Annotated in this window: 106 protein-coding genes and 4 tRNA genes (1 of these 110 running past the window's edge); 71 read left to right on the top strand and 39 right to left on the bottom strand. The window is 45.6% G+C overall.

Features of this window, described 5'->3' with window-relative positions; all coding sequences use genetic code 11:
- Positions 1–738, top strand: the 3' portion of a protein-coding gene (locus tag G6R11_RS16490) for a PA4780 family RIO1-like protein kinase (protein ID WP_205472891.1). It extends 147 nt beyond the left edge of the window; the window shows 738 of its 885 coding nt (coding positions 148–885); its start codon lies beyond the left edge, outside the window; its stop codon occupies positions 736–738.
- A gap of 29 nt (positions 739–767) precedes the next feature.
- On the opposite strand, the gene G6R11_RS16485 is transcribed toward G6R11_RS16490, so the two are convergent.
- The 5 genes from G6R11_RS16485 to ilvG all read right to left on the bottom strand — a co-directional run bounded on the left by G6R11_RS16485 (position 768) and on the right by ilvG (position 7,054).
- Complete coding sequence (locus G6R11_RS16485) at positions 768–1,502, bottom strand: hypothetical protein (RefSeq protein ID WP_163134167.1); 735 nt, start codon at positions 1,500–1,502, stop codon at positions 768–770.
- 120 nt (positions 1,503–1,622) lie between these two features.
- A complete protein-coding gene (gene ilvA, locus G6R11_RS16480) occupies positions 1,623–3,155 on the bottom strand; it encodes a threonine ammonia-lyase, biosynthetic (RefSeq protein WP_163134166.1) in 1,533 nt (510 codons plus the stop codon).
- Between the two features lie 84 nt (positions 3,156–3,239).
- Positions 3,240–5,087, bottom strand: a complete 1,848-nt coding sequence (gene ilvD, locus G6R11_RS16475) for a dihydroxy-acid dehydratase (RefSeq protein ID WP_163134165.1) — start codon at positions 5,085–5,087, stop codon at positions 3,240–3,242.
- A 36-nt stretch (positions 5,088–5,123) separates the two neighbouring features.
- Positions 5,124–5,396, bottom strand: coding sequence for an acetolactate synthase 2 small subunit (gene ilvM, locus G6R11_RS16470; RefSeq protein ID WP_163134164.1), 273 nt, complete (start codon positions 5,394–5,396; stop codon positions 5,124–5,126).
- On the bottom strand, positions 5,396–7,054 hold the full coding sequence (gene ilvG, locus G6R11_RS16465; protein WP_163134163.1) for an acetolactate synthase 2 catalytic subunit: 1,659 nt from the start codon (positions 7,052–7,054) through the stop codon (positions 5,396–5,398). The genes ilvM and ilvG overlap by 1 nt, the downstream gene beginning before the upstream one ends.
- 554 nt (positions 7,055–7,608) lie before the next feature.
- On the opposite strand from ilvG, the gene G6R11_RS16460 reads away from it, so the two are divergent.
- The 8 genes from G6R11_RS16460 to recD all read left to right on the top strand — a co-directional run bounded on the left by G6R11_RS16460 (position 7,609) and on the right by recD (position 20,910).
- On the top strand, positions 7,609–8,010 hold the full coding sequence (locus G6R11_RS16460; protein WP_240352494.1) for a DUF192 domain-containing protein: 402 nt from the start codon (positions 7,609–7,611) through the stop codon (positions 8,008–8,010).
- A 69-nt stretch (positions 8,011–8,079) separates the two neighbouring features.
- Complete coding sequence (locus G6R11_RS16455; RefSeq protein ID WP_163134162.1) at positions 8,080–8,640, top strand: sugar O-acetyltransferase; 561 nt, start codon at positions 8,080–8,082, stop codon at positions 8,638–8,640.
- 138 nt (positions 8,641–8,778) lie between these two features.
- Positions 8,779–9,192, top strand: coding sequence for a CBS domain-containing protein (locus G6R11_RS16450; RefSeq protein ID WP_163134161.1), 414 nt, complete (start codon positions 8,779–8,781; stop codon positions 9,190–9,192).
- A gap of 81 nt (positions 9,193–9,273) precedes the next feature.
- A complete protein-coding gene (locus G6R11_RS16445; protein WP_163134160.1) occupies positions 9,274–10,788 on the top strand; it encodes a YifB family Mg chelatase-like AAA ATPase in 1,515 nt (504 codons plus the stop codon).
- A gap of 461 nt (positions 10,789–11,249) precedes the next feature.
- Positions 11,250–11,645: a hypothetical protein gene (locus G6R11_RS16440; RefSeq protein WP_163134159.1), complete on the top strand. Its 396-nt coding sequence runs from the start codon at positions 11,250–11,252 to the stop codon at positions 11,643–11,645.
- Between the two features lie 110 nt (positions 11,646–11,755).
- Positions 11,756–15,133, top strand: coding sequence for an exodeoxyribonuclease V subunit gamma (gene recC / locus G6R11_RS16435; protein WP_163134158.1), 3,378 nt, complete (start codon positions 11,756–11,758; stop codon positions 15,131–15,133).
- Positions 15,126–18,866 carry an exodeoxyribonuclease V subunit beta gene (gene recB / locus G6R11_RS16430; RefSeq protein WP_163134157.1) on the top strand — a complete coding sequence of 1,247 codons (3,741 nt, stop codon included), beginning with the start codon at positions 15,126–15,128 and terminating at the stop codon, positions 18,864–18,866. The genes recC and recB overlap by 8 nt, the downstream gene beginning before the upstream one ends.
- Positions 18,859–20,910 (top strand): exodeoxyribonuclease V subunit alpha, encoded by a 2,052-nt coding sequence (recD, locus tag G6R11_RS16425; RefSeq protein WP_163134156.1) that lies wholly within the window; start codon positions 18,859–18,861, stop codon positions 20,908–20,910. The genes recB and recD overlap by 8 nt, the downstream gene beginning before the upstream one ends.
- A 104-nt stretch (positions 20,911–21,014) precedes the next feature.
- On the opposite strand, the gene G6R11_RS16420 is transcribed toward recD, so the two are convergent.
- Positions 21,015–21,944, bottom strand: coding sequence for a hypothetical protein (locus G6R11_RS16420; protein WP_163134155.1), 930 nt, complete (start codon positions 21,942–21,944; stop codon positions 21,015–21,017).
- A gap of 163 nt (positions 21,945–22,107) precedes the next feature.
- Positions 22,108–22,536 carry a helix-turn-helix transcriptional regulator gene (locus G6R11_RS16415; RefSeq protein WP_163134154.1) on the bottom strand — a complete coding sequence of 143 codons (429 nt, stop codon included), beginning with the start codon at positions 22,534–22,536 and terminating at the stop codon, positions 22,108–22,110.
- Between the two features lie 98 nt (positions 22,537–22,634).
- On the opposite strand from G6R11_RS16415, the gene G6R11_RS16410 reads away from it, so the two are divergent.
- Complete coding sequence (locus G6R11_RS16410) at positions 22,635–23,072, top strand: PACE efflux transporter (protein WP_163134153.1); 438 nt, start codon at positions 22,635–22,637, stop codon at positions 23,070–23,072.
- Here G6R11_RS16410 and G6R11_RS16405 read toward each other — a convergent pair.
- The 4 genes from G6R11_RS16405 to G6R11_RS16390 form a co-directional block, all read right to left on the bottom strand.
- Positions 23,069–23,599, bottom strand: a complete 531-nt coding sequence (locus G6R11_RS16405; protein ID WP_163134152.1) for an NUDIX hydrolase — start codon at positions 23,597–23,599, stop codon at positions 23,069–23,071. The two genes, G6R11_RS16410 and G6R11_RS16405, sit on opposite strands and share 4 nt — an antisense overlap.
- A gap of 170 nt (positions 23,600–23,769) precedes the next feature.
- Positions 23,770–24,984: a Xaa-Pro peptidase family protein gene (locus G6R11_RS16400; protein WP_163134151.1), complete on the bottom strand. Its 1,215-nt coding sequence runs from the start codon at positions 24,982–24,984 to the stop codon at positions 23,770–23,772.
- 126 nt (positions 24,985–25,110) lie between these two features.
- Positions 25,111–26,274 (bottom strand): GGDEF domain-containing protein, encoded by a 1,164-nt coding sequence (locus G6R11_RS16395; RefSeq protein ID WP_163134150.1) that lies wholly within the window; start codon positions 26,272–26,274, stop codon positions 25,111–25,113.
- A gap of 158 nt (positions 26,275–26,432) precedes the next feature.
- Positions 26,433–27,692, bottom strand: coding sequence for an esterase-like activity of phytase family protein (locus G6R11_RS16390; RefSeq protein WP_163134149.1), 1,260 nt, complete (start codon positions 27,690–27,692; stop codon positions 26,433–26,435).
- 230 nt (positions 27,693–27,922) lie between these two features.
- Here G6R11_RS16390 and G6R11_RS16385 point away from each other — a divergent pair, with 230 nt between their 5' ends.
- Together G6R11_RS16385 and G6R11_RS16380 are read left to right on the top strand one after the other, a co-directional pair.
- Positions 27,923–29,950, top strand: coding sequence for a methyl-accepting chemotaxis protein (locus G6R11_RS16385; protein ID WP_163134148.1), 2,028 nt, complete (start codon positions 27,923–27,925; stop codon positions 29,948–29,950).
- A 53-nt stretch (positions 29,951–30,003) separates the two neighbouring features.
- Positions 30,004–31,509, top strand: a complete 1,506-nt coding sequence (locus tag G6R11_RS16380; RefSeq protein ID WP_163134147.1) for a Ppx/GppA phosphatase family protein — start codon at positions 30,004–30,006, stop codon at positions 31,507–31,509.
- Positions 31,510–31,593: 84 nt separating this feature from the next.
- On the opposite strand, the gene G6R11_RS16375 is transcribed toward G6R11_RS16380, so the two are convergent.
- Positions 31,594–32,796, bottom strand: a complete 1,203-nt coding sequence (locus G6R11_RS16375; RefSeq protein ID WP_163134146.1) for an ammonium transporter — start codon at positions 32,794–32,796, stop codon at positions 31,594–31,596.
- A gap of 458 nt (positions 32,797–33,254) precedes the next feature.
- Between G6R11_RS16375 and G6R11_RS16370 the strand changes: the two genes are divergently transcribed.
- The 7 genes from G6R11_RS16370 (at position 33,255) to G6R11_RS16340 (ending at position 38,939) form a co-directional block, all read left to right on the top strand.
- Positions 33,255–33,569, top strand: coding sequence for a DUF2007 domain-containing protein (locus G6R11_RS16370; protein WP_163134145.1), 315 nt, complete (start codon positions 33,255–33,257; stop codon positions 33,567–33,569).
- A 96-nt stretch (positions 33,570–33,665) separates the two neighbouring features.
- Positions 33,666–34,346, top strand: coding sequence for a flagellin (locus G6R11_RS16365; protein ID WP_163134144.1), 681 nt, complete (start codon positions 33,666–33,668; stop codon positions 34,344–34,346).
- A gap of 70 nt (positions 34,347–34,416) precedes the next feature.
- Positions 34,417–34,662 (top strand): YecH family metal-binding protein, encoded by a 246-nt coding sequence (locus tag G6R11_RS16360; RefSeq protein WP_163134143.1) that lies wholly within the window; start codon positions 34,417–34,419, stop codon positions 34,660–34,662.
- 342 nt (positions 34,663–35,004) lie between these two features.
- Positions 35,005–36,624, top strand: coding sequence for a methyl-accepting chemotaxis protein (locus G6R11_RS16355; protein WP_163134142.1), 1,620 nt, complete (start codon positions 35,005–35,007; stop codon positions 36,622–36,624).
- Between the two features lie 30 nt (positions 36,625–36,654).
- The gene (locus G6R11_RS16350; RefSeq protein ID WP_163134141.1) at positions 36,655–37,839 is read left to right on the top strand and encodes a hypothetical protein; all 1,185 of its coding nucleotides are present in this window, start codon (positions 36,655–36,657) and stop codon (positions 37,837–37,839) included.
- An 8-nt stretch (positions 37,840–37,847) separates the two neighbouring features.
- Positions 37,848–38,258 carry a phosphate ABC transporter substrate-binding protein gene (locus tag G6R11_RS16345; RefSeq protein WP_163134140.1) on the top strand — a complete coding sequence of 137 codons (411 nt, stop codon included), beginning with the start codon at positions 37,848–37,850 and terminating at the stop codon, positions 38,256–38,258.
- Positions 38,259–38,348: 90 nt separating this feature from the next.
- Positions 38,349–38,939: a YhgN family NAAT transporter gene (locus G6R11_RS16340; protein WP_163134139.1), complete on the top strand. Its 591-nt coding sequence runs from the start codon at positions 38,349–38,351 to the stop codon at positions 38,937–38,939.
- Positions 38,940–39,003: 64 nt separating this feature from the next.
- On the opposite strand, the gene G6R11_RS16335 is transcribed toward G6R11_RS16340, so the two are convergent.
- Genes G6R11_RS16335 through rsmD form a run of 3 tightly spaced genes read right to left on the bottom strand, consistent with a single transcriptional unit; the run spans position 39,004 to position 41,184 of the window.
- Positions 39,004–40,296: a BamA/TamA family outer membrane protein gene (locus G6R11_RS16335; protein ID WP_163134138.1), complete on the bottom strand. Its 1,293-nt coding sequence runs from the start codon at positions 40,294–40,296 to the stop codon at positions 39,004–39,006.
- Positions 40,293–40,559: a DUF1145 domain-containing protein gene (locus tag G6R11_RS16330; RefSeq protein ID WP_163134137.1), complete on the bottom strand. Its 267-nt coding sequence runs from the start codon at positions 40,557–40,559 to the stop codon at positions 40,293–40,295. Before G6R11_RS16330 ends, G6R11_RS16335 begins: the two co-directional genes overlap by 4 nt.
- A gap of 10 nt (positions 40,560–40,569) precedes the next feature.
- Positions 40,570–41,184, bottom strand: coding sequence for a 16S rRNA (guanine(966)-N(2))-methyltransferase RsmD (gene rsmD, locus G6R11_RS16325; protein ID WP_163134136.1), 615 nt, complete (start codon positions 41,182–41,184; stop codon positions 40,570–40,572).
- Between the two features lie 104 nt (positions 41,185–41,288).
- Here rsmD and ftsY point away from each other — a divergent pair, with 104 nt between their 5' ends.
- From ftsY to G6R11_RS16305, 4 genes are all read left to right on the top strand, one after another.
- Positions 41,289–42,806 carry a signal recognition particle-docking protein FtsY gene (ftsY, locus tag G6R11_RS16320; RefSeq protein WP_163134135.1) on the top strand — a complete coding sequence of 506 codons (1,518 nt, stop codon included), beginning with the start codon at positions 41,289–41,291 and terminating at the stop codon, positions 42,804–42,806.
- Positions 42,807–42,841: 35 nt separating this feature from the next.
- On the top strand, positions 42,842–43,519 hold the full coding sequence (gene ftsE, locus G6R11_RS16315; protein WP_163134134.1) for a cell division ATP-binding protein FtsE: 678 nt from the start codon (positions 42,842–42,844) through the stop codon (positions 43,517–43,519).
- Positions 43,519–44,478: a permease-like cell division protein FtsX gene (ftsX, locus tag G6R11_RS16310; protein WP_163134133.1), complete on the top strand. Its 960-nt coding sequence runs from the start codon at positions 43,519–43,521 to the stop codon at positions 44,476–44,478. The genes ftsE and ftsX overlap by 1 nt, the downstream gene beginning before the upstream one ends.
- A gap of 1,040 nt (positions 44,479–45,518) precedes the next feature.
- Positions 45,519–46,181, top strand: a complete 663-nt coding sequence (locus G6R11_RS16305; RefSeq protein WP_163134132.1) for a hypothetical protein — start codon at positions 45,519–45,521, stop codon at positions 46,179–46,181.
- A gap of 54 nt (positions 46,182–46,235) precedes the next feature.
- Here the strand turns inward: G6R11_RS16305 and G6R11_RS16300 are convergent, their stop codons facing one another.
- From G6R11_RS16300 to cobA, 6 genes are all read right to left on the bottom strand, one after another.
- Complete coding sequence (locus G6R11_RS16300) at positions 46,236–47,585, bottom strand: MATE family efflux transporter (RefSeq protein ID WP_163134131.1); 1,350 nt, start codon at positions 47,583–47,585, stop codon at positions 46,236–46,238.
- A gap of 291 nt (positions 47,586–47,876) precedes the next feature.
- On the bottom strand, positions 47,877–49,679 hold the full coding sequence (locus G6R11_RS16295) for a bifunctional protein-serine/threonine kinase/phosphatase (RefSeq protein WP_163134130.1): 1,803 nt from the start codon (positions 49,677–49,679) through the stop codon (positions 47,877–47,879).
- 65 nt (positions 49,680–49,744) lie between these two features.
- Positions 49,745–51,211, bottom strand: a complete 1,467-nt coding sequence (locus tag G6R11_RS16290) for a NarK family nitrate/nitrite MFS transporter (RefSeq protein ID WP_163134129.1) — start codon at positions 51,209–51,211, stop codon at positions 49,745–49,747.
- An 85-nt stretch (positions 51,212–51,296) separates the two neighbouring features.
- Positions 51,297–51,641 (bottom strand): nitrite reductase small subunit NirD, encoded by a 345-nt coding sequence (nirD, locus tag G6R11_RS16285; protein WP_163134128.1) that lies wholly within the window; start codon positions 51,639–51,641, stop codon positions 51,297–51,299.
- A gap of 11 nt (positions 51,642–51,652) precedes the next feature.
- A complete protein-coding gene (gene nirB / locus G6R11_RS16280; protein WP_163134127.1) occupies positions 51,653–54,202 on the bottom strand; it encodes a nitrite reductase large subunit NirB in 2,550 nt (849 codons plus the stop codon).
- A 10-nt stretch (positions 54,203–54,212) separates the two neighbouring features.
- On the bottom strand, positions 54,213–55,061 hold the full coding sequence (cobA, locus tag G6R11_RS16275; protein WP_163134126.1) for a uroporphyrinogen-III C-methyltransferase: 849 nt from the start codon (positions 55,059–55,061) through the stop codon (positions 54,213–54,215).
- A gap of 345 nt (positions 55,062–55,406) precedes the next feature.
- Here cobA and rpoH point away from each other — a divergent pair, with 345 nt between their 5' ends.
- Complete coding sequence (gene rpoH / locus G6R11_RS16270; protein WP_163134125.1) at positions 55,407–56,255, top strand: RNA polymerase sigma factor RpoH; 849 nt, start codon at positions 55,407–55,409, stop codon at positions 56,253–56,255.
- A 98-nt stretch (positions 56,256–56,353) separates the two neighbouring features.
- Complete coding sequence (locus G6R11_RS16265) at positions 56,354–56,836, top strand: DUF4357 domain-containing protein (protein ID WP_163134124.1); 483 nt, start codon at positions 56,354–56,356, stop codon at positions 56,834–56,836.
- A 64-nt stretch (positions 56,837–56,900) separates the two neighbouring features.
- Here the strand turns inward: G6R11_RS16265 and ald are convergent, their stop codons facing one another.
- Positions 56,901–58,016 (bottom strand): alanine dehydrogenase, encoded by a 1,116-nt coding sequence (gene ald, locus G6R11_RS16260; protein WP_163134123.1) that lies wholly within the window; start codon positions 58,014–58,016, stop codon positions 56,901–56,903.
- Between the two features lie 169 nt (positions 58,017–58,185).
- Here ald and G6R11_RS16255 point away from each other — a divergent pair, with 169 nt between their 5' ends.
- The gene (locus tag G6R11_RS16255; protein ID WP_240352493.1) at positions 58,186–58,791 is read left to right on the top strand and encodes a DUF4202 domain-containing protein; all 606 of its coding nucleotides are present in this window, start codon (positions 58,186–58,188) and stop codon (positions 58,789–58,791) included.
- A 71-nt stretch (positions 58,792–58,862) separates the two neighbouring features.
- Complete coding sequence (gene glpX / locus G6R11_RS16250; RefSeq protein WP_163134122.1) at positions 58,863–59,870, top strand: class II fructose-bisphosphatase; 1,008 nt, start codon at positions 58,863–58,865, stop codon at positions 59,868–59,870.
- A gap of 50 nt (positions 59,871–59,920) precedes the next feature.
- Here glpX and G6R11_RS16245 read toward each other — a convergent pair whose 3' ends face one another.
- Together G6R11_RS16245 and G6R11_RS16240 are read right to left on the bottom strand one after the other, a co-directional pair.
- Entirely contained in the window at positions 59,921–60,295 is a 375-nt protein-coding gene (locus G6R11_RS16245; RefSeq protein WP_163134121.1) for an acetyl-CoA sensor PanZ family protein, read from the bottom strand.
- A 21-nt stretch (positions 60,296–60,316) separates the two neighbouring features.
- Positions 60,317–60,739, bottom strand: a complete 423-nt coding sequence (locus G6R11_RS16240) for a hypothetical protein (RefSeq protein ID WP_163134120.1) — start codon at positions 60,737–60,739, stop codon at positions 60,317–60,319.
- Between the two features lie 359 nt (positions 60,740–61,098).
- Here G6R11_RS16240 and G6R11_RS16235 point away from each other — a divergent pair, with 359 nt between their 5' ends.
- The 7 genes from G6R11_RS16235 to G6R11_RS16205 all read left to right on the top strand — a co-directional run bounded on the left by G6R11_RS16235 (position 61,099) and on the right by G6R11_RS16205 (position 68,724).
- The gene (locus G6R11_RS16235; RefSeq protein ID WP_163134333.1) at positions 61,099–61,644 is read left to right on the top strand and encodes a GspH/FimT family pseudopilin; all 546 of its coding nucleotides are present in this window, start codon (positions 61,099–61,101) and stop codon (positions 61,642–61,644) included.
- Positions 61,613–62,131, top strand: coding sequence for a type IV pilus modification protein PilV (pilV, locus tag G6R11_RS16230; RefSeq protein WP_163134119.1), 519 nt, complete (start codon positions 61,613–61,615; stop codon positions 62,129–62,131). The genes G6R11_RS16235 and pilV overlap by 32 nt, the downstream gene beginning before the upstream one ends.
- Positions 62,119–62,895, top strand: coding sequence for a PilW family protein (locus G6R11_RS16225; protein WP_163134118.1), 777 nt, complete (start codon positions 62,119–62,121; stop codon positions 62,893–62,895). The genes pilV and G6R11_RS16225 overlap by 13 nt, the downstream gene beginning before the upstream one ends.
- 2 nt (positions 62,896–62,897) lie before the next feature.
- Complete coding sequence (locus G6R11_RS16220; RefSeq protein WP_163134117.1) at positions 62,898–63,407, top strand: hypothetical protein; 510 nt, start codon at positions 62,898–62,900, stop codon at positions 63,405–63,407.
- Position 63,408: 1 nt separating this feature from the next.
- Positions 63,409–63,810 (top strand): type IV pilin protein, encoded by a 402-nt coding sequence (locus G6R11_RS16215; RefSeq protein WP_163134116.1) that lies wholly within the window; start codon positions 63,409–63,411, stop codon positions 63,808–63,810.
- A 5-nt stretch (positions 63,811–63,815) separates the two neighbouring features.
- Positions 63,816–68,372, top strand: a complete 4,557-nt coding sequence (locus G6R11_RS16210; RefSeq protein WP_163134115.1) for a pilus assembly protein — start codon at positions 63,816–63,818, stop codon at positions 68,370–68,372.
- Positions 68,373–68,490: 118 nt separating this feature from the next.
- The gene (locus G6R11_RS16205) at positions 68,491–68,724 is read left to right on the top strand and encodes a YkgJ family cysteine cluster protein (protein ID WP_163134114.1); all 234 of its coding nucleotides are present in this window, start codon (positions 68,491–68,493) and stop codon (positions 68,722–68,724) included.
- Between the two features lie 25 nt (positions 68,725–68,749).
- Here the strand turns inward: G6R11_RS16205 and G6R11_RS16200 are convergent, their stop codons facing one another.
- From G6R11_RS16200 to gpmM, 3 genes are read right to left on the bottom strand one after another with little or no spacing between them, the layout of a single operon-like run.
- Positions 68,750–69,538, bottom strand: coding sequence for a divergent polysaccharide deacetylase family protein (locus G6R11_RS16200; RefSeq protein WP_163134113.1), 789 nt, complete (start codon positions 69,536–69,538; stop codon positions 68,750–68,752).
- Positions 69,526–70,713, bottom strand: coding sequence for a murein hydrolase activator EnvC (locus G6R11_RS16195; RefSeq protein WP_163134112.1), 1,188 nt, complete (start codon positions 70,711–70,713; stop codon positions 69,526–69,528). The genes G6R11_RS16200 and G6R11_RS16195 overlap by 13 nt, the downstream gene beginning before the upstream one ends.
- 7 nt (positions 70,714–70,720) lie before the next feature.
- Entirely contained in the window at positions 70,721–72,253 is a 1,533-nt protein-coding gene (gene gpmM, locus G6R11_RS16190) for a 2,3-bisphosphoglycerate-independent phosphoglycerate mutase (RefSeq protein WP_163134111.1), read from the bottom strand.
- 252 nt (positions 72,254–72,505) lie between these two features.
- Between gpmM and G6R11_RS16185 the strand changes: the two genes are divergently transcribed.
- The 4 genes from G6R11_RS16185 to G6R11_RS16170 all read left to right on the top strand — a co-directional run bounded on the left by G6R11_RS16185 (position 72,506) and on the right by G6R11_RS16170 (position 75,331).
- Positions 72,506–72,934 (top strand): rhodanese-like domain-containing protein, encoded by a 429-nt coding sequence (locus G6R11_RS16185; protein ID WP_016403465.1) that lies wholly within the window; start codon positions 72,506–72,508, stop codon positions 72,932–72,934.
- 69 nt (positions 72,935–73,003) lie between these two features.
- Positions 73,004–73,480 (top strand): protein-export chaperone SecB, encoded by a 477-nt coding sequence (gene secB / locus G6R11_RS16180; protein WP_016403466.1) that lies wholly within the window; start codon positions 73,004–73,006, stop codon positions 73,478–73,480.
- Positions 73,480–74,487 (top strand): NAD(P)H-dependent glycerol-3-phosphate dehydrogenase, encoded by a 1,008-nt coding sequence (gpsA, locus tag G6R11_RS16175; protein WP_163134110.1) that lies wholly within the window; start codon positions 73,480–73,482, stop codon positions 74,485–74,487. Before secB ends, gpsA begins: the two co-directional genes overlap by 1 nt.
- Positions 74,423–75,331 (top strand): hypothetical protein, encoded by a 909-nt coding sequence (locus tag G6R11_RS16170; protein ID WP_163134109.1) that lies wholly within the window; start codon positions 74,423–74,425, stop codon positions 75,329–75,331. The genes gpsA and G6R11_RS16170 overlap by 65 nt, the downstream gene beginning before the upstream one ends.
- Before the next feature lie 47 nt (positions 75,332–75,378).
- Here the strand turns inward: G6R11_RS16170 and nfuA are convergent, their stop codons facing one another.
- Complete coding sequence (gene nfuA / locus G6R11_RS16165; RefSeq protein WP_163134108.1) at positions 75,379–75,957, bottom strand: Fe-S biogenesis protein NfuA; 579 nt, start codon at positions 75,955–75,957, stop codon at positions 75,379–75,381.
- A gap of 78 nt (positions 75,958–76,035) precedes the next feature.
- On the bottom strand, positions 76,036–76,752 hold the full coding sequence (locus G6R11_RS16160) for a ComF family protein (protein WP_163134107.1): 717 nt from the start codon (positions 76,750–76,752) through the stop codon (positions 76,036–76,038).
- A 32-nt stretch (positions 76,753–76,784) separates the two neighbouring features.
- On the opposite strand from G6R11_RS16160, the gene bioH reads away from it, so the two are divergent.
- The 3 genes from bioH to G6R11_RS16145 all read left to right on the top strand — a co-directional run bounded on the left by bioH (position 76,785) and on the right by G6R11_RS16145 (position 78,788).
- Entirely contained in the window at positions 76,785–77,558 is a 774-nt protein-coding gene (gene bioH, locus G6R11_RS16155; protein WP_163134106.1) for a pimeloyl-ACP methyl ester esterase BioH, read from the top strand.
- Between the two features lie 68 nt (positions 77,559–77,626).
- Positions 77,627–77,860, top strand: a complete 234-nt coding sequence (locus G6R11_RS16150; RefSeq protein ID WP_163134105.1) for a hypothetical protein — start codon at positions 77,627–77,629, stop codon at positions 77,858–77,860.
- Between the two features lies 1 nt (position 77,861).
- Positions 77,862–78,788 (top strand): putative metalloprotease CJM1_0395 family protein, encoded by a 927-nt coding sequence (locus G6R11_RS16145; RefSeq protein ID WP_163134104.1) that lies wholly within the window; start codon positions 77,862–77,864, stop codon positions 78,786–78,788.
- A gap of 19 nt (positions 78,789–78,807) precedes the next feature.
- On the opposite strand, the gene G6R11_RS16140 is transcribed toward G6R11_RS16145, so the two are convergent.
- Positions 78,808–81,099 carry a Tex family protein gene (locus G6R11_RS16140; RefSeq protein ID WP_163134103.1) on the bottom strand — a complete coding sequence of 764 codons (2,292 nt, stop codon included), beginning with the start codon at positions 81,097–81,099 and terminating at the stop codon, positions 78,808–78,810.
- 277 nt (positions 81,100–81,376) lie between these two features.
- Between G6R11_RS16140 and G6R11_RS16135 the strand changes: the two genes are divergently transcribed.
- The 4 genes from G6R11_RS16135 to metF all read left to right on the top strand — a co-directional run bounded on the left by G6R11_RS16135 (position 81,377) and on the right by metF (position 86,636).
- On the top strand, positions 81,377–83,704 hold the full coding sequence (locus tag G6R11_RS16135) for a glycoside hydrolase family 9 protein (protein WP_163134102.1): 2,328 nt from the start codon (positions 81,377–81,379) through the stop codon (positions 83,702–83,704).
- Positions 83,705–83,975: 271 nt separating this feature from the next.
- A complete protein-coding gene (locus G6R11_RS16130; protein ID WP_016403475.1) occupies positions 83,976–85,001 on the top strand; it encodes a substrate-binding domain-containing protein in 1,026 nt (341 codons plus the stop codon).
- A gap of 66 nt (positions 85,002–85,067) precedes the next feature.
- The gene (gene greB / locus G6R11_RS16125) at positions 85,068–85,547 is read left to right on the top strand and encodes a transcription elongation factor GreB (protein WP_163134101.1); all 480 of its coding nucleotides are present in this window, start codon (positions 85,068–85,070) and stop codon (positions 85,545–85,547) included.
- A 186-nt stretch (positions 85,548–85,733) separates the two neighbouring features.
- Positions 85,734–86,636 carry a methylenetetrahydrofolate reductase gene (metF, locus tag G6R11_RS16120; RefSeq protein WP_016403477.1) on the top strand — a complete coding sequence of 301 codons (903 nt, stop codon included), beginning with the start codon at positions 85,734–85,736 and terminating at the stop codon, positions 86,634–86,636.
- Positions 86,637–86,852: 216 nt separating this feature from the next.
- On the opposite strand, the gene G6R11_RS16115 is transcribed toward metF, so the two are convergent.
- Complete coding sequence (locus G6R11_RS16115; protein ID WP_163134100.1) at positions 86,853–87,404, bottom strand: carboxymuconolactone decarboxylase family protein; 552 nt, start codon at positions 87,402–87,404, stop codon at positions 86,853–86,855.
- A gap of 39 nt (positions 87,405–87,443) precedes the next feature.
- Positions 87,444–87,686, bottom strand: a complete 243-nt coding sequence (locus G6R11_RS16110) for a DUF2798 domain-containing protein (RefSeq protein ID WP_163134099.1) — start codon at positions 87,684–87,686, stop codon at positions 87,444–87,446.
- Between the two features lie 133 nt (positions 87,687–87,819).
- Between G6R11_RS16110 and G6R11_RS16105 the strand changes: the two genes are divergently transcribed.
- Positions 87,820–88,740 carry a LysR family transcriptional regulator gene (locus G6R11_RS16105; protein WP_163134098.1) on the top strand — a complete coding sequence of 307 codons (921 nt, stop codon included), beginning with the start codon at positions 87,820–87,822 and terminating at the stop codon, positions 88,738–88,740.
- Between the two features lie 68 nt (positions 88,741–88,808).
- Here the strand turns inward: G6R11_RS16105 and G6R11_RS16100 are convergent, their stop codons facing one another.
- The 3 genes from G6R11_RS16100 to ppc all read right to left on the bottom strand — a co-directional run bounded on the left by G6R11_RS16100 (position 88,809) and on the right by ppc (position 93,606).
- A complete protein-coding gene (locus G6R11_RS16100) occupies positions 88,809–89,339 on the bottom strand; it encodes a DoxX family protein (RefSeq protein WP_163134097.1) in 531 nt (176 codons plus the stop codon).
- A gap of 243 nt (positions 89,340–89,582) precedes the next feature.
- Positions 89,583–90,836, bottom strand: coding sequence for a hypothetical protein (locus G6R11_RS16095; RefSeq protein WP_205472890.1), 1,254 nt, complete (start codon positions 90,834–90,836; stop codon positions 89,583–89,585).
- A gap of 130 nt (positions 90,837–90,966) precedes the next feature.
- Complete coding sequence (gene ppc / locus G6R11_RS16090) at positions 90,967–93,606, bottom strand: phosphoenolpyruvate carboxylase (protein ID WP_227981444.1); 2,640 nt, start codon at positions 93,604–93,606, stop codon at positions 90,967–90,969.
- Positions 93,607–94,020: 414 nt separating this feature from the next.
- On the opposite strand from ppc, the gene argC reads away from it, so the two are divergent.
- The 5 genes from argC (at position 94,021) to argH (ending at position 99,951) form a co-directional block, all read left to right on the top strand.
- The gene (gene argC, locus G6R11_RS16085; protein ID WP_163134095.1) at positions 94,021–95,031 is read left to right on the top strand and encodes an N-acetyl-gamma-glutamyl-phosphate reductase; all 1,011 of its coding nucleotides are present in this window, start codon (positions 94,021–94,023) and stop codon (positions 95,029–95,031) included.
- A 9-nt stretch (positions 95,032–95,040) separates the two neighbouring features.
- Positions 95,041–95,817 (top strand): acetylglutamate kinase, encoded by a 777-nt coding sequence (argB, locus tag G6R11_RS16080; protein WP_163134094.1) that lies wholly within the window; start codon positions 95,041–95,043, stop codon positions 95,815–95,817.
- Positions 95,818–95,826: 9 nt separating this feature from the next.
- Positions 95,827–96,741, top strand: a complete 915-nt coding sequence (locus G6R11_RS16075; RefSeq protein WP_163134093.1) for an ornithine carbamoyltransferase — start codon at positions 95,827–95,829, stop codon at positions 96,739–96,741.
- Positions 96,742–96,783: 42 nt separating this feature from the next.
- Entirely contained in the window at positions 96,784–97,989 is a 1,206-nt protein-coding gene (locus G6R11_RS16070; RefSeq protein ID WP_163134092.1) for an argininosuccinate synthase, read from the top strand.
- Between the two features lie 84 nt (positions 97,990–98,073).
- Positions 98,074–99,951 (top strand): argininosuccinate lyase, encoded by a 1,878-nt coding sequence (gene argH / locus G6R11_RS16065; protein ID WP_163134091.1) that lies wholly within the window; start codon positions 98,074–98,076, stop codon positions 99,949–99,951.
- Between the two features lie 55 nt (positions 99,952–100,006).
- On the opposite strand, the gene G6R11_RS16060 is transcribed toward argH, so the two are convergent.
- The 4 genes from G6R11_RS16060 to G6R11_RS16045 form a co-directional block, all read right to left on the bottom strand.
- Positions 100,007–100,900 (bottom strand): endonuclease/exonuclease/phosphatase family protein, encoded by an 894-nt coding sequence (locus tag G6R11_RS16060; protein WP_163134090.1) that lies wholly within the window; start codon positions 100,898–100,900, stop codon positions 100,007–100,009.
- On the bottom strand, positions 100,897–101,262 hold the full coding sequence (locus G6R11_RS16055) for an MmcQ/YjbR family DNA-binding protein (RefSeq protein WP_163134089.1): 366 nt from the start codon (positions 101,260–101,262) through the stop codon (positions 100,897–100,899). Before G6R11_RS16055 ends, G6R11_RS16060 begins: the two co-directional genes overlap by 4 nt.
- Before the next feature lie 88 nt (positions 101,263–101,350).
- The gene (locus G6R11_RS16050; protein WP_163134088.1) at positions 101,351–101,848 is read right to left on the bottom strand and encodes a response regulator; all 498 of its coding nucleotides are present in this window, start codon (positions 101,846–101,848) and stop codon (positions 101,351–101,353) included.
- 19 nt (positions 101,849–101,867) lie between these two features.
- Positions 101,868–103,730, bottom strand: a complete 1,863-nt coding sequence (locus G6R11_RS16045) for an ATP-binding protein (RefSeq protein WP_163134087.1) — start codon at positions 103,728–103,730, stop codon at positions 101,868–101,870.
- 353 nt (positions 103,731–104,083) lie between these two features.
- On the opposite strand from G6R11_RS16045, the gene rpsJ reads away from it, so the two are divergent.
- From rpsJ to G6R11_RS15945, 20 genes are all read left to right on the top strand, one after another.
- Positions 104,084–104,395, top strand: coding sequence for a 30S ribosomal protein S10 (gene rpsJ / locus G6R11_RS16040; protein ID WP_137674375.1), 312 nt, complete (start codon positions 104,084–104,086; stop codon positions 104,393–104,395).
- A gap of 31 nt (positions 104,396–104,426) precedes the next feature.
- On the top strand, positions 104,427–105,062 hold the full coding sequence (gene rplC / locus G6R11_RS16035) for a 50S ribosomal protein L3 (protein ID WP_137674374.1): 636 nt from the start codon (positions 104,427–104,429) through the stop codon (positions 105,060–105,062).
- A gap of 15 nt (positions 105,063–105,077) precedes the next feature.
- Positions 105,078–105,683, top strand: coding sequence for a 50S ribosomal protein L4 (gene rplD, locus G6R11_RS16030; RefSeq protein ID WP_016403495.1), 606 nt, complete (start codon positions 105,078–105,080; stop codon positions 105,681–105,683).
- The gene (rplW, locus tag G6R11_RS16025) at positions 105,680–105,982 is read left to right on the top strand and encodes a 50S ribosomal protein L23 (protein ID WP_016403496.1); all 303 of its coding nucleotides are present in this window, start codon (positions 105,680–105,682) and stop codon (positions 105,980–105,982) included. Before rplD ends, rplW begins: the two co-directional genes overlap by 4 nt.
- 15 nt (positions 105,983–105,997) lie before the next feature.
- Positions 105,998–106,828 carry a 50S ribosomal protein L2 gene (gene rplB, locus G6R11_RS16020; RefSeq protein WP_163134086.1) on the top strand — a complete coding sequence of 277 codons (831 nt, stop codon included), beginning with the start codon at positions 105,998–106,000 and terminating at the stop codon, positions 106,826–106,828.
- Between the two features lie 11 nt (positions 106,829–106,839).
- On the top strand, positions 106,840–107,118 hold the full coding sequence (gene rpsS, locus G6R11_RS16015; RefSeq protein WP_026959667.1) for a 30S ribosomal protein S19: 279 nt from the start codon (positions 106,840–106,842) through the stop codon (positions 107,116–107,118).
- 11 nt (positions 107,119–107,129) lie between these two features.
- Positions 107,130–107,462: a 50S ribosomal protein L22 gene (gene rplV / locus G6R11_RS16010; RefSeq protein WP_016403499.1), complete on the top strand. Its 333-nt coding sequence runs from the start codon at positions 107,130–107,132 to the stop codon at positions 107,460–107,462.
- Positions 107,463–107,472: 10 nt separating this feature from the next.
- Complete coding sequence (gene rpsC / locus G6R11_RS16005; protein WP_163134085.1) at positions 107,473–108,171, top strand: 30S ribosomal protein S3; 699 nt, start codon at positions 107,473–107,475, stop codon at positions 108,169–108,171.
- Positions 108,172–108,182: 11 nt separating this feature from the next.
- A complete protein-coding gene (gene rplP / locus G6R11_RS16000; RefSeq protein WP_163134084.1) occupies positions 108,183–108,593 on the top strand; it encodes a 50S ribosomal protein L16 in 411 nt (136 codons plus the stop codon).
- The gene (gene rpmC / locus G6R11_RS15995; RefSeq protein WP_163134083.1) at positions 108,593–108,784 is read left to right on the top strand and encodes a 50S ribosomal protein L29; all 192 of its coding nucleotides are present in this window, start codon (positions 108,593–108,595) and stop codon (positions 108,782–108,784) included. Before rplP ends, rpmC begins: the two co-directional genes overlap by 1 nt.
- Entirely contained in the window at positions 108,784–109,029 is a 246-nt protein-coding gene (gene rpsQ, locus G6R11_RS15990; protein ID WP_016403503.1) for a 30S ribosomal protein S17, read from the top strand. Before rpmC ends, rpsQ begins: the two co-directional genes overlap by 1 nt.
- A 198-nt stretch (positions 109,030–109,227) precedes the next feature.
- A complete protein-coding gene (locus tag G6R11_RS15985) occupies positions 109,228–111,411 on the top strand; it encodes a polysaccharide biosynthesis tyrosine autokinase (protein WP_163134082.1) in 2,184 nt (727 codons plus the stop codon).
- A gap of 69 nt (positions 111,412–111,480) precedes the next feature.
- The gene (gene coaA, locus G6R11_RS15980) at positions 111,481–112,434 is read left to right on the top strand and encodes a type I pantothenate kinase (protein WP_163134081.1); all 954 of its coding nucleotides are present in this window, start codon (positions 111,481–111,483) and stop codon (positions 112,432–112,434) included.
- Complete coding sequence (gene murB / locus G6R11_RS15975) at positions 112,431–113,498, top strand: UDP-N-acetylmuramate dehydrogenase (protein WP_163134080.1); 1,068 nt, start codon at positions 112,431–112,433, stop codon at positions 113,496–113,498. Before coaA ends, murB begins: the two co-directional genes overlap by 4 nt.
- Positions 113,485–114,447, top strand: coding sequence for a bifunctional biotin--[acetyl-CoA-carboxylase] ligase/biotin operon repressor BirA (birA, locus tag G6R11_RS15970; RefSeq protein ID WP_163134079.1), 963 nt, complete (start codon positions 113,485–113,487; stop codon positions 114,445–114,447). The genes murB and birA overlap by 14 nt, the downstream gene beginning before the upstream one ends.
- Before the next feature lie 111 nt (positions 114,448–114,558).
- Positions 114,559–114,634 (top strand) — tRNA-Thr (locus G6R11_RS15965).
- 43 nt (positions 114,635–114,677) lie between these two features.
- Positions 114,678–114,761 (top strand) — tRNA-Tyr (locus tag G6R11_RS15960).
- A gap of 36 nt (positions 114,762–114,797) precedes the next feature.
- Positions 114,798–114,872 (top strand) — tRNA-Gly (locus tag G6R11_RS15955).
- A gap of 4 nt (positions 114,873–114,876) precedes the next feature.
- Positions 114,877–114,952: transfer RNA gene (locus G6R11_RS15950), tRNA-Thr, on the top strand.
- Positions 114,953–115,046: 94 nt separating this feature from the next.
- On the top strand, positions 115,047–115,343 hold a 297-nt coding region (locus G6R11_RS15945), incomplete at its 3' end, for a GTP-binding protein (protein ID WP_240352492.1).

Below are 115,343 nucleotides of genomic sequence, written 5' to 3'. Positions count from 1 at the left end.
AGCCAGCGCAGCTTCAAGCAAGCAGTGGCCTATCGCGAAGGACGTAAAGTGCGCAATAGCCGCAGGGCGAGGGCGATGGAAAAAGGCTCAGGCTTTGGCCGCGAACAGCAAGAAAAGGTTTGGCAAAGCGCCGAAGTAGATGCTTTGTATAAGTTAGCGGCTGCCGGGGTTCGAGTTCCCGAGCCCTATGGTTGTTTTGATGGCGTATTGCTGATGGAGCTGGTTACCGATGATGAAGGCTATGTTGCGCCGCGCCTAAACGATGTGATGATGAGTGAAGAACAAGCGCTTGAAGATCATCAGCTAGTCATCTCTTACATTGTAAAGATGCTCTGTGTAGGGCTTATCCACGGCGACTTATCTGAGTTTAATGTGCTGGTGGATGCCTACGGCCCCGTGATTATTGATCTGCCTCAGGCGGTTGATGCCGCCGCTAATAACAATGCTGAATGGATGCTGACCCGCGATGTAAATAACATGCGTGACTATTACAGCCAATTTGCGCCAACTTTGGCCAATACTGAATACGCTAAAGAGATGTGGAGTTTGTTTGAAAAAGGTGAGTTAACCAGCGATACCGAGCTGAGTGGAGAGTTTGTTGAGCAAGATACTGTGGCCGACATTGCCGCGATTATGCAAGAAATTGATGCCGCTCGAGAAGAAGAACTAGCCCGTAAAGAGAGGCTTAAAGAAGCTCAGCAAGGCGTAGACGAAACTAAATTTAACTGGGCAGATTAGCGATTCTGCCCAGCCATTTTATCTAGCGCTTAGATGTTTACCTTAGCGCTGGTTTGAAACTCTAACAAAGTATTAGCAGGAATTTGCACTGCGCCGCCGCGTGTAATAAGCGATAAACCTGCTCCTACCTTAGCGCCGTCTTTAGCGCCATCGCTGCCATTAATTAAGCCACCAATTGCCGCTGCACCAGCGGTTTTTTTCACGGTGTTTTTGGCTTGCGCATCACCTAATCCGTTAAAACTATTGGTTTGAATCGCTATACGTTGGCCGTTTACGGTGATGTCGGTTAAGGCGATGGTAAGGCTAGACTTACCTGCTAATCGACCTGCTTGTTCACTTTGTAATACTTGACCATGAACCGTGCTGCCAGCCTTAGCGATTACTTGGCCGTTAATGTTTAAATCACTTTCTAAGCTTGCACTAAAACGATGACCAGAGGCATGTTCACGAGTACTGATTGGGCTATCTAAACTTACCATTAGCGGTGTACCAGCTGGAATACTGGAGACAGTTTGGCTGGCTTCTGCAGTTTTCGGGGCTTGGTTTTCCGGTTTTGTTTGAGCAAACGAAAGCTGTAGATCTTTAACGTCTTCAGTTTTAAAGGTCATGCTATTGCCGGCTACTTCAAACTGAAGTTCTTGGCTGTTGCGCTGTAGCAAAGTGCCTTCTAATACGCTGCCGTTGTGCAAAGTAAGGGTATCGGCAGAAAGGTTAAAGCTAACGAGGGTGAAAAGTGCCGCGATAGTGCTGAATGATTTAGCCATAAACTTGAGTCCACAGTGTTTTGCTGAAAAACGTAGTTTTTAGCAAACTCACTAGTGAAGTGCTGCAAGCTGAATAACTTAGATCGTTATTTGACCACTTTTAATATATTCAGTCTATGCTTACTCATGCTCTAAGAAGAACTGATAAGCGGTATTATCGCTTTCGTCGCGGTAGTCAAAGCCCAGTTGCGCTAGGTGTTGGCTAAAGGCTGCTTGGTCACTGTCTTGCAGTTCAAAGCCGGCTAATACCCGTCCATAGGCCGAGCCATGGTTGCGATAATGGAAAAGAGTAATGTTCCAGTGTGGCCCTAGGGTGAGTAAAAACTTAAGCAAAGCGCCGGGCTGTTCGGGAAATTCAAAGCTATACAGCTTTTCTTTTAACTGAGTGCCTGGTCGCCCGCCTACCATATAACGCACATGCTGCTTGGCTAGCTCATCATCACTTAGGTTAGCCACTTGGTAGCCGCTGCTATCCAGTTTATCTAGCAGCGCAGGCAGCTCTTCATCACTATTGCTTACTCGAATACCAACAAAGATGCTGGCTTGCTGTTCACTGGCATAGCGGTAATTAAACTCGGTAATCACTCGGCCACCTAGGTGCTCAACAAACTCCAAATATGCGCCTTGACGCTCGGGGATCCTTACCGCCAAGACAGCTTCTTTCTTCTCACCAAGCTCGGTACGTTCTGAAACATAGCGCAGATTATGAAAGTTCATGTTGGCGCCAGATAACACCGCGGCTAAGCGCTCGCCCTCAAGTTTGTGCTGCTGGGCATAGGCTTTTAAGCCAGCGAGAGCCAATGCGCCAGAAGGCTCAGAGATAGCGCGAGTATCTTCAAATATGTCTTTTACTGCGGCACATATTTCATCGGAGTTTACCGTGATTACATCATCAAGGTATTGCTGGCAAAGTCGAAAGGTTTCACTGCCAATAAGTTTAACTGCCACGCCATCGGCAAATAGGCCAACACGTTCTAGAGGAGTGGGTTTGCCGGCTGCCAAGGCCGCTTTTAAACAGGCCGAGTCTTCGGCTTCTACGCCAATTACCTTCACATGAGGCATCAGCTGCTTAATGTAAACTGCAACACCCGCAGCAATGCCACCGCCACCCACCGGCACAAACACAGCGTTTAGGTGCATGTCTTGTTCCAGCAGCTCTTTGCCAATGGTGCCTTGGCCAGCAATAACGTCTACATCATCAAAAGGGGGGATCAGTGTGTAGCCGTGTTCTTCAACCAGCTGTTTACAGTATTGGTAGGCTTCATCAAAACTATCGCCAACCAAACGCACATCGGCGCCCATCGCCCGAACCGAATCTACTTTGATATCGGGGGTGGTGGTGGGCATGACAATCACTGCTGCAATGTTGAGTCGCTGCGCTGACATAGCGACGCCTTGGGCGTGGTTACCGGCCGAAGCCGCTACTACGCCACGATCGCGTTGCTGCTGATTAAGCTGGGCAATTTTATTGTAGGCACCACGTAATTTAAAAGAATGCACACTTTGTCGGTCTTCGCGTTTAAGCAGAATATTATTGCCACTGCGTTGAGACAGTTTAGGCATACCCTGCAATGGCGTCACTTGGGCTATTTCATAGACCGGTGATAGCAATATACGGCGAAGATATTCGTTAGCACTAGGCAAGTGTTGCATTATAAATTACCCATACAAATTGGCGATAAGATCAAAAAAATAAGCCCGGCGAACCGGGCTGTTTATACAAGCAAGAGGCGCGGTTTAGTCTAGCTTGCTTTTATCGCGTACTGCGCCTTTGTCGGCACTGGTGGCGAAGTGGGCGTACATTTTCAGCGAGGTGCTTACTTCACGTACTCGGCCAATTGGGCTCCAAGCATCGCTGCCTTTAGCTTCCATCGCCGCGCGTCGTTGAGCCAGTTCTTCATCACTCACTTCTAACACAATGCTGCGCTGAGGAATGTTGATGTCAATAATGTCGCCTTGCTCAACCAAACCTACGATACCGCCGCTAGCGGCTTCTGGTGAAATATGACCAATAGATAAACCCGAGGTTCCGCCTGAGAAGCGGCCATCGGTAATCAAGGCACATTTTTTACCTAAGCCCATCGACTTCAAGTAAGAGGTTGGGTACAACATTTCTTGCATGCCTGGGCCGCCTTTAGGGCCTTCGTAGCGAATTAATACCACTTCACCAGCCTGAACAGTGCCATCTAAAATGCCGGCTACTGCGTCGTCTTGGCTTTCAAAGATGCGCGCTGGGCCATTAAACACTAAGTTGTCGTCATCTACGCCAGCGGTTTTAACAATACAGCCATCTTGCGCTAGGTTGCCTTTTAGTACAGCTAGGCCGCCTTCTAAACTAAAGGCATTTTCTAGGCTACGAATACACCCTTCGGCGCGGTCGTCATCTAAGTCGTCCCAACGGCAATCTTGGCTAAAGGCTTTGGTGGTGCGAATACCAGCAGGACCAGCGCGGTAAAACTCTTTTACTGTTTGATCTTGAGTTTGCATGATGTCCCATTTGCCGAGGGTATCGGCCAAGGTTTCGCCCATTACATTAGGTTCGTTGCGGTTAAGCAAACCAGCACGGTCTAATTCACCGAGAATGCCCATAATGCCGCCAGCGCGGTGAACATCTTCCATGTGGTACTTGTTGGTAGATGGCGCTACTTTACACAGCTGAGGAACTTTACGAGAAAGATCATCCATGTGGTCCATGTTGTAATCTACGCCAGCTTCTTGGGCTGCAGCTAACAAGTGCAATACGGTATTGGTAGACCCGCCCATGGCGATGTCTAAGGTCATGGCGTTTTCAAAAGACTTGTGAGTTGCAATTGAGCGCGGCAATACACTTTCGTCATCTTGTTGGTAGTAGCGGTTACACAAATCAACAATGCGTTTACCAGCGTTTACGAACAGTTTTTCACGGTCGGCGTGGGTAGCCAGCATCGAGCCATTACCTGGCTGAGCTAAACCTAGCGCTTCGGTTAAACAGTTCATTGAGTTAGCAGTGAACATACCTGAACACGAACCACAGGTTGGGCAGGCGCTACGTTCTACTTTGTCGCTGTCTTCATCACTTACGTTTTTGTCGGCGCCCATTACCATAGCGTCAACTAAATCTAGTTTAATGATTTGGTCGCTAAGCTTAGTTTTGCCGGCTTCCATTGGGCCGCCAGAAACAAAGATAACCGGAATGTTTAAGCGCATTGAAGCCATTAACATTCCTGGAGTGATTTTGTCACAGTTAGAGATACACACCATGGCATCGGCACAGTGGGCATTTACCATGTACTCTACTGAGTCGGCGATAAGGTCACGCGAAGGTAAGCTGTAAAGCATGCCGCCGTGGCCCATGGCAATGCCGTCGTCTACTGCGATGGTATTGAACTCTTTAGCAACGCCGCCTGCATCTTCAATCGAGCGTGCAACCAGCTGACCAAGATCTTTAAGGTGAACGTGGCCCGGTACAAATTGGGTGAATGAGTTCACTACCGCGATAATTGGCTTACCAAAATCTTCTTCTTTGGTTCCTGTTGCTCGCCAAAGGGCGCGCGCTCCAGCCATGTTACGGCCTTCGGTGGTGGTGGCACTTCGCAGTTTAGGCATTGCGGTTTACTCCGTTAATCTGTGTTTGCTATTTGTTTAGGCAATGGCGGCTTTAGGCGAAGCCACTGCTTGTAATTGCTTTAGTTGAACTTGCTCAACGTCAAACAGTTTCACTAATTGATTAGTGAGATGTTCTATTGGACGCTCGCTGCTTACGCTAAGTTCAATGCGGTAGCCAGCAGGTTCTTGAGCACTAGTTTGCTCAATTTGCATAGATTGTACTAAAAAACCACGGTGACGTGTCACTCGTAATACACGTTCAAGTACATCGGCTTGCTGGCGTGTAGAAATAGTTAGTGAATGTTGCATTAGCAGTCCTCCATCATTTTGTCATTGGCCACACCCGGTGGCACTAGTGGCCACACGTTTTCTTCTGCATCAATCAATACATGCAGCAGGTAAGGGCCTTTGCTGTTTAGCATCCGTTGCAAGGCTGCGTGAACATCCACTTTGTTGCTAATGGTTTCGCCCGGAATATCAAAAGCCGAGGCCATTTTTACAAAGTCTGGGTTGTCATCAAGGATCGTTTCACTAAAACGCCCATCAAAAAATAGGTTCTGCCACTGACGCACCATGCCTAGGCGATTGTTGTCGATAAGCAGCATTTTTACCGGTAACTGAGCACGCTTAATGGTGGTAAGTTCTTGCACGTTCATCATGAATGAACCATCGCCCGATACGTTAATAACGGTGTCGTTAGGGCGAGCAAACTGAGCGCCAATGGCAGCCGGCAAACCAAAGCCCATAGTGCCTAAGCCAGCGCTGGACAGATGATTTTCGGGGCCATCAAACTGCATATGCTGTGCTACCCACATTTGGTGTTGGCCAACATCGCAGGCAACCACGGTGTTTTTATCCACCATTTTACTTAAGTCGCTAAGCATTGCCGGAGCAAAAATATGCCCGCCGGGGTGATCGTAGCGCCAAGCAAAGTCATGTTTGCGTTGGGCTAGTTTTTCTTGCCAAATATCAATCTCGGTTTGGCAGTGTAGAGCGGGCAAGGTGAGCGTTAAATCGCTATCTAGCGCTACATCAGGGGTACGGCGTTTACCAAACTCACTGGCGTCTGCATCAAGGTGAATCACTTTGGCGTGCGGAGCAAATTCATCTAACTTGCCGGTTACGCGGTCATCGAAGCGAGCGCCGATCACAATCAGCAAATCGGTTTCTTGTACGCTTAGGTTGGCCGCCTTAGTACCGTGCATGCCCAACATGCCTAAGTAATAAGGTTGCTCTTCGGTAATTGCACCAATCCCTTTAAGGGTGCTTACACTAGGGATTTTACTGTAGTTTAGAAACTCGCGTAATTCGCCTACCGCATTGGCCATACCAACACCGCCGCCAACATAAACGATGGGCTGCTTGGCGTTCGCTATAAGCTGTTTGGCTTGCGCCACTAAGCTCGCCTGAGGCGCAGCAGGTGCTTGGGTACTGGCAACGTAGGCCAAGCTTTCTTCAACTTCGGCAAGTTGCACATCTTTAGGTACATCGATGAGTACAGGGCCTGGGCGGCCGCTGGTGGCAATTTCAAAAGCCTGTTCAATGGTGCGCTTTAGCTCTTTAACATCGGTAACCATAAAACTATGTTTGGTAACCGATAAAGACATGCCTAATACGTCAACTTCTTGGAAAGCATCGGTGCCGATCACGGGCTGTGCAACTTGGCCGGTAATGGCGATCAGTGGAATGGAATCAAGCTGTGCTTCTGCAAGGCCGGTGACTAAGTTGGTAGCGCCTGGACCTGAGGTGGCAATACAAACCCCCACTTTTATCCCGCAGCTTGCGCCAGCGCGAGCATAACCCACCGCTGCCATCGCTGCGCCCTGCTCGTGGCGAGTAAGCATGTGCTTTACTCCGCCATCATAAAGAGCATCGTACAGCGGCATAATCGCCCCGCCAGGATATCCAAATACTTGTTCAACGCCCTGTTGTTTCAGAGTCGCTACAATTTGTTGCGCACCATTCATTTTTACTTCCTTCCCACCGTTAACAAAAAACCCCCGAGCTTTGCAGCGCGGGGGTTTGATGTTGTGTGCTAGTTTCAGTTACAACAACGCATCCCCGCGAGGTGATAGAATAATCACCACAAGGACGACGCTAATAATTAGTGCAACTGAAAGAGACATATTTAAAGCTTTCCTAAAAGATTGGCTAACAAGTATCACAGGATAAAATGTGATTCAAGTCAGCTTTGGCTATTAATTGTTCTGCCTGTAGTGTGTTTAATAAACGATTTAAGGTTTATTTGGCTGCTTTTTGTTTTTCTGATGGTGTTATATTCTGTTTTATTTGTTTGGTGTGGTGATATGTTTTGCATTTGCAGCAGATTATTCATTGGTCCTTTGGCTTAAATTGTTACACTTTTTTTCAACATGCTTACCTTGAAACAAACTAAAACGAAAACTTGCCCAGCGGGCGGGATTTCTGTCATGGTTTAGTTGAATAGGTTAATTGTAACTATTGGATACCTTTTGCTTTGAATTTATCAGTTAATCAATCCCTTTTTTGTTTGCTATTGTTGGTGACAAATTTAGCTACCGCGGAAGCGTCTACTAAAGAATTTCCTCTAGTGATGGTGCAAGTCAATCAACAGAGCTTTAGCTTGGAGTATGCGCATAGTAGGCAACAGCGTGCCCAAGGTTTAATGCATCGCCAACAATTGTGTGAAGAGTGTGGAATGCTGTTTAACTTCCAGCGCAACAAACGCGCGCAAATGTGGATGAAAAATACCTATATCCCACTGGATGTGGCGTTTATTCGTGAAGACGGTTCTATTAGTGAAATTCACAGTATGCAGGCTAATACGGCCAAGTTAACCAAGTCTCGCTATTCTGTTTTTTACGCTTGGGAAATGAATCAAGGCTGGTTTGCAAAAAATGCAATCAAGGTTGGAGATATCGTCACAATTAACGCTGTAGAATAACTTACTGAAATTAATAACTTTTGCTGCGTTGCTTTAGTCGTTCGCAACTAAGCTCTCCAAGAGGTAAGCATGACAGAAAAAGAAAAGATGTTAGCTGGTGAGTTGTATTTGGCCTTTGATGGCGAGTTGGTGGAAGACCGTAATCAGGCGAAGTCATTATGTTACGAGCTGAACTTGTTGCACCCTGAAGAAGATTTACGGGCCGAGGTATTAGCTGAGCTGTTGCCAAATAGCTTGGATCCTTGGATTGAGCCCGATTTTTTCTGTGATTACGGCTACAACATTACCACCGGTAAAAACTTTTACGCTAACCACAATTGCGTGATTTTAGATGGCGCCCCTGTGACCATTGGTGATGACGTAATGTTTGCGCCAGCAGTGAACATTTCTACCGCCACCCATCCGCTCAACGTTAAACAGCGCACCGAAGGGTTAGAGCGAGCTTTACCGGTAACCATTGGCGACCGAGTATGGGTTGGCATGGGAGTGAACATATTGCCGGGCGTAAGCATTGGTGATAACGCAGTGATTGCCGCCGGCGCTTTAGTGAATAAAGACGTAGCGGCTAATACCGTGGTAGCCGGCGTGCCAGCTAAGTTTGTGAAAAATATTCCGGAAGACGAAGACTAGTGTTTTTTGCGGATAGAGCACTAGGTAAAGCGTTAGGGCTGTTACGCCTATCAATCTAATAGTTATAAGCCATTTCTTATCCGTCTTGGCTTGTATTACATTTGAGTTGTAATCTTAAAGGCCCTTGAAGGAGGTCTTATGCAACAGCTTAATGTTAGACACTATATGCGCGCTCAATTTTTGAGTTTTACCGAAGAGCAAAGCATTAACCAGGCCAGCGAATTGCTGACTAATTCACACCAGCTAGGTGCTCCCGTGGTTGACGCTAAAGGCGCCTTAATCGGTTGGTTGTCTGAGTTAGACTGCGTAACCCAAATGCTGCAAGCCGGTTATTACTGTGACCAAAGTGCTTTAGTTAAAGATCTAATGCGTAGCGATGTATTGAGTGTTGGCCCTGATGAGAATGTTCTCGACTTGGCAAAAACCATGACCGATAACAAACCGAAGAGCTACCCAGTATTAGAAAATGGCAAACTTATTGGTTTAATCGAGCGTAAAGCGGTATTGGCAGCGCTTCATCAGCAACAGCAGCAGTGCTTTAGCGTGCAGTAATAAACCTATTTTCAGTCACTTAATAACAACTTCGGCAAAAGCCTACTAGTATGTAAGTTGTTATTAAGCGCTGGAGAGCAAATGGGTTTAGCGATAGTTAAAACGTGTACCTTAGTGGGCATGGAAGCCTTAAATGTGACTGTAGAAGTGCATTTAGCCAATGGTTTGCCTGCCTTTAGTATTGTCGGATTGCCTGAGACTTCAGTAAAAGAAGCTAAAGACCGTGTTCGTAGCGCCATTCTAAATAGCGGATTCTCTTTCCCCGCAAAACGCATCACCGTAAACCTTGCTCCCGCTGACGTACCAAAAAGTGGTGGCCGTTTTGATCTGCCGATTGCCATTGGTATTTTGGCGGCTGCAGGCGATGTGCCCTTAGCCTGTTTAGTTGATATGGCTTTTTGCGGTGAGCTGGCTTTATCGGGCGCGATCCGTCCGGTGAGTGGGGCAATCGCAACCGCTTTATCCATAAGCAAGCAGGGCTTAATCTTAGTAACCAGCGAGCAAGACGCAGCGGCCGCAGTAAGAGTGCCGGATGCAAAGGTGCACGGAAGCCCTAGTTTGCAGCAGCTAAGCGCTGGCCTAAACGGCCAAAGTGCTTTTAATTTGCTAGCCCCGCAAGTGATAAAACAAGAATCTAGTGCGAGCTTATTAGATATGAGCGAAGTGCAGGGCCAACACTTAGCCAAACGTGCTTTAGAATTGGCCGCCGCTGGAGCTCACAATTTATTGATGATGGGCCCACCAGGAACTGGCAAGACCATGCTGGCGAGCCGTTTGCCAGGGATTTTACCCAGCCTTGATGAACAACAAGCCATTGAAGTGGCAGCGATTAACTCGGTAAGTGCTCAGCAGCGAGAGCTTGAGCAATGGTATGTTCCACCCTTTCGCAGTCCCCATCACAGTGCATCAATGGTGGCGTTAGTGGGCGGTGGCTCAAATCCTAAACCCGGCGAAATTACCTTAGCTCACCATGGCGTGTTGTTTTTGGACGAGCTTCCAGAGTTTGCTCGCAGCACCTTGGATGCTTTGCGCCAGCCACTTGAGTCTGGCGAAGTGCATATTTCGCGAGCGGCTTTGCAGGTAAGTTTTCCCTCGCGCTTTCAACTAGTCGCGGCAATGAACCCATCTCCATGTGGTTACTATCAAGGCCAGCAGCTGCGTAGCAATCCTGACCAAATTTTAAAGTATCTCGGCAAGCTATCGGGCCCCTTTCTAGATCGCTTTGATCTAAGTGTTGAAGTGGCCGAATTACCCAAAGGCAGTTTAACGCAGCATGCTAATGGGGAGTCGAGCGCAGAGATAAAGCGGCGGGTGATTAATGCACGTAGCTTGCAATTAGCACGCTGCGGCAAGCTAAACAGCCAACTCTCAGGCAAAGAGCTTCATCAGCATGCTAGCTTAAGCCCAGAAAACAGTGAGTTTTTGGAAAACAGCATCAACCAACTGGGTTTATCTGCTCGGGCATTTCACCGTGTTTGGCGTTTAGCCAGAACCATTGCCGATCTTAAGCAGCAAAAAGACATTCAACGCAATGACATTGTTGAAGCCCTAAGTTATCGCGCAATGGATCGCCTACTTAAGCGTTTATCGGCCTAGTGCTCATTTTTGTCAAATAAACCTCTCCCGTATTGATCAATAAATCATATTTTGATGATGAATGATCCCGGTGCGGAAAAGGCTTCGTAGATATTTGTTGTTGGCGTAAACATTTAGCTACAACAAAATGGCTCAATAATTGTATAGCTGATAGTGTTCAAATTATTGACACTTTATTAGAATTACTTGGAGATAACGTTTTCATAAGCTTATGTTTTTCAAGTACAATGTAGGAAATAAACACAGAGTTATAGATAGCGCTCACCAGGAAGGGCGCAGCTTGGCGCTAAATTAGAGCAACAATAAAAACATAAAAAATAAAGGCAGAAAGGTCAGAAACATGACCTTCACCGAAGAAATGTTAAACAAGCGTTTACAAAGGTGAAACTGCTACTTAAAGTGCACGCGAATAAGCCGTATGCAAAGAGCTTATCGCACTTCAAAAGAAGGAAGGAAATACTATGATGAAATGGATGGTGATTGGCATTTCTCTGTTGGTTGGTACTGCAAATGCGCAAGATGTCAGAATTTGGTTGCAGTCGGGTAGCGAATCGCAATGGATGCAAATGCAGGATTTACAGATCCAAAACTCTGATGGCAGCTTACAGCAGCGCATTGTTGCGCTAGATAGCAAAGGAAAACCGCTATTTATGCCACTGACTGAGTTAGCTTTTATTCAAGCTGACAATAAATACTACTATGTTTCAAATGAGTACGTAGCGGTTACTCATAGCGGCGCTAAGTTTAAGCTACCTAGCGGTGATGAAGCCGACAACATGTTTGTAGCCCGCAACGGTTACGGCGGTTACACCAGTTTTGACTACTCTGCACTGCGTCGCATTATCTTCTCCAAGTAAGCTGCAGATCTGCTAAGCAAGATGCTCTGGTTAAAATCGTTTAAGCAACACTTTTTTAAGCGGTTTTTTCTGGCACAATAAAGGCTGCTTCGTTCAAGGGAACAGCCTTCTTGTTATATCTCTATCAAAGTAATCATTTAGATACCTTACAGGTGTTATTAACTAGGGTGATGGCCCTAAAAGCGCCTGAAAATCCGTTTACTCAGCAGCAAATTTTGGTGCAAAGCCCCGGCATGGCTCAGTGGTTGAAGCTGCAGTTAGCCGAGCAACAAGGCATTGTCGCCAATGTGGCATTCCCTCTTCCAGCCAGCTTTATTTGGCAAATGTTCCATTTAGTGCTGCAAGATGTTCCCGAACAAAGCCCATTTAACAAAGAAGCAATGAGTTGGCGCTTAATGCGCCTGTTGCCGCAACGCCTACAACAAAACGAATTTAGCGCCTTACAACACTACTTGCTTGCTGAGCAAGAAAGCGCTGAGATTGATAGCCGCAAGCTGTGGCAACTGGCGCAAAAAATTGCCGATATTTACGATCAATATTTGGTTTACCGCAGCGATTGGACCAGTGCCTGGGAAGCCGGTGATGACTTAAGTGAAGTGAGTGAAAGTCAGCCTTGGCAACCCATATTATGGCGTGATTTGGTAGATGACACGGTAAGTTCAATGGACTCGCCTTACCATCGTGGCAACTTGTACATCGATTTTGTAGAACAGTTGCGGGTGGCGAGCGCCGCGCCGGAAGGGCTGCCTGAGCAGGTGTTTATTTTTGGTATTTCGGCCCTGCCGCCAGCCTATGTTGAGGCTTTAGACGCCTTAGCCTTGCATACCGACATTCACTTGTTTTTAACCAACCCTTCGCAGCATTACTGGGGTGATGTGCGTGACGTAACTACCGTGCTTAAACAGCAAACAGAGATAGAGTTAGTGGGTAACCCGCTGTTGGCGTCGATGGGTAAACTGGGACGCGATTATATTGAGATGTTGCACCCACTAAACAAGCAAGAAACCGATCTGTTTGCCGATAATTATGTTCAGCCAGAGCCTGGGGAGCCGCAGGTTCCAGCAAAACTTTTGGAGCTTATTCAAGATGATATCTTGACGCTGACTGACCCGATTAATTACCAGGAGTTTGATAATAGCCTGCACAAGCGAGTGATTCAGCCTGATGATAAAAGTGTTCAGCTTCATCTATGCCATAGCCCACGTCGAGAATTAGAGGTATTGCACGATCAGCTCTTGGCAATGTTTGAGCAAGATCCTCAGCTTAGTCCTCGCGATGTCATCGTAATGGTGCCCGACGTAAACCGCTACGGGCCAATGATTCAGGCGGTATTTGGCAGCAGCAGTGCGGAAACACGCTTACCCTTTGCTATTTCAGATCGCAGCGCTACTCAAGAAAATCCGGTTTTGTTGAGCTTTTTAGAGTTGCTCGCCTTACCGCAAAAGCGCAAGTCGGCGGCAGAGCTACTGGCGCTACTCGAAGTGCCCGCCATTATGCGCTGTTTTGAACTAAGCGAAGCTGAACTCAAGTCTTTGCGCCAATGGGTAAGAGAAGCGGGAGTGCGCTGGGGCTTAGACGGCAGTGACCGTAGCCGCTGGCAAGCGCCAGAAGAAGAAACCCATTCTTGGCTATTTGGCCTGAAAAGAATGTTGTTGGGTTACGCCATGCCAAGCCAAGCAGGCTTGCATCAAGGGGTGCTCGCCTATGATGAAGTACAAGGTAAAATCGCCTTGGCGGTGGGTAAGTTAGCCGACTTTATCGATCACCTAATCCAGCTAGAACAGCAATTGCTAGCAGCGGTAAACGTTGAGCAGTGGCGCCTGCGTTTACAAGACTTACTCAGCAACTTCTACAGTTTTGATGGCGACGATGAAGCCGAACAACTGCGTTTGCACAAGCTATTTGAAACATTAGTTGAGCAATGCAGTAGCAGCGGTTTTGAGCAAGACATAAGCCCAGAGCTAATTGTTGATTACTGCCGAAATCAGCTCAATGCCCAGCGCGGTAGTCAGCGTTTTTTAGCAGGGCAAATCAATTTTTGTACCTTGCTACCGATGCGCGCCATTCCCTTTAAAGTTGTGTGCTTGCTAGGCATGAATGATAGCGATTACCCACGCTCTGTGCCCAGCATGGGTTTTGATTTAATGGCGCAAAACCCAGCCAAGCGGGGTGATCGTAGTCGCCGTGATGATGACCGCTACCTATTTTTGGAAGCGCTGCTAGCCGCCCAGCAAAATTTGTACATTTCCTATATTGGCCACAGTGCAAAAGATAACAGTGAGCAAACGCCCTCTGTACTGGTGGCCGAATTGTGCGATTACATTGCTCAAAGTTGCGCCTTAACGGACGACGATAAGCTAAATGTAGATGAATCTGGCAAGCGCTTGTTGGCTCAATTAACCTGTTTGCACCCTTTGCAGCCTTTTTCCAGCGAATACTATCAAAGCCATTCAGACAAATTTAGTTATGCTCAGCGCTGGTTGCCCGCAGTGGCTGCCCAGCATCAGGCGAAATCGACAGAAGATAATCAGGCAGCGCCAACTTTGGTGAATGAAGGGCTGTTGTCTGAGATTAGCATGGACGAGTTATTGGCCTTTAGCCGCTCGCCGATTGCTTATTTTTATCAGCGCCGTTTAAAAGTGAGTTTTCCCCGTTTAAGTGAGCAATTAGAAGAAACCGAACCGTTTTTAGTCGACGGACTGGCGGGCTTTTCAATGAAGCAGTATTTGCTTGAACAACAACTTAATAATGCCGAAAAGCGCCAGCAGTTTGACTTGTTACACGCTGCCGGCGCGCTGCCTCATGGTGGTTTTGGCGAGGTATCCTTTGAGCAACAATGGCAAGACTTAGAACCTTTAGCTGATTCACTATTTCCCTTGTTGGTCGGTGGCTTATTAAGTCGTCAACAATTGCTGCTAGATCTCGATTTTGCCAGCGAAGACAGCATTCAAACTTGTCGCTTAACAGCCTGGTTGAAACACCAATATGCGCAAGGCCTAGTAAGTTATCGCCCCGGCAGCATTCGAGGCAAAGACTTAGTGGCTGGGTGGCTGTGGCATTTATTGGTTCATGCAGCCTTACCTCAGCAGGCATTAAGTTCTTATGTTCTTGGCCGCAAGGGCGCTTGGCAGTTTTCACCGCTTAGCAGCGAACAAGCTCAAGAACATTTGAGTGTATGGATTAGCCAGCTACAACAGGGTTTGCAGCAGCCTTTGTTACTGCCTTTAGAAAGTGCTTGGCAGTGGATTAGCCAATGCAAAGATAAGAAAACCGGCAATATTGAATACAGCGAGGCAAACTTAGATAAAGCAAGGCGAGCGGCGCGCACTCAGTTTAACGGCGGCCCCTTTGCCCAAGCAGAAGGTGAAGACCCTTATATTCAAGCTCAGTTAGCTGACCTTGAAAGCATTTGGCCGCAGTTCGAGGCAAGTTCGCAAGCTTTGCTTGAACCAATGCTGATTCATCTTGAGGAGTTTGCCAATGTCTGAACTTAAGCAAACTAATCACATAAACGGCCAAAAAACTGAGCAACAAACTAGCCCTGTGAATAATAACTTAGATGTTTTTACCTTTCCCTTAAATGGCTCGCGTTTGATTGAGGCCAGTGCTGGTACCGGTAAAACCTACACTATTGGCGCTTTGGTATTGCGCTTGCTGTTGGGCCATTATCGCCAGCCGGAGCAAGGCTTTAGTCAAGCAGGTGGTTTTAGTCCACTAAACATTGAGCAAATCTTGGTGGTGACATTTACCGAGGCGGCGACCCAAGAACTACGTGGTCGCATTCGCGAAAGAATACATGAAGCACGCATTGCCTTTTTGCGTGGCCAAAGTGATGACTTCTTCATTGGCCAATTGCTGGAAGAGATAGAAGATCACCCTCAAGCTGCCCAGCGTTTGTTACTGGCCGAGCAAAACATGGATCAAGCGGCGGTGTTTACCATTCATGGCTTTTGCCAACGAATGTTGAAGCAGCATGCTTTTGAGTCGGGCCTGCCATTTGAAATGGAGTTTCTCACCAACGAAATCCACCTAAGGCTGCAAGCGGTGCAAGACAGTTGGCGCCAGCGTTTTTATCCTTTGCCAGTGCCATTGGTGGGGCGAATAGTGCAATGTTGGGCTAGCCCTTACGACTTGCATCAAGAGATTTCTGGCTTGCTTAACCAAAGTCATTTTGAGCTAAAAGGCGTGCCACAAGAGCAAGATTTGGAACGTTTTTTTGCTCAGCAAATTAGCCGCATAGAGAACTTTAAACAGCTGTGGAAACCGGCTGCAGCCGAGATTGCCGAACTCATCGAAACTGCACCATTAAATGGCAATAAATTCCGTAAGGCTTCGGTAGCAAAGTGGCTTGGCTTGATCGACCAGTTTGCCAATTCGCCCACCGACAGCGACTTTTTAAGTAAGGCGCTTCGAGAGGCCCTAGGTAAATTTACCCCAGAGAATTTGGCCAATGGGGTAAAAGCCAAAGGCGCTCCGCCGCAGCACCTGGCGTTTAACGCGATAGAAGCCTTATTTGATGAAGAACAGAACATTAAAAACTTGCTGCTGGCGCAACTATTACCGCAAATCCGTCAGCGTTTTAGTGAGCTAAAACAGCAGCAACAATTGTTGAGCTTCGACGATTTACTTTCCGGCTTAGCTAAGGCTCTTAAAGCCCCTCAAGGTGAGGTTTTGGCTAGCCAAATCGCTGAGCTTTACCCAGTGGCAATGATCGACGAGTTCCAAGATACCGATCCACAGCAGTATCAGATTTTCTCTCAACTATATATCGATAGGCCAGATACTGCGTTAATGTTAATTGGTGACCCCAAACAGGCTATTTATGGCTTCCGTGGCGCGGATATCTTCACTTACATGCAAGCGCGCAACAAGGTTACCGCACGTTATAACTTGCCGACTAACTGGCGCTCAACTGGAGCAATGGTGGAAGCGTGCAATCAATTATTTGAGTGCCATGCACGGCCTTTTATTTTTGATGAAGCCATTGAGTTTATCCCCGTTGATGCTAACAAAGCACAGTTAAGTGGCTTAACACTTAAGGGTGAGCAGCAAGCCGCTATGCAGTTTTTGTATCAGCAAAATGCTGAGTTTGTGCGTGGCGAAGACTATCTTGTTGGTCAAGCCCAACTGTGTGCCCAGCAAATTCAACTTTTGTTAGAAGCCGGGCAGCAGGGGCAGGCTACTCTTGGTGACCAAGGAAAAGCGGTGCAAGCTGGTGATATTGCAGTATTGGTACGCACTCGTCGCGAAGGTGAGAAAGTGGCCGCAGCATTGGCCAAACAAAACATTGCTAGCGTGAGTTTGTCTAACCGCGATAGCGTGTTTGAAAGCGCCGAAGCTTATCAATTTTATTTACAGTTACTGGCCTGCCAAGAGCCACATAACGATCGCAAACTTCGCGCGGCGTTAGCCAGTAAAATCCTTGGTTTAGGTTTGGCCGAGCTTGATGAGCTAAATACCGATGAGCGCAGTTGGCAGCGTTACTCTCAGGAATACAATGAATACCAGCAGCTTTGGTATAGCCAAGGCGTATTAGCAATGTTCTATCGCTGGATGAGCCAGCGAGGCATTAGTGAGCGCTGGATTAATCAAAGCGATAACTACGGTGAGCGCTTACTGACTAACTTAATGCACCTTGCAGAGCTCTTACAAAACCAAAGCGCGGAGTTAGACGGTGAGGCCGCCTTAATGCGCTGGTTTGCCGAACAGTTGCTGGAGCCAGATGGCAATGCCGATGATCAGCAATTGCGTTTAGAAAGTGATGCCAACTTGGTACAAATCGTCACTATTCACAAAAGTAAGGGCTTAGAATACCCCATTGTGATGTTGCCATTCATATTGGGCTATCGCGAAGCTAGCGAAGCCCTTTATCATCAAGATGAGCGCTTTATTCTTGATCTCGATGGCAGTGAAGAAGCCATGGAAGCAGCTTGCCAAGAACGTTTAGCAGAAGATTTGCGCCTGCTGTATGTAGCGGTGACTCGAGCGGTATATTGCTGCTATTTAGGCGTAGCAGATCTTAAAAAAGGTAATGCCAAAAAAGGTGATACCGATGTACACCAAAGTGCCTTAGGCTATTTGCTGCAAAAAAATCAGCCGCAACCCGCTGGTGCCTTAGTCGCCATTCTAGATAATTTGTCTCAGCGTCCTTTTATTAGTTGGCAAAATGTGAGTGAGCAAGCACTTACTCCATTCAGCCCTATTAGTGAAGCAGATCAAAGCTTTGCTGCCCGCAGTTTTACCGCTCAGCTTAATCGAAACTGGTGGCTAACCAGTTATTCTGCGCTTAGCCGTCATCAAGGGCATAGCGCTGGTTTTGATGCCAGTAGTGATATGGCTTGGTTAGATGAAGCCGAGGGTTTGAGTGCGGAGGCAAGCCAAGTAGAGCAGCAGCAAGCGCTAACTATTTTTGATTTTCCTCGCGGTGCAGAGGCCGGTACATTCTTACACTTATTGTTTGAGGAAGTGGATTTTCAGGCTGATTTAGCCACTATTCCACAAGCGATTGCTCCCCTATTGCAAGCATCTAGTTACAATCAGCTGGACCCACAAGGCGAACTGCTGTGGTTGGCGCCGCTAACAGAGATGTTCCAGCAGGTTTGTGCTACACCTTTGGATGATGCTGGAAGTGCCGAGCCATATTCATTGAGCCAGTTGGCTCCAGCACAAAGGTTGGTAGAGATGGAGTTTTTCTTACCTATTGCCGATCTGCAAGCCAATCAAGTTAACCAGCTGATTCGCGCTTTTGACCCATTGAGTCGCCAAGCCAAACCCTTAGATTTTGCCAGTGTGCAAGGCATGTTAAAGGGCTTTATAGATTTGGTGTATCAGCATGATGGACGTTATTACGTATTGGACTACAAGTCGAATTACCTAGGCGCTGAAGTAAGTGAGTACCAACAACAGGCAATGATAGAAGCCATGGTAGAGCATCGTTATGACTTTCAGTATCAACTGTATAGCTTGGCTCTACATCGCTGGTTGGGACAACGCATACCAGACTACGATTATGAGCAGCATTTTGGCGGTGTTTACTACTTATTCTTACGCGGCATGGCTGGGGAAGAGGCTGAACTAGCAATGCAAAGTGAACAGCAAAATGGCGTTTACTTTAGTCGGCCAGAGCCACAATTTATCGACTACCTTGACCAATTGTTTGCTGGTGAAGATCTTAAACCTACACTGGCACAACTAAGCCAAGAGGGGGCTAAACATGACTAGTTCGCTGGAAAATGCAGAGCGCCCTTTAAGCGTTATAGATTGGCTCGCTAACTTGAAGCAACAGGGGCAAATTAGCGCCTTAGATTTTCACTTTGCTAAGTCCTTTGCTAGTAGCGAACAGGCTGATGTATTAATGGTGGCCGCAGCATTGGTAAGTAATGAGCTGCAAGCAGGTCACGTTTGTATAGATATGCCCAGTTTAGCCAAGCGCTGTGAACTGCTGGGGGCTTGCCCCTTAATTGGCGCTACTGATAGTGAGTTTTGGAAGGTGCAACTGAGTGCCTCAAGTGCGCTTATGCAGCCGCCGTTATCTAGTGGTGCTAAGCCACTGGTGCTGCAATATGGGCGTTTATATTTGTATCGATATTGGCATTATGAGCAGCAAATAGCGGACTATTTCGGTGAAAGTTCATTAACGAGTGACTACTCCTTAGAAAAAATCCAACTCTACTCAGAGCAGCTATTTAACCCTGATTGGCAGATGTTGTTACAGGCAAAAGCGGCTTATTCTGCTGAGCAGATGGCTTGGTATGCTCAGCAGTTCTTAGATATAAATGACGCTAACTTGCTTAATAATGCCGAGTTTTTGCAGCAATTAGCGGCAATTGAACAAGAATTAGAGCTACAGAGTTTGGTAGGGCATATTGCCAATGCCAGCAAAATTAACTGGCAAAAATTGGCTGCCTTACAAGCCTGTTATCAACCGCGCTTGGTGATTAGCGGTGGGCCGGGTACCGGTAAAACCACCACCGTGACCCGTTTATTGGCTTTGTTGCAAACGTTGCAGCTTGATGCTGGAAAAGCAGCCTTAAACATTCAGCTGGTGGCTCCAACCGGTAAAGCTGCGGCGCGTTTAAGTGAGTCGATCATTGGTGCAAAGCAGCAACTTAATGCCAGCGAAGCGGCTATTGCAACAATCCCTGAGCAGGCATCCACTATTCACCGATTGCTGGGCGTTATTCCGGGGCGCGCAGAGTTTCGTCATCACGCCGATAATCCATTGAGCTTAGATATGTTGGTAGTAGATGAAGCTTCGATGATTGATATGCCGCTAATGGTTAAGCTATTGGCTGCTATGCCAAAGCAAGCGCGGATTATTTTGTTGGGCGATAAAGATCAGTTGGCTTCAGTAGAGGCGGGGGCGGTGCTGGGAGATTTATGCGCCTTTATCGAACTGGGTTATAGCCCAAACTTACTTAACAACTTACAAGCCAGTAGTGGATTTGCTCTTGGTGCGTGGCGCGCCGAGCAGCCTTTAGCGATTGCCGACAAATTGTGTTTATTGCGCAAAAGCTATCGCTTTGATGCTCATTCAGGCATTGGTTTGTTGGCTGCTGCAGTTAACCAAGGACATGTGAAAAACTCCTTGGCCTTGCTTGCATCGCAACGGGCCGATCTACCTTATCAAGCACTGACTCAAGACAGCTATAAAGATTTGTTAGAACAATGCGCCTTGGCCTATCAACCTTATTTGGAAGCCTTGCAACAAGGACAGCCGATGGAACAAGTATTTGCAAAGTTTCATCAGTTTCAGTTGCTGGTCGCGCTACGTAATGGTGATTTGGGAGTAAATGGGCTTAACCAGCGCATTGAAAAACGGCTTAACCAGCAAGGCTTTATCACACTGCCCAAAGCTGCCGATAGCCTTTGGTATGCCGGAAGACCAGTGATGATTGAGCAAAATGATCATGAGCAGAAACTGTATAACGGTGATATTGGTATTTGTGCGCAGGATGAAAGCGGGCAGTTGATGGTGGCGTTTGAATCGGCCAATGGTTTGCGCTGGTTATTGCCAAGCCGCTTGCCTGCTCACCAAAGCGTTTACGCGATGACTGTGCACAAAAGCCAAGGTAGTGAATTTAAACAGGTTTGTATGTTGCTGCCGCCAGCAGCTCAGGCATTGGTGAACCGTGAGCTGCTTTATACGGCTATTACTCGAGCGAAAAGCCGTTTTAGCCTATATGCCGATGCGGAAAGCGTTAGTGCTGCGTGTAGGAATAAGACTCAGCGGCGCTCGGGCTTGGCAGAGCACTTGGCTAAGTGAGGTTTATGAGTCAGGTTTAAGAAGAAGTAATTGTACAATTAGTATAGAGGTGGCTATAGCTATAAAGAATAATGTGGAATGAACAGATGCTATGTTTACCACGTTTAGTGTTTAGCTGTGATGAGTTTTGGCCCAAAACCTATTGTCCTTATAAGGTAAAATAACCAATTTTGTGCAGCTACTATGTCATCAGTAGTAAAACTTTTATCACCGTATCTAGCACTTGCAGCGCATTCTATATTGTCGAGGTTCCTTGAGCTAAGTTCTACTTCGTAGTATTTGTTAAAAGCATTAAGCAGTTTGTGAATGTTATGCCCAAACTTTTTCTTGAGTTGTTCTTCACTTACTTCTGCTTTCAATAGCCAAGATTTTAGTATCTTTTCAGCACATTGTAGGTAGGCCCATCTAGCCTGCCCATAATTCATTAGGTGAGGCTCTAACTGGGCCGTAATTGTTTTAAAGTCAGCATCAATTGCCTCAAAATAAGGAATTCGAATCACTCTCCATCCACTGACTATTTGAAATGACTCTATTGCATTACCAAAGTTATTAGATAGTTCTTTCAACTCAGCCTCTGTTAATGAATTGACATAAGATTGAGTCATTTTAGGAGACATTCTCATGATATTGGTTTCATTATCAGCCCCCTTAACCGTGAGGTTTTTATCAATGAAAAAATTACAACTGCCAACGAACTCCGGTACCCTGTAATGCCAAAGGTCACCCCGAAATTTTTGGTAAAAAAAACCAAGATCAAAATTAAAGTGTTGGTTCTCTCCATATTTCGCGTCGTACCATTTGTGTAGCCATATACACAACTGATTTCCCAGCTCATTGTTCGGTAAAAGAGATTCTGGGGACATTGGTACAGGGGTGTTGTTAAAGTACTTACTAACTTCTCCAACAGCCTTCATATATCTGTGTGCAATATGAACACCTTGCTCAGTAAGTTGATTGTCTATCTGCTCAAATACATCATTTATGACGATCTTATTCTGCATCGTAACCTCAAAACTTGGAGCGGTGGTTGCCATAAGATGGCCTGACTTTCTTGCTTAAAGGTGGTGGTTAAGTATTTTTCTATTTAGAGAAATACTAGCATCTTTCCTTTCACTAATAGCTGAAAAACTCCAATATGAAAGACATTTTTTCATAGTTTAAGCGGGTATGTGTGCAGCCATAAGCTATTAGTGTCTCTCAGCTTTTACGTTGTTGAATGTATTCCTTAAACAGCTTATGAACCCCATGCAAAAACTCGATATCGTCGCGCCGTGCACCCAACATATCGTCTACAAAACGTAAGCTGCTGGCGGGTACTGGTGAACCTTTCACTAGTTCGCGTTCCTGCTGGGATAGTGGCAGTAGATACACCACACTTAAATCTAGCGCTTTGGCGATTTTGAACAGCTCTATTTGGCTAAAGTTAGCGTTACCGTCTTTATCTAGCTTGTTATAGAGAGCGGTTTTTGAAATACCACTTATCTTGGCCAATTGGTTGCGATTGAGTTTGCAGTAGGCTAGCAAAGATTCAACCCGCTCAATTTGCATTAAGCGATATTCACGCTCGTTGATGTCTTTAAATTCAAAGCTACCGGTGGCAATGCCGTCTAATTCTGAACTGTCCATGTTGTTTCCCAATTTAAGGAATTAGCAAAGTATTGTGTTCCAGTATAGGGAATCAGATGTCGATAAAATAGCCTTATTACATTGAACTGGAGATAAGCATGAGACAAACATCCGATAGAATTCGTCATGCCATAGGTTTTGAGTTAGTAGGTTTATTAGGTGCTATGCCTTTGTTGGCGCTGCTGTTCGGTGTAGACCCAATGCATTCGGGTGCGATGGGCCTGTTCTTCTCTATTATTGCCACCGGCTGGAATTATTTTTATAACCGCTGGTTTGATACCTATTTGTTTAATCGCCAAGGACACAGTGACAAAAGCCAAAAGCAGCGTATTTATCATGCCTTGGGCTTTGAGTTAGGTTTATTGCTTATCACCATTCCTGTTATGGCTTGGTGGCTAAACGTAAGTTTGCTTGAAGCACTGGTGATGGACGCGGCCATGATCATCTACTATTTGTTCTTTGCTTACTTTTATAACTTGGCCTACGACAAGCTATTTCCAATTGGCAAAGCCAGCCAGCAGCTTACTAGCGCTTAGCCTAGCAAGCCCGCGAGTTTAGCTCGGCTATAACAAGCAATAGTTTTGGCGTCGTTGATTTTGCCATCAACGATGCCTAATTCAAATTCTTCAATACTCATTTCAAACACTTCAATAAACTCATCTTCATCACACTGACCTTGCTGGTGTGATAGCTGTTTAGCCAGAAATAAATACTGTATTTCATCGCAAAATCCCGGGGCAGGGTAAAGCTTACCTAAGTTGTACCATTGCTCGGCAACCAAATTAACTTCTTCTTGCAATTCTCGTTTAGCGCAATCAAGTATTCCTGCTTCGCTTTGTTCGTGAGCTTCTATAGTTCCGGCGGGGAGTTCTATCAACCAGTCTTTTATGGCTGTGCGATATTGACGCTCCATAACAATATTCCCAGCATCATTGATTGCCAATACCACCACGGCACCAGGGTGGCGAAGTGTAGTGATGGTTTTTTGCTGTTGATTGGGCAACTTTTGTTGCTCGCGAGTGACCTCAAAGCAATGCCATTTGAGTAGGCTTTGTTGTTGCATGGCTCTATCCTTTTAGCGTGAGAATACTTAGCTTACTGCAGCGTTAGTTAATTGTATTTGTATAAACGAGCTAAATGTTTAATTTTCTCAGATGCTATTTGAAAGCAACAAACACGCTAAGCCAAATGAGAGATGGCTAGAGTGCTTGCTTTGATGGTGGGTGTTTTGACTTAACTGAGTTGATAGCCGAAAGGGTCATCAACGCTTGGGCTTGGTTGGGTAAACCAAACTGGCCCTTCTTCACCAATATAAAAGTGATCTTCTAGGCGAACCCCAAAGTGTTCTGGGATCACTAACATCGGTTCGTTGCTAAACACCATGCCGGGGGCTAGTGGGGTATTGTCGCCCGCTACTAGGTATGGACCTTCGTGAATATCTAGGCCACAGCCATGTCCTGTACGATGTGGTAAACCGGGTAAGGCGTAATCAGGGCCATAGCCATCGGCTTCGAGCGATTGACGAGCGGCAGCATCTACGCTGGCACAACTTGCATCAATTTGTGCTGCGGCAAAGGCAGCCTGTTGCGCTTTATGTTCACTTTGCCATGCTTGGCGCTGCTGCTCGCTAGCTTCACCAAAGGCATAGCTGCGAGTAATGTCAGAATTATAGCCGTGCAGCAGGCAGCCGGTATCAATTAATACCCAGTCGGTTTCTTGTAAAATTTGCGGCTCTTTCACTCCATGTGGAAATGAACTGGCCAAGCCAAATAGAACAATGCAAAAAGACGAGCCGCTAGCACCTACTTTTTGGTGAGCTTGGTTGATGAACTCGGTCACTTCGCTGGTGCTAATGCCTGGGCGCAAAATTTTTGCTGCAGCCTTTTGCACCTCCATGGTCATGTTTTTGGCATGCTGCAATAAAGCAATTTCAGCTGCTGACTTTATAGCGCGGCAAGTTTGAGTAATAATATCGCCATTCACAAACTGAATTTGCGGATTGGCTTTAATTAGCCCATCGACTAGAAAGAATGCGGCACTTGGATCTACTGCAATGTTTCCTGCTAGTTTTAGGCTTGTACAAAGGCTTTGAAATAACTGATAAGGGCTTTGGTGTTCGTGCCAGCCATGGAAAGGCGCTTCAATTAACATGAAGTCGTTTAAGGAGTCTTGCTCAAAATACGGGGCGATATAGTGCAATTGCCCATCGGCACATAATAACGCTCCCACCATGCGCTCACTGGCGCTCCATTTTAGGCCGGTAAAATAGTACAAGTTAGTGCCGGCGTTTAAGTAAATGGCGCTTATGCCTTGTTGCTGCATTAACTGACATGCCCGTTGCTGGCGTTGTTGGTATTCGCTGTTGCTAATACCACTTATACCGTTAGTCATATCGCTTAACGCTACCAATTGTTCACTGGCCGAACTGCCGCCCACCCCTATGGTCATGGTTTTTCCTTATTGCATGATTAGCTAAGATAGTTGTGCTATCTAGAGTTTGCTAAAGAGTATGGTTAAATGCTTAGCGGGTAAAGCGGAATAATAATTAAAAGGTAGTGAAAAATGTGGCTGCGTTTAGCCACTGGTGCTTTCGCTGAAAGTGTACAAGTTGACCTTATTGCCGCCTTGGCGTTTGGCTTGGTACATTGCTTCATCGGCCTGTTTGATTAGCTGCGATAAATCCTGAGTGTCTAGATTAGAGGCGACGCCAAAACTGGCACTCATATAGAGCTTACCCTTACTGGTTTTTAGCGCCTTCTGATTGAGTTGAATACGGATCCTGTTGGCTAAAGCATTAGCTTGCTGAGCGTTGGCCCCGTTTAGCGCTATTACAAACTCCTCGCCGCCAAAACGGCCAAATAAATCGCCGACTCGTAGGTTATCTAGGGCAATCTCAGAAAAGTGCATTAAGGCTAAGTCGCCGTTGTCGTGGCCATAGTCGTCATTGATGCTTTTAAAGCGATCCAAATCGATAAATACCACGCTAATCTCACCACCAGAAAACTGGGCACGCTTGGTCATTTTTTCCAGTTGTTTTAAAAAATAGCTGCGACGCATTGCCCCAGTGACATCGTAATTGGCCAGTTGCTCTAATTGAATGATTTGTCGCCAGTGCAGCAAAAAGTAAAATACGTAGGTTTGCAAAGCATTACCGGCAAATATAGCCAAAGAAAGTATCGTGGGTACGCCTAGCAGCAGCCTTTGGTTTTGCGGAGTATGCTGCATAGTGATGTAAACCCTAAGCAGTAAACAAGTACCAAAAAACAAATACAAGCCAATCACCAGCCATAAGGCGTTATTGCGTTGCTGGCGCCAATAGCGGAAATACAGATAGGCACAGTAAAAGCAGCATAAGGCCACGGTGCTAGAGAACAAGGTGATGCGCGATTGGCTGGAAGGCTCGATAGATATGAAATAGAACATCAACCCGCAATATAGCAGCAGTACTATCGATAGTAGGTTGCGATTAAAACCTAGCTTTAAGTAATGATGATGGCCGGCCACAATAAGCAGAAATGAGCCGGCAAATAGGGTGTTTTGTAATAGGATCTCGGTAGCTGAGGGTTCTCTGGATAACAGCACAATCAGTAAGGCGCACACTTGGGTGTAGGAGGCGATAATCCAACAATCTAGTGCGGTTTTTTGGCCGTGAAATACTCGAATAAGAGTAAGCACAACTGCCGATACCACCGTAACTAAGGTGGTTAAAATAAAGTATGTGAGTCCATCTACAACCATTAACGAGCGATTTCCTTTCTGCTATACCCATAGTGTAGATGGCTGTTTTGTTTATACAAATAGAATCTGCAGCGGAACGCCCAAATTGAGCGAAAGATAAGTCTAAAGCTAAAGGCTCAGAGCACTTAAGCAGCACTCTGAGCGTAGGTTTCTTCGGGCTATTTCAGTAAATACAGAGTATTGCGATCGATAGTTTGATTAGCCGGCAGTATCTTCTGAATCACCTGCTCGCCTTTAGCAGCAACCGCAAAATCATCATCGTTGAGTACTGCTAGTTGTTTATCGGCTCGCAGCCATAAACCCTCTAGCTTGTCGTGAGGATAGGGCGTAGGCATATCTACCAGTAAGTCATTCACTAAGGTCTTTGTGACCGGCTTAATCCCTTGTTGCGCCAACTCTTGCCAAGTCATCTGCTCAAGGGTTTTTCCGGCAAATGTTAAACCCAGCTCGGCATCTACATCGCCACTTACGTCGGTGGCTTGGCTTAAATCTATTTGGTAGATACGTTTGTATTTGGCCTGTTTTTTCCCGCTAGCACCAGCAAAACCACCGTCACGTTCTATGACCAAAAATTGCTGTTGATTTAAGGCAACGATCTCTGAGTTAGATAGATTATTGGCTTCTTGTTGGTACAAGAATTGTTTAGTTTTACCGGTGGCGATATCAAAGCTAACGATACGGGTAAGATTTTTGTTGCTGATGGCTTTTTTGCTGGGGTTATAAAGGGTTGACTGCATGATGCCAAATAGCACTTTCTCATCTGGAGTAATCGCTAAGCCTTCCATACCGCGATTGGCGCGGCGATTTGCAAATACCGCAGGTAGCTTCCTGCCACCAGTTCCAGTACCAAACGGGTTAATGCGCTCTAGTTCTATGCCAGCCTCGCTGTAATGAACAATGTGCGGGCCGTACTCATCACTCACCCAAAAGCTGCCATCTTTTAAGGCAACTAAGCCTTCGCTGTCTAAACCAAATGGGTCGGCTTGCAATACCGACTTGTCATTTGCGTAGGCCACTTCACCCGTGTCGCCCATGCCTTTAGGGTTAGGTAGGCCAGAAATAAGCTTACCCTTGGGGTCTTTCAATAGTATTTCTTTCACTTGTTTCACTTCACCATCGCTTAGACGAAACAGGCCAATACGTGGGGTGTACTCAGGCGTTGGAAAGATCTTTCCCTTGCCTTCTGGACCTTGGTATTTGGCATTGGGGCCACGGTCGGTAAGGGCATAAAAGTGATCAACTAAACTTGGATGTGCAGTCATGGCTGAGCCATATCCACCATTGCGAATTTCGGTACCGTTTTCCATGCTTGTTAATACTTGGTAGGGCAAAGCTGCTGAAGATGGGTCTTCTTTAGCGAATATTTGCGGGCTAGTTAACAAGAGTAGAGAGAGAGGTAAAATCAGCCGTGTGCTCATGTTTGCTTCCTTGCTATGATGGTTTATAAAAAATAATACGAACTTCAGGTTAATCTTTTATTACGCATCTTTTCGTGCAAACAATGAGCTAAAAAGCCAAAGCTAATAATGGCTTACAGCTTGTGGATGTGCGGAACTTCGCACAATAACGACTAAAAAAGATAATCAACAAAATCCTTACTAGTCTTACTAGTGGGAATTCGCGAGCTTTTGGGAAAGGGTAGCAAGGCATGTTGGGAAAAAGTATCAATCAAATCTCAGTTGTACACAGGTTATATATTGGGTTTGCCGTTCTCACCTTGGTGATTGCGATGGGCGGCGGTGCAGCGTTATTGCTAGCTCAGCAAATCAATTCTAGCTTTAATACACTTACAGAAAATAGTGCTAGAACTCAGTTATTAGCCAACCAGGTAGGTAGTCAGGCTTTACGTTCAGGCATTCGTTTGCTGGCAATAGACAATGCAGCCAGCTTGAGTGAGCTAGAGGAGCTTAATAGCCAGGCGCAATTATCTCTAAATGGCTTAGAAGAGGATGTTAGTGCCCTTGAGGAACATGCTTCCAAATATAATCTAGGTGAGTTAAACCAATATTTAGATGACGTAAAACGAGTTGAAAATACCTTATCTACCCAAGGTGAAAACTTAGCCCAGCTTCAACGAACTTTCTTACAACAGGATCAGAAAGTACGAAATGATGTTAGCGACTTTTTGTTTCAATTATCAGATCTAAAACGCATCGTTAACTCGGTGAGTGGCCCAAGTGCGGCAGAAGACAGTTATATTCAAGATGTACTGACTATGGTGATGGATCGTTTTGGCTTAATCGAGTTTTTATTATCTAACATGGTGAATACTCGCGAGCCCGAGAAAGTCGCGGATTTAGTCAAAAAAATCCAGTACAACAGTAAAGTGTTTAATGATGACTTTGAATCTTTAACATTTGAAGTTGAAGGTTTAGCCGACCCTAAAATTACTGAGCTTATTATCTGGTTTAACAAACAAATTAATGATGATTCTGGCATTGTTGAGCGCTACATCGGTAGCCAAGAAACCATAGCCGATATTACTAAGCAAACCGTAACGATTAATCAACAGCTCAGTGGCTTAGACAGTGTGATTGTAAAAATTGTCGGACTTGCCAACCAACAAAGTGAAGTAGCCAGCGAGCAGGGCAGAAGTTTGATTCTTAATGCCCGCTCTATTACCGCAGTGGTTGTACCCTTGGTGATTATTTTCGCCATTGCCGTAGCCTATTGGTTAGCCAGTTTGATTCGCAAGCCTCTTGAGCATACCCAGTCACAAATTCTATTACTTGCGGAAGGCAACTATAGCCAAACCATGCAGGGCAAATATTCTGGTGAGTTTGGCGTGCTGGTGGCTGCTATCAATCGAATGATTGAACAGGCGCGAGATGTATTTAGCCAAATTCAAAGTGCGGCGCATCAACTCAGCGATGTTTCGGTTAAAAACAACGAAGCATCTAGCGTTGTTAAAACCAAACTAGATAAGCAAACCGCTGAGCTTAGCAGCGTAGCCACTGCGGTTACCGAGATGGAATCGGCGATTAAAGAAGTCGCATCAAATACCGAAAGTAGCCGTGAATTGTCGATGTCGGTGGAAAGCAATATCGACCAAGGCCAGCAGGTGATGAATCAAAACATCGAGATGATCGATAGCCTCGATGACGCCTTACAGAGTACATCTGGTCAGGTAGATAAACTGGCTGATGCCAGCAAACAGATTGGTTCTATTATCGAAGTGATCGATGGGATTGCTGAGAAAACCAACCTACTGGCTCTTAACGCAGCCATTGAAGCAGCCCGTGCCGGTGAGCAAGGCCGAGGCTTTGCAGTAGTGGCGGATGAAGTACGCAGCTTAGCCAGCCAAACCACTAAAAGCACCGAGTCGGTAAGGGCGATGATTACTACCTTGCAGCGCGAGTCTACCCAGGTGTTTGACGCGATGGCCGCGAGCCGCGATCAAATGAGCCAATCTAAAGAACTGGCCGAGAAATCACGCGAGGCGATCATGACGATTCGTACCGACATGAGCCAAATGCGCGAGATGACCGACCAAATTAGTGTGGCCGCTCAAGAGCAACATCATGTGGCCAGCGAAGTGACACGCAATGTAAACGTGATCGCCGAAGTGGCCGAGGATAATTTTGAGCAAATAGAGAGAGTTGCTCAATCTAGCGAAGCCTTGCAACAACAGGTAAATGATATAGAAACTATGTTAAAACGTTTTATATTGAAGTAAATTAGAGAGCCTTTTAGCTCGGTCTTTTGCGAGTGATTCGCTGAGGTTAGTTTATGTTCAATTTATCGCGTTTGTTGAGTCCTAAAACTCAACAGCTGGCAGCTCTGGATTTAGGCAGCAATAGTTTTCATTTAATTATTGCTGACTGGGAAGACGGCGAACTTAAAGTTCGCGATAAAGTGAAAGAAATGGTGCGTTTAGGTTGGGGTTTGCAAGATGACGGCAGCCTCGACGCCGCGGCTTGGAATCGCGCTCAAGCTTGCTTAGAGCGCTTTGGTGAGCGCCTCCGCGAATTTAAACCTGGCAGCGTAAGAGTTGTTGGCACCAAAACCCTGCGTAGTATTATTGACTCCAACGTATTCCTGCAAGCCGCCGAGCAGCGCCTTGGCCACCCTGTAGAAGTGATTTCCGGTGAAGAAGAAGCTCGCTTAATTTATCTAGGCGTAGCTCACTACATGGCGCCTACCAACGGCCCGCGTATGGTTATCGATATTGGCGGTGGCAGTACCGAGGTAACCCTTGGTGAAGGCATGGAGCTAAAGCTTAAAGAAAGCTTAGACATGGGCTGTGTGTCTATCACAAAACGTTTCTTTAAAAACGGCCGAGTGACCAAAAACCGCTTACTAAAAGCCAGTGTTTATTGTTCACAACAACTATTGCCAGTGGCCGATGACTTCTTAGAACATAGTTGGAATGAGTGTTTAGGGGCTTCTGGCACCATAAAGGCAGTGGCTAAAGTCTGTTTAGAAAACCAATTTTGCGACGGTGAAATTCAACTCAAAGGTTTAGACGCGATTATTGAGCGCTACCTTGAAGCCGGTGAATGCAACATACCCCTCAAGGGCTTATCGTTAGAGCGCCAGCCAGTGTTTTTGGGCGGGGTTGTGGTTTTGCAGGCGCTATTCCAAGCATTAAATATTGAAACCATGCACGCTGCTGAGTCGGCCCTGCGTGAAGGTTTGTTATATGAACTAAAAGGGCGCCTAGAGCATAGTGATATTCGCCCTGCTAGCGTGCAAAAACTGGCAGAGCGTTACCATGTTGATAACCAGTTTAGTGGTCGAGTAGATGCCACCTGCCAATTGTTGCTAAACCAAGTGGCAGAAACCTGGTCGCTAGATGAAGTAGAAACTACCAAACTGTTGAACTGGGCTTCTCAGTTGTTCTTAGTTGGCTTAGATGTGGCGCATAGTGATTACCATAAACACGGTGCTTACATTGTTGAACATGTGGATTTGGCCGGCTTTTCTCGCATCGAACAGCAGCAATTAGCCGCCTTGGTATTGGCTCATCGCAAGCGCATTCCCGTTAAACAATTTCCAATGGACAATGCAGATTTGCTTAAGGCCTGTTTGATCATTCGTTTGTCGGTGATTTTCAATCGCGGTAAGCGTCGTCAAACGTTGCCAGAACTGCAGTTTAGAGCAGCAGGACAACAAATGAGTTTATTGTTGGATCAAATCTGGTTGCAGAACAATCCACTAACTCGAGCAGATTTAGAAAACGAGCAACAGTACTTAAGTCAGATTGATTACAAGCTAGATATTATTGAGCTCTAAACAGCAAAATGCAGTTCAAGGTGAGCTTCACCAGAACTGCATGTTAGTTAGCGCAAAGCCCGCACTACTGTGTGGGCTTTTTTATTAACGGTCTTTGTTGGTAGCGCTAATTTTGTGAATCGCCAAGTCAGCGCCGTGGAATTCGTCTTCTTCAGAAAGACGCAAGCCAGCAACTTTATCTACGATGCCGTAAACAATCACTCCACCGATTAGAGCTACAGCGACACCAGCAAGGCTACCGATGATTTGGCTAATTAGCGATACGCCGCCTAAACCACCTAAAGCTTGGCTGCCAAAGATGCCAGCGGCAACACCGCCCCAAACACCACATAAGCCGTGAAGTGGCCAAACACCCAATACGTCATCGAGGTTAGAGCGCTGTTGTAACCAAGTGAATACCCAAACAAATAAGGCGCCAGCTACACCACCGGTCACCAACGCGCCAATGGGATGCATGAGATCTGAACCGGCACACACTGCTACTAGGCCAGCTAAAGGACCATTGTGAACAAAACCTGGGTCATTGCGGCCAACCACTAGCGCAACAATGGTTCCGCCAACCATTGCCATTAAGGTGTTCACTGCTACTAAGCCGCTAATACCATCCATAGTTTGCGCAGACATCACGTTAAAGCCGAACCAGCCAACGGTTAGTACCCAAGCACCTAAAGCTAAGAATGGAATGTTTGAAGGAGCAAATGCTACACCAGGTTTTCTGCCTTTACGTGCGCCAAGTACTTTAATCGCTACTAGCGCTAACCAGCCGCCCATGGCGTGCACCACTACCGAGCCCGCAAAGTCATGGAAGGCTGCGCCAAACTGCGCTTCTAACCAAGCTTGGAAGCCAAAGTTACCGTTCCAAATAATGCCTTCGAACACTGGATATACAAAGCCAACGATTAATGAGGAAGCAATTAAGAAAGGGTAGAACTTGCCACGTTCAGCGATCCCGCCAGAAACAATGGCCGGAATAGCAGCAGCAAAGGTAAGTAAGAAGAAGAACTTGACCAGCTCGTAGCCGTTGCCTTCTGCGAGTACTTCGGCACTATTAAAGAAGTGGCTGCCGTAGGCTAGGTAGTAGCCAATAACAAAGTAAGCTACGCCAGAAAACGCGAAATCTGTAATAATTTTAACCAAGGCATTTACTTGGTTTTTGTGGCGAACCGTACCTACTTCTAAAAAGGCAAAGCCTGCGTGCATGGCTAGTACCATTATGGCGCCTAGCAGAATGAATAAAGTGTTTGCGCTTTGAGACAATACGTCGATAGCGTCACTAATATTATCCATTAAAAATACTCCCTATATGTTTTCTTTTAATATTGCTTGCGCCAAAAGTAAGCAATTATTAGACCTTTTTTGTCGTTCGTAAAATAGAAAAGCACTAAGTTGATGCAATAAAAGACTTTTAACTTGATGATAACAATGGGTTTACAAATTTTGGCGCCAATCTGGTGCGTTTATTTGCTTGGTTTGTTTTTGGTTTGATCTAAGTTGGTGCGAGGATGTTTTATCTTGGTGCTTTGGGTGTGCTCGATAAATTAGCTTAAAGTGAAGCGGTGCTTAGAACTTATTCTGTCGTCGACAGAGAATCGCCTAGCGAGTTCATATTCAACAAATCAAGGCAGAAGTCGTGATCTTTGCGTGAGCTAATGAATAGTTCTGTTAGTTACTCTGGTCTTACTAAGGCAGAGTAAGACAGTTTTCCTATAATGAATTGAATCTTTGGAAAAAACATAGAGGTGGCAATGGGCCAATGGCATGAGTTTTATCGAGCGGCCAACTTTGTAGAAGCGCGATTACTGCAAGGAATGTTAAGTAAAATGGGCATTGAGAGCCGCGTTGATGGAGAGTACGCAATGGCTGCGGCGGGCGAACTTCCCATGGATGTAGTGCAAGTTACACTAATGGTGGAGCTCGCTCAGTGGGATAAAGCCAAGCAAGCGGTGAAAGAATATGAAGTAAACAGTGTAGCCGAATGGACTTGCGCAAAGTGCCAAGAAGTAAACCCAGGAAGTTTTGATTATTGCTGGTCTTGTGAGCAAGAAAAAAGCGCAAAATAACAGCCAAAAAGATGCGATTTTTAGCACTTAATGGTATGCTTAAAAAGTATACAGCTAGGATGGCTGCTCTAGTAAATGTTTTGTTGAGGATATCCAATGGCTATCAATCAGGTTTCAAGCTCAGTTTCTCCGTCCGATTTCTACATGGATCAAGCGAAGAAACGCCAAGAAGAACAAGATGAAAAACTTGCTTCAGGTAAGCGTATTAACACCGCTGCAGATGACCCTGCCGGCTTACAAATTTCTAATCGCTTAACCACTGGAATTAGCGAGCAAGAAGCCTATGCCAATATTTATCAAAACCAAGTTAGCCTAAATAACATCGAATCAGCCCAACTGCAGGGCACTACCGAACTCTTGCAACAAAACCAAACTTTGGTTGTGCAAAGTGGTAACGGTATATATAACTCAGATGATATCGCAGCCTTGCAAGCTCAGGTTGATGCTAATACCGCTGCTATTCCCAACGCCACCGATCTTGGCGTTGATAATGTAGACCTAAACGATCCCGCCACTGCGCAAGCTGCCCTGCAAGGTGCTCAGCAAACCACTGATGCTAATCAAGCGGAGCTAGGTGCATCTAGCAATGCTGCAGAGTCTGCTTATCGTTCAACTCAAGCAGCAATTGAGGCGCAAAGCGCCGCACGTTCTCGTATTTTAGATACTAACTATGCGCAATCTACCTCTCAGCAAGCGCAAAATGATGCCTTGTTGCAAAGCTCTATTCAGTCTTATCAACAACAATTGGCCTCCAAGAACGTTGAGAAGCTTATCTAGCTTGTTCTAACGCAACAAACAAACGGCGTGGCACTGGTAAAGTGGACGCCGTTTTTTAATGGAGGTCATAATGAGTCAATCGATTCACGGGCATCAAGTGATGCAGTTGATGTTAGAGCAAGGTGGGAGTTTTACTTCTGCTTCGCTAGAAGCACTAATGAAAGAAACCTTTGGCGAAAATAGCCAATACCATACTTGCAGTAAAAAAGAGATGAACGCGCAGCAGTTGATCGTGTTTTTGGCCGAACGCGGCAAGTTTATCGAAGCCAAGCAAGGCTTTACCACCGCTGAATCAAAGATCTGCTCTCACAAATAACACCTCCCATTTATGGGCCATTTCAGGCCCATTTCATATATAAACAACTATTAATTTAGTTATAGCTGATATTACTTGCTATTTATTGCTCCTCTAGTGTTTAATTCATCTTTCTTTGTTGTTTTTCCTACTTAGCTGGAATAAACATCTATAATTTCTTATGCACCTAGGCTTTTAGTCGGAATGGATTAAGTCGTTTAATCTAATATGATTTCTAACAATATTTAAACGTGTGTTTTAATTGTTGGGGGTTTGCTTAACATTTGAAATGTTGTTTAAACATTCAGTTAATGGTGCCGATACATAAGCTATCGATACTTGTATTTACATGGAGTGGTATAAATGGATTTGGCTAGACGTCTAAAAATAAGCCATAAGGTTGGGATCTTGGCGGCAATTGCTGTTGTTGGGTTTGCAATCTATTTGGTAAACAACATGAAGGTGCAGCAACAAAGCCAGTTCAATATTGAACAAATTAGAGATCAGTATTTCCCTGCCTTAGATATCGCAACTGTCGCGCAAAACACCCTATATAACGTAGACCAATTGCTGCAAACAGCGGTAACTACCGGTGAAGAAGAGTCATTGGAAGCGGCAGATGAGCAAAATCAGTTATTGAACGACAAACTCAATGAACTGATCCAAATCTTACCTAGTGCTAGGCAAGATGTAGAGCAACTACAAAACCTACAAAACAAATACTATGGTCAAGCTCGAGGCATAGCTATGAGCTTAGTCGATGGCAGTGCCGACTTTGCCACATTGCCTGCCAAAGCTGAGCGTTCCGCAGCCGTTCTGCAAGAGCTTACTCAAGGCTTAGCCAGCTTACGGGCAAATACCGAGAAGGCCTTTAACGAAACCATTGAAGGCACCATTGCTAGCTCTCAATCTGCGGTTACTACCGGGATTATTTTGGGTGTAGCCACGATTGTGGTGGTGATCTTTGTTGGCATTATGACCACTCGAAGTATTGTTAATTCCATCGCTCAAGTGACCTCGTCATTACGAGAAATAGCCGAAGGTGAAGGGGATCTTACTGTCCGGGTTGATTACGATGGCAAAGACGAAATTGCTACCTTAGTGCATTGGTTTAATCAGTTTATTAGTAAGATGCAAATTAGCATTGCTACAACTACCGAAACCGTACAAGCGCTGCAAGACGTATCAACCCGCTTGATGGAAACCAGCAAGCACACCGCCAGTAGTATCGAATCTCAAAACCACTCTGTTGACTCGGTGAGTGCGGCTATTCAGCAAATGACAGCCAGCGTACACCATATTGCTGATTTTGCTTCGCAGGCTTCTCAAGAAGCATCTTCGGCCAATACCACTGCCCAAGAGGGCAACCTAGTGGTAGAAAACACCATTTCGGTAATCAATCACTTGGCAGAAGAAGTGAATGGTACCGCCCAAGCGATTAACCAATTGGAATCTTACACAAGCAATGTAGGTGTAATTTTGGATGCTATTCGCGGTATTGCTGAACAAACCAACTTGTTGGCCTTAAACGCAGCGATTGAAGCGGCGCGCGCTGGTGAGCAAGGGCGCGGCTTTGCCGTGGTAGCCGATGAGGTTAGAACGCTAGCATCACGTACCCAAGATTCAACTCAAGAAATTCAGCAAGTACTAGAAGAGCTACAAAAAGGTTCGGGCTCGGCGGTAGAAGCAATGAACCGCGGTATAGAGCAAGCCGGTCGAAGTGTTGAACAGTCAGCTCAAGCGGGTAAATCTTTGATGGATATTACTGGCAAAGTTGAATCGATTCACGCGGTAAACGAGCAAATTGCAGCAGCAACAGAAGAACAAACTAAGACTTCGGATCTGATTCACAATAGCGTGAATGACATCCAACAAATATCTCTCGCAGTGGCGAAAAGTTCTAGTGAAATAGACAACGTAAGCGAGGATGTAAGGCAGGTAACTCAGCGCTTAAGCGAAGTTATTAGCCAATTTAAAGTGTAAATAAAAACTATAAATGAAAGGAGATGCCCCATGGATTTAAGGGCGTGGCAGGCGTTACCAATATGCTTATTGAGTGGCGCAGTAATGGCAGACGAAGCTCTCGAGCAACGAGTTAATGATCTCGAGCAAGAGGTGCAGGTTCTACGTGAACAAAATCAAGAGAGTGCCTTTGATAGAATCAGCTTTAATGGTTTCTACAGCGTGGGCATCAATCAGGCAAACAATAACCTAGGTTATGCAGGATCTACCGATGAGTATGATTTTAACAATCTTACTTTAGTCGGTTTACAGGGTGATTTTGCCTTAGCCGATAGCACTAGTGTAACGGTGCAGTTAGTGGCGCGAGGTGAAGATGACTTCAGCCCAGAGGTTGAATGGGCTTATCTAAAACACACTTTTGATAACTACATTACAGTGCGCGGCGGTAAATTACGCCTACCAATGTACATGTACTCAGATTACCTAGAAGTAGGTTACGCCCAGCCTTGGGCCCGTCCACCTGAAGAGGTTTATGGTTTTGTACCATTTAACTCCTTTGTTGGTGTTGATGGCAGCTACGATTTTGAGTTTGATAACTCAACCCTAACTCTGCAAGGCTTTTGGGGCCAATCTGAAGAAGATGGCACAAGCTACGACGATATCTTGGGTGCCAACCTTACTTGGGCGATTGATGATTTCACCGTTCGAGCAGTTTACGGTGTTACTAAAATTACCGTTGATCCAACTAATCAGCCTGATGCACAGGTATTGGCTGATAAAAACAAATCTGACTTCTTAGGTGCGGGCTTCAGCTACGATAATGGGTCTTTACTGGTAGTGTCAGAGGTGACTCGCGCCACTGTTGAAGGGCAGTATTCTGATGTAGATTCTGGCTACTTAACCTTGGGCTACCGTTTTGGTAAAGCGATGCCTTACGGCACAGTAGCGGGCATGAAAACCCAAGATGACGATGAACGTGAGGGCAAGTTTGTTTGTGTGTCTGATTGTTTGACAGGTTCTCCAGGTTTGCTGCCAACGTCGCACATCTATGACGGTAAACGCACCTCGTATTCTTTAGGTTTACGTTACGATTTACTGTCTAACCTAGCGGTGAAATTTGATGCAACTCTAGTAAATGGTTTTGGTGATACTAACGGTTTACTTGAAAGCAAAGTTGCTGGAGCTACAGAAGATAGCACCACGGTTTACAGCATCGTATTTGACGGCGTATTTTAGGAGGAGTCATGAAAAATCTTTTATTGGCTCTTTCTTTGAGCATATTTAGCTTAAGTAGTTTGGCTGCACCAGTGGTTATTGCTAACCCAGCAGGCCCTGATGCTTTATCAAAAGCAGAAGTGAAAAAACTGTTTTTAGGCAAACTTAAAAAGTTACCTAACGGTACTCCACCAGTGGTTATCGAGTATAAAGAAGGCGACGCACTACGTGCTAGCTTTCACGATGCAGCTACCGGAAAAAGTGAAGCGCAACTGCAGGCTTATTGGTCTAAGTTAATCTTCACCGGTAAAGCTAAGCCACCTAAAACGGCAGCGTCTCCATCGGTTGCAGTATCGGAAGTGGCGGGTAACGCAGCGGCTGTTGCTTACGTTGATGAAGCCGACGTAACCGATGCGGTAAAAGTCGTTTACAAACCGTAAATAAAGCTAAGCTATAAGAGAGTCAGGGTGTTATGCTCTGGCTCTTTTTTATTTCTTAGACAAAATTGTCGTTAGTTAGTGAGTTAGCCAATGGATATGTTATCAGCAGCAGTGATGTTGTTTTTGATTATGGATCCGCTAGGAAACCTGCCGGTATTCCTTAGCATGGTCAAGCATCTTGAGCCAAAACGTCGGCGAATAGTATTACTGCGAGAGTTAGTATTTGCCCTTACCGTTATGTTTGCCTTTTTGTTTGCTGGCGAGCAGATTTTAGGCTTTTTAAACCTTCGCCAAGAAGCGGTGAGTATTGCTGGCGGGGTGATTCTTTTCCTCATTGCCTTAAAAATGATTTTCCCTCAGCCTGGTGGAGTCGCTGGCTTAGCCGCAGGCGAAGAACCGTTTTTAGTGCCTATGGCAATCCCGATGATCGCTGGCCCGTCAGTATTGGCTTCACTGATGCTGTTAGCAAATCAAGATGGAAGCCGAATGCTCGATTGGTCCTTAGCCCTATTGATGGCTTGGGGAATTAGCGTAGTTATCTTCTTATTTAGCGGTGTAATATTAAGGCTGTTAGGCGAGAAAGGCTTAAAAGCGATGGAGCGCTTAATGGGAATGCTGCTGATTATGCTAGCTGTGCAAATGTTCCTTGATGGCATCGCCGACTATTGGCAGTCGCTATAGGCTGCACCAAAAGGCTGCGGATTACTGGCTAACACAAGTAATCCGCACAGTTTAGCTAAGCTGACTAAAAAGGGTGGTTGATACCCAAACGAAAGATACTGTCATCGCCACTGGTGGCGAAATCACCACGCAATACAATCCCTTCTAACATTACCCTTAGGCTACCGCCAACACTGTACTTCATGTCTTTATGCAGTGTCGATAAGTTGTATTCATCGGCTACTCGGCCTATTTCGGCAAAGGCGACCCAATACCAAGCCGGCACGTTAAACCAGTTCACGATAGGCACTTTAGGAAGCGGATTCCAATTCGGGGTAAAGCGATATTCCGCCGAGTAGTAGATCATTGAGCGATCATGATAACGGGCGGTTTCGTAACCTTTTAGTCGGTCCATGCCGCCTAAACGTGAGCCGGCAAACCAAGCAGGCCGATGGAATTGCTGCTCTCCATTATTGTAAGAACTGTGATTCCAAGTAGGGGTGTCAGAGGTGGCCATGCCAAAGGCTAGCACTTGGCTTTGTGCCCACGAGGTTTGTGGCAGGCTGATGTACTTAGCCGCCGAAAACTCCCACATTGTCCAAGAAGGGCGTTCGCTATCTCCCCAATCGCGGCTTACATTGAGTTTTTGTCGGCTGCCTGCGGTAGGGTTTTGATGATAATTTCGGTTATCGTATTCCAGCTCAAGGGTTAGACCCGCTGAGGTATTTGATTGCTGCAGCTGATTATATTCACCAACATCTTGCTTCCAATAAAAAGGCTCTAACTGAATGATGGTGCGTCCACTGGTTAGTGGATTCCATTCTTTAGCACCGGCTTCATAGCCTTCCATTACCTCGCCACGTTTTACTCTAAAGGTATGTACTGCCGAGTCTTTTCCGTGACCTAAGGGCAACAAATAGCGAAATCTAAAGCGGTACTCTTGACCTTGGCTATGGGTGTAAACGCGGTTGTTTTGGCTTGAATCGTTACTGCCCGCTCGCTCGCCTGGGTAATCTTGATTACCGTTAATATATTGTGGGTCGCGAGTGAAGTTGGTTTGATAAAGGGTGGTATCAAAAAATATTCGGTCGGCAAAAGGCATTTGGTAGTCACCGCTATACAAAAAGCCCATCCAGCTGTTGTTGCTGGTTACAGTGGCCGTAGCCACCAAGCTAGAACTAGGTTGAATATGCCCAGCTGCGCCAACGCCAACGCCTACACCCCACTGTAAGTTTTCAGTGTAATAAGCGTAAGGCAATACTTGAGTCCATGCGCCGCTACGTTGATGTTTTGCATCATCAATAACCGTTACGCTCATTGCCCAGCTAGGCAAGCTTAGCAAGCAAATACTTGCCAATAACAGGCGGCTAGCAATCAAGAATCTTTTCCTGTCATACGTTTGTGAATCTGCCACATAGCAAAAAAGCCGAAAAACAAAATTTGCAGGTTATCGCCTTTCTTTAATACGCCTGCTTCAACTAAAGTGCCGCGTATCGACAAGAGCTGCACCCCATGTAGCAGCAACAAAAATCCACCTACTAGTGGCAAAATCCAATTGTAGGGAGGAACAAAGATCATTGGACTAAGCAGCATAGCTAACCACATGGCAGCCATAAAAAGTTTGCCAATTTTTATGAACATAATAGGGCTCTTAAGTTAATTGATATAAACGGTAGCTAACTTGGCCTGCTTGCTTTTCTTTAATGCAGTGCCAGTTAGCGGGTAACTCTGGTTCGTTGGCTTCATTCTCGAACTCAAGGTATACCAGCGCATCGGCTTTAAGCCAGCCATTGTCATTGAGCATGGCGCAGCTTGGCGCGAGAAGGTCGCAGCGAAATGGTGGGTCAATAAATACAATGTCATAGGCTTCACTAGGCGTTTGCTTTAGCCATTGCAAAGCATCTTGGTTGATAAGTTTTGCTTGCTCGCTGCCTAGGTCCAATACTTGCAAATTGGCCTTAAGTTGCTTGGCCGCTTGCGGGTCTTTTTCCACAAAGGTGGTGAAGCTGGCAAAACGAGATAAAGCCTCAAAGCCCAAGCTGCCACTTCCTGCGAAAAGATCTAAACAGTGGCTATTGTGTAAATAGGGGCTTAACCAGTTAAATACGGTTTCTTTAACTCTATCAGTAGTGGGGCGTAAGCCTTGGCTATTCAGCACCTTGAGCTTGCGCCCGCGCCATTGGCCGGCGATTATTCGTACCTGACCGCTGCCATTATTCGATTTGTTGCTTTGATTTGAATGTTTTCTTGAGGAAAGCCGTGCCATTTACTTAGACCATTGAGAAACTGTGATAATATTCGAGCAATATTGATTGGACCTTGGCATTGTAACAGCCAACGTCGTTTACAGGTAAAAAAGGTTTTGCAGTAATGGCAAAAAAGAAGGGCCTATTCTCTTGGTTTGGCCGAAAAAAAGATGATGAGCAACAACAACCAAGCGATCCCAGCACAGAACAGCAAGATACTCAGCAGGCTGAACTAGACGCCAAAGCAGAACGAGAAGCCCAAGCCGAACGAGAAGCCCAAGCCGAACGAGAAGCTCAAGCCGAACGCGAAGCCCAAGCCGAGCGCGAAGCTCAAGCCGAACGAGAAGCCCAAGCAGAGCGAGAAGCTCAAGCAGAACGCGAAGCCCAAGCAGAACGAGAAGCCCAAGCAGAACGAGAAGCCCAAGCAGAGCGCGAAGCCCAAGCAGAACGAGAAGCTCAAGCCGAGCGAGAAGCGCAAGCTGAGCGAGAAGCTCAAGCCGAGCGAGAAGCGCAAGCAGAACGCGAAGCCCAAGCAGAACGCGAAGCCCAAGCTGAACGAGAGGCTCAAGCAGAACGAGAAGCCCAAGCCGAGCGAGAAGCGCAGGCTGAGGCTGAGCTAGCGGCTCAAGCCGAACAAGAGGCCGAACAAGACACTGAGCAAGAAGCAGAACAAGCCGCATCTTCAGACGCCGCAGAACCGGTGAAAAAAATGGGCCTATTCGCCCGTTTGCGTGCCGGTTTAAGGCGCACCCGTAAAAACTTTGGTTGGGGATTCTTCTCTCTGTTTAAAGGGAGAAAGATCGACGACGATCTGTTCGAAGAACTCGAAGAACAGTTATTGGTGGCAGATGTCGGCGTAGATACCACCCTAAAAATTATCGAAAACCTCACTAGCCACGTTAAACGCAGTGAGCTAAAAGACGGTGAAGCACTTTACCAGCAGTTAAAGCTAGATATGGCCAGCATGCTTAATCAGGCAGAAGCGCCTTTAGATCTAGACAATAGCGACGGCCCCTTTGTTATCTTAATGGTTGGGGTAAACGGCGTAGGTAAAACCACCACCATTGGTAAACTTGCCAAACAATACCAAAGCCAAGGTAAATCGGTAATGTTAGCTGCTGGCGATACTTTCCGTGCCGCGGCGGTAGAGCAGCTGCAAGTTTGGGGTGAGCGTAACAAGATCCCGGTGATTGCCCAGCACACTGGCGCCGACAGCGCATCGGTAATTTTCGATGCATTTCAAGCAGCTAAGTCACGAAATGTAGATGTATTGATTGCCGATACCGCAGGTCGCTTGCAAAATAAAGCGCACTTAATGGAAGAGTTGAAAAAAATTGTTCGAGTTATGAAGAAGCTCGACGATGCTGCTCCTCATGAAATTATGCTAACCATTGATGCCAGCACCGGCCAAAACGCCATTAGCCAAGCTAATTTGTTTAACCAAGCGGTAGGGCTAACGGGGCTAACGCTTACTAAGTTAGACGGCACCGCTAAGGGCGGGGTGATTTTCGCTCTAGCCGACAAATTTGCTTTGCCAATTCGTTATATTGGTGTGGGTGAAGGCATTGATGATTTACGTGAGTTTGAGTCACAACCCTTTGTTGATGCGCTCTTTAGCAACGAAGAGAGTGAAGAAGCTTAGTTAAAGGCTGCCTAAACAGTAAAAAAGGTCTAGGAATGATCCGGTTTGAGCAAGTAAGTAAAATTTATCCAGGTAGCCAACGCGCCTTACAAAAGGTGTCGTTTCAATTAGAACAGGGAAAAATGGCGTTTTTAACCGGCCACTCTGGCGCAGGAAAAAGCACCTTGCTTAAACTTATCACCGCTATGGAACGCCCCAGCGATGGCAAGGTATGGGTTAACGGCGACGACATTAGCCGTATCACCCATCGAAAAATTCCTTACCTCCGCCGTCAAATGGGGGTGATTTTCCAAGACCACAAATTGCTAATGGATCGCACGGTATTCGACAACGTTGCTTTACCATTAGTGATTGAAGGCTACAGCATGGGCAACATTAAACGCCGTGTGGCCGCTGCCCTAGATAAAGTAGGCTTGCTCGACAAAGCTAATTGCACCCCGGTTATTCTTTCTGGTGGTGAACAACAGCGCGTAGGCATTGCCCGTGCAGTCGTCAACAAACCTGCCATTTTGATAGCCGATGAGCCAACCGGTAACTTAGACCCAGCACTGTCTCTAGAAATTTTCCGCTTATTTGAAGAATTCAATCGAGTGGGGGTAGCGGTGCTTATCGCCAGTCACGATTTAAGCCTTATCGCTAAGATGCATTATCAGCGGCTAATTTTGCAAAATGGCCAGCTGCTTGATGCCTCACAAGCTGCGGAGGTGCAGTAATGGCTGGCGCTAAACCGCAAGTAAAAGTGGCGTTACCAGTGCGCTTTATGATGTTTTGGGTTCGTCACCTACAGCAATGTATTGCCAGTTTAGGTGAGCTTTGGCGCACTCCTGCTAGCTCAATGCTTACCTTGGCGGTGATTGGTGTTTGTTTGGCGCTGCCAGCAAGTTTTTACTTAGCAACCAAGAATGTGCAACAGCTTACCGCGTATTGGAAAAGCGACGCGCAAATTAGTCTGTTCTTAAAGCAAAACGTCACCGAAAAGCAGCGCGATTTATTGCAAAAGAATATCGCCAGTATGCAGCAAGTTGCTGCAGTAGAGCTGGTCACTAAACAACAGGGCTTGGCCGAGTTTCAAGCCAACAGCGGTTTTGAAGACGTATTGGCTTTACTGCCAGAAAACCCCTTACCCGATGTATTGCTGGTTTTACCTAGCGCCGAATTTAGCACGGCAAGTGCAGCCAAAAAGCTGCTAGAGAGTTTGCAAGAACACAGCTTAGTAGAAGAGGGGCGCTTAGATGTTGAATGGTTACAACGCTTAGACACCATTGTAAGCATGCTGCAGCAGGCAGCGTGGTTACTCATTATCTTGTTGCTAACCGCAGTGGCCTTAATCGTAAGTAATACCCTGCGGCTGAATATTCTTAATCGCCGCAACGAAATTGAAGTTATGAAATTAGTCGGTGCTACCGACGCCTTTATTCAGCGGCCATTTCTATATACCGGTTTCTGGTTTGGCATAGTAGGCGGATTAATGGCGTGGGTGCTGTGTAATATTCTGCTGATTTGGACCGAATATGCCTTGCAGCAAATCGGCTTGTTATACCAGCAAGACATTTACCTATCGGGCTTAAATGTTCAAGAATTTGGCTGGTTAATCCTGTTTGCGACCTTGTTAGGTTTAGGCGCCTCGTGGTTCTCGGTTAATCGCCATATTAAGCAGATTGAGCCAAGCTAGTTCTGCGTGCTGGCAAGCAATAAACTTGTCTGCTGTATCGATTTTGGCCTCTCGGCGACTTCATAAGCTTTGGCAGCTAAAGCCTACGAAGCAAAAGAAAGGCTGCCCGCATTATCTTTATCCTTCCTTACTCAGTAGCAAGCGTGCCTGTGCAACTCGCTACGCTCATACAATGCTCGGCTTAATCGCTTAGCACTTGCGTGACTCAGGTTAATGAAAGGGGGGAGTAAGGAAAGCTAACATATACATGTTGCATTACTTTTTGCGTCAATCCTTCTTTCCACAGCAGTTTGAATCCTTTTATGCTGATGTTTTTATTATTTTACGAAGTAGATGACTGATGTAGCTTAGAAAAAGTGATAATCTGGTTATTATGAATTGTACGATAAGAGAAAACTCCATTGTTTAAACAAGGAGTTTTTCCTCTTAAGAAACAGTTAAACACCAAAAATGAAGTACGAGCCAATAGACATAAAGTGTCCTGATTGTGGAGGCTTAGCAAAATTTGAAGAGCCATTTGAGTTCTTGTCGAAAAACGAGATTCGTCCCGACGAGACAAGACCAAAGCATCAGTGGGGTGGCTGGACTGTACTAGAAGGTTTCCGTCTCAAGTAAGTTGGAAAGCACCTTCTGGACCAAACCAATATCTCAGAGGCGGAGGTGATGCTGGCAAAGTCTGCTATCCGTTGCTGACTAATGGTCTAATTCAGTGTTCTAATTGCCACTCGAATAGAAAGCACAAGTTAAATTGGCCAAATGATGCGTATTGGCAGTGGGAAATCCGAGGTGAGTTATTGTGGGCATGGGATATAGAACATGCTCAAGTAATTCTAAATTTCATTAGAGAAACTGCTAGACCGTCACGTCGCTCGTACAGCCTAAAGTACATTCCTTCACACTTTCTTTCGGCAAAGGTTCGTGATCTAGTAGTTCAAAAAATGGAGCGTAGCGTAAATGCCTAACAAGCGCATGTTGTCGGAATGGTTTTCCGCTGAGCTCCAAACCAGTCGCAAATGTGGGCGTTGACCTAAAGGTGAGTCATGCAATACATATACAGTTTAATACAAGAGAATCCAGGGTTTTATGCGTGGGTATTTGGACTTGTCAATATCGGTTGGATTCTGTTTGCATACTTCAATAAGCAACAACACGAAAGACAGCTTAAATTTCTAGAGCAGGATTTGAGGTTTAATTCAGATAGACGACTTAAGTTGTTCGATCTGAAGGCCACTCAATATAGCCAATATGTCACTGACTTGGATGCATTTGGTAAGAAAAATCAGGTTGAGATGCCTGCTAGAATGCAGCCCATTTTTGAAAGTTATTTTAGTGAGTACATGGCTGCAACTGAGTCAGGGGATAAACAAAGGGAACGAGCAGCCATAGAGTATTTGAGTTCTCAAACACTGTCTCTGATGAACGAAGGCCTTCAAGATGTGACAAAGCTGAAATACGAATCAAACAGACTTAAATTAATCGCCACAGATGAAATGCTTGAAACATTTGAAAAGATCGAATCATTAAACCAAGAAATGTTCGATATAACCAACGAATACATGAGTGATTTCACTGGCATTATTATGAAGCAACAAACAGAGAAAACTGAGCTGTTTCAAAGTAAGGCATCTAAATTAGGTAATGAACTACAAATGTATTCTAAGCGGCTGCTTCAACAAATGAGACAAGAAATAAATGATATATAAATGGCATTACAAAGTGGTGAAGTGGAGGCAGCTACGCTACGGCGTTAACTCCTATTAGTCCGGTGCTAACTTCCGCTTCCACCTATCGCTTTTCCAACGTCGCCAGTTTATTTGGCTGCGTAGGAACTCATCTACCACTCCTGCTAGCAATACTGCGTACAAGCCATAGCCTAAATACACCCCGGTAAAGTAGGCCAGTGGTACCGAAAATAACCAAGTAACCGCAATGGCGTTGCCCGTTACAAATATCGCGTCACCACAACCGCGCAATACATTGCCACTAATAATGTTAATTGCCCTTAAGGGCTCATTAATACTGTGAATTAAACACACCACTACGCCTAGGGCGAGCACTTCAGGGTTACTGGTAAATAAACCCAGTAAGCTTTGGTGAAAGATAAAGATAATGCTGGCCACTATGCCCACGGCTATTAGGCCCCAGCGCAAGCCTTGACGCATTTGTTGATGGCAGCGTTCAAAGTGTCCTGCGCCTGCTAGCTGGGTCACTAACATGGTATTAGCAATACCAATGGCCACTAACATCATGGTGCAGTAAACGTAGATGTTTAGCGCATAAATGCGGACGGTAAGCTCTACCTCGCCAAATTGGACGATCATTAAGTTCATGACCATTACAAAGCTTTGATAAGAGAAGGGCTCAAGCGCCGAAGGCACCGCAATTTTTAGAATGGGTTTAAGGCTAAGGCTGGGTTGTTTAATCGCTTGTGCTAAAGGAAGCTTCACCTTGATCAAAAATAGTACTACCAGCAAGCTAAAGCTAAGGCTAAGCGACCAAGCAATTAAGCTGGCTAAAGCAACCCCGCTTACGCCCATGGGAGTTGCGCCAAACCAACCCAATACTAATATGCCATTACCAATAATATTGGTGACTAGCATTAATGCCGCTGAAATAGTGTTCCAATGCGATTGCCCGTAGCTATTACAAATGTTGGCTAGGGTCATGCGCAAACCCATAAAACCAATACCTGCCCCCGCTAATACTAAGTATTCTGCCGCCAACTCACTCATGTCTGCGGGCAGGCTCATCCACTGGCCAATATTGCTAGCTTGAGTAATAAAGAATAAACCGCACAGCAGCCCTGCCATTACGCCCAACAATATTAAGCCTGCCAGGATAAGGTTGGCGCGCTGGTAGTTTTGTTTGCCCATGTATTGTGATGCGAGGCTAGCACCGGCTATGCCAGTGGCCGAGAAGAATACAATGGCCATAGAGAACCAAGGCATAACTGCACCTACCGATGCAGCCGCTTGATCGGAGACTTGGCTAAGGAATAGCGCGTCAAATACCGGCACCGACATGTTCAGCATAAACTCGCCAAAAATAGGCAAGGCCATACCAAATAAGCCTTTTTGTAAGGTTTTACTTTGAGTAGAAGACGACATGCTGACCACAAACTAGCAAGAAATTGCGCTTATAGTAGGCACTTAGCAGGGGCTAAGCCTTTATGTAAATCAACTTTATGCTTATGAAAGTTAACTTAACCTCAGCTCGGGTTAGTAGACCTTGCTCAACACTGTTCTAAAAGCGCTTAGCCGCGTTGAACATGCTTACAATAGCTCGCTATTGCAGCACATGTTCGCCTTGCTATTCACTTTAATCCCAGCATTGAGTTGTTTAAATGAATGCAATCGAAAAAGTCTTTCTATTTCAATGCCATTTAACCCTAGTTGAGGTTAACTTAGTTGGCTAGCCCATTGCCAAATCACTACCACCAGTAAAAATACCGTGGTTGATTGCCAAAAACGCACCGGATTACGCTCGATTAAGGGTTTGGCTTGGTAGCTGGCTTTAAGCTTGGGATTAGCATGTTGTAAGTCATGAATAAGCTCCGACAAGCTTTGGTAGCGTTGTTGCGGCTTAGGGTGACAGCCTTGCTCTAAAGCGGCGTCTAGCCAGTCGGGCATGTCATTGCGAAAATGCTGAATATTTTGATAATGCCAATCGCTGTAATGTCGCTGGGCAATTTGCTCGCGACTAGCTTGTTTGTAAGGCAAGTTACCCGACAGCATTTCGTAGGCTATCACCGCAAAAGAGAAAATGTCGCTACGGTGGCGGCCGGTTTCGCCCACCAAATACTCGGGCGCAATGTATTGCACCGAGCCTACCGGCGTGGAGTTTTTCTCATTTTGTTCTAATTGTTCGGCAGATTGCACAGTGCCAAAGTCCACCAGTTTTAGCTGGTCGTCGGCGGTAATAATAATGTTTTCTGGCTTTAAGTCGCGATGCACCATTTCGTAACGGCGCAGGGCGCGCAGGGCTTTGGCCAGTTTTTCTAGCATTCGCACTACTTGCTGAATGGGTGGGTGAGGGTGCTTGTCCATCCATTGGCGCAGAGTAATGCCTGGTACGTACTCAGCGATAAGATAACGGAAACGGCGAGTACCTATCGGCTCGAAGGTGCGCATAATGTAAGGGTTGCTTACTACTCTGCCCACCCACTCTTCACGGGCAAAACCAGCAAAATACTCTTGGTCGTCTGCCATGCTGGCGTCGGGGGCTTTTAGAATGCGTACTCTGCCGTTGCTGTTGCCTTGTTTATCTAACTCTTCAACTAAATACACGTGGCTACGCGGGCTAGTATGTAAAATTTCGCTGACTCGGTATTGGTCAATTTTATTGCCCACCGACATCACTGGAGGAATAGGCAGGTGCAATAATTGCGCGCGGCTTTCATCAAGCTCGGCTTCTGGCACGTTATCAACATTTACTAGCATGGCGCTAATGTTGTCGTCACTGCCGGCTAGTTCTGCGGCGTTAACAATGGCGCTGGCTTGTTCTTCTAAACTGGAAAATTTGGCTTGGAGGAGCTTAAGCAGTTGTTGTTCGCTTAGGGCATCATGCACGCCATCACTGGTAAGCATGAAGATATCACCGCTTTCTACGGTGCGGGTGGAGTAATCTAACTCTAGGCTAGAATCTACTCCCATGGCGCGGGTTAAGTGGTTTTTTTGCTTGCCGCGAATTTGCACGTGGTCACGAGTGAGTTGGCGCAACTTACCAGCACGAAAGCGATAAATACGGCTATCACCAACATGAAACAGGTGCGCGACTCGTGATTTAATAATTAGTGTAGAAAGGGTACAAGCGTAGGAGCCAGTTTGTTTGCCTTGTTGAAATAGCCAATTGTTAAGAGATTTTGCTACCTGAGCAGTGGATTTATTGACCGACCAGCTCTCTGGGGTGGCGTAGTAGTCTTCAACAAATTGGGTAACAGATATTTGCGCGGCCATTTTGGCGTGCTCGGCGCTGCTTAAACCATCGGCTAATATCGCCACAATGCCTTTGTAATATCGGGTCCAAGGTTCGGGGATTTTGGCTACGCAGGCGTCTTGGTTTTCTGGTTTAGGACCAGAAATGGAGGCGCCACCAAAGGACGCCTCCAACTTGTTGCTAGCTTCAGAGGATGCTTTTTCGCTGTTACTAACTCGGTTACTGCTTGTCGGCGAAGCCGTTGCAGTGTGTTGTTCTTGGCTCACTAAGATCGCTTCCTTGAGGTAAGCAGCGTGACCAATTAAGGTGCACGCCGCTATACGGGGCCGGCTTAGCTAACGTTGATTAGCGTTACTTCACCATCTGGGCCTACTTCAGCAATAGTGCCCTTCGGCTCTTCTAGAAGCAATAAGGCGATAAAGCCTAGCACTGCCGTTGCGCCAATCACGTAGAAGAACGCTTGGTAGCTTACAAGGCTTAACACGGTTAAGTAGAATACTGCACCTACGTTACCGTATGCGCCTGTCATACCAGCAATTTGGCCAGTTAAGCGACGCTTAATTAGCGGAACTGCGGCAAATACTGCGCCTTCACCAGCTTGTACAAAGAATGAACATGCCATTGCCATAGCTACTGCTAAGAATAGCGGCCAAGTTCCGTCAATTTGACCCATACCAAAGTAACCTAAGGCTAAACCAGCAGTTAATACTAATAGGGTTTTCTTACGGCCAAATCGGTCAGAAATCCAACCGCCACCTGGGCGTGAAGCCAAGTTCATAAAGGCATACGCAGAGGCAAGTAGACCAGCGTAAACCATGTCTAATTCGAATACTTCGCTAAAGAACAATGGCAGCATAGATACTACCGCTAGCTCTGAACCAAAGGTGGCGAAGTACAATACGTTTAGTACCGCTACTTGCTTAAATTTGTACTGTTCAATCTCTGGAACTGGCTTAACAAAGATGTTTTTGTTTACTTGGTAAGTCTTCCAAAAATCCAAAACGTATAAAGCAACTAGGCCAGCGTAACAGGCGTAAACCACTTCTTGGCTAAGCATTTTCACGCCCGCTGGAGATAGTTTCCATGCTAGCAAGGCAAGTGTTGCGTACATTGGCACTTTCATGATTAGCAGCAATACAAAGTCACCTTTAGTGGTTACTTCCATTGCGCCAACATTTTTTGGCTTAAAGTAAGTAGAGCCTTTAGGAGTATCGCTTACGTTTTTGTAGTAAACCACACTGAACAACAAGCTGATTAAACCGGTAAGGCCAACAGCGTAACGCCAGCCATCTTCACCACCAAATACAATGGCTAGTGTAGGTAATGACATTGCAGCTGCAGCGCTACCAAAGTTACCCCAACCGCCGTAAATACCTTCTGCGGTGCCTAGCTCTTTAGCTGGGAACCACTCCGATACCATACGAATACCTACTACAAAGCCCGCGCCAATAAAGCCCAATAAGAAACGAGCGATAGCGGCTTGCTCAAAGCTATTCGCAAAGGCAAACATGAAACAAGGAATTGAACACACTGCCAATAGGGTTGAATAGGTTAGGCGTGGGCCAAAACGGTCGGTGAACATACCAATAACAATTCGCGCAGGAATGGTTAAGGCTACGTTCAAAATCAGTAGGGTTTTGATTTGGCTAGACGTTAAGCCTAGGCTAGCTGCGATGCTACCCATTAATGGCGCGTGGTTAAACCACACCAAAAAGGTAATGAAAAAAGCCATCCAGCTCATGTGAAGTATCTTCATTTTTCCGGTAAAGGAAAAAAGGTTAAATTTCTCTGCACTCATAATAATGTCTCTAAAAAAGTAAAAGCGGTTCCTACCACGCCGCCGTAACGGCGTGGTTTAGTATTATTTTTATTAAGTCTTTTTATTAAGCGGCGACTTTGATGCTGTCACCATCTAACTTCACTTGGAAGGTAGGAATAGTGACGCTTTCGTCGTCTAGGCATTGGCCGGTTTTTAAGCTAAAACGTTGCTTATATAAAGGTGAGGCCACCATTAATTCGCCTTTGAAGTCTCCGATAATGCCGCGAGACAACATGTTCACTTTGCCAAATGGGCAGTAGTTACTTATGGCGAATATCTGGTCGCTGATTCCTTCCCAGAAAATGGCGACTTGTTTGCCGTTGACTAAGGCACAAACACCGGTTCCTGGGCTAAGCTGCGATTTGCGACAAACTTCGGTCCAAGTTGCTGTAGCTACTTCACTCATCATCACTCTCCTTGTTATGGTGCTTCTACAATTTCAATGGTTTGAATACGTTCTTCTTCGGTAGCGGGGCGGCGTTGGCCACGCTCGCGAACATATTGCAGGCTAGTGTCGGTATCATCGGCGTTAATAAACTGGCTAAAGCGCAGCAGTTTTTTCTCGTCGCTAATGGTAGATTTCCATTCACACTGGTAGCTCTCTACTACGTGATTCATGTTAGCTTCGAGTTCTTCACAAATGTTGAGTTTGTCGTCTAGAATCACTTCTTTCAGGTAATCTAGGCCGCCTTCAAGATTCTCTAACCATACCGAAGTACGCTGTAAACGGTCGGCAGTACGTACGTAGAACATCAGTACGCGGTCGATGTAGCGCATTAAGGTTACGTCGTCTAAATCGGTAGCGAATAAGTCGGCGTGTCGAGGGCGCATACCACCATTACCACAAACATACAGACCCCAACCGCCCTCTGTTGCAATAACACCAATATCCTTGCTCTGTGCCTCAGCGCACTCGCGAGTACACCCTGACACACCAAACTTAATTTTGTGCGGGGCGCGTAGGCCCTTGTAGCGGTTTTCTAATAAAATCGCCATGCCAACACTGTCTTGCACGCCGTAACGACACCAGGTAGAACCTACACAAGATTTAACAGTACGTAACGCTTTACCGTAAGCGTGGCCAGTTTCAAAACCAGCATCAATTAACTTGCCCCAAATTTTTGGTAGCTCGTGTAATTGTGCGCCAAACAAGTCAACCCGTTGGCCACCGGTAATCTTGGTGTATAGGTCATATTCTTTAGCAACTTCGCCAATGGCGATAAGTTTGTCTGGAGTGATCTCACCGCCTGGAACACGAGGTACTACTGAGTAGGTACCATCTTTTTGCATGTTGCCTAAGAAGATATCGTTGGTATCTTGCAGGGCAATGTGGTCATCGGTAAGAACGTAGTCGTTCCAGAAGGTGGCTAAAATAGAGCCCACTGCAGGCTTACAAATTTCACAACCGTGGCCACTGCCGTATTCGCTTAGCAGTTGCTCGAAGGTTTTAATTTTCTTAACTCGAACAATGTCGGCTAGCTCGGCGCGTGAATAGGCAAAGTGCTCACAAATGTCGTTGCTAACTTCTACACCAAGGTTTTCTAATTCAGCGTTCATCACTTGAACGGCTAATGCGCTACAACCGCCACAACCCGTTGCTGCACCCGTAGTGGCCTTAATGTCGGCCATGCTGGTTGCGCCATCACGTACTGCTTGGCAAATTTGTCCTTTGGTTACGTCGAAACAAGAACAGATTTGTGCGCTGTCGGGTAAAGATTCAACACCCATTGCCGAGGCTGCACCTTCTTCTGAAGATGGTACTAGCAAGTATTCCGGTGCTACTGGCAATGGCATGTCGTTAAGGAACAGTTGCAACCAGTTGCCGTAATCGTCGGCATCACCCACTAATACGGCACCGAGTAAACGGTCGCCAGCAGCGTTGGTGACTACTTTTTTGTACACTTGGCGAGCTTCATCGCTCAAGCTGTAGCTTAGCGCGCCTTCGGTGTTTGCGTGTGCGTCACCAATACTGGCTACGTCTACACCCATTAACTTAAGCTTGGTGCTCATGTCTGCACCTTCGAAGGCTTTAGCTTGCTCGCCAGCGATATGGTCAACCGCTACTTTAGCCATGCTGTAGCCTGGCGCTACTAGACCAAAGATTTTACCTTCCCATAAAGCACATTCGCCGATGGCGTAAATGTCTGGGTTAGAGGTTTGACACTGGTTATTAATTACAACACCGCCACGAGGACCAAGCTCTAGGCCAGTTTCGCGAGCTAGCTGATCTTGTGGGCGAATACCTGCCGAGAACAAAATCATGTCGGTGTCTAAGCTGCTACCGTCTGCAAAGTTCATGCGGTAGCGAGTATTTTCGCCGGCTACGATTTCTTTGGTATTTTTCTCGGTATGAACTTTTACGCCAAGCTCTTCAATTTTGGTGCGAAGAATCGCGCCGCCGCCGTCACATACTTGCACTGCCATCAGGCGTGGTGCAAATTCTACAACGTGGGTTTCCATGCCAAGGTCTTTAAGCGCTTTGGCAGCTTCCAAGCCTAGTAAACCACCACCAACTACTACACCAACTTTTGAGCTTTCGCCCGATTTGGTCATAGCTTCTAAATCTTCAATGGTGCGGTATACCAAGATGTTTTCTTGCGCTGCTTGATCGTCTGGGCGCGGAATCGGCGGCACAAACGGGTAAGAACCAGTAGCAAGTACCAGCTTGTCGTAGCTTTCGCGACGACCGCTTGAAGTGACGACAATTTTTTCTTCTGGTAGCACTTCTACCACTTTGTCGTTAACAAAGTATTGAACACCATGTTCGTCGTAGTATTCAGGAGAGGTCATCATCAAGTCGTCAGCGGTTTTACCCGAGAAGTAACTTGATAATTGCACGCGGTCGTACGCTAAGCGCGACTCTTCACTGAAAGTGGTTACTTGAACCTGGCCTAACTTATCTTGCTGTATCAGCTGGTCGATAAAATGGTGACCAACCATGCCGTTGCCGACAACGATGATACGTTCCATGTACTCTCTCCTATGCGCTTAGAGCGGCGCTATTTTCTAATTCAAATTGGTTCTGGGTCGCGTCTAACTTACTTAGCCAGTTGAGTTGCTCGCGCAGTGATACCACTTCACCGATTACAATTAATGTAGGGGATTGCAATTGGTGTTCACTGGCGAGCGTAGGTAACTGGTCTAATTGGCCGGTAACAACGCGTTGATCGTTTTGGCAGCCTTTTTCTATTAAAGCGGCAGGTGTCTTTGCACTCTTTCCAAAACGTTGTAGCTGTTGGCTGATTTCAGGCAAGCTGCTCAGCCCCATGTAAAAAACTAAGGTGTGGTCGAGTTGCGCCAGTTGGGCCCAATCGATATCTAATTTGCCATCTTGCTTGTGGCCAGTAATAAAGCTGCAGCCAGTCGCTAAGCCACGGTGAGTAAGCGGAATGCCGGCGTAGCTAGTACAGCCAGATGCCGCCGTAATTCCAGGAATAACTCGGGCTGGAACTTCATGCTCATGTAATACGCTAAGCTCTTCACTGCCACGACCAAAGACAAACGGGTCTCCACCTTTAAGGCGACAAATGCGTAAACCCTGTTTCGCTTTGTCTACCATATACAGGTTAAGTTGCTCTTGCGGTATGCAGTGATTGGCTTTGGCTTTACCCACGTAAATAGTTTTAGTGTTGCTAGGGATAAGCGCTAAGATTTCTTCGCTTACTAGGCGGTCATATAGCACTAGGTCTGCTTGCTCTATGCTGCGTAGCGCCTTTAAGGTGAGCAGCTCTGGATCGCCAGGTCCGGCACCGACTAAGTCAACCATGCCTACTTCAATAGGCTGCTTCTGACTTGTACTAGGATGTTGGCTAATTCTTTGTATGCTCATATCACTGTCTCGCAATTACTTATGCCAGCTATGACGCAATCATGGTGCCAGTAGCAAAAAAAACGCAAAAACTTGATTAAAATCATTTTTTATCAACGAGTTAGCGGTTTTTGAAATTTTTGTTTAGCTTCAACTGTCTATACTCCTTAAGGGATAACTTGCACCTATTTGGTAAAATCGCGCACCTAGAAAGTGCTTAAAAGTGTGAACTATCTCTTATTTAGTGCGTCATATATCTGGAAACAAGTGAGGCTGCGCAAAGCCGTGGAGCCTGCTATATAGGGGGTTAGATCTTGCTAATTGGCTATGGTAGACTCGTTGACCGAGTAATATTTAGAGGTTGAAATGGATCAAGTAAATGCATCTATGGCGCTAGTCCCGCAAGGGAGCATTGAAGCCTACATTCAATCAGTTAATCGCGCTGATATGCTCACGCCTGAGCGTGAGAAAGAGCTAGCCACTCGTTTATTCGACGAGGGTGATTTAACGGCAGCTCGCGAATTAGTTATGTCGCACCTACGTTTTGTAGTGCACGTAGCTAAAAATTATGCAGGTTATGGCCTGCCTCAAGCCGATTTAATTCAAGAGGGCAACGTAGGCTTAATGAAAGCCGTAAAACGTTTTGACCCTAAAGTGGGTGTTCGTTTGGTATCTTTTGCTGTGCATTGGATTAAAGCGGAAATTCATGAATACGTATTGCGTAACTGGCGCATGGTTAAAATTGCTACTACTAAAGCTCAACGTAAGTTGTTCTTTAATCTTCGTAAATCTAAAAAGCGTTTAGGCTGGTTTAGTAACGACGAAGTGAACATGGTGGCTGAGAACCTTGGGGTAACGACCAAAGACGTATTGGAAATGGAATCTCGTATGAGTGCCCAAGACCAAGCCTTTGATTTAGCGGCTGATGACGATGAGCGCGAAGGTAGCTTCGCACCGATTCAGTACTTGGAAGACAAGTCTTCGGATGTGGCTCAGTTTGTTGAAAAAGAAAACTGGGAAGTCGCTGCTGCTAACCGTTTACGTGCTGCTTTAAATACCTTAGATGAGCGTAATGCCCACATTGTGCAACGCCGTTGGTTAGATGAAGACAAGGCAACCTTGCAAGAATTAGCCGACCATTACCAAGTTTCAGCAGAGCGAATTAGGCAATTGGAAAAAAATGCCATGAAGAAGCTCAAAGCGGCCATGGAATAAAAACTTATTAAAAACCTCGCCTAGCGAGGTTTTTTTATATTCAAATCTGCAGCTTGCCTGTGTTAAATTTGCACAAACTTTCTAAAACATGGTCTGACATGGACGGTCCATTCGAACTTTCTAAAGTTAATTTTGTTATTGATGGCGATGGCCGCAAAACCGCAGCAATTTTACCGATAGAGTTGTATCAGCAGTTATTATCTTTACGTGAGCTGGTGGTTGAGAGTAGTCAGCACACCATATCTGCAGAATATTCTTTTAGCGTTAAGCAAGCGGTTGCTCACGGTTATCCCACCGGCGCTAAAAATAAACCCGGCTTTACCGTTGTTAAAGGCTCAACCGCCAATGGTGGTGGCGCAGAGTCGTTGCGCCCTGCAGTGCTAGCCTTGCGAGACCAATTGTTGGAAGACACTGTGTTATGCCGACAAGGAGAGGGTTACGAGTTTATGCGCGATTATCAATTCTCTAGCCCCAGTTCCGCCGCATGTTTGATTGCTGGCAATGCCCGTAGTGGTTTAGATGCGTGGCTAGATAAATGGGGACGTAGCCTTAAAGACCGCGGATATGGCAAAAAGCGTTAAGGTTTGTGACCTAAGCAAATAGAAAAAAGAGCGCTTAAGCGCTCTTTTTAGTTTTTACTTGAGCCTAAGCCAGTAGCTCTAAAGGCTCAACCGTATCAATGCCAAGGGCTTCGCCCACTTCGGCGCATGTTAGCTTGCCATGCATTACGTTGAGGCCATTACGCAGGTGTTCATCATCGAGCAAGGCTTGCTTGTATCCCTTGTTAGCGAGGGTGATGATGTAAGGTAAGGTAGCGTTATTAAGCGCCATGGTAGAGGTTCTTGCCACGCCACCAGGCATGTTAGCAACGCAGTAATGCACCACGTCATCAACAATGTAGATAGGATCTTGGTGGGTGGTGGCTTTGGAGGTCTCGGCACAACCGCCTTGGTCGATGGCTACGTCAACAATCGCGCTGCCAGCTTTCATGCGTTTCACTAAGTCTTTGGTGATAAGCTTAGGTGCGGCTGCACCGGGTAACAATACCCCACCAATTACCAAATCAGCCTCTAATACATGTTGCTCAATACTGCTGGTGGTTGAATAAACGGTTTTAAGCTGGCCGTGGTATTCAGCATCGATAGCCCGTAGCACATCAATATTGCGATCGAGAATGGTGACATCGGCGCCCATACCTACTGCCATTTGTGCAGCATTACGCCCAACCATTCCACCGCCTATTACGGTAACTTTTGCTGGCTCTACCCCTGGTACGCCGCCAAGTAATACACCTCGACCGCCTTTGGATTTTTCTAAGGCCAATGCGCCTGCCTGAATCGCCATACGACCCGCAACCTCTGACATTGGCGCTAGCAAAGGAAGACCGCCGCGTGGGCTGGTCACTGTTTCATAAGCTACGCAAACTGCGCCCGATTTGATTAGGTCGTGAGTTTGCTCTGGGTCGGGGGCTAGGTGGAGGTAGGTGAATAGCAATTGATCTTCACGCAGCATTGCACGCTCAACCGCCTGCGGCTCTTTAACCTTAACAATCATTTCGGCTGCGGCAAATACTTCAGCTGCGCTGCTAGATATATTCGCGCCAACCGCTTGGTAATCGGCATCACTGAAGCCAATACCTGCGCCAGCTTGAGTTTCAACAATGACTTGATGGCCATGTTGAATTAACTCATTCACACTGGCGGGTGTCATTCCCACACGATATTCGTGATTTTTTATTTCCTTAGGTACACCAATCAGCATAGCGATTAACTCCTTTATTGATATATATGTTGGTCATATATGCCGCTCTAATTATTAACATATAGTTAAATGCGCTGATATTGCAATTGTTTTTTGGTGTAACTGTCTGTGTTGTTTTTGGCTTTTCGGTAGGATATGTTGTGCCCTTGTTAAAGGATAAAACAAAGTTATGGGAAAACCGCAAATCATGCAGCAAAATATTCTGAATCAGGTACTAAACGATATCGATCAATTTAACTTAAATGACCCAAATAAGGAGATAGATGAGTTAGGAACCGAGCATGCCAAAGAATTTTTGTACGGTAAGCGCATGTCTAATTGCTTACATGATTTTATGTTAGCGCCTCCAGCAGAGCTGCAAATTGCCGCTCGCGCTCAGCATATTGGACGCTGGCTATCATTACGTAGTGATTACCCAGAAGGCAGAGCTGGATACTTAAAATGGCGTAGTGATTTAGGTAAAAAACATGCTGAGTTGTGTGCTGAAATTATGCGTAAGCACAATTTAGATGAAACGCTGATTGATGCTACTTCCAGTTTGCTGCGCAAAGAAAAGCTAAAACGTAATCCGCTTACTCAAGCCCTTGAAGATGTAATTTGCTTGGTATTTTTAAAGTACTACTTTGTTGAATTTGCTAATAAACATGCTCAAGAGAAAGTGATTAGCATTGTGCAAAAAACCTGGGCGAAAATGTCTGAAGAAGGCCAGCAAGCAGCGCTTGCATTGGATTTGTCTGATGAAGCACTAAGCTTGGTAAAGCAGGCTTTAGCCTAGCTTTTCAGGCTGAATAAAACATAATCTTGTGCTAGTATTCGTCACGATTTTTAGTTGATTAGGCGTATCTGATGAGAAGAGATCTGGCATTTCGTTTTTCCCGCGTGACCGAAGCCGCAGCTTTAGCTGGTTACAAGTGGTTGGGCCGTGGGGATAAAAATATTGCTGATAACGCAGCTGTTGAAGCTATGCGCATTATGCTCAATGACATCGACATTGATGGCGAAGTGGTTATTGGTGAAGGCGAGATTGATGATGCACCGATGCTTTACATTGGTGAGCATGTTGGCACTGGCGGCGAAGGCGTAGATATTGCGGTAGATCCTATTGAAGGCACCCGCATGACCGCAATGGGCCAAAACAATGCCGTTGCAGTGCTTGCAGTAGGCGAAAAAGGCGCATTTTTACGTGCACCAGATATGTACATGGAAAAGTTGGTTGTAGGGCCGGAAGCCAAAGGTTGCATCGATTTAAACCAATCGCTTGAACACAATATTAAAATGGTTGCGTCAGTATTGGGTAAAGACCTGAGTGACATGACTGTAATTACCTTGGCTAAGCCTCGTCATGATGGTGTGATTGCCGAGATGCAAAAACTAGGCGTTCGAGTATTTGCGATTCCTGATGGGGATGTAGCTGCGTCTATTCTATCGTGTATGCCACTTAGCGAAGTTGACATGATGTACTGTGTGGGCGGCGCGCCAGAAGGGGTGATTTCGGCGGCGGTGATTCGTGCTTTAGGTGGTGATATGCAGGGCCGTTTAATTCCGCGTCACCAAGTAAAAGAAGATACTCCAGAGAGTCGAGCAATTGGTGAAGAAGAGATTCGCCGCTGTGAAGCTGAAGATATTCAAGTAAACAGCGTATTGCAGTTGAATGACTTAGCCAAAAACGACAATGTTATCTTCTCAGCAACCGGCATTACTAAAGGTGATTTACTGGAAGGTATTAACCGCCAAGGTAATATTGCCACCACAGAAACGCTGTTGGTTCGTGGTAAAACACGTACTATTCGTAAAATCCAATCAACTCATTACTTAGATCGTAAAAACGACGACTTAAAGTCGATTATTTTGTAGTAATACGGATAGCGAATGATAAAAAAACCAGAGCCATGGCTCTGGTTTTTTTATAGCTGAAAGGTGAACTGGTTGTTTAAGCCAAGGTGCTGATAAAAGCCGAGTACACCGGGGTCATTGCTGTGCGGAAAAGTGACTTGGCTTAGATCTTTTTGAGCGGCTAATTGCAGCAGCTGCTGGAACATGAACAAGCCAATGCCACGACGCTGAGTAATATCTCTCACGTGAAAGCGCTGCACCATTAGCTGCTGTTTATTACTACTTGCAACGCAATATGCAACCACCCGCTGATTGAACGTACAGCTGTAGAGTTGAGCAGCTTGCTGCCATTCTTGCCACTGCGAAGGCTCTAGATTACTGGATATTTTGGATAAATCACTGGCGTATTGTTGCCAGTTTTCAATAGCTTGAAAAGATAAACGCATAAGACCTTTTAACTGTATAAATTAAGAAACTTGAGAGAGAGGTGTGTCGATAATTTGCTCTATATCGAGGCTGTGCCAGTTTTTTAAGAAATGCTGAGCATCTTGGTGAATAAGTTTAATGGCACTTTTCAACTCTTCACTAAGGTAGTCTTTGTCTTGGTTGGCTAATTGGTTAAGGGTGTAGCTTAAGTCGTAAATCAGGGGGCCAAGGTCGAATAGATTATTGGGTTCGACATTTCGTTTATGGTTAGGCTGTGCCCGGCGCTTACGCCAAGTGCTAAAAGCGACCAGAAACAAATGTAATAACTGCTTTGATTCTCGACAATCTAAACACGAACGTTGCACCCACCAAGGCGCATTTCCTTTCATGAAACTGACACATTCGTTCACAACATTATTTACGTAGTTGTCATCAACGTAGCTAGGAACAGACTGAGGTTTCATAAAAAAGTTGCGTGATTATTGGTGGAATTAGATTACACATTTTCATCCTTATACTCCAATGCTTTTACTAGGCCTTGTTAAGAAAAACGCCGTTATTGTCGCTCGCAGGGCAAAATTATGTTGGGTATTGGAGACAGTATTTTGTGCTGTCAAGCTTGCATTACAGAAGTGGTAGTTGGAAGTATGATATCTGTCAACTATTGTTGCTCTGCTTATTGTGTATACAAGGTATGTTTGACAGAATGACTCGCTAATTTATTGATTTTTTTACTATATAGTCTCATCAATTTTTTAACTGTAGAGAGAGTGATTCGCTTTACAATACTTGCTGTGATTATTGCTGTTATGGATGATAAGCAATGCTTGGTATTTCCAAACAAGGCTATGTAGCCAAAGGCTTCACCTTACTTGAACTAATGATTGCAGTGGCGATTTTAGTGATAGTTATGGTGATAGCTGTACCTTCGTTACAAAGTTTAATGCAAGAGAACAAGCAAAAGGTTACTCGCGACTTATTAGTGAGTAGCCTAGTGGTTGCTCAGCAGGAGGCTATTCGTAATAACCTTTCAACTTATGTTTGTCCCACAACTAATGGCACAAGCTGTGAAAGCGCTTGGGGTGCCAACAAAGGGTGGTTAGTATATCTAGATAGTAATCGAGACGGCTTGTTAAGCAGTTCAACGCAGGTTATCGCTAGTTACCCTAAGCCTGAATCTGCTGAGGTAAGGTATAGCGACACCGCAAGTGCTGCTAGAACTACTAGTCGATTTTTTCCTACAGGACACGCTTTAGCCGGAACACTCACAGTGTGCGCACCTACCAATGATTATGACGATCAACGAATCACGATTACACGCATGGGGAGGGTTGAATATGCTTCACCATCAACAGCCTACTGCAACTAAGCAACAAGGTTTCACATTAATTGAATTGCTAATTGCAGTGGTGATTGTAGCAATTGGCTTATTGGGGCATGCAGCGTTGCAGGTTCAATCAGTTAACACTGCACACAAGGCTCGTTTTGCTCAAAGTGCAAATATTGCGATGCTAGATCTGGTACAGAGACTTACTGCTATGCCTAAGGCTGTCGTTAGTGATGAATTTAACGCTGAAAATTTAAGCGATGGTGCTACCCCAACCAGTGAGGATTGCCTCTTGAATAGTGTGACGTGCACTAGAGCTCAATTTGCAGCTTACGAAATAAAAGATTGGTTTGGTAATCACTCTCTCACTATTCCCGAGCTGAGATATTCAATTCAACACGAGAACAATCTAGTTACAGTAAAAATGACTTGGGACGCGAACTTAACCGGTGCGGGTGCTAACGATTGCTCTGCTGATATCAGCGGTGCTAGTCACCAGTGTAGCGAGGTGAGCGTGTGGATAAGGTGATGCGCAAGCAAACAGGGTTTGGTTTAGTTGAACTAATGATTGCATTGGTTTTATCGCTCATTGTAGTGGGTGGATTATATGCTGCTTTAATCAGCGATAAAAAAAGCTATGAAGCTACGCGAGCAAACCAGCTCTTAGTAAATAAAAACCGCATGGGTATGCAAACTATGCGTTTGTATGTCCAGCAAGGTGGATTTAGGGACTTTAATCAACTTTATGATAAAACGTTGATGCCTATCTCTGGTCCCGATATGTTTCAGCTGAGCTGGGATGAAAATCAAATATTGCAAGGGGTTGATAATACTAACCAGTTTGCCGGAGTTAACCTTAAAGCAAATAGTGATGTTATTAGTTTGCGATTCTTTGGTGCAGAAGCCCCCAATGACACTATTTTTTCGTGTAGCGGTGACACCTTAGCAGCGGATACGGTTACAACGATTAACTTTTATGTAAACACGAATAGTGAATTGGTTTGCCGAGATAGTTTTGGTTCCACCATTTTTGATACAGACATAGATAGCTTGCAACTGCTTTATCAAAGCGCAGAAGAGGGTGATTATAAATATTATAAAGCTGATGAAGTCACGGATTGGAGTCTCATTAATCGAGTTAAAGTTGGTCTGTTAGTTGCGCAAGATGTCACCATGGGAAATCTACAAAATACCAATAGTTACCAAGTACTCGACCAGGCGATAACTGCAAACGATAAAAAGTTACGCCAGGTGGTTAGTGAAACAATTTTGTTACTCAACGTGGGAGCGTGAAAATGACTTTATCTATTCGCAACCAGCGTGGTATGGCGCTAATTATGTCGCTAGTTATGGTAGTTATTATTGCTATTATTGGTATTGCCATAGCTCAGCAAGTATCTAGCGGGCGCAAGAGCACGTCAGTGCACCAAGATCATTCGTTAAGTTTTATTCGTTCTCAGTCAGGTATTGCTGAAGCAGAGTACCAAATATATAAAGCTGCTTATGAATCATCAAATCTCCACCCTGATAGTACAGATTCCTTTACTGTTGAACAGTTTGAGTTTGCAGATTGGTGGCAAACTCCAGCAAATTGGCAATCGGCTATATCCGTTATGCAAGGTACTCAGGTTTTAGATGGATCGCCGAAATATATTGTGGAGTACGGTGAATCCCGCCGATACAACCTAGACCCTACAGCGCAAGTACCCCTAACGCGCTATTTACGTATAACTGCAGTTGCTGAAGGCGATGATACAGCTAAAAGCTATTTACAGGCATACATGGAAGTTTATGAGGCCCAATAATATGAACAAGTTTAAAGGATTCACCTTAATTGAGGTGATGATTGTTGTGGCCATCATCGCGATACTGGCTTCTATTGCATATCCCAGTTATTTGCAGCACGTGCAATCTACTCGCAGGGAAGAAGCCAAGCGGACATTGATGGCCGCAGCCCAACACATGGAAAGCTATTACGCTATGCATCTTAATTATAGCGGAGCAGTTAGTGGAGGAAGCCCTACTCATTTTACACCTAAGAGCGAATTTAGTGATTATTATGATTTAAGTGCAACAGGAATGAGCAAATCAACTTACAAGTTGGTGGCTAAAGTAAAATCAGGCAGTGGGCAAGCGAGTGACTCGTGTCAAGAGTTTAGTATTGATAGTAAAGGTATTACAGCAGCAAGCAATGGAGAGTGTTGGTAGTGAACATGGCTAATTATAACAGACCTTGTACGGTAAAGAGCTTGCTTAAGCTGGCTATCTTCAGTTTAGGATTGAGTGCGAGCGCTACTAGTGCAAACAACCTGGCTTTGGCAACGAAACCTCTATATGTAGCTCAGTACTTGCCACCAATGGTAATGTTGGTAATGAGCCGTGACCATAGTTTGTTTTACGAAGTATACAATGATTACTCTTCGATAAAGGGTGACGATAATATTGACCTTGATTTTTCGCCGTCAAAACATGATTACTTCGGATTGTTTGATAGTCACCTCTGTTATAAGTATGGCCTCGCTGATGAAGATGATTCAAATAGTGGCTCTTTATTTGTACCTGTTGCTGGAGTTTCCAATGAGCTAACTAAAACCTGTACCGGTAATAATTGGAGTGGGGATTTTCTTAATTACCTCACCACTACCCGTATGGATGCATTACGCGTAGTACTTTATGGCGGGCACAGAGTTGTTGATACTGACAGCCGTACTGTATTGGAGCGTGCATTTATCCCAAGAGATGCCCACTCATGGGGTAAAAGTTATAACAAAAAGAAAAATAAAGAGAATACGCTTACAGAAAATTATAACATCTCTGATTACACGCCATTTGATATGGATGAAGAAAAAACAACGAGCTTGTTCTTTGGTACAGCAACCTTTAGTGAGGGCGGCTTACCAGAGTTAAGAGTTTATGAAGAAGCTACAGGGTATATATGGAGTTGGGCAACATCGCATCGTCCGGTACTCTCTGAAAATAATGGTGCAGTGAAGGACAAGGAGTCTAAAACTTATACCGTTCAAGTTGAAGTGTGTAATGAGGATTGGTTGGAAGACCATTGTAAAAGGTATGCCAGCGGTGCTTATAAACCTACTGGTTTATTACATGACTACGGTGAAAATGGTCAAATTCAATTTGGCTTACTTACAGGTAGCTATGATAAAAACTTGTCTGGAGGTGTACTACGCAAAGCTGTTGGTGATTTTAGCAATGAAATTGAATCTAACAGCGGTATCTTTAAAACCTCAAGCCGCGGCATTGTTGACACCATAAACAAAATTCGTATTTATGGTTTTAATTATACAGGGAGTGGTGAAAACCATGCCTACAACACCAACTGCGGCTGGATTGTTGATAAAAGTATTTCCGATGGTGAGTGTGTTTCCTGGGGAAATCCTATCGGTGAAATGCTGTTTGAAAGCTTACGTTACTTTTATGGTGAAACAACGCCTTCAGACACATTTGCAGGTGGTGGCACAATCGATACCGCACTGGATTTACCTAATGTTAGTGTGTGGGAAGACCCCTACCAACGTGTTGATGAAAATGGCAATCCATCAGAAACAACCAACTCATTCCGTGATTCTCAGCGGTATTGTGCCAGTGCCCATAATTTAGTTATTAGTGATGTATCTCCAACATTCGATTCTGACTCATTACCAGAAGCGCAGGATTTCGATAGCAATGATGTTACCTGGGCAGGGACTTTAAATTCAATGACTCATAATGGGGGGTTCTCTACTGCTAAGTTACTAGCAACTGTGGGGGATCACGAAAATATCTCGGGTACAGCTAATGCAGATAAAAAGTTCTTTATTGGTGAAGTGGTTGAGAAGGGTGTAAATAACGCCGACCAAGCCCCCACTCCTAAAAAAATAACCAGCTTACATGCAGCCCGTGGTTTAGCGCCTTTAGGGCCGACTTTAAAGGGTAGTTATACCTCGGTTGCTGCGGCTTACTATGGTAACAAGCATGACATGTTCCCTGAGCGTAATGGCAAGCAAAATATTAAAACAACGGTAGTTGGTTTATCTTCCCCTTTTCCCGAGATCAAAGTAGATATCGACGGGGAAATTATCACAATTGTTCCCTTTGCTAAAACTGTAGGTGGTGAATACAATGGAAACACTGTCCCTAGTGGGACAAACTCATTTCAGCCAAGCAGCACCATCGTGGATGTGTATGTTGATAAGCTCGAGAGTGATTCTGGCACATTCCGAGTGAACTACGAAGACGTAGAGCAAGGTGCTGATCATGAAATGGACATGATTGTTGAGTATAGCTATAAAGTATTGAGTGGTTTATGCCCTAATGCTTACGACGCAGATTGTACAAATGGCAAGAAGGGAGTGCAATTAACGCTAAAAAAAGTTGATTTTGCAACTGCTTATCAAATGCATGCGGGTTATATTATCTCGGGTACAGACGGGAAAGATGGTATTTATCTAGATATTCGAGGTAAAAATGGCGTATATACCACATACCATTTAGACACACCTAATGAGGAAGAATCTCCTTATCCTAACAACTCTAGGGAATGGGCTAAAGATAATGCCTCTCCGATGCCAACCGAACGGACCCGTAATTTTTTCCCGGGTTCATCATCAGGTAAATTTTTACCCTCACCCTTATGGCTAGCCGCTAAATGGGGAGGATTTGATGATGAGTCGAATGATGATTTACCCCAGGCTGGTGAGTGGGATAAAGAAGTGGCAGGTGAGCCCGACAATTACTTCCCTGTAACCAACGCTGGTCAACTAGGTGAGCAACTGGGTAACGCATTTGAAAAAATTGCCACAGGTACCAAATCGGGTAACCCTCCTGTATTTAGCAATACCTTTTTAAATACCAATACAAAGCTATACCAATCTACTTTTGATGGTGAGTATTGGAGTGGCGATGTAAAAGCTTTCGAAACTGATGGGAATGGTGGCTTCAAAACTACCGCTGTGTGGAGTGCGGCAACTCAACTTGACAAGCAAGGGTTCGCTAGTCGGAAAATATACACGATTAATTCAAACACGAAAAAGGCCGTTGCTTTTGATGTGCCGAGCAGTTTGGATGGAGGCGACACCACACTTAGCAAGACTCAAATAACCGATTTGTTAAGCGAATACACTGGCAGTAATGACGACAGTGAAAAGCTAAGCTATTTAGAGGCGGTAATTAATTACCTCAAAGGTGAACGGACTCACGAGGGTGCGTCGACAAGCTATGTTATGCGTAAGCGCTTAAGCGCGTTAGGGGACGTTATCAACTCTATCCCCTTATATGTGGGGGCTGCTACAGGACACTCTGTTAAGAAACCGGTGTTAGTTTTTGGCGCTAACGATGGCATGGTTCATATTATTGATGTGGATACCGGTGATGAAATAATGGCTTATATCCCTAGTCAGGCCATTCAAGGTTTGGGACGTTTAACTAAAGGCAGTTATGAGCATCAGTATTATGTTGATGGTGCCACATCCGCATATACTCTAGACGACAAAACCTATGTTGTAGGGCGCTTAGGGCATGGTTTTAAAGGTTTATATGCTCTTAATGTCACTAACATGAATAATGCTAACTCTAACAAAATTAAGTGGGAAATAGATGAAACAACTACTGGTTACAGTGGATTAGGTTACGGCCAGACTAAACCTGCAATTGTAGAATTGGCAAATGGCGATGTTGGGGTTGTTTTCGAAAATGGTTATAACTCTACTGACCCCGAAGGTGCTATATACATTGCAGATTTGAAAACCGGTAAACTTATAGAAACCTTAAAGGTAGGAAGTCAACAAGACCCTACTGGATTAGATAGACCAAACGCCTTAGCAAGCCCTGCTGTGGTAGATCTTGATGGGGATGGAGTTGTAGATAGGATTTATGCTGGAGATTTGTTTGGTAACATGTGGGCATTTGATATTAGTAGCGATGACTCTGATGATTGGGGTGTTGCTCACGATGACAAACCATTGTTCACAGCTACCAGCCCTAACAAAGAAGACGGCAAGTATATTGCTCAGGCAATTACAACTAAGCCATCTGTTGGTGCGCACCCTAATGGGCGCCCACAAGATGTAGGTGTGTTAGTTGCTTTTGGTACTGGTAAGTACTTGGAAATTAGCGATACAAATAGTATCGGGGAGCCAACCCAAACAGTGTATGCAATATGGGATAAGCTTCAATCTGATAGTTCTCTAAGCAATACGCGCCAGTTGGTTGGGCAAATCTCTGATTACACAACAGATATAAACGGTAAAACCTTGCTTCGTCAGGCTATCGCTCGCGAAACAGAAACTAAGCGTTTACTAACAACCAATGAAATTAATTGGAACATGCATAATGGTTGGTACTTAGACTTAATTGATTCCGCTAATGGTAATGCCGACCCCACTAACTCCCAGTCGAAAAACTATGGCGAGAGACAAGTGACTAATAGTTTGCTATTTGGTAGCAAATTGTCTTTTACAACTCTACTACCGTCGACTAATGTTTGTGAAGCTGGTGGTGATGGTTGGTTTATGGAAGTAGACCTATACAGCGGTCAAACTGACAACCCAGGTAAAGGTGACCCCGACCAACCGTGGGGTGATGACCCTATTAAAGAAGATAGTTCACATGAGAAAGTAAATGGTGTTCTGTCGCCGCCGGTATTGATTGTCGACACGGAGACTGAAGGTAAGGTAGTTTTTAAAACAGGGGTTACTAGCTCAGATGGTGAAACTTACTTCTATGATAAAGAAGAAGATGTCGCTGGGCGTTTGAATCTCCGTAAATTACATTAGCTTTAAGTGTTTAACTGCAAAAAAGCAGCCTACTAAGGCTGCTTTTTTTGTTTAAATAAACGTCGATTTTTGCAGAAGTATTTTGCTACACTAGCCGCCCTTTTTTGGAGAGCCTGTTATGCAGTGTCGTTTAGGTTGCGGTGCCTGTTGCATTGCGCCGTCTATTAGCTCATTAAATAAAGTAGCGGGTGAGCGTTGTGTTCATTTAAATGCTGATAATTTGTGCGCTATTTTTGGTAAAGCTGAGCGACCTAAAGTTTGCAGTGACTTTAAAGCGGCAGCTTGGCTGTGTGGCACTACTCAGCAACAAGCCATGGATAATCTCATCTACTTAGAGAAGCAAACCGCCTAATCCTATAGCTTGGTGCTGTTGCGTTCTAAAGCGGTTTGTTGTGCACAGGCTGCACCAGAGGATCTTCTGAACCCACTAAACGGATGCTTGGTTCAGTCGCTGTTTCTGGCGCTAATAAAGCCAAGCGCTGAGCAACGCCCACTAGCTGCACATCTTCCGGTAAATTCAGTTGATTGAGTAAATCTACCGAATGCGGTCTGGGGTGGGCGATCAGCACTGCATGGCCATATTTACGTGCAACGCTTAAGGCTTTTTGCCATTGGCGCTCAATAGCTACGGGATTATCTTGGTGATCAAGAAATACATGGCGCTTTAAATTGGGCACCTGATATACCCGAGCAGTTTGCTGGGCAATGCTGGCCAGATGGGTACGACTATCTACAAAAAACAACTCTTGTTTGGCTAGCACTTGCATCAACCAGTGCATTTCTGTGGGCAGTTGGGTGAGTTGGCTGCCCATGTGGTTGTTTAAACCGCTAGCCTCGGGAAATGCATTAATGGCTGCTTCTACCCGCTGTTTAAAGGCTGTTTCTTCCAAATTATCAGGCAAGCCATAAGGCCCTAAAGCAATGGTGCCACTTCCCTGCATTGGCAGGTGCAGCATTATTTCACGTTGTTGTTGCTGAGCTTGTTCGGCAATCTCTTTGGCATAGGGACTTGATGGAAGCACAGCTAAGGTAATGTTTGGATGAAGGTCTAATAAGGCAAAGTCACGGGCACTGTTACCGACATCATCAATGATGATGCTTAGCTGGGCAGCTACAGCTGAACCTGTTGCTAGCATACTGAGGCAAAGTAGAATTATTTTAGCCATTTACGCGGGTCTTGGGTCTGCCCTTTGTGGCGAATTTGGAAGAACAAAGCGTTGGTTGTTTGACCGCCAGTATTACCGGCATAAGCCACTGTTTGGCCAGCGCTTACTCGCTCGCCAATTTCTGCATTTAAGCTTTGGTTGTAGCCGTAAAAGCTAAGGTATTGCTCACCATGATCAATGGCGACCACTAGGCCATAACCGCGTAACCAATCGGCAAACACTACATTGCCAGAAGCTACCGCTGTTACTTTGGTGCCAGGGTGGGAGTCAATCACTATGCCTTGCCAGCGGGTTTGTCCCTGATTTTTACTGTTATAACTGTGTAGCACTCTGCCTTTAAGGGGCCAAGGGAGTTTACCTTTAGCCTTAGCTAAGCCAGTAAGCGGAGTTTTATCTAAATTTTGTTTAAGAGCAAGCTGCTGCTGTTGTTCTATTTGGTCACTAATTACTTGCTGTAAGTGCTGTTCATTAATCTGCAACTGCTCTAGGCGGCTTTGCTCGGTGTTTTGTAGCTTATTGAGTTTAGCCAGCTGTTGTTTACGTTGATTCTGTTGAGACTGTAGTTGATCCAATTTTTGTTTTTGCTGGGCTACCAAGCCTTCAAGTTGTTGCTGCACCTCGGCCAGTTGCATCTGTACTTTGCTTAGCTCGAGCTGCTGGAAATTAACTTGCTCTAGGGCTTTGCTACGGGCTTTGGCCAAATACTGGTAGTAACTTAACATTCGCTCAAGATCTGCGGCATTTTGCTGGTTTAACAGCATTTTCATGTAATCGCTGTTACCTAAGCGATAAGCGCTGTTGATTTGCGCCTTAAGTGCTTGCTGCTGCTGAGCTAGCTTCTGTTCTAGGGCCTTTTCTTGTTGCTGAATTTGTTGCTGTTCTATTTTGGAATGGGAAAGCTGGTTGTTGAGCTTGCGTAGTTGTTGGCTCGAATCTGCCAGTGCTAATTCATATTGTCTTAGCTGCTCTTGCGCTTTACTAATGTCACTCTTGCGCTTTTTAAGCTGTTGTTGCTGCTGTTTGAGTTGCTGTTGAACGTCAAGTAACTGTTGTTGTTCGTTGGCGTGCAGTGGCGGGCAGAGCAATAGCAAAACGCCAGCAATAAGGCTGGCGTTTAACAGGCGAATAAGGCGCTTACTAGCGCCTTTTTTCGAAGCTGAAATAGGCTCTTTCATCAAGCCATTATTTCAAATTCATCAATACCTTGCCAGTCATTTCTGCTGGAGTTTCCATGCCCATCAAGCTTAGCATTGTTGGTGCAATATCACTTAATCGACCGTTTTCAACTGGGCTTGCTTCACGTCCGTAATAAATGAATGGTACTGGTAGGTTGGTGTGAGCAGTGTGGATGCCACCGGTTGCAGGGTCAACCATTTGCTCAGCGTTACCGTGGTCGGCAGTAATTAAACATTCGCCGCCAACTTTATCTAGCGCTTCAACCAAACGACCAATGCTCTTGTCTACTGCTTCACAAGCTTTAACTGCTGCATCGTATACGCCAGTGTGGCCAACCATGTCGCCGTTAGGGTAGTTACAAATGATTACGTCGTATTTGCCGCTTTCAATCGCTGCAACAAACTTGTCGGTTAGTATTTCCGAGTTCATTTCTGGTTGCAGGTCGTAAGTGGCAACTTTTGGCGAAGGGATAAGTTCGCGATCTTCACCAACAAAGGCGTCTTCTTTACCGCCATTGAAGAAGAAAGTTACGTGCGCGTATTTTTCAGTTTCTGAAATACGTAGCTGGGTTTTGTTGTTCTTCTCAAGCCACTCACCTAGGGTGTTCACTAAGTCTGTTGGGCCATAAGCACAAGGGGCTTTAATGTCTGCCGCATATTGAGTTAGGGTTACAAATGCACAAGCTGGCACTTTTGCACGTTCAAAACCAGTAAAGTCTTGCTCAACAAAACAACGTGAAATTTCACGCGCTCGGTCAGCGCGGAAGTTCATGAACAATACTGCATCGCCATCGTTAATGCTGGCTGCGCTTTCACCCACAACAGAGGCTTTAACAAACTCATCGTTTTCGTCACGCGCGTAAGCTGCCGCTAGTGCTTCGGTAGCGTTAGCGTAGCTGTATTCTGCTTTACCTTCGGTAAGCAATTGGTAAGCTTCTTCTACACGTTCCCAACGGTTATCACGGTCCATTGCGTAGTAACGACCTACTAAAGAAGCAATACGACCAGAACCAATTTCAGCAAATTTTGCGTCGAACTTTTCGATTGAACCTTGCGCGCTGCGTGGTGGGGTATCACGACCATCTAAGAAAGCGTGTAAGTAAATTTCTTTTGCGCCTTGCTTAGCTGCTAAGTCAATCGCCGCTAGCATGTGATCTTCGTGGCTGTGAACACCGCCTGGAGAAAGTAGACCCATGATATGAACGGCTTTACCAGCTGCTACGGCTTTATCTACCGCACCTACTAATACTTCGTTAGTGAAAAAATCACCGTCTGTAATTGACTTACCAACACGGGTAAGCTCTTGGTATACAACGCGACCTGCACCGATATTAGTGTGGCCAACTTCTGAGTTGCCCATTTGTCCGTCTGGTAAACCTACATCTAGGCCTGAACCTGAGATTAGGGTGCTGGCAGCAGTATCCCAAAGGTTGTCTAATACTGGTGTGTTGGCGTTTGCTACAGCGTTATTGGCGCTGTCTTGGCGGTAGCCCCAGCCGTCCATAATAACTAGTGCTAAAGGCTTTTTGCTTGCAGACATTGCAATTTCCTCAATCGGTAAATGTTTAAGTGAAAAACGAATTAGTGAAATATTACTACATTTTTTGTCTGAGTCACCTGATTGAGCGCAAATCAACCGAGATTAGTTGTTTTTGCTCAGATTTGTTCTGGTGTATGAATCTTAGGTCAATTTGCGAGGTTTGGCGCGCTTGAGAGCTGCTATTCTTCGCGCTCAGGTGTATACTCTCGCCCCAATATCACTAACTATTTGCTTAACTGGAATTGTCATACTATGCAGCAAGTTGTCGAATTTGTCGGAAATAACCCTATCATTTCATTCGCTTGGGTAGGTTTGTTCGGTGCCGTTATCTACACCTTTATTCAACCAATGCTGTCGAAGGTTACCTCGGTAGGCAATCACGAAGCTACTTTGCTCATCAATAAAGAAGATGCAGTAGTGGTGGATGTAAGGACTAACGACGAGTACAAAAAAGGGTATATTGCGGGCGCACGTCACATTCCTTTAACCCAAATACAAGCTAATAACTTTAAGCCTATTGAAAATTTAAAGGGCAACCCCATTATCGTTGTATGTGAAACAGGGATGCGTTCAGGCTCAGCGGCTAACGCTCTGGTTAAAGGCGGTTTTGAGAAAGTGTATAACCTACGCGGCGGCATGACCGATTGGAAATCAGCAAACCTACCGATCACTAAGAAGTAAGATCGAGTTTTAATGGCTAGCTCTCTAGCGATTAAGCAATTTTAAATAAATGTATTAAAGGTAATTATCATGGCTGAAGCAGCAACCACTGAAGCACCACAAGTAGAATTTGCAATTCAACGTATTTACACAAAAGATATTTCTTTTGAAACGCCTAACTCGCCACAAATCTTTCAACAAGAGTGGAAGCCAGAAGTTAAGGTTGACCTAGACACTACTAGCAACAAACTAGCTGACAACGTATTCGAAGTGGTACTAACACTTACTGTTACTGCTAAAGTTGGCGAACAGACTGCATTCTTATGTGAAGTTCACCAAGGTGGTATCTTCACTCTAGGTAACATGCCTGAGCCACAACTTGCTCATGCAATTAACGCTTACTGCCCTAACATTCTTTTCCCATATGCGCGTGAAGCTGTATCTAACCTAGTTAACCGTGGTTCTTTCCCACAAATTAACTTAGCGCCAGTTAACTTTGATGCTTTGTTTGCTAACTACGTACAACAGCAAGCAGAACAACAGCAAGCGGCTAAAGCTGACGCTTAATGGTTAACTCAAAGGCTACTATGACCGTATTGGGCGCAGGCTCATACGGTACCGCGTTGGCAATTGCGATTGCCCGAAATGGACAACGTACTGTGTTATGGGGTCATGAGCCTGAGCACGTGGCTGCACTTGATGCAGCCCGTGAAAACCAAGATTTTCTGCCAGGGGTAAGTTTCCCCGAGAGCTTGGAATTAGAAGCTGATTTAGCCACCGCGGTTGCGCAAAGTGACAATTTGCTGGTGGTAGTGCCTAGCTTTGCTTTTGCTGATGTAATGCGTCAGATAAAACCAATGTTAAGCGAACAATCGCGAGTAGCCTGGGCAACCAAAGGTTTAGAAGCGAATACCGGACATTTATTGTCTGAAGTGGCCGTTGATGCTTTGGGCGAACAAGTGTCTCTGGCGGTGATCTCTGGGCCTACTTTTGCTAAAGAGCTGGCAGCCGGTTTACCAACCGCAATTTCTGCCTCTTCTTCAGATGCTGACTTTGTTAGTTACCTAGCTAAAGTGATGCACTGTGAACGCAGCTTTAGGGTCTATACCAATAACGATATTGTTGGTGTGCAACTCGGTGGCGCAGTTAAGAACGTTATTGCCATTGGCGCCGGTTTGGCCGATGGATTAGGGTTTGGCGCAAATGCGCGAACCGCTCTAATCACCCGTGGACTGCGCGAAATGACACGCTTGGGTAAAGCGCTAGGCGCTGATGCCGAAACCTTTATGGGTATGGCTGGCCTAGGTGATTTGGTTCTTACGTGTACCGACAACCAAAGTCGCAACCGCCGATTTGGTTTAGCCTTGGGTAAAGGTAAAAACAAACAGCAAGCTGAGCAAGAAATTGGTCAAGTTGTTGAGGGATTTCGCAATACTAAAGAAGTTTACTTGTTAGCTGAAAGAGTTGGTGTTGAAATGCCAATTGTAGAGCAAATATACCAAGTACTTTATGAAAACAAATCCGTGCAAACTGCCGCTATGGATCTTTTGGCGAGGTCGCAAAAAGGCGAGTAAAGCCTTACTCGCTTTAGCCTTGCTTTTGGTTAGCAGTATTTCCTACGCTGCTGCCATCAAAGTTGTCGTTCCCTCCGATGTTTATCAAGACTATTTACTGTTTCTCGCTGGCCGCGATCCGGCTGCTATCCAAGATTTTTCTGGTACTCATAGCCGCAGAGATGTTGTTGAAGTGGTGTTGTTTAGCCAAGCGCTGCGACTTGGTGGTTGGCAAGGACCCATTTATTTTAGCGAAGTAGACAGTTACCAGCGAACCATGCGTTTACTAAGCCATGGGGACGTAGTCGCCAGTGCAACTACAATGTTTACCAGCGACATAAGCGCTCATCCAAGTTTACTGCAAACTCAGCCGGTGGTTGAGCAAGGCGAGTTTGAGGTAGGTTTATACCTCAAAAACAGCAGCCCAATGTTGAAGCAATCTTCACTTACTCTAGACCAAATAAAAGCGCTTAAAGTGGTGTCTAACAAGCAATGGTCGGTAGATTGGAGCACCTTGGAAATACTGGGCTTTAATCAACGCATGCATACCACTAAATGGCAGAGCCAAGTAAAGATGGTTGATGTTGGCAGGGCCGATGCCTTACTGGCACCGTTTCAAGCCAGTGAAGAAATGAGCTTGCAAGCCTTTGGCGTAACCCTAAAGCCTTTGTCGGGTATTAAGCTGGGTTTGCAAGATTCTAGGCGCTTTGTGATTAGCCGCTCGGCAGTTGATAATCGTCGGGTATTTTTAGCGCTAGAGAAGGGTTTAACAGAACTAAAACGCCGAGGAGTCATCACTCAGGCTTATCAACAATCAGGCTTTTTACAAAGCAAAGTCGCCGATTGGCAGCTAATAACGCCATAAAAAAAGGCAGCCTAAGCTACCTTTTTGCTATTTGCGGTTGCGGCGTTCTAGTAGTAAGAGTGCTCACCTGCTTGGTGTTCAGTCACATCTTTAACGCCAGTTAACTCACCAGGGAAGGCTTCAAGCAACTGCTTTTCAATGCCTTCTTTTAAGGTTACGTCTACCATGCTACAACCATTACAACCGCCGCCAAACTGCAGTACTACCACGCCTTCTTCGGTTAGCTCCATCACGCTAACTTTACCACCGTGTGAGGCCAAGTTCGGGTTAACCTGAGTTTCAATGGTGTATTCAACGCGCTCAATCAATGGAGCATCGTTGTCCACTTTACGCATCTTGGCGTTAGGTGCCTTAAGGGTAAGTTGTGAACCGACTTTATCGGTTACAAAGTCAATTTCAGCTTCTTCTAAAAACGGCGCGCTCGCGGTATCAACCATGGCTTTAAAGCCGTCGAATTGTAGCGCTGTATCGTCTTCTTCTACTGACTCTGGTGGGCAGTAAGATACGCCACACTCTGCGCTTGGTGTACCAGGATTAACCACAAATACACGAATATGGGTGCCTTCAGGCTGTTGTTCTAGCAACTTAACAAAATGCTGTTGAGCTGTTTCTGAGATCGATACCATCTGCTTCCTCGATACCTGACTAAAATACTAAGGTTTATTGTACGGCTTTTTAAACAGCGCTGCTAGTGTTGCGAGATCTTATCTTCGTTGTGAAGGTTTTGGGGTACGAGCAATAGCCCAGATATCGACTCGCTCAGCACCGGCAGCTTTAAGTTGCCTAGCTAGCACATTGGCGGTGCTGCCGGTAGTTACAACATCATCAACTATTACCCAGTGTTTATAGCTAAGCGTATCTTGGCAATTGAAACTGGCGGCCAAGGCTCTTTGCCGCTGGCGGCGGTTTAGTCCAGCTTGGCTTGAGCCATAATGCTTACGAGCAAAGGGCTTTTGCATTGGTTTTGCTGCATGTTTTGCTAATTGCTTGCATAAGACTTCACTTTGGTTAAAACCGCGTTGCCATTGCTTAAACCAATGTAAGGGCACAGGGCAAAAAGCTTCGGGCAAGGGAGCTTGAGTTTGTTGAATATGTTGCCAAAACAACTGACTTAGCGGCTTAGCTAAATGCTGCTGTTTGGCATATTTGTAGGCTTTAATCACCGGCTCTATTGGCCATTGATAGTCACTTAAGCAAACTACCTGGTCGTAATAAGGAATGTTGCCTTGGCACTCGCCGCATATTCCTGGCTCAGCTAGGGGCAAATAACAGGTCTCGCAGCGGTGTTGGCTTGGCGTTAGCAACAACTTGCTGCAGCTGTCGCAGCAAGCTTGATCGAGCGCTTTGCTTTGAAAACAAAAATCGCAGTGATCAGACAATACCAAGCGGGAGTTTAAAGCGGCGTGAAATCTGGTTAACATGAGCATCCTTTTTAGTGAGTAGTTAAGTGTAGATGAGCAAATTGCATTTTGAACGTCATGGCTCTGGCCCTGCGCTCATTCTTATTCATGGTTGGGGCTTAAACGGCGCTGTTTGGCAGCCGGTTACCGAGCTACTCGCCGAGCATTTCAGCGTATATCTGGTGGATTTGCCTGGATTTGGTCATTCTCCTGCCATTGAACCGCTTAGCTTAGATGGCATGGTGCAGGCGATAACCGCTCAAGTGCCCGAGCGGGCTATTTGGTTAGGCTGGTCTTTAGGTGGATTAGTCGCTAAATATGCGGCCATTCATCAGCCGCAGCAGGTTGCTGGTCTTATTACCGTGGCCAGCTCGGCCCACTTTATTGCTAAATCGGAGTGGCCAGGAATTCAGGCGAAAGTGCTCGATGGTTTTGCTGGCGGTTTACAGCAAGATTTTAAAAAGACCTTACAGCAGTTTTTGGCGATTCAAGCCATGGGAAGCGATCAAGCTAAGCAAGATATCAAGCAGCTGCGAGAGCTGCTGGCAAGCCGACCATTGCCACAACTTAGCGCCTTAGAGCAGGGCTTGGGCCTATTACAAAGCCAAGATTTACGTGATGAGTTAGCGCAGATCTCTATGCCTTGGTTGCAGCTTTATGGACGCAGCGATGCCTTGGTGCCAAAGGCTGCCATGCATCAACATGCCGAGCTTCATCCCGCGGCAACTCAATACCTATTTGCCAGTTCTTCGCATGCCCCTTTCATTTCAGAGAAGCAGCTATTTGCCGAAAAAGTCCTCGGCTTTGCGCGCAGCATAGTGGTGTAAAAGTAAGCAATTTGCTAGAATTAAAGCTATCCATAATTGAGGCTGTAACTAACTAGGCGGAGGGCAATATGCAAATTGGCGCAGCAAGTAGCGGTTTTCAAATTATTGCCAATGCAAATCAGCAAGTTAGCGAAAGTGCTCAAACACTTGCCGAAGTAGCGGCAAAGCGTGAACCGCAACAGAACGAAGTGGTCGATGCCATGGTTAGCCTTAGCCAAGCAGAGCTTTACGCAAAAGCGGGCGCTAAGATAATACAAACCGAATCTAAATTGTTAGGCACTTTACTGGATGTAGAGGCCTAATATGAATATCAATGTTAGCTTGCCTAATGTTTTCCCCAATACCTTAGCCCCACCTACGGATTCAGCCCGTCGCGATAATCAGCTGCGACAGGTGATTGCTCAACCCAAAGAAGTGGCCAGTTTTGCCAAAGAGCCCGAGGTAGGCGCTGAGAAAGACCGCAGCAAACCGCAAGCCACGGCCCAATATCCGCAATCGCAAGTTCAAGAACAGCAGCAAGCTAAGATTAATGAGCGCGAAGCGCAGCAGGGTCAAGGGCAACAAGGGGAGCAGCAGGGTAAACAGGACGAGCAAAAAGGCAGTCAAGAACAGTCCGGTTCAGATCAACCTAGCGCCAGACAAAAAGGCCAAAACGAGCTTAGCGAAAGCGAACAGAAGAAAGTTGATGAGCTAAGTGCGCGCGACCAAGAAGTACGCACCCACGAAGCGCAACACCAAGCGGTAGGTGGGCAATACGCCAGTGCCGCCTCTTTTGAGTTTGAACGTGGCCCAGATGGAAAGCAATATGCGGTAGGCGGTGAAGTGTCTATCGATGTGAGTGAAATCCCCGACGACCCACAAGCTACCATTGCTAAAATGGAGCAGGTGCAACGGGCGGCACTAGCACCCGCAGAGCCTTCCTCGCAAGATCGGCAAGTAGCCGCTCAGGCTCAACAAAAAGCAGCCGAAGCACAGCGCGAACTTAATCATGCGCAACCGCCAGGTTTGCTGGCATCAGACGAACAACCTTCAGCCTTTGGCGCCATTGCTGCCGAAGGTGCCGAGTTTGAACCTACACAGCAAGCGCGAGAGCAGCAAAATGCTCAAGCTTTGCAACAACGCTATCCCGATATCGCACAGCAAATGGCGCAGCGTAATCAAACCATTGAACAGCGCTATAGCAGCGCTGCGGCCTTTAGGCCGCAATCTCAACTAAGCTTACAAGCTTAATCTATTTCTCTGCTTACATTTATTTCTTCGCTTTAGCAAAAGCATCTGCAAAGGCGCTATTTATCGGCGCACTAGCTTGCGGCTTTTTGGCTGAATGAGGCTTATTGGGTGTTGGTTTTGTTTTGTTTGTAGATGGAGTAGAGCGGACGTCTTCATCTAAGCGCATGCTAAGGGCAATGCGTTTACGTTGTACTTCTACTTCCAGCACTTTTACCTTAACAATATCGCCGGCTTTAACCACTTGATGAGGATCTTTCACAAAGTGATTGGCTAAGCAGGAGATATGTACCAAACCGTCTTGATGTACGCCAACATCAACAAAGGCACCAAAGTTAGTTACGTTGGTCACAACGCCCTCCAACAGCATGGCTGGCTTTAGATCGTTAATGGTGTTTACACCCTCTTTAAAGGTGGCGGTAGCAAACTCTGGGCGAGGATCGCGACCAGGTTTTTTAAGCTCATCAATAATGTCGGTTACAGTGGGTAGACCAAATTTGTCACTAGTAAATTGTTTCGGGTCGAGTTTGTTTAAGCGCTCACCGTTAGCAATCAACTGGCTAACTTCACACTGGCTATGCTCAGCAATGGCCTGTACTACGGGATAAGCCTCGGGGTGAACCGCCGAACCATCTAAAGCATTTCTCGCTTGGTTAATCCGTAAAAAACCCGCGGCTTGTTCAAAGGCTTTAGGCCCTAAACGAGCCACTTTTTTAATTGCTGCGCGTGATTTAAACGCGCCGTGCTCGTCGCGGTAGGCCACAATGTTTTGCGCTATGGTGGTGTTTAAACCCGCTACAAAACTTAGCAGAGGTGCCGAAGCCATGTTTACATCTACACCTACGGCATTTACACAGTCTTCAACTACGCTGTCTAATTGTTGTGATAGTTTGCTTTGGCTAACATCGTGTTGGTATTGGCCAACACCAATCGCTTTGGGTTCAATCTTAACTAACTCGGCTAAGGGGTCTTGTAAGCGGCGAGCAATCGACACCGCACCGCGAATCGACACATCCAACTCTGGAAATTCTTGTGCTGCTAACTCTGAGGCAGAATACACCGAGGCCCCTGCTTCACTCACCATTACTTTTTGCAAACCTTGCGGTGGCAACATGCCAATGAGATCAGCGGCCAGTTTATCGGTTTCACGCGAGGCGGTGCCGTTACCCACACTAATCAACTTAACTTGGTGTTTAGTCACTAAACCCGCCAGCGTCTTTAGCGAGTCTTGCCATTGGTTTCGTGGCGCGTGAGGGTAAATGGTGTCGTAGGCAACCAATTTACCGGTAGCGTCAACCACCGCTACTTTAACCCCAGTACGCAAGCCAGGATCTAGGCCTAAGGTGGCTTTAGGCCCTGCAGGGGCTGCCATCAATAAATCATTTAAGTTACGCGAAAACACACTAATTGCTTCGTCTTCGCCACGTTCACGTAGCTGATTGAGCAATTCTGTTTCCAGTTGTAGTTTCAGTTTTACTCGCCAGGTCCATTGCACCACGGTGGCTATCCAACGGTCGCTAGCATGCCCTTTAGGGGCTAAAGCAAAATAGTCGCGGATCATTTGCTCGGCAGGGTGGTTTAGCCCGTCCTCTTGCTCAACTTCTACACTTAGGTTGAGTATGCCTTCATTGCGCCCTCGCAATATGGCTAAAGCGCGGTGAGAAGGTATTTTTCCTATGGCTTCGTGGTAATCAAAATAGTCTTGGAACTTCTGTCCATTTTGTTGCTGACCATCGATAACCTCTGCCTTTACCGTGGCATTTTGTTGTAAGAATAAACGAAGCTTAGCGAGCAGCGGGGCTTGAACGGCAAAGCGCTCCATCAGTATGAACTTGGCGCCATCTAATACCGCTTTGCTGTCGGTAAAACCTGCTTCGCTATTAATAAAATCTTCGGCTAGGCTTTCTGGGCTGGTATCTGGCTGGCTTAGCAAAAGCTCTGCTAAAGGCTCTATGCCTGCTTCAATGGCTATTTGCCCTTTAGTGCGACGTTTGGGTTTGTAAGGAAGATAGAGATCTTCTAGTTCAGTTTTACTGCTTGCTGCATTAATGGCTTGTTCTAATTGCGGTGTAAGTTTGTCCTGTTCGGCAATAGATTTAAGAATGGCGCTGCGACGTTGCTGCATCTCACGCAAATAAATTAAGCGTTGCTCTAACAAGCGCAATTGCCCGTCATCTAATCCGCCGGTAACTTCTTTACGGTAGCGGGCAATAAAAGGAACCGTTGAACCTTCATCAAGAAGCTTAATGGCGGCACTCACTTGTTGAGCTTGTGCGTTGATATCTGAAGCAATTTGTTGTTCTAAATTTTGCATGGGCTTATGTAATTTTAGAGGCGCTGCTTGCTGCAGCAAAAGAAAGTGCCCTCTATCTTATTCGCTTATTAACTGGCATCAAGCAGAAAAGTTAATATGTAGAATCTTAATAGCGTGAAAACTATTTCACAGCGTGACAAATTTTTCATAAGCACTTCATAGATACGTTTTGTTGCAGGCCCTTGGTCATAGTTATGTGAGCTAAGCCCATCAACAAAACCGACTTGCTGAATTAGAGTGAAGTTAGATTTTAATGCCTCAGTTCAAGGAGAGCGAAATGAGCGCGAGCGACAAGACTCTTATCAATTTTAGTTTAAGCCGTATTAGCCAAAGCATTGTATTGGCGAGTTTAATCAGTGCCCCAGCACTAGCGGCTAGCGATGAAATGCTTAGTAATACTGATTTTAGCAATGGAACCACCGGCTGGTGGTCTAGCGGTGCCGAATTAGTAGCCAAAGACGGCGAAGCCTGTATGGACATTAAGCGTGCCGGCTCTAACCCATGGGATGTAATTTTAGGCCAGCGCGGATTTGGTTTGGAAGAAGGCCAAGACTATGCCATCGACTTTGTGGCGCGCGCCAACAAAGACACGGCCTTTACCGCACTTATTCAGCATAATGGTGCACCTTATACGCAATACTTTAATCAAGTATTAGAAATTGGCACTGAGCCAAAATCCTTTAGCTTCAAGTTCACTCAAGATCAAAAGAGTGATGCTAAAACCGAGTTTCAGTTCCAGCTAGGAGCCCAAAAAGAAGCGGTACTGTGTTTTAGCGATATATCGGTGAAAGGTAAGTCGTTCGTAATTGTAAACAAAATTCCTAATATTCGTTTAAACCAGATTGGCTTCTATCCCAAGTCAGAAAAAATTGCGGTGATTCGCAGCGAAGAACAACAGCCTCGCGTTTGGCGAGTGAAAGACGCCGAAGGCAATCACCTGCTTACCGGTAAAACTAAAATATTTGGGGTGAATGCTGCATCTGGCGAAACAGTGCATCAAGCTGATTTTTCTGCTTTAACCACCAAGCATGAAAACTTAGTATTAGATGTGGATGGTCAAACTAGCCATCCTTTCAAAATCGCCGACGATATTTACAGTGAGCTGAAACATGATGCCTTAGCTTACTTCTACCAGAACCGAAGCGGTATCGAGATTAAGCCAGAGTTTGTACAACGTCCAAACTTGGCGCGCCCAGCAGGGCATGTGCCAGATGTAGTGAGCTGCTTTAACAAAACCGACGACAAAGGCAACAAGTGGCCAGGTTGTGATTTTGACATGGACCTCACTGGCGGTTGGTATGACGCGGGCGACCACGGTAAGTATGTGGTAAACGGCGGCATTAGTACCTGGACCTTAATGAACCTGTACGAGCGCTCGCAGTTTATTGAAGGCGCTAGCGAACCGTTTGCCGATGGCAAGCAACCGATGCCAGAAGCCGGCAATGGTGTTAACGATCTATTGGATGAAGCGCGCTGGAACATGGAATTCATGCTAGCGATGCAAATTCCAGAGGGCAGCAAAGTATCGGTGCCTGTGGGTAACCAGCAAGAAAACATTCGTTCCCTTAAGCTAACCGAAATTGACGCCTCTGGTATGGCGTTCCATAAGGTAGCCGATGAGAAATGGACCGGTATGCCATTACCGCCGCATAAAGATACTCAAAAGCGTCATGTTGGCCAATCTAGTACTGCCGCAACCTTAAACTTAGCGGCAACAGCAGCCCAGTGTGCGCGTATTTGGAAAGATATTGATGCAGATTTCTCTGCTCAGTGTTTAACTGCGGCAAGCCGTGCTTGGCAAGCCGCCAATAAACACCCAGAAGTATACGCTTACGATAACTTCACTGGCTCTGGCCCTTACGGGGATACTGATTTAGCTGATGAGTTTTATTGGGCAGCGGCAGAGCTATTTATTACTACAGGTGAATCTAAGTACTTAGAAGCAGCTAAAGCATCTCCTGCATTCTTAGCGGCGCCAGTAGGTGATGAAACCGCTAAAGGTGACTTATTCTGGCAAGATTTAAGTTCAGCAGGCACCTTGAGCTTAGCTCTTGTTCCTAGCAAGTTAGATCAAGCAACTCGTGATAAAGCGCGCGCTAAGATTGTTGCTACTGCCGATGCATACAGCTCATTAATGACAAAAGAGGGCTACCACATTCCATACAGCGCAGAGCAGTATCCATGGGGGTCTAACTCAAACTTAGTGAATCGCGGTATTTTCCTTACCTATGCAAGTGATTACAGTGGCGACAGCAAGTACATGCAAGCTTTGATACATGCCATGGATTACATCTTAGGGCGTAACCCGCTTGATCAGTCATACATCACTGGTTACGGCAGCAACCCGCTTAAGAATCCGCACCACCGTTTTTGGGCGCATCAAGCTGATGCTAATTCACCAAAACCGGCACCAGGCGCGTTATCGGGTGGACCAAATTCAATCAGCTTTAGCGACCCAGTTGCGGCAGGTATGAAGGGCGGCTGTGTTGGCCAAACTTGTTTTGCCGATGAAATTGGCGCATGGACCTTGAACGAAATTACCATCAACTGGAATGCACCTTTGGTATGGGTGACTACAGTGTTGGATGAACACCGTCTCAAGTAAGTAAATCCATAACAATTAAGTATTTTAGGCCGACATTATGTCGGCCTTTATTGCTTCAAAAATTAAGTAATTACTGATACTTGGGTGTAAGCACCAGCAGATTATGTGATCTGTCACGGCGTTCTAACGCTCAATATCATTGAAAACAAGTTCTTGGCTAAGTAGACGGTTATAGTGAGACTGGGAGTTATATCTTTCTAGGTCGCTATCACTATTTAGCAACACCGGGAGAGATATAATGCGAACTAGTGTTAGTTGTCAGAGAATCAATGTGAAAGATAAAAATAAATTAGAGCAACGCTCAACTGTTTATGATGTCGCTGCGTTGGCTGGGGTTTCACCTAGCACTGTATCTCGGTTTATGAATCAAACCACTTATGTGTCTGATGCAAAACGTAAGCAAATTCAAGCTGCAATGATTGAGCTTGGCTATAAACCTGGCCAGCAAACCGGAGCCAGTGCTAGCAGCCGCACCATGACAATTGGTGTATTGGTGCAAGACCCAGACAGCCCGTTTTATTCATCTATTTTAAATGGAATTGAAGAAGTTCTGCTGGCTCAAGGTTACTCACATATTATTGTAACGGGCCACTGGAATAGCGAAGAAGAAATGGAGTCGATGCAGCTGCTGTTATCGCGCTCGGTGGATGGAATTATCATCGTAACTGGCGGGTTGAGTGACGAACAGGTAGTCGAGTTTTCAAAGAAGAGACCCATCGTTGCTTTAGGCCGTGAGTTAGAAGCAGCCCGCTTACGTTCGATAAAGATTGAAAACTCAGTGGGCGCTTACATGGCCACCAATCATCTTATTCAATTGGGCCACCGCGAGATTGTGCATATTAAAGGTGCCGAGGGGCATCCCGACGCTCAGCAACGTTATGAAGGTTATTGCCAGGCCATGGAGCATGCGGGTTTGCCCGTGAAGCTGCAGCTGGTTGAGCAGGGCGATTTTACCGAGCAAGGCGGTTTTGATGCGGTGCAGCGTTTGTTAACCAACAAGCGTCAGTTTAGTGCTATTTTTGCCTCTAATGATTTAACCGCACATGGCGCAATGTTGGCTTTATATAAAGCCAAGCGACCAGTGCCAGAGCGGGTTTCGGTGATTGGATTTGATGATGTGCCGGGCTCGGCGTTTTTCATTCCGCCGCTAACTACAGTGCGTCAACCCATATTTGATACCGGTTATGCTGCCGCCTTAACCATTTTAGACATGCTAAATGGTGGTGCTAGCAATAACTTCCGTATTCCTCCGGTTGAACTGGTGAAACGAGAAACCACCCAAGCACATATCCTTTAGTTAAAGCTTGCGAGTTTACTGCCTAAGTCGTTTATAATCGGCTTAGGCAGACTTAACTACGTAGCTATGAAAACCAATTTAATCACTCGCCCTGGCTGGCATAAACTCGATGAAGAATTAAAGTACTTGTGGAAGGTTAAACGCCCTCAAGTAACTCAAGCAGTATCCGAAGCCGCAGCACTGGGTGATCGCTCAGAAAACGCGGAATACAAAGAAGGCAAGCGAGAGCTTCGCCGCATCGATTCTCGACTAAGGTTCTTAACCAAACGCTTAGATGCCTTAGAAATCGTTGACCATCACCCTCAACAAAACGGCAAAGTATTTTTTGGCGCATGGGTCGAGCTGGAAAATGATGAAGGTGATATCGTGCGCTACCGCATTGTAGGCACCGATGAAATAGACCCAAAGCTGGGTTACATCACTATCGACTCTCCCATGGCTCGGGCGCTTATCGGCAAACAAGTTGACGATGATGTGTTTGTAAAAACGCCCTCTGGCACTAAAGAGTGGTGGATTAATCTTATTCAATACGCCCCTTTCGAATAGCTGAGATGATTCTGTTAGTTAACTATCTGTCTTAATGCATATTTAGCGAGTAGTTAGCGGCTAAAATCCCCATGTTGAAAATAATTCATCTAAAGCTATGTTTAAGATGAATAGCGTTGACTTAAATAATCTTCTCTTTAGTATCTAGCGGTATAGACGTCTAAATGTCTTTAACGGAGAAGGTCAATGGGATTTCACAACGCGCAACAAATCGAAACACTCAATCAAAGCTTAAGTGAGCTTAACCGCGATATTAACGTGTCCTTTGAGTTCTTCCCGCCAACCACCGAGACCATGGAGCAAACTTTGTGGTCGTCTATCGAGCGTTTGCAAACCTTAAAACCTAAGTTTGTATCAGTAACCTACGGCGCTAACTCCGGCACTCGAGACCGTACTCACAAGGTGATTAAAGCGATTAAAGACCGCACAGGCTTAGCAGCTGCACCGCATTTAACCTGCATCGACTCAACGCCCGATGAGCTGCGCCAAATTGCGCGCGATTACTGGAACAGCGGTATTAAAGACATTGTGGCACTGCGAGGTGATTTACCAGAAGGTTCAGCCAAGCCGCAAATGTACGCCAGCGATTTAGTGGCTTTGTTAAAAGAAGAAGCCGATTTTGATATCTCGGTAGCGGCTTATCCAGAGATTCACCCAGAAGCAAAAAGTGCCCAAGCCGATTTGTTGGCCTTAAAGCGTAAAATGGATGCCGGTGCCAACCGCGCCATTACCCAGTTCTTTTTTGATGTAGAAAGCTACCTGCGCTTTCGCGACCGCTGTGCAGCCATTGGCATTGAAGGGGAAATCGTACCCGGTATTTTGCCAGTATCTAATTACAATACCCTGAAAAAGTTCGCCTCTTTTGCCAATGTAAAAGTGCCCAAATGGTTACACAATCAATTTGCTGGCTTAGAGAATGACCAAACTACTCGAAACCTAGTAGGCGCCAGTGTTGCCATTGAAATGGTTAAAGTATTATCGCGCGAAGGAGTGAAAGACTTTCACTTTTATACGCTTAATCGCTCGGAGTTATCTTACGCTATTTGCCACACTTTAGGTGTTCGCCCAGCAGAAGCAGTGCCTGCTTAGTTATTAATACAGCTGAGAGATAAAAGCCTAGCAATGCTAGGCTATTTAGTCTCTGGGCTGATTGCTGTTAGAGCTGAAGTCGCTCTAAACATAGCGTTGGGGATGAATTGAGCTCAAAGGTGGCTTTTAAGTCAGTACACTTAAGTAAACAAGCCAAGGTCTAGGATGCCTTGGCCATAGATAACAGAGGTATTATAAAGTATTACTCAATCTGAATTATTTTTTAGACCAAGTAAACTTCTCAAATACTTTGTCTACTGGTGTATGCGCTACATGGTTAACGTAGTTGCTGATGACCTTTTGTGACAGGCCAAGAATCACCTCTAGCACTTGTTGATTACCGTAACCCGCCGCGTAAAATGCCTCTAAATCGGTTTCAGATACATTGCCGCGCTCACGAACAACCGCTAGTGTGAAGTTTTTCAGTGCTTGTAGTTTGTCGGATGGCATAGCTTCGTCGTTACGCAGCGCTTCTGTCAGTGCCGGGTTAACCTTCATTGAGTGGGCAATTCCCGTGTGAGCAGGTACACAATAGTGGCATTCATGCTCAACGTTGATAGTTTGCCACACGACAGTAAGTTCTTCCGCATCGAATGAGGTGCTTGTAAATTGCTGGTGAAGCTGAGTGTAAGCCTTTAGGGTTTCGGGAGACTCAGCCATCACTGCATAAAGGCCTGGAACCATACCCATTTGTGTCTGTGCGCCTTCAAGGATTGCTTTGCTTTTCTCTGGTGCTGATTCGGCTGTGTGTAGTGTAAAGTTGCTCATAGTTCTTTCCTATTTTATTTTGCTAAGGTATTAATTTTCTTACTTTAGTTCTGGTTCAAGCAGCACCCTGGTGACAAACAGTCGAACTGCTGGTGCAACTAGTGCTAAAACTATCAGTGCAGATGGCACCATTTGGAAAACTGCGCTTAACCATGCCTCGAAGAAATTTCCATTGGTTGTTTGTGTCTTTGCAACCATAATTGCCGGCATGCTTAAAAGCATCGTTGGCAGAACCATAGAAACCATTAAAGGGTATTGGAATTTACGTGGAAACTTTTTCATGATTGTCTCTGCTTGGCTAACTGATGCGTTTATACTAGCGCTACTCCTTTCAATCAAAAATAGACAACATTGAACTTGAATCTTTCATATTTGAATGGTTAACTTTGAGACTCACCGTCAAAGGCAAACAAACATGAAAGCAAAAGACATTTCTAACCTTTATCTTTTTTGTCAATCAGTAGAATGTGGTGGGTTTGCCGCTGCCAGCCTTAAAACCCTCGTTTCTGCCCCAACCTTATCAAGAGCCGTAGCAAGCTTAGAGGAAAAACTAGGGGAAAAGCTGGTACATCGAAATGCAAAACTGTTTCAATTAACAACCGCTGGAGACGAGTATTACCAACGCTTTGCCTCTCTCTTTATGCAGTTGAACAATGAATGGACGCAACTCTCAAACAGTCAGCCCGTGCTAACGGGGGTAATTCGCGTTTCTTGTCCAGAGCCCTTTGCCGATAACTTTTTGCAAAAGATGGCAATAGAATTCATGGAGCTTCATCCAGAGGTATCTGTAAACATTCAATTTAGTGCTGGAACGGAACGTTTTTTCGATGAGCAGATTGATCTCGCCATCGTAACCAGTCCGCCTCATGCAAGTCATTTAATACAACGCCTGCTATTTGAATCGCCACTGATGATGGCTGCATCACCAAGCTATCTGGAAAAATATGGTAAACCAAAGCAAGCGGCAGACTTAGTGGGTCACCAATTGTTATCTGGGAATAATCTTCCTTATTGGGAGCTAAAAGAAGAAGGGCAGTCAATTCGTATCCCTTACCTTCCTAGATACTCAGTAAGTAGCCTGCGGTTAAATATCGATGCAACTTTGGCTGGTGCTGGGATCTGTATGATGCCAAAAGCTGCTTTTGAAAAGCGTGCTGAAAGGGGGGATCTCATTGAGGTATTGCCTAAGGTAGAGTGTCCTACTGGTAAGGCATTTTTGGTTTGGGCTGACCGAAAATTGATTGCCACTCGAATAGTTGCTTTTAGGGATATGATTTTTAGTCGCTTTGGACAATCTTCAGAGTTTCTAGCATTAATCGATTCCAAGAAGAAATAGTTCTCCTACATCTAGGCTTAACAGAATCAAAAACGCCAAATTAGACACGCTAATTTGGCGTTTTGGTATTATTGATTCTTGGCGGTACTTTGACGAAAGTAAAGGTAAGCATTTAGCCAAGCTAAACTAAGGATGATTAGCGTCATCACTGGAGGTTTTGACTGAAGTGGTAACACCTCTGCTGGCACATTTGGTAGTAGATGAACATAGACCGCAACAATCATTATCACAGTTGTTAGCAAAGTGGCTAATTGCATCGCTTTGTTTACTATAGATGTTGCCAATGCCCTGTTCCCAACCATTATGATTAGAAGTAGCAAACCAGCAAAGATCTCACCTAATTGCCCAGCCCAGCGAGCAAGTGTAGGAAAAGGCAACTCACTCAGTGCAATTTGTGTGGTAAACATGCTTGTGAAGGGGTCGAAAAACTTAACTGTTCCTGCCATTACCATAAATGCGCCTAGCAGGCCTGTTAAAATCTTTTGAATCTTAGTGCCTACGCTGTCAGTTTTTTGGTGGCTGCGAATAAGGAAAACTCCAGTCATAAGGAACATACTGCCGATAAGAGATAGTTCGAGAATAAGTTGTGATGTGCTCATAGCAAACCTTCATTTCTGTGTTAACGAGTTGATGAAGTTATTTTAAAAGAGAAGTTAGCATTCAAAAATAGACAAAATCATTTTCATTTCTTGCATAAATGAATGCATTGGCAGGAGTGAGAAGATAGTATTTTAACCTTGAATGGTGCAAAGATGAGTTAGGCTACGGATATCCATTAGTGAGCTAAAGCCAAATTCTCAAGCTTAGGTTAAACGAACTAACTCTAATGCTCACGACCCTTGCTATATCAACAGCGCATTTACCCCAGAGCATATCAGCCACATGATTAGGGCGTAGTACCAGTTGTTTTTAAGTATTTGGCTGGTGGAGAATTGGTAGCGGCCAATCATGGTTAGGCCTACGCCAGATAGCGGGCTGCTGCCGGTGGATATTGCCCAAGAACTTAAGAATAGAAAACCAAGCTGACTAGGTTCTGGATTAAGCGGCAATAACAAAGGGCTGGCTAAAGAAATACTAATAACTGGATGAATACCAAACATGCAGGCCACAATCATCATTGCTAACACTACTGCAAAGGTTTGATGATTAAAGCTTACGTTGTGCAGGCTTAAGGTTTCTGGATAGGCCAGCAACAAGGCTTTAATACCCGCCGAGAATACCCCAGCAGCTAAAAACAACACGTATTGGCTGCCAACGTTAGATAAGCGATGGCTAACAAAGTTTCTGGCAATGAGTACTTTTGAGTTCCCTTTGGCAAAACTTAAGGCTGCAATCGGTGCTAGGCAGGTGATCATCAAAATAATGCTGAAATCGGGGAAAGCGAAATGCAATGCAATCACGCTGGTGGCGAGCACAAAGGGAATGGTTAAGCTTTCTCGACGCAAGGGGTAACCAGCAAAACTGTCTTTCTCTCTTAGCGATACCTCGGCAGTGGTAAAAGCCAAGGCAATTAGCGCCATTAAGGCGCCCGGAAGCAGTACATCTAGCCATTGCATACCGGGCGCGTAAGTAATGGATACCGCAGTGGCAATAAAAAACGGAGACCACCAGGCTGCGGCACAAAAACAGCGCATTAATACTTTTTGCTGGGCATTAGTTAAAGCTTGCTGTTTGGCTAAGCGGTCGCCGACAATGAATACAATCGATAGATTGATTACCGCACCCAGTAGATTCATACCTAGGGCGGTTGAGGCAATGCTGCGTTTGCCAATAGGTAAAGGGTCTTGTTGATTCTCTGGATTGGCTAAGGCGAGAAAAGATACCGCGCTAAACATCGCCAGCAAGGGAAGGTTTATTGAGAGTATGTCGGAGGCACTTAGCAAGGTATTTTGCTTGGCTGCAATTAATAGCAATACGATGCCAATGCTTAACAAGCAACCCGCCTGAATGCGAATAGCTTTGCTAAGTTGAGGTAAATACAGCAAGGCGGCAGCCCAGGTGACTGCGGTGGCTAAACCAATGCCAATTACGCCAAAGGCATACAGCAAGTAAAGTAGCAGCGAGGCAAGAAATAACCACCCTTTGTATTGTTGCATTGAAGACATCCTAGCTATCAATGAGCCAACGCTGCCAAGCAGCAAAAGTACCCTGTAAAGGCTATTAGCTTAGCCTAAGAACAAACAACCCCGCGTAAAGCGGGGTTGCTACGGTTAAATAGGTAAGTATTTAACCGGTGTTACGCATACCCGCAGCGATACCGGCAATGCTTACCATTAAGGCTTGATCAACTACTGGGCAAAGTTCTTCGTTAGCGCGAGAACGATTTAGCAGCTCAACCTGTAATACGTGCAAAGGATCGATGTAAGGGTTACGCAGATTAAGTGACTCAACCACCCAGGCTTGATTAGCCAATAGCTTGTTGTCTGGTGCTAGCGAAACAATGGCCGCTTTAGCGCCTTCTAACTTAACCCGAAGCTTTTCACCTAGCTCTTGTAGCTCTGGCTCCACTAAGCGCTCGTCGTAGATTTTTGATAGCCAAGTATCGGCTTTCATAAATACCATTTCTAGCATTGCTAAGCGGTTATCAAAGAATGGCCACGCGCGCATTTCGGTTAGCAGCTCGCTTTTACCTTCTTTAATTAACCCTTCGAATGCCGCTCCGCTACCTAACCAAGCTGGCAGCAATAGGCGGTTTTGGCTCCATGAGAAAATCCATGGGATAGCGCGTAAGCTTTCGACACCACCGTCTGAGCGACGCTTAGCTGGGCGACTGCCCAATGGCAGTTTAGCTAACTCGCGCTCTGGGGTAGCCGAGCGGAAGTAAGGCACAAACTCTTCTTCACCCCAAACAATGCCACGGTAGGCTTCACAAGAGGTTTCGGCAATTTGGTCCATCACTTCGCGCCATTCGTCTTTTGGCTCCATGGGTGGAATCAAGTTCGCTTCTAATACAGCGCTGGCGTAGAGGTTTAGGCTATCCATGGCAACTTTGGGTAGGCCGAACTTAAAGCGGATCATTTCGCCCTGCTCGGTTACACGTAAGCCACCTTTTAGTGAGCCTGGAGGTTGTGATAACAAGGCTGCGTGCGCTGGTGCACCACCACGACCAATTGTACCGCCACGCCCATGGAACAAGGTTAAGCTGATTTGATGGCCTTCACAGATAGATACCAGCGCTTCTTGAGCGCGGTATTGCGCCCACGATGCCGCTAACACACCAGCATCTTTAGCTGAATCTGAGTAGCCAATCATTACATGTTGTTGGCCAGAGATGTAACCGCGGTACCAATCAACTGATAGCAGTTTGCTCATGGTAGCAGGCGCATTGTTCAAATCGTCTAGAGTTTCGAACAAAGGCGCAACCGGTAGGCGGAACGGACAACCAGCTTCTTGTAGTAGCAATTGCACGGCTAATACATCAGATGGCTCACTCGCCATAGAGATAATGTAAATGCCTAATGCTTCGCGCTCTTGCTTGGCGATAATGGCACACGTGTCTAGTACTTCTTGTACCGATTCACTTGGCTCCCAATCACGTGGGAACAGCGGGCGCTTAGAGTTTAACTCTTGCAGTAAGAAGTGCTGCTTATCAGTTTCGTTCCAATGTGCATAGTCACCCATGCCTAAGTAACGAGTGATTTCTGAGAATACTTCTTCGTGGCGGCCACTGTCTTGGCGAATATCCAAACGTAGTAAGTTGATGCCAAAACAGGCAATACGACGCAGTAGATCTAGCAAGGTGCCGTCGGCGATGATGCCCATGCCACAGTCTTGTAGCGAGTAGTAACAAAGCTCAAGTGGCTCACGTAGCTGCTCGGTATTGGTGATAATATCGCGCGCTTCGGTGTACTGGCCTTTTAGCTTGGCAGTAAGGTAGTCGTGAGTTTCTTGTAGCTCGCTGCGCAATACTTTTAATAAGGCGCGGTAAGGTTCGTTTTGGTCACCGGTTTGCTCAAGCAAAGCTTCGTTGGCATCGCTCATCGACAATTCGCTAACCAAGGTTTGAATTTCTTTTAAGTAAAGGTCAACGGCTACCCAGCGGCTAGACAGCAGTACCTCTTCGGTAACCTTAGACGTTACAAATGGGTTGCCGTCGCGGTCGCCGCCCATCCAAGATGAGAACACTACTGGCGCGGCATCTAGGGCCATGCGCATATCGAAGTGCTGGCCAAGTTTTTTGTCTAACTGGCGCACAAAATCTGGCACGGCTTGCCATAGCGAGTTTTCAATTACCGCAAAACCCCATTTAGCTTCATCTACTGGAGTAGGGCGCTGCTGGCGAATTTCGTCGGTGTGCCATGCTTGGTTGATTAGCTGCTCTAAGCGGCTAAGTAGTTGGCTGCGCTCTTGATCTGGTAAGTCGAGTTCTAACCAATCTAAACAGTTATTAATGGCAACGTGTTTGTTGATTAGGGTACGACGGGTCACCTCGGTTGGGTGCGCGGTAAGTACCAGCTCGATATTTAACTGTGCCACTGCATGGTGGATCTCTGCTTCACTTAAGTTTTCTTGCTTTAGTTTATTGAAAACTTGGTCGATAGGATCTTGGGCACAGGTACTGCCTTCGCAGTTACGTGAAATGGTGTGGAATTGCTCGGCGATATTTGCCAAGTTTAGGAATTGGCTAAAGGCGCGGGTTACCGGCAATAGCTCGTCATCACTTAGGTTACGCAATAGCTCCAATAACTGCTCGCGCGCCTCATCATCGTTATTACGTGAGGCCTTAGCTAGCTGGCGTATGGTTTCTACTTTCTCTAGAAACGCTTCTCCCATATGGCTCTTGATCGTGTTACCAAGTAGTTGTCCGAGTAGACTCACATTTCCTCGTAACGAGGCGTTAATCTCCTGAGGCATATTCTGGCTCATTGTCTTTCCTTCACTGTTTGCGTTTGCTAGCGATTATTGAAATTTTTTTACTAAATCACCCTAGTCCTAGGGCAAAAACATACCTAAGACCGAGCATATAGTCAAAATACCTGTAATTAAATTACAAATAACGCTATTTCCTTTGCTTAGGATCAAGCGGCTATTTATAGATTGTTACTCATATTTTAATAAGGGCAACTTTGTTTGGCTTAATTTTTAACCTATACGCGTAAATTTAACAATAAATAAAAATTCATTTTTATTGCATAAAGAATTGCCTGTGGTATTCTCCGTTTATATTAAAGACAGCTAGTTTTTTTTGAGCTGACAAGCGTGACATTTTGTTCATTTGGTCAGTAAAATGCAGCTCAATAAATAACACTATGCCATAAGATTTCAAGGGAACAAGAAACGATGTTAAAGGCAGCGATTGTTGGTGCAAGTGGATACACCGGAGCGGAGTTGGCAGGCTATGTTAGCCGCCATGCAAATTTAGAACTTGCCGGGTTGTATGTTTCAGAGCGAAGCCTCGACGCAGGCAAGGCGCTATCTGCCCTGCACGGAAAATTACGCGGCGTGGTCGACGCCCCTGTGCAGCCATTAATTGTGGTAGACATTGCCAAAAATTTCGCCGATGTTGATATTGTTTTGTTAGCCACGGCTCACGAAGTAAGCCATGACCTAGCCGAAGCATTTTTAAATGCTGGTTGTCAGGTCTTCGATTTGTCGGGTGCCTTCCGCGTTCAAAGCGCTGAGTTTTACGAAAAATTCTACGGTTTTACTCACCAATTCCCCGAGTTATTAGAAAAAGCGGTATACGGTTTAGCTGAATGGAATGCTGATAAAATTAAGCAAACCGATCTAGTGGCTGTAGCTGGCTGTTATCCAACCGCATCGCTAACCGCACTTAAGCCCTTGGTTGAAGCGGGTCTTTTAGAGCCAAGCAATAAAGCGGTGATTAACGCCACTAGCGGCGTGAGTGGTGCTGGCCGTAAAGCTTCATTAACCAGTTCATTCTGCGAAGTTAGCCTAGCGCCTTACGGTGTGTTTAATCACCGTCACCAACCCGAGATTGCTGCCCACTTAGGCCACCCAGTGATTTTTACTCCGCACCTGGGTAACTTTAAGCGTGGCATTTTAGCCACGATTAACGTGGTGCTAAAAGCGGGCACTAGCCAAGAGCAAGTAAACGCTGCTTACCAACAAGCTTATGCAGGGCAAAACATTGTGCGCATATTGGATGGCGAATGGCCGTCTATTGCAAAAGTAGAGAATACCCCGTTTATTGATGTTGCATGGCAGCAACAAGGTGACGATTTAATCGTGGTATCGGCGGAAGACAATTTATTGAAGGGCGCTGCTAGTCAGGCTATTCAATGCGTTAATATTCGTAACGGCTTTGCCCTTACTGAGTCACTGGTTTAGGAGCGAGTAATGAAACCGTTAGTGATTAAGTTAGGCGGCGCAGTTCTTAATAACAGCCAAGCTTTAGATAATTTATTTGCCGCTCTACAACAAGTTAAGCAACCCATTGTATTGGTGCATGGCGGAGGCGTAGTCGTTGAAGACGTATTGGCCAAAACTGGTTTTGTATCTGAAAAGCTAGACGGCTTGCGCATAACTCCTAAAGAGCAAATCCCTTATGTAGTCGGCGCATTGGCGGGTACCAGCAATAAGCTGTTATTAGCCCAAGCGCTAAAAGCAGGTTTGTCGGCAGTGGGCTTGTGTTTAAGCGATGCTGGCACTTGTAAAGTAAGCCAAATGGATACCCGCTTGGGCCATGTAGGCGAAGCCACTTTAGGCAACCCTGCTTTGCTTAGCAGCCTTATCGAGCTAGGCCACGTGCCAGTGATGAGTTCAATTGGTATTGGTGACGACGGCGAGCTTTACAATGTGAATGCCGACCAAGCCGCTTTAGCAGTGTGTAAATTGCTCCAAGGCCAATTGGTGTTATTATCCGATGTTGCTGGCGTACTCGACCAGAATAAACAGCTGGTGGCCGAGCTAAATAGCGCACTAGCAGACAAATTGATAGCCGATGGTGTAATTACCGACGGCATGACGGTAAAAGTTAAAGCTGCTCTAGAAGCCGCTGAATTTTTACAAACGCCGGTTTCGCTAGCTTCATGGAAAGATCCTGCGAAACTTGCCAGCTTATTGGCTGGACAAACATATCAAGGTGAGTCGGTAGGGACTCAGGTTACCGTTTAAGGAAAGATGATGAGTGATTTTAAACACCTGCTAAGTCTGCAGGACTTAACTCAAGAACAAATTTTAGGGCTGTTAGAATTAGCCGCTAAAATCAAAAAAACGCCGGCTGATTACGGGCAAACCCTAGCCGGTAAAAGCGTTGTTACTCTGTTTGAGAAACCATCATTACGTACACGTGTAACTTTTGATATTGGTATTAATCGCTTAGGCGGCCATGCAGTTTATCTAGACCAGCAAAATGGTGCCATGGGCGAGCGCGAAAGTGTTAAAGACTTTGCCTCTAACATTACCCGCTGGGCAGACGCGATTGTAGCGCGGGTTTTTTCGCATAAAACCTTACAGACTCTGCGTGACAATTCATCAGTACCTATCATCAACTCCCTGTGTGATTTGTACCACCCTTGCCAAGGTTTGGCTGATTTCCAGACCATTAGCGAGCATTACTCAGATCTAAGTAAAGTTAAGTTAGCTTACTTGGGCGAAGGTAATAACGTGACTCACTCATTATTGCTGGGTGGCGCTATTTTAGGCATGGAAGTGGCGGCAGTTTGCCCACTAGGTGCAAGCCCAGACGCACAAATTGTGCAAAAGGCTAACCAGTTAGCTAAAGCACACGGTGGCAAAATTGTCGTTACCAATAATGTAGAAGACATTAAAGGTTACGATGTAGTTTACGGTGACACTTGGGTGTCTATGGGCGACGATACGCCGCTGCAATCAGTAAAAGATAAGTATATTGCTTATCAGATCAACCAGAATTTGATGCAGCAATGTGGAATTAACCACGTGTTGCACTGCCAACCTGCTCATCGCGAGTTGGAAATTACTTCGGAAGTGATGGACGGTCCTCAATCATTGATTTTTGATCAAGCAGAGAACCGCATGCATGCACAAAACGCCGTACTAGTAAGTTTATTAAGTTAGTGAATGTTCAGCTCTAGGCTGAGTTAAACAAGGAATTTTTAAATGTCAGATATCAAAAAAGTAGTATTAGCATACTCAGGCGGCCTAGATACTTCGGCCATCATTCCGTGGTTAAAAGAAACCTACAACGACTGTGAAATTGTGGCTTTTTGTGCCGATGTTGGCCAAGGCGACGAAGAGCTTATTGGCTTAGAAGAAAAAGCCTTAGCCTCTGGAGCTTCTGAGTGTCACATTGTTGATCTTAAAGAAGAGTTTGTTGCTGACTACATCTACCCAACCATTGCTTCTGGTGCGGTATACGAAGGGACTTACTTGCTAGGTACCTCTATGGCGCGTCCTATTATTGCTAAAGCGCAGGTAGAAGTAGCCCGTAAAGTAGGCGCCGATGCGGTATGTCACGGTTGTACCGGTAAAGGTAACGACCAAATTCGTTTCGAAAGCTGTTTTGCTGCGTTAGCGCCAGAGCTAACAGTGATTGCGCCTTGGCGTGAGTGGGACATGGAAAGCCGTGAAGATTTGCTAGATTACTTAGCAGAGCGCAACATTGCGACCACTGCTTCAGCAACCAAAATCTACAGCCGCGACGCTAACGCATGGCATATTTCGCACGAAGGTGGCGAGCTAGAAGACCCATGGAACGAGCCAAGTAAAGGTGTTTGGACACTAACTGTTGATCCTGTAGACGCGCCAAACGAGCCAGAATACGTAAGCTTAAAAGTAGAGCAAGGCCGTGTTGTTGCAGTAAACGATGAAGCACTTAGCCCTTACCAAGTAGTAATGAAGTTAAACGACATTGCAGCAGCTCACGGTGTAGGCCGTATCGATATTACCGAGAACCGTACCGTTGGTATGAAGTCGCGGGGTTGTTACGAAACTCCGGGCGGCACAGTAATTGTTGCTGCACTACGTGCGATTGAAGAATTAGTATTAGATAAAACTTCACGTGTATGGCGTGAGAAAGTGGGCCAAGAAATGGCGCACTTGGTATACGACGGTCGTTGGTTTACACCTTTATGTAAATCGCTTATCGCTGCCTCGGAAGCTATGGCAGCCGATGCCAATGGTGACGTAGTGATTAAACTTTACAAAGGCCAAGCCGTTGCCGTACAAAAACGTTCGCCAAACAGCTTGTACTCAGAAGAGTTCGCTACCTTTGGTGAAGACCAAGTTTACGATCAAAAGCACGCTGAAGGCTTTATTCGTTTATACTCTCTAGCCAGCCGGATCCGTGCTTTAAATAGCAAATAAGATTGGTAGAAGTAATAAGCAGGAATACTTAGACCTCAGTGGCTATCTGCTCTGAGGTCTTTGCAATAATAAATGGAGAGTAAAATGGCATTGTGGGGTGGGCGTTTTAGCCAAGCTGCAGATACCAGATTTAAGCAGTTCAACGATTCTTTACGTTTTGATTACCGTTTAGCGGAGCAAGACATAACGGGTTCTATTGCCTGGTCTAAGGCCTTATTGAGTGTTGGCGTTCTGACACAAGATGAGCAAAGCAAACTTGAAGACGCATTATTAGACCTAGGTAAGCAGGTTGCCGAAAACCCACAACAAATTTTGGGTAGTGACGCTGAAGATATTCACTCTTGGGTAGAAATTCAGCTGATTCAACGTGTTGGTGATTTAGGCAAAAAGCTGCATACCGGCCGCAGCCGTAATGACCAAGTTGCTACCGACCTAAAATTGTGGTGTAAAGGTCAAGGTGTCGAGCTATTAGAGCACTTAGACAAGCTGCAACAAAAACTGGTTAAATTTGCTCGCCAGCAACAAGAAACCGTACTGCCAGGTTACACTCACCTACAACGTGCTCAGCCAGTTACCTTCTCTCACTGGGCAATGGCCTACGTAGAAATGTTTGAGCGTGATTACTCGCGTTTGCAAGATGCCCTAAGTCGTTTGGATGTATGTCCGCTAGGTTGTGGTGCTTTGGCGGGTACCGCTTACCCAATGGATCGCCAGCAAATTGCTAAAGACTTGGGCTTCCGCCGTGCTACACGTAACAGTTTGGACTCGGTATCTGACCGTGACCATGTGGTTGAGCTTATTTCTACTGCTTCTATTAGCATGATTCACCTAAGCCGCATGGCCGAAGATTTAATCTTCTATAACTCTGGTGAGTCTGCCTTCTTAGACTTATCTGATCAGGTAACTTCTGGCTCATCATTGATGCCGCAGAAGAAAAACCCTGATGCCCTAGAGCTTATCCGTGGTAAGGCCGGTCGTGTTTATGGTTCCTTGTCGGGCATTATGATGACCCTTAAAGCCTTGCCTTTGGCTTATAACAAAGACATGCAAGAAGACAAAGAAGGTTTGTTCGACGCGCTAGATACATGGGGTGACTGCTTAGCCATGGCTGAGTTAGTACTTGATGATATGGACGTACACGAAGAAACCACCACTGAAGCAGCTAAAGGCGGTTATTCGAATGCGACTGAGCTTGCCGATTACTTGGTGGCTAAAGGCATTCCATTCCGCGAGGCTCACCACATTGTGGGTATTGCGGTAGTAAAAGCCATTGAAAAAGGTGTACCGCTTGAAGAACTTAGCTTGGCTGAGTTTAAAGAGCTAGCACCAGAGATTGAAGACGACGTTTATCCAAACTTGTCCTTAGAGTCTACACTGGCGAAGCGCCAAGCCCTAGGTGGTGTAGCGCCTGAGCAAGTTGAACATGCGCTAACCGAAGCAGAAGTTCGACTATCCAAACGTAATGTGAAAGGTTTGTATGTACGTTCGGCACGTATGACCGACTTAGACAACATTGAAGATATGGTGAACTACTGGTCGCAAGCGGGTGAAAACCTGCCTCGTCCTCGTCCAGAGCTAGTGCAGGCAATTGGTGATTTCACGGTGAGTGAACAGGCCGGAAAAGTAACCGGTTGTGCTTCGCTGTATCTTTACGATACCGGGTTAGCAGAGATTCGTTCACTAGGCGTAAATCCTGGTTCGCAACGTGCAGGCCAAGGCCGAGCTATGGTGCAGCACCTAATGAAGAAAGCTAAGAAGATGGAAATCGAGAAGGTATTTGTACTAACTCGTGTGCCAGAATTCTTCATGAAGTTAGGCTTTAGCCCAACCTCTAAAAACATGCTGCCAGAGAAAGTGATGAAGGACTGTGATATTTGTCCTCGCCAGCATGCCTGTGATGAAGTTGCTTTAGAGTTCATCATTGACAACAGCACACTTATTCATAAGCAAAACGTGGCTTAAGGGTCATAGTTAGTGTTGCCAAAGCCTCGCACTTGCGAGGCTTTTTTATTGCCGTTTACTTAGCGGGAACTTGGATAAGGCTAATCACTGGGCGATGATCGGATAAGCTGTCTGGCCCAACTTGGTAGTTAACAAAACGTAAGTCTTTAGAGAGGAAAATCCAATCTAAGCGTTTGTTTTTATAGCTGGCTAAGTCTTTACTGCCCAGTTCAAAAGCGCGATAAGGACTTTGTTCAAGAAAACGGTTCACCTCATCTGGCTTGTGAAGCTGCCCTTCGCTATTAAAGTCACCCATAATAATGGTGCTGCTTGCTGTGTCTTGTAGCTGCGCATTGAGTTGCTCAAGTTGCTGCTGGCGAATACTGGCGCGAGAAAAATCTAAATGAACCGACACCACATCAAGGCTTTGCTGAGAATTTAGCTTAATTCGCGCATGGGTAAAACCTTTGCTGGTGGTTGGCGGGCTAGGGGCAAAGTTAACTGCAAGCGCTTCGCTAATAGGATATTTGGAAAGAATAGCCGTGCCATAGTTAGCCAGCTTACTGCTGCTATGAATACTATGGGCATACCAAGAGTATCCGGCGTGTTGTGCTAGGAAGGCGACATGATCAAAACCGCCAGACCACGCAGAGCTGGCGTCGGCTTCCTGTAAAGCAACAATGTCTATGTCTTGCTCACGCAAATAAGCTGCGATATCGAGTAGATTTTTTTTGCTGGTGTTACCACGAACTAATAGCTGGTTAAGTGCATGCTTGCGCCCGTGGGCGAGATTAAGTGTGGCCACTTTTAGTTGAGGCAGCGGGCTGCGGGCTGTTTCAGTATGGGGCCAATAGCCAACTTTTAAAGGCGTGGTACTAACATCGTGATTACTTCCACTAGAGCAAGCGCTTAGCGCTAAAACCAAACCAAGCAGGGAGAGTTTAAGCCAGTTAATCTTTGTCCAAATCAAGATGAGCTTAAACCTAGTAGTTGTTGTTGAGCCTGCTTATTCATGCCTTTTACCACAAGCTCGAAGGAATTATCAATTAAACGTAAGGCTTCATTTTCGGCATCGCTACCGTCAAAATTGAGTGTTAGCCAATGGCGCTTGTTCATATGATAGCCGCGGGTAATGGCCGGATAAATATCGGTTAGTGCGTCAATTTGTTCGGGCTGACATTTTAAGTTCATGTTCATTACGCCGTCTTTCCAACTCACTAAAGCGAACATTTTGCCGCGCACTTTAAACACCGGAACATCAGGCGCAAAGGGTAAATCTTGAGTGACCTCAGGCTTACCTAGCAAGTACGATTTGAGTTGTTCATAGTCCATGTGTATAGCCTGCTCTAGAAATCAGCTTCTATAGTAGAACGAATAGGCCGCTTTATCTAAGCGCTAACCGTTCACTACTGACATTTTTCTAGTTACCCAAATCTAAGCGATGTTGGTTCACGTGACTAAAGATCCGCTCGCCGTCCAGTACTTGTGCAAAGGGCATTGGGTTTTCGCAGTATTCCAAAACGTAATCGGTGAGCTTTTCTTGCACGATGCTAAGCAGCTGTTCTTCAGACCAAGGTTTCGCTAAATAGTAATTTAGGCCACCGCGATTAATCGCTTCGATGGTATCGTGCAGGCCAGCTTGCCCAGTTAGCAATATCTTTTTAGCTGATTCGCTAGTAGCGGCGTGGTTTAGGTCGATAAGAAAATCAATGCCTAACTCATCGGGCATAATGTGGTCGGCAAGAATCAGCGCAAGTTTTCCGCCTTGTGCTTCAAAATCTTTAATCACTTGGCGAGCTTCGGCCACGCTTTCTGCTCCATCAATAGTAAAAGGTGGACTTAAAGGCTGAATGTCGCTTAACACGCTATCCAATACTTCACGTTCATCATCAACACACAAAATCAGTAATTGTTCCATGGTGCGACTCCTTTAAGTCTTAGCTTTGGTTTAATGGTAAGGTAATAATGAAACGGGTAAATTGTCCTAGCTCAGATTCCACTTCAATTCTGCCTAAATGTTGTGCAACTATTTGTTGGCAAACGGTTAGTCCTATTCCCAAACCAAAATTACCTTCTCGTTTGGTGGTAAAGTTTAGTTGGAATATTTTCTCGATAATTTCGGGTTTAATGCCAGGGCCGCTGTCTTCAATGATTATTGATATGTAACTGGGAGAGGCTTCGTTGTAGCGGCTAGTAATGGTGAGTTTGCCGCGGCTTCCCATGGCGTCTAAGGCATTGGCAATGAGGTTGGTCCATACCTGTTGCAGCGCTATTGGGTGACAACGATAAACGGGTAGTAGGCCATAATTACACTCAACTTCAAAGCCACGCAGGCGATTTTCTAGAATCACTAAAGTTTCGGCGATGCCTTCATTTAGATCGGCAAGTACCGGTTGCTCAGGGTCTTGACCTGCATAGTGCTTAAGGCCTTTGACTAGCCCGGCTATGCGAGAAGCGCAAACTTGAATATTTCGTAAAAAGTTACCTATTTGATGATAGCTAGATAGTGCGTTGATGAGTTCAGCGCTGTCTTCATTGTCACTACATTGCAAATACTGTTGCCGAAAGTCAGGTCGGTCTAAACCAATAGTCACCGCTTTTCTGGCGATAATCGGGTCACCAAATAAATCTACTGAATTACTGCTACGCTGGCGGATCTCACTGGTGGACATTGGCGTGAGAGTAAATGCCGCCTCAAGCAGTTGCTGGCCCAGTTGCTGTTGCTTAGCGCTTAAAGGGCTATTAAGTACCTGTGGCAACTGTTTAGCAATGGTATCGCTGCCGCGATTGATGGCTGCCACCGGATTGTTTAACTCATGGGCAATGCCAGATATTAGCTGGCCAAGCACAGCCATTTTTTCTTTTTCTATCAGCTGCTCGCGAGCTGAATCTAAGGAGTTTAAGGTGCTTTGTAAGGTGAGTTTGGTATGAATGCTCTTTTGCAGACGCCGATTAAAGTGGCGTAGCAGTAGATTAGTAAACAAAGGCAATAGATGGTTGCTTGAATCTAGCACCTTGGCAAAGGTTACTCTATCTAGCTTAATCACGTCGGTACGCATAGTGGTAACCGCGCTGGTAAAACCTAATTCGCCAGTAACAAAAGACATACCGCCCACTAAGGAGCCCGCTTGCATTCGCGCCACTTCTAGGGTTTGGTCATCTTGTTGTTTCTTTAATACCACCTCACCTTTTGCGATGAACCATAAATACTGGTTGGCTTCTCCTTCTTGAGTGAGCAAATGGTTGGCGCTGTAGGTGCGGCACAAATGGTCTTCATCATTATCTTGGAAAAAAGCATAAAGGGCGGTGATCACTTGCTCGGAGAGCTCTTGGTCACTTAATGCTGTGTAGTCAAAGAAGTTAGCGCGAAACTGCGCCACGTGCTCGGCCAGCTGTTGCTCCAGCCAACGCTGTTGTTGGTGATGATCGGCGATTGGCCAATGTAGCCTTAATTGCTCCTCTAAATGGCGGTCATCATCTTCGGGAGACAGCACATGCATCGGGGTAAAACTATTTACTAACTCACATAGCTGCTTAGCGTTAGGCAGCTGGTCAGCGTAAAAAATTACGTTGGCCGCTTGAGCCGAAGGGTGTTTAAGTAACTGGCTAAAATGGAGTTGCTGTTGATTGCTTTGCAACAATGAAACATCAACCACCACCAAAGCTAGCTGGTGCTGTGTTAGTTGCGAGTGAGCAGGAAAGGATGAAGTACGCCAAAAATGCCAAGGCGTATCTTGCTGCTCTAGCTGCTGCGGCCATGAGTGCTGGCTAATAATCAGTAAGCTATGTTGGTTATTCATGCTAGCTCTAATCAATGCTTATTGTTGAATATTATAGGCTTACAAGTACTAAGGTTTTGCGAGCTGCTTAAAGGTTCCTAGGCTAGCCAATTGCAATGTGGTTAGCGATTGAACAAATTGTGTAGATTAGCTTGTTTTTTACTAGCCCTTGAGTATAATACCGCGGCTCACTAATTTAGTGGCTGAGTTGCTTCGGCAATTCATCAGTTAGCCTGTTAAAGGGTTAACTACTAACAGTGCTTCCGATTTGGAAGCAAACGTTATTCGTCGCATGCACTGCCATCCCCAAATTTTGGATAAGGATGTCGTTGGTGTGTGTTAGGTTCTTTAATTTTTTATTTGGAGCTCTGTCAATGCAGAACCAAAGAATTCGAATCCGCTTGAAAGCATTTGATCACCGTCTGATCGATCAATCTACTGCGGAAATCGTAGAAACTGCCAAACGCACTGGCGCTCAGGTTCGTGGTCCTATTCCACTTCCTACTCGTAAAGAGCGTTACACCATTCTGGTATCTCCGCACGTTAACAAAGACGCGCGTGATCAGTATGAAATTCGCACCCACAAGCGTCTAGTAGACATCGTTGAGCCAACTGATAAAACAGTTGACGCTTTGATGCGCCTTGACCTTGCTGCTGGTGTAGATGTGCAAATCAGCTTGGGCTAAGCCTGAGTCTGTTTAATAAGAGGTTTTTACAATGATTGGTCTAATCGGTCGTAAAGTTGGAATGACTCGTATCTTCACTGAAGATGGCGCTTCTATTCCAGTTACCGTAATCGAATGTGAGCCAAACCGCGTTACTCGTGTTATCACTGAGGACAGCGACGGTTACCGCGCTCTGCAAGTGACCACCGGCGCTAAAAAAGCAAGTCGTGTTAGCAAACCAGAAGCGGGTCAATTCGCTAAAGCTGGTGTTGACGCGGGTCGCGGCCTGTGGGAATTCCGTCTAGCAGACGGTGAAGGCGAAGAAGTTAACGTAGCTGATGAGCTAAAAGTTGACTTGTTCAATGAAGTTAAAAAAGTAGACGTTACTGGTACTTCTAAAGGTAAAGGTTTCCAAGGCGGTGTTAAACGCTGGAACTTCGCTACCCAAGATTTTACTCACGGTAACTCTTTGAGCCACCGTGCTCCTGGTTCTATTGGTCAAAACCAAAGCCCAGGTAAAGTATTCAAGGGCAAGAAGATGGCCGGACATATGGGTGCTGAGCGTGTAACTACGCAAAACCTAGATGTTGTACGTGTTGATGTTGAACGTAACCTGATTTTGGTTAAAGGTGCCGTACCTGGCGCTACCAATGGTAACGTGATCATTAAACCTGCTGTTAAAGCGTAACGTTAGGAGATAGTAATGGAATTGGTATTGAAAGACGCGCAAAGCGCTCTTGAAGTTTCCGAAACTACCTTCGGACGTGACTTTAACGAAGCGTTGATTCACCAGGTAGTAACTGCATATGCTGCAGGTTCTCGCCAGGGATCTCGCGCTCAGAAAACACGTTCTGAAGTATCAGGTGGTGGTAAGAAACCATGGCGTCAGAAAGGTACAGGCCGTGCTCGTGCCGGTACAATTCGTAGCCCTATTTGGCGTAGCGGCGGGGTAACCTTTGCAGCTAAGCCACAAGATCACAGCCAAAAAGTTAACAAGAAAATGTACCGCGGCGCAATCCGCAGCATCTTGTCTGAACTAGTTCGTCAAGAACGTTTGATTGTGGTTGAAAAATTTGCTGTTGAAGCGCCAAAAACTAAAGAATTAGTTGCTAAGTTGAAAGACTTCGACCTTAACGATGTATTAATCGTTACTCCTGAAGTTGATGAAAACTTATTCTTGGCCGCACGTAACCTATATAAAGTAGACGTACGTGATGTAGCTGGTATTGACCCAGTTAGCTTGATTGCCTTTGATAAAGTGTTGGTAACTGCTGATGCAGTTAAACAAATTGAGGAGTGGTTAGCATGATCAGCGAAGAACGTTTGTTGAAAGTTCTAGTAGCTCCACATATCTCTGAAAAGAGCACTATGTCTGCTGAAGCCGATAACACTATCGTATTCAAAGTAGTGAAAACCGCTACTAAAGCAGAAATCAAAGCTGCAGTTGAAAAACTATTCGAAGTTGAAGTTACTGGCGTTACTACCTTGAACCAAAAAGGTAAAACTAAACGTCACGGAGCTCGTTTCGGTCGCCGTAACGACGTGAAGAAAGCGTATGTAACCTTAGCTGAAGGTGCAGACATCGACTTCACCGGTGCCGCAGAGTAATAGGAGTATTCTTAAATGGCTATTGTAAAATGTAAGCCTACATCTGCTGGTCGTCGCCACGTTGTTAAAGTGGTTAATACTGACCTGCACAAAGGCAAGCCTTACGCTCCTTTGTTGGAAAGTAAGTCGAAATCTGGTGGTCGTAACAACCGCGGTGTAATTACCGTGCGTCATATCGGTGGTGGTCATAAGCAACACTACCGTTTGATTGACTTCAAACGTAATGACAAAGATGGCATTCCTGCGAAAGTAGAACGTCTTGAATATGATCCAAACCGCAGTGCTCACATTGCATTGGTATTATTCGCAGACGGTGAACGTCGTTATATTTTAGCACCTAAAGGTGTTAAAGCAGGCGCTGCTATTGCTTCTGGTGTTGATGCACCAATCGAAGCAGGTAACTGTTTGCCAATGCGTAACATGCCAGTAGGTTCTACTGTGCACGCGATTGAAATGAAGCCTGGTAAAGGTGCCCAAATGGCACGTTCTGCTGGTGCTTACGCTCAAATCGTTGCACGTGATGGAGCATACGTAACTCTACGTCTACGTAGTGGTGAAATGCGTAAGATATTATCTGATTGTCGCGCTACTCTAGGCGAAGTTGGTAATGGCGAGCACATGCTACGTAAACTTGGTAAAGCTGGTGCAACGCGCTGGCGTGGTGTTCGTCCTACCGTTCGCGGTGTGGTAATGAACCCGGTTGATCACCCACACGGTGGTGGTGAAGGTCGTACATCTGGTGGCCGTCATCCAGTTACTCCATGGGGTGTACCTACCAAAGGTTACAAAACTCGTAAAAATAAGAGTACGGATCAATATATCGTACGCCGTCGTTCTAAGAAATAAGGGGAATCGCCATGCCACGTTCTCTCAAGAAGGGTCCATTCATTGACCTACACTTGTTGAAGAAGGTAGAGAAAGCGGTGGAAAGCGGGGACAAGAAACCATTGAAAACTTGGTCTCGTCGCTCAATGATCATTCCACAAATGATCGGTTTGACCATCGCTGTCCATAATGGTCGTCAGCACGTTCCAGTATTTGTTACCGATGAAATGATCGGTCATAAACTGGGTGAATTCGCGCCAACTCGTACTTATCGCGGCCATGCTGCTGATAAGAAAGCGAAGAAGAAGTAGGAGTATAAATAATGGAAGCTTTAGCTAAACATCGTTTTGCTCGTGGTTCTGCGCAGAAAGCTCGCCTGGTTGCAGATCAAGTACGTGGTCTACCAGTTGAAAAAGCACTTGTTACGTTGCAATTCAGCAGCAAAAAAGCAGCAGGACTTGTTAAGAAAGTTCTAGAATCTGCCATTGCTAACGCTGAGCACAATGAAGGTGCTGATATTGATGAGTTGAAAATCACCAAAATCTTCGTAGATGATGGTCCAACTCTAAAGCGTATTCGTCCTCGTGCTAAAGGCCGAGCCGACCGTATTATCAAGCGTACCAGCCACATCACTGTGGTTGTGTCTGATAACTAGGAGATAAGCAATGGGTCAGAAAGTACATCCTAATGGTATTCGCCTAGGTATCGTAAAACCATGGAATTCAACCTGGTATGCCGATAAAGGTGAATACGCAGATAACCTTTTCAGTGACCACAAAGTGCGTCAATTCTTAACTAAAGAATTGAAAAGCGCTTCTGTGTCTCGCATTACTATTGAACGTCCTGCTAAGAGCATCCGTGTAACTATTCACACTGCTCGCCCAGGTGTTGTAATTGGTAAGAAAGGTGAAGATGTTGAAAAACTTCGCAAGAACGTAGCTAAATTAGCTGGCGTACCTGCACAAATCAACATCTCAGAAGTTCGTAAGCCTGAGTTAGACGCTAAATTAGTAGCAGACTCTATCTCTAGCCAGCTAGAGCGTCGTGTTATGTTCCGTCGTGCTATGAAGCGCGCAGTACAAAACGCAATGCGTCTTGGCGCTAAAGGTATCAAGGTTCAAGTTAGTGGTCGTTTAGGCGGTGCAGAAATTGCTCGTGCTGAATGGTACCGTGAAGGTCGTGTACCACTACACACTTTACGTGCTGATATCGATTACTCAACTTCAGAAGCGTTGACTACTTACGGTATCATCGGCGTTAAAGTTTGGATCTTTAAAGGCGAAGTTCTTGGCGGAATGCCATTGGCTGCAGCACCTGAAGCTCCTTCTAAGCCGAAGCGCGGTAACAAGCGCAACGCTAAATAGGAGAACCGGGAATGTTACAACCAAAACGTACTAAATTCCGTAAGCAACACACTGGTCGTAACCGTGGTTTAGGCAAAGGACAAAACGTGTCTTTTGGCGACTTCGGTCTTAAAGCGACTGGTCGTGGCCGTCTTACTGCTCGTCAGATCGAAGCAGCACGTCGTGCGATGACTCGTCACATTAAACGTCAAGGTAAAATCTGGATCCGTGTATTCCCAGACAAACCGATTACTCAAAAGCCTCTTGAGGTTCGTATGGGTAAAGGTAAAGGTAACGTGGAATACTGGGTAGCCCAAATTCAGCCAGGCAAAGTCCTGTATGAAATGGACGGTGTATCAGAAGAACTTGCACGCGAAGCTTTCGAGCTTGCAGCGCGTAAGCTACCTTTAAGCACTACTTTTGTAACGCGGACGGTGATGTAATGTTAGCTAACGAACTTAAAGATAAAAGTGTTGAAGAGCTTAAAGCTGAGCTACTAAACCTGCTTCGTGAGCAATTCAACTTGCGTATGCAAGCAAGTACTGGTCAATTAGCCCAAACTCACTTGCTTAAAAACGTACGTCGCGATATCGCGCGTGTGAAAACAATTCTGAATCAGAAGGCAGGTGCGTAATGAGCGATATCCGTACATTGCAAGGTAAAGTAGTTAGCGACAAAATGGACAAGTCTATTGTTGTTGCTATTGAGCGTCAGGTTAAACACCCAATCTATGGGAAATACACCAAACGCACTACTAAGCTACACGCTCATGATGAAGCAAACGTTGCCGCTCAAGGCGATGTTGTAACCATCAGAGAATGTGCTCCAATCTCTAAGACTAAGTCTTGGACTTTGGTAGACGTAGTAGTTAAAGCCTAAGCTTTAAAACTATGAAAAAGGCTCCTGCGGGAGCCTTTTTTCATTTATTTATAATAATATTATTATCTTTTTTTGTAGTATTAGGCGTTTCTCTTACATACATTTCCGACATTCCCTAATTGCATGTGGCTTATAGAGCTGGCAGTATCGTTAGGTTATAAATTGTATGTTTAAGTAATGGAGTTATCGGTTAGATTCATGGAAGAGCAGAAGTCGCCACAAAATAGAGAAAGTAAAGAGGTCGATTTACGTCACCTGTTTGTTACTCTGTGGCAAGCAAAATTAAACATTATCCTAGTAGTGATGGTTACATTGCTATTGAGTATGTTGTATGTAAAAGCGCTGCCTTCTTTATACCAAGCTTCTTCTAAATTAATGATCGGCTACAGCCAAGCTAAAATGGTTGCCGTAGAAGACGTTTATAACTTAGATACTCAAGCAGAAGCTTATTTTAATACTGAAACCGAAATTCTTCGCTCCGAACGAATCGCACTAGCGGTTATCCATAAGTTAGATTTACAACACCATCCCGAATTTCTACGTAAGCCTATCGCCCCTTGGCGTTACTGGTGGCAGGTGGTTACGCTTGGGTATAGCTCACAGTTTAGTAGCAAAAATTCACCTAGCGAAGCGCAATTGCTAAAGGTATTTAAAAGCCGTTTATCGGTATCTCCGTTACCTAAAAGCCGTTTAGTTGAAATCAAGTTTAGAAGCTGGGACAAATTGCTGGCTCAGCAAGTGTCTATTGCTGTGGCGGAAGCCTACATCGAATATCATCGCAGCTCTAGTGAAGCAGCCACCGATCAAACCATTGGTTGGTTATTGCAAGAGCTTAATCGCTTAAAATCTGCACTACAAAGTTCAGAAGTTGAATTGCAACTGTACCGTGAACAGGAAAATCTGGTCGATCAGGAAGGTATTTTAGGGCTTATCGGTAAAGAGCTACAGCAGTTAACCACGCAGCAATTGGAAGCTCAGCGGCTGAAAAGTGAAGCTAGCGCTCTTTGGAATTTGGTGAGACGCACTGCCGCTGGTGATTTAGATAAGCTGACTTCGTTGAATGAGATCCAGCGTGATCCAATGGTGCAAAATATTAAGCGCCGACGAATAGAGTTAGAGTTGAAGCAAGCTGAACTTGCCAAGCGCTACGGGCCAAAACACCCTAAGCGCGTTTCTTTAAGTGGCGAGATTTCAAGAGTTGAATTAGAACTTCGCAGCCAAACCGATTTCATTATTTCTGGTATCGAGAAAAGCTATCAGTCTGCCGTTGCACGCGAAGCGGCCTTATCGGAATCGCTACGTTTAGCTAAGGTGAGATACCAAGACCTGAGCCGTAAGACCACTCGGTTTAATCAGCTGACTCGTGAGATTGAGAGTAATACTCGACTTTACAATACCTTCCTCGAGAAGTTTAAAGAAGCAGAAGCTGCAGAGGGCTTTAATCGCGGCTACGCTCAGTTGGTGGATAGCGCTCGAATTCCCGAGTCTCCAATTAAACCCAAGAAAGCAATTATTGTGATACTGGCAGGCATGCTTGCAGGTATTTTAAGCGTGGTGTTTGTTTTACTTAAGCAAGCTATGTCACGTACCTTCTCAACCGTTGAAGAGCTAGAAAATGCGCTAAGTGTTGAAGTAATTGCTGAAGTACCGAAAGTGAAGGTGCGCAGCAACAAATGGCTCAGACAAGGTGTTCACCCTTGGTTAGGCGAGCCTTTGCGTTCCTTGCGAGCTCGCTTGCAAATGCGACCAAACCGAGGCCAAGTAGTATTGTTTACTTCCGCTTTAGAGGGCGAGGGGAAAACCAGTTTAACTATTCAAACTGCATCGGCCTGCAGTGACGTAGAAAAAGTATTGCTGATTGACGCTGATCTGCGCCGCGCTTCAGTATCAACCTATTTAAATTACTCTTTATCGCAACCTGGCCTAACCCATTTACTCGCGCGAACCCATTCTGTATCTCAGTGTATTCATCGCGATAACCAACTAGGTTTTGATGTATTAACAGCCGGTTTGATTGACCGACACTCTACTTCCTTATTGGCCTCGAAAAAATTCAAGCTATTGCTAAAAGGGCTTCGCCAACATTACGATCGCATCGTTATTGAAACTGGCCCCTTAATGCAAGTAAGTGATGCGGTTATGGTTGCGCCTTCAGTAGACGCAACTCTTCTGGTCGTTCAGGCAGAACGTACCGATGGCAAATCAATCGAAAATGCATTGAACAAACTAGCTCGGATGGATCTGGAAATATCCGGCGTAGTATTTAATAAAGTTGCCCGCAATAAACGCGCTTACGACTACGACCTGCCTTCTGTTCATTTGGTTGAGCGCAGCCCTAAAGTTGTGCCCCTGCGCGAAGACAAATTCCGCAAACAGGGTTAAATCCTGCCTTAAGCTGGAGAGTTTTTTAGTTTTGGTATATGGTTGTGCCGCACTATATAGGAAGGGCCCATGCCAGCAACTTATACCACCGCGCCGCATGCGTTTAGTTATTTAGATTTTGAACGCGAAGCTTGGTCAACACTCCGTCAATCAGTACCTCTCACTCTTACCGAAGATGACCTTGAAAGCATTCGTGGTATTAACGAAGCCTTGTCCTTGCCTCAGGTTGTCGATATTTATCTGCCATTATCTCGCTTGCTCAATCTTTACGTGAAAGCGCGCCAAGATCGCCGAGAAGTTTTAGCTAACTTTTTGGGAAGTGGCCAACACGTGCCTTATATCATTGGTGTTTCTGGCAGTGTTGCTGGCGGTAAAAGCACCACTTCACGGATTCTCCAAGCCCTACTTCAGCGGTGGCCCGAGCACCCAAAAGTCGACATTGTTACTACCGACGGTTTCCTATTTCCTAACGAAGAGTTAGAAGCGCGTGGTTTGATGCAACGTAAGGGTTTCCCTGAAAGTTACGACCAAAAGGCTTTGGTCGACTTTGTGGCGGCGCTTAAGTCCGGAGAAGAAAGTGTTGCGGCTCCAGTTTACTCTCACCTTTCTTACAACATTGTAAAAGATAAGCAGATTAAAGTTGAGCAGCCAGATATCGTAATTCTTGAAGGCTTAAACGTTTTGCAATCAGCTCGAGATTACCCCAATCAACCTCGGCAAGTATTTGTTTCCGATTACTTAGACTTTTCGATTTTTGTCGACGCCGAGCCAGAGCTATTAGAAACCTGGTATATCGAACGCTTTCAAAAGCTCCGCGCGAGTGCGTTTACTCACCCTAATAACTATTTTCACCATTACGCTCAGCTTGATGAAAGCGGTGCAGCGAAGATCGCTAAGCAAATCTGGTCGTCAATTAACCACGTCAACTTGATAGAGAATATTCTTCCTACCAGAGAACGCGCTGATTTGATTCTTGAAAAAAGTGCTAACCACGAAGTAAGCCGGGTGCGTTTAAGAAAATGAGTGTTGTTTCCTCAATACAAAGCGATGTTGATTTAAGTTCTTATAACACCTTCGGTTTAGCGGCTAAGGCTAAGTATTTTGCAGAGCTTAAGCATGCTGAAGACATTGCTGAATTGATTACTTGGGCTTGCACCAAGAAGCTTTCTTGGATGGTGATTGGCGGTGGGTCTAACTTACTACTACTAGAAGACTTTTGTGGCTTAGTAATAGTAAATCAGATTCGCGGTATACAAGTCGCTGAAAATCACGAATGCTACATCATCAAAGCAGCCGCAGGAGAAGATTGGCACCAGTTCGTGCAATGGACTATCGAACAAGGAATGCCAGGCCTAGAGAATCTAGCGCTTATCCCCGGAACAGTGGGGGCGTCGCCAGTACAAAACATTGGAGCCTATGGCATTGAGTTGGCCGATGTATGTAGTGAAGTTGAGTTTTATTCCCTGCTGACTAACAGCAAGCAAATACTTAGCAATATGCAATGCCAATTTGCCTATCGAGACAGCATTTTTAAAGCTAAGTTAAAAGATCAAGTTCTCATCAGTAAGGTTACCTTTGAGCTTAGTAAGTCCTGGGCAGCAAAACGGAATTATGGTGGTTTGAAAATGCTAGCCGAAGGCGTCAGTGCTCAGGCAGTGTTTGACGAGGTGTGCAAAATGCGTATTAGTAAACTTCCAGACCCTAAGCGTTTAGGCAATGCAGGCAGCTTTTTTAAGAATCCGCTCGTTAGCCAAGACCATCTTTCAAGTTTGTTATCTCGCTACCCAGAAATGCCAAATTACCAAGCTAGTAAGGGGCAATCTAAGTTAGCTGCAGGTTGGCTAATTGATAAACTCGGCCTAAAAGGTTTTTCAATAGGTGGCGCAGCGGTGCATCAGGATCAGGCTTTAGTCTTGGTTAACAAAGCAAATGCTGAGGCAGAAGATATCCTCGCGCTATGTCGCCATATTCGCCAGCAAGTGTGGCAAGCCTTTGATGTATTACTAGAGCCAGAAGTACGTTTTATTAGTCACTCTGGTGAGATAGAACCAAGCGCGGTGTTAGGTAAGCCCAATGACACCGAGTAAGCCCTACCAGTTAATTAGTTGGCTCTCATCTGGCGAATTCTGCTCAGGGGAGAGCTTGGCACAGCAGCTCGAGGTTTCTCGCACCACGGTGGCTAGCTATATCAAGCAATACTCGGCCCTAGGTGTAGATATTTACAGTGTAAAGGGTAAAGGCTATCGCTTGTCAGAACCTTTGTCTCTGTTAGATGCCAAAGCTCTAGAGCAGTCGCTGCCCTCCAATCAGCCTCTGGTATTCGACCAGGTTGATTCAACCAATGCATGGTTGATGAACAACATCGACACCGTTGAACACGGCCAAGTGGTTTTGGCGGAATATCAAAGTGCTGGTCGCGGTAGGCGAGGCCGGGCATGGCAAACGCCCTATGCTGGCCAACTTTGTATGTCTTTGTTGTGGCGTTTGCAAGATGGTATTGAAGCGGCCATGGGTTTAAGCCTTGCAGTAGGACTAGCAATTGTAGAGGCATTAGAAAAGGCTGGCTTTGAAGACTTAGGCCTAAAGTGGCCTAACGATATTTATTTAGGTGGTAAAAAGCTTGGTGGAGTATTAATAGAACTACAAGGTCACGCTAATAGCGAAGTGAGCTTAGTGGTTGGTCTTGGGGTGAATATTAGAGTGGCGAGTCTTCAAGCAGAGCAAATTGACCAAGCTTTTGCCCAGTTAGAAACCAATGCTAAGTCCACAGTAAACAGAACTGAGTTAGCTGTAGCCATTGTTGAGTCTTTGAACCAGATGTTCGAGATATTCAGCTTGCAGGGCTTTGCTGCCTTACAACAACGTTGGAATCGTTACGATGTCTTCGCTAATAAAGATGTAAGCTTGCGCTTTTCTGAGGATCGTCAGCTAAAAGGCAAGGCTAAGGGCGTTGATCAGCAAGGCCAATTGTTACTTGAAATAGATGGCCAACAACAGGCATTTATGGCCGGTGAAGTATCGCTACGCGGCCAATAATTGAGCCTGCTGGCTGATTTTTGCGCGTTCACATCAATCCTTAGTTTTTTTTTCCATTTGGTAGTTGCATTTAATAAATGCATTACATAGAATGCGCAGCACTTAAGCGATGCCGATTTAGCTCAGTTGGTAGAGCAACTGACTTGTAATCAGTAGGTCGCCAGTTCGACTCCGGCAATCGGCACCATCTCTTAAGTGTAAGGCTTCACCTTGTTACAAGGTGACAGTGTGGGGGGGTTCCCGAGTGGCCAAAGGGAGCAGATTGTAAATCTGCCGCGAAAGCTTCGATGGTTCGAATCCGTCCCCCCCCACCATTATTTTGGTAGTAGGTCGTCTTCCAAAGGTTTGATGCGGGCATCGTATAATGGCTATTACCTCAGCCTTCCAAGCTGATGATGCGGGTTCGATTCCCGCTGCCCGCTCCACAGTGCTGATATAGCTCAGTTGGTAGAGCGCACCCTTGGTAAGGGTGAGGTCGGCAGTTCGAATCTGCCTATCAGCACCACATTCCTTTTTTAGTCTCCCTATTACTTTTTACCGGTCGGTAAGCGTAAACCAATGGTGCTTTGTACCAATGACCTTTATCCATGGGGACTATTATGTCTAAAGAAAAATTTGAACGTTCAAAACCGCACGTAAACGTTGGTACAATTGGCCACGTTGACCACGGTAAAACAACTCTAACAGCGGCTATCACAAACGTACTTGCAAAAGTATACGGTGGTGAAGCTAAAGATTTCGCAGCAATCGATAACGCTCCAGAAGAGCGCGAGCGCGGTATCACAATTTCTACTTCACACGTAGAGTACGACACTCCAACTCGTCACTACGCACACGTAGATTGTCCTGGACACGCTGATTACGTTAAAAACATGATCACTGGTGCTGCTCAAATG

Source organism: Agarivorans sp. Alg241-V36 (assembly GCF_900537085.1).
Taxonomy (GTDB): domain Bacteria; phylum Pseudomonadota; class Gammaproteobacteria; order Enterobacterales; family Celerinatantimonadaceae; genus Agarivorans.
This window is presented reverse-complemented; position numbering and strand designations above follow the sequence as displayed.

Excerpts from the sequence above, each read along its gene's own strand:
- G6R11_RS15985 (WP_163134082.1), top strand. The coding sequence starts at position 109,228 with ATGGAAGAGCAGAAGTCGCCACAAAATAGAGAAAGTAAAGAGGTCGAT.
- argB (WP_163134094.1), top strand. The coding sequence starts at position 95,041 with ATGAAACCGTTAGTGATTAAGTTAGGCGGCGCAGTTCTTAATAACAGC.
- G6R11_RS16150 (WP_163134105.1), top strand. The coding sequence starts at position 77,627 with ATGCAAATTGGCGCAGCAAGTAGCGGTTTTCAAATTATTGCCAATGCA.
- G6R11_RS16360 (WP_163134143.1), top strand. The coding sequence starts at position 34,417 with ATGAGTCAATCGATTCACGGGCATCAAGTGATGCAGTTGATGTTAGAG.
- G6R11_RS16200 (WP_163134113.1), bottom strand. The coding sequence starts at position 69,538 with ATGGCTAAAATAATTCTACTTTGCCTCAGTATGCTAGCAACAGGTTCA.
- G6R11_RS16145 (WP_163134104.1), top strand. The coding sequence starts at position 77,862 with ATGAATATCAATGTTAGCTTGCCTAATGTTTTCCCCAATACCTTAGCC.
- rpsJ (WP_137674375.1), top strand. The coding sequence starts at position 104,084 with ATGCAGAACCAAAGAATTCGAATCCGCTTGAAAGCATTTGATCACCGT.
- ppc (WP_227981444.1), bottom strand. The coding sequence starts at position 93,606 with ATGAGCCAGAATATGCCTCAGGAGATTAACGCCTCGTTACGAGGAAAT.
- G6R11_RS16370 (WP_163134145.1), top strand. The coding sequence starts at position 33,255 with ATGGGCCAATGGCATGAGTTTTATCGAGCGGCCAACTTTGTAGAAGCG.
- G6R11_RS16355 (WP_163134142.1), top strand. The coding sequence starts at position 35,005 with ATGGATTTGGCTAGACGTCTAAAAATAAGCCATAAGGTTGGGATCTTG.
- nirB (WP_163134127.1), bottom strand. The coding sequence starts at position 54,202 with ATGGAACGTATCATCGTTGTCGGCAACGGCATGGTTGGTCACCATTTT.
- rplD (WP_016403495.1), top strand. The coding sequence starts at position 105,078 with ATGGAATTGGTATTGAAAGACGCGCAAAGCGCTCTTGAAGTTTCCGAA.
- recD (WP_163134156.1), top strand. The coding sequence starts at position 18,859 with ATGACTAGTTCGCTGGAAAATGCAGAGCGCCCTTTAAGCGTTATAGAT.
- G6R11_RS16380 (WP_163134147.1), top strand. The coding sequence starts at position 30,004 with ATGTTCAATTTATCGCGTTTGTTGAGTCCTAAAACTCAACAGCTGGCA.
- bioH (WP_163134106.1), top strand. The coding sequence starts at position 76,785 with ATGAGCAAATTGCATTTTGAACGTCATGGCTCTGGCCCTGCGCTCATT.
- G6R11_RS16405 (WP_163134152.1), bottom strand. The coding sequence starts at position 23,599 with ATGCAACAACAAAGCCTACTCAAATGGCATTGCTTTGAGGTCACTCGC.
- ilvM (WP_163134164.1), bottom strand. The coding sequence starts at position 5,396 with ATGCAACATTCACTAACTATTTCTACACGCCAGCAAGCCGATGTACTT.
- G6R11_RS16045 (WP_163134087.1), bottom strand. The coding sequence starts at position 103,730 with ATGAATAACCAACATAGCTTACTGATTATTAGCCAGCACTCATGGCCG.
- G6R11_RS16115 (WP_163134100.1), bottom strand. The coding sequence starts at position 87,404 with ATGAGCAACTTTACACTACACACAGCCGAATCAGCACCAGAGAAAAGC.
- ftsY (WP_163134135.1), top strand. The coding sequence starts at position 41,289 with ATGGCAAAAAAGAAGGGCCTATTCTCTTGGTTTGGCCGAAAAAAAGAT.
- G6R11_RS16330 (WP_163134137.1), bottom strand. The coding sequence starts at position 40,559 with ATGTTCATAAAAATTGGCAAACTTTTTATGGCTGCCATGTGGTTAGCT.
- G6R11_RS16245 (WP_163134121.1), bottom strand. The coding sequence starts at position 60,295 with ATGCGTTTATCTTTTCAAGCTATTGAAAACTGGCAACAATACGCCAGT.
- G6R11_RS16350 (WP_163134141.1), top strand. The coding sequence starts at position 36,655 with ATGGATTTAAGGGCGTGGCAGGCGTTACCAATATGCTTATTGAGTGGC.
- G6R11_RS16400 (WP_163134151.1), bottom strand. The coding sequence starts at position 24,984 with ATGACCATAGGGGTGGGCGGCAGTTCGGCCAGTGAACAATTGGTAGCG.
- rplP (WP_163134084.1), top strand. The coding sequence starts at position 108,183 with ATGTTACAACCAAAACGTACTAAATTCCGTAAGCAACACACTGGTCGT.
- G6R11_RS16255 (WP_240352493.1), top strand. The coding sequence starts at position 58,186 with ATGGGAAAACCGCAAATCATGCAGCAAAATATTCTGAATCAGGTACTA.
- G6R11_RS16095 (WP_205472890.1), bottom strand. The coding sequence starts at position 90,836 with ATGCAACAATACAAAGGGTGGTTATTTCTTGCCTCGCTGCTACTTTAC.
- G6R11_RS16185 (WP_016403465.1), top strand. The coding sequence starts at position 72,506 with ATGCAGCAAGTTGTCGAATTTGTCGGAAATAACCCTATCATTTCATTC.
- G6R11_RS16215 (WP_163134116.1), top strand. The coding sequence starts at position 63,409 with ATGAACAAGTTTAAAGGATTCACCTTAATTGAGGTGATGATTGTTGTG.
- rpmC (WP_163134083.1), top strand. The coding sequence starts at position 108,593 with ATGTTAGCTAACGAACTTAAAGATAAAAGTGTTGAAGAGCTTAAAGCT.
- G6R11_RS16050 (WP_163134088.1), bottom strand. The coding sequence starts at position 101,848 with ATGGAACAATTACTGATTTTGTGTGTTGATGATGAACGTGAAGTATTG.
- G6R11_RS16345 (WP_163134140.1), top strand. The coding sequence starts at position 37,848 with ATGAAAAATCTTTTATTGGCTCTTTCTTTGAGCATATTTAGCTTAAGT.
- rplV (WP_016403499.1), top strand. The coding sequence starts at position 107,130 with ATGGAAGCTTTAGCTAAACATCGTTTTGCTCGTGGTTCTGCGCAGAAA.
- G6R11_RS16100 (WP_163134097.1), bottom strand. The coding sequence starts at position 89,339 with ATGAGCACATCACAACTTATTCTCGAACTATCTCTTATCGGCAGTATG.
- G6R11_RS16375 (WP_163134146.1), bottom strand. The coding sequence starts at position 32,796 with ATGGATAATATTAGTGACGCTATCGACGTATTGTCTCAAAGCGCAAAC.
- G6R11_RS16410 (WP_163134153.1), top strand. The coding sequence starts at position 22,635 with ATGAGACAAACATCCGATAGAATTCGTCATGCCATAGGTTTTGAGTTA.
- G6R11_RS16170 (WP_163134109.1), top strand. The coding sequence starts at position 74,423 with ATGAAAACAAATCCGTGCAAACTGCCGCTATGGATCTTTTGGCGAGGT.
- nfuA (WP_163134108.1), bottom strand. The coding sequence starts at position 75,957 with ATGGTATCGATCTCAGAAACAGCTCAACAGCATTTTGTTAAGTTGCTA.
- rpsC (WP_163134085.1), top strand. The coding sequence starts at position 107,473 with ATGGGTCAGAAAGTACATCCTAATGGTATTCGCCTAGGTATCGTAAAA.
- G6R11_RS16235 (WP_163134333.1), top strand. The coding sequence starts at position 61,099 with ATGCTTGGTATTTCCAAACAAGGCTATGTAGCCAAAGGCTTCACCTTA.
- coaA (WP_163134081.1), top strand. The coding sequence starts at position 111,481 with ATGCCAGCAACTTATACCACCGCGCCGCATGCGTTTAGTTATTTAGAT.
- greB (WP_163134101.1), top strand. The coding sequence starts at position 85,068 with ATGAAAACCAATTTAATCACTCGCCCTGGCTGGCATAAACTCGATGAA.
- gpmM (WP_163134111.1), bottom strand. The coding sequence starts at position 72,253 with ATGTCTGCAAGCAAAAAGCCTTTAGCACTAGTTATTATGGACGGCTGG.
- G6R11_RS16110 (WP_163134099.1), bottom strand. The coding sequence starts at position 87,686 with ATGAAAAAGTTTCCACGTAAATTCCAATACCCTTTAATGGTTTCTATG.
- G6R11_RS16365 (WP_163134144.1), top strand. The coding sequence starts at position 33,666 with ATGGCTATCAATCAGGTTTCAAGCTCAGTTTCTCCGTCCGATTTCTAC.
- G6R11_RS16440 (WP_163134159.1), top strand. The coding sequence starts at position 11,250 with ATGATGAAATGGATGGTGATTGGCATTTCTCTGTTGGTTGGTACTGCA.
- G6R11_RS16135 (WP_163134102.1), top strand. The coding sequence starts at position 81,377 with ATGAGCGCGAGCGACAAGACTCTTATCAATTTTAGTTTAAGCCGTATT.
- G6R11_RS16210 (WP_163134115.1), top strand. The coding sequence starts at position 63,816 with ATGGCTAATTATAACAGACCTTGTACGGTAAAGAGCTTGCTTAAGCTG.
- G6R11_RS16415 (WP_163134154.1), bottom strand. The coding sequence starts at position 22,536 with ATGGACAGTTCAGAATTAGACGGCATTGCCACCGGTAGCTTTGAATTT.
- G6R11_RS16395 (WP_163134150.1), bottom strand. The coding sequence starts at position 26,274 with ATGGTTGTAGATGGACTCACATACTTTATTTTAACCACCTTAGTTACG.
- glpX (WP_163134122.1), top strand. The coding sequence starts at position 58,863 with ATGAGAAGAGATCTGGCATTTCGTTTTTCCCGCGTGACCGAAGCCGCA.
- ftsX (WP_163134133.1), top strand. The coding sequence starts at position 43,519 with ATGGCTGGCGCTAAACCGCAAGTAAAAGTGGCGTTACCAGTGCGCTTT.
- rpsS (WP_026959667.1), top strand. The coding sequence starts at position 106,840 with ATGCCACGTTCTCTCAAGAAGGGTCCATTCATTGACCTACACTTGTTG.
- rplW (WP_016403496.1), top strand. The coding sequence starts at position 105,680 with ATGATCAGCGAAGAACGTTTGTTGAAAGTTCTAGTAGCTCCACATATC.
- recB (WP_163134157.1), top strand. The coding sequence starts at position 15,126 with ATGTCTGAACTTAAGCAAACTAATCACATAAACGGCCAAAAAACTGAG.
- secB (WP_016403466.1), top strand. The coding sequence starts at position 73,004 with ATGGCTGAAGCAGCAACCACTGAAGCACCACAAGTAGAATTTGCAATT.
- G6R11_RS16075 (WP_163134093.1), top strand. The coding sequence starts at position 95,827 with ATGAGTGATTTTAAACACCTGCTAAGTCTGCAGGACTTAACTCAAGAA.
- ilvA (WP_163134166.1), bottom strand. The coding sequence starts at position 3,155 with ATGCAACACTTGCCTAGTGCTAACGAATATCTTCGCCGTATATTGCTA.
- ald (WP_163134123.1), bottom strand. The coding sequence starts at position 58,016 with ATGCTGATTGGTGTACCTAAGGAAATAAAAAATCACGAATATCGTGTG.
- rpoH (WP_163134125.1), top strand. The coding sequence starts at position 55,407 with ATGGATCAAGTAAATGCATCTATGGCGCTAGTCCCGCAAGGGAGCATT.
- pilV (WP_163134119.1), top strand. The coding sequence starts at position 61,613 with ATGCTTCACCATCAACAGCCTACTGCAACTAAGCAACAAGGTTTCACA.
- G6R11_RS16265 (WP_163134124.1), top strand. The coding sequence starts at position 56,354 with ATGGACGGTCCATTCGAACTTTCTAAAGTTAATTTTGTTATTGATGGC.
- ilvD (WP_163134165.1), bottom strand. The coding sequence starts at position 5,087 with ATGCCTAAACTGCGAAGTGCCACCACCACCGAAGGCCGTAACATGGCT.
- G6R11_RS16105 (WP_163134098.1), top strand. The coding sequence starts at position 87,820 with ATGAAAGCAAAAGACATTTCTAACCTTTATCTTTTTTGTCAATCAGTA.
- metF (WP_016403477.1), top strand. The coding sequence starts at position 85,734 with ATGGGATTTCACAACGCGCAACAAATCGAAACACTCAATCAAAGCTTA.
- G6R11_RS16385 (WP_163134148.1), top strand. The coding sequence starts at position 27,923 with ATGTTGGGAAAAAGTATCAATCAAATCTCAGTTGTACACAGGTTATAT.
- rpsQ (WP_016403503.1), top strand. The coding sequence starts at position 108,784 with ATGAGCGATATCCGTACATTGCAAGGTAAAGTAGTTAGCGACAAAATG.
- nirD (WP_163134128.1), bottom strand. The coding sequence starts at position 51,641 with ATGATGAGTGAAGTAGCTACAGCAACTTGGACCGAAGTTTGTCGCAAA.
- G6R11_RS16195 (WP_163134112.1), bottom strand. The coding sequence starts at position 70,713 with ATGAAAGAGCCTATTTCAGCTTCGAAAAAAGGCGCTAGTAAGCGCCTT.
- G6R11_RS16390 (WP_163134149.1), bottom strand. The coding sequence starts at position 27,692 with ATGAGCACACGGCTGATTTTACCTCTCTCTCTACTCTTGTTAACTAGC.
- rplB (WP_163134086.1), top strand. The coding sequence starts at position 105,998 with ATGGCTATTGTAAAATGTAAGCCTACATCTGCTGGTCGTCGCCACGTT.
- G6R11_RS16445 (WP_163134160.1), top strand. The coding sequence starts at position 9,274 with ATGGGTTTAGCGATAGTTAAAACGTGTACCTTAGTGGGCATGGAAGCC.
- G6R11_RS16300 (WP_163134131.1), bottom strand. The coding sequence starts at position 47,585 with ATGTCGTCTTCTACTCAAAGTAAAACCTTACAAAAAGGCTTATTTGGT.
- G6R11_RS16455 (WP_163134162.1), top strand. The coding sequence starts at position 8,080 with ATGACAGAAAAAGAAAAGATGTTAGCTGGTGAGTTGTATTTGGCCTTT.
- argH (WP_163134091.1), top strand. The coding sequence starts at position 98,074 with ATGGCATTGTGGGGTGGGCGTTTTAGCCAAGCTGCAGATACCAGATTT.
- G6R11_RS16240 (WP_163134120.1), bottom strand. The coding sequence starts at position 60,739 with ATGAAACCTCAGTCTGTTCCTAGCTACGTTGATGACAACTACGTAAAT.
- murB (WP_163134080.1), top strand. The coding sequence starts at position 112,431 with ATGAGTGTTGTTTCCTCAATACAAAGCGATGTTGATTTAAGTTCTTAT.
- gpsA (WP_163134110.1), top strand. The coding sequence starts at position 73,480 with ATGGTTAACTCAAAGGCTACTATGACCGTATTGGGCGCAGGCTCATAC.
- G6R11_RS16305 (WP_163134132.1), top strand. The coding sequence starts at position 45,519 with ATGCAATACATATACAGTTTAATACAAGAGAATCCAGGGTTTTATGCG.
- cobA (WP_163134126.1), bottom strand. The coding sequence starts at position 55,061 with ATGAGCATACAAAGAATTAGCCAACATCCTAGTACAAGTCAGAAGCAG.
- G6R11_RS16340 (WP_163134139.1), top strand. The coding sequence starts at position 38,349 with ATGGATATGTTATCAGCAGCAGTGATGTTGTTTTTGATTATGGATCCG.
- G6R11_RS16205 (WP_163134114.1), top strand. The coding sequence starts at position 68,491 with ATGCAGTGTCGTTTAGGTTGCGGTGCCTGTTGCATTGCGCCGTCTATT.
- G6R11_RS16070 (WP_163134092.1), top strand. The coding sequence starts at position 96,784 with ATGTCAGATATCAAAAAAGTAGTATTAGCATACTCAGGCGGCCTAGAT.
- G6R11_RS16140 (WP_163134103.1), bottom strand. The coding sequence starts at position 81,099 with ATGCAAAATTTAGAACAACAAATTGCTTCAGATATCAACGCACAAGCT.
- G6R11_RS16485 (WP_163134167.1), bottom strand. The coding sequence starts at position 1,502 with ATGGCTAAATCATTCAGCACTATCGCGGCACTTTTCACCCTCGTTAGC.
- rsmD (WP_163134136.1), bottom strand. The coding sequence starts at position 41,184 with ATGGCACGGCTTTCCTCAAGAAAACATTCAAATCAAAGCAACAAATCG.
- G6R11_RS16055 (WP_163134089.1), bottom strand. The coding sequence starts at position 101,262 with ATGGACTATGAACAACTCAAATCGTACTTGCTAGGTAAGCCTGAGGTC.
- G6R11_RS16220 (WP_163134117.1), top strand. The coding sequence starts at position 62,898 with ATGACTTTATCTATTCGCAACCAGCGTGGTATGGCGCTAATTATGTCG.
- G6R11_RS16450 (WP_163134161.1), top strand. The coding sequence starts at position 8,779 with ATGCAACAGCTTAATGTTAGACACTATATGCGCGCTCAATTTTTGAGT.
- G6R11_RS16420 (WP_163134155.1), bottom strand. The coding sequence starts at position 21,944 with ATGGCAACCACCGCTCCAAGTTTTGAGGTTACGATGCAGAATAAGATC.
- ilvG (WP_163134163.1), bottom strand. The coding sequence starts at position 7,054 with ATGAATGGTGCGCAACAAATTGTAGCGACTCTGAAACAACAGGGCGTT.
- ftsE (WP_163134134.1), top strand. The coding sequence starts at position 42,842 with ATGATCCGGTTTGAGCAAGTAAGTAAAATTTATCCAGGTAGCCAACGC.
- birA (WP_163134079.1), top strand. The coding sequence starts at position 113,485 with ATGACACCGAGTAAGCCCTACCAGTTAATTAGTTGGCTCTCATCTGGC.
- G6R11_RS16290 (WP_163134129.1), bottom strand. The coding sequence starts at position 51,211 with ATGAGTGCAGAGAAATTTAACCTTTTTTCCTTTACCGGAAAAATGAAG.
- G6R11_RS16160 (WP_163134107.1), bottom strand. The coding sequence starts at position 76,752 with ATGTTAACCAGATTTCACGCCGCTTTAAACTCCCGCTTGGTATTGTCT.
- rplC (WP_137674374.1), top strand. The coding sequence starts at position 104,427 with ATGATTGGTCTAATCGGTCGTAAAGTTGGAATGACTCGTATCTTCACT.
- argC (WP_163134095.1), top strand. The coding sequence starts at position 94,021 with ATGTTAAAGGCAGCGATTGTTGGTGCAAGTGGATACACCGGAGCGGAG.